108 protein-coding genes and 1 tRNA gene (1 of these 109 cut by a window edge) are annotated in these 112,210 nt (G+C 73.2%); 41 read left to right on the top strand and 68 right to left on the bottom strand.

Going from position 1 to position 112,210, the window contains the following annotated elements; genetic code table 11:
- The 8 genes from rho to B5M43_RS04730 all read right to left on the bottom strand — a co-directional run.
- Positions 1–1,497, bottom strand: the 5' portion of a protein-coding gene (gene rho / locus B5M43_RS04765; RefSeq protein ID WP_134746166.1) for a transcription termination factor Rho. Its footprint begins 543 nt before the window's first position; only the first 1,497 of its 2,040 coding nucleotides appear in the window; the start codon lies at positions 1,495–1,497; its stop codon lies off the left edge, out of view.
- 208 nt (positions 1,498–1,705) lie between these two features.
- A complete protein-coding gene (thrC, locus tag B5M43_RS04760; protein ID WP_134746167.1) occupies positions 1,706–3,112 on the bottom strand; it encodes a threonine synthase in 1,407 nt (468 codons plus the stop codon).
- Between the two features lie 61 nt (positions 3,113–3,173).
- Positions 3,174–4,106: a homoserine kinase gene (gene thrB, locus B5M43_RS04755; RefSeq protein WP_134746168.1), complete on the bottom strand. Its 933-nt coding sequence runs from the start codon at positions 4,104–4,106 to the stop codon at positions 3,174–3,176.
- The gene (locus B5M43_RS04750; RefSeq protein ID WP_134746169.1) at positions 4,103–5,440 is read right to left on the bottom strand and encodes a homoserine dehydrogenase; all 1,338 of its coding nucleotides are present in this window, start codon (positions 5,438–5,440) and stop codon (positions 4,103–4,105) included. The genes thrB and B5M43_RS04750 overlap by 4 nt, the downstream gene beginning before the upstream one ends.
- A complete protein-coding gene (lysA, locus tag B5M43_RS04745; RefSeq protein WP_230667679.1) occupies positions 5,437–6,915 on the bottom strand; it encodes a diaminopimelate decarboxylase in 1,479 nt (492 codons plus the stop codon). The genes B5M43_RS04750 and lysA overlap by 4 nt, the downstream gene beginning before the upstream one ends.
- Before the next feature lie 244 nt (positions 6,916–7,159).
- Complete coding sequence (locus tag B5M43_RS04740) at positions 7,160–7,960, bottom strand: hypothetical protein (RefSeq protein ID WP_134746170.1); 801 nt, start codon at positions 7,958–7,960, stop codon at positions 7,160–7,162.
- 22 nt (positions 7,961–7,982) lie between these two features.
- Positions 7,983–8,789, bottom strand: coding sequence for a DUF2993 domain-containing protein (locus B5M43_RS04735; protein ID WP_134746171.1), 807 nt, complete (start codon positions 8,787–8,789; stop codon positions 7,983–7,985).
- 7 nt (positions 8,790–8,796) lie between these two features.
- Positions 8,797–10,464: an arginine--tRNA ligase gene (locus tag B5M43_RS04730; RefSeq protein ID WP_134746172.1), complete on the bottom strand. Its 1,668-nt coding sequence runs from the start codon at positions 10,462–10,464 to the stop codon at positions 8,797–8,799.
- 154 nt (positions 10,465–10,618) lie between these two features.
- On the opposite strand from B5M43_RS04730, the gene B5M43_RS04725 reads away from it, so the two are divergent.
- Positions 10,619–11,431 (top strand): SGNH/GDSL hydrolase family protein, encoded by an 813-nt coding sequence (locus B5M43_RS04725; protein ID WP_134746173.1) that lies wholly within the window; start codon positions 10,619–10,621, stop codon positions 11,429–11,431.
- A gap of 8 nt (positions 11,432–11,439) precedes the next feature.
- Here B5M43_RS04725 and B5M43_RS04720 read toward each other — a convergent pair whose 3' ends face one another.
- Positions 11,440–12,750 (bottom strand): HNH endonuclease signature motif containing protein, encoded by a 1,311-nt coding sequence (locus B5M43_RS04720; RefSeq protein ID WP_230667677.1) that lies wholly within the window; start codon positions 12,748–12,750, stop codon positions 11,440–11,442.
- Between the two features lie 357 nt (positions 12,751–13,107).
- Here B5M43_RS04720 and B5M43_RS04715 point away from each other — a divergent pair.
- Positions 13,108–13,183 (top strand) — tRNA-Arg (locus tag B5M43_RS04715).
- 39 nt (positions 13,184–13,222) lie between these two features.
- Here B5M43_RS04715 and B5M43_RS04710 read toward each other — a convergent pair.
- The 7 genes from B5M43_RS04710 to B5M43_RS04680 all read right to left on the bottom strand — a co-directional run bounded on the left by B5M43_RS04710 (position 13,223) and on the right by B5M43_RS04680 (position 21,685).
- Positions 13,223–14,005 (bottom strand): IclR family transcriptional regulator, encoded by a 783-nt coding sequence (locus B5M43_RS04710; RefSeq protein WP_308067838.1) that lies wholly within the window; start codon positions 14,003–14,005, stop codon positions 13,223–13,225.
- A gap of 10 nt (positions 14,006–14,015) precedes the next feature.
- Positions 14,016–15,596 carry a histidine ammonia-lyase gene (hutH, locus tag B5M43_RS04705; RefSeq protein WP_134745941.1) on the bottom strand — a complete coding sequence of 527 codons (1,581 nt, stop codon included), beginning with the start codon at positions 15,594–15,596 and terminating at the stop codon, positions 14,016–14,018.
- A gap of 168 nt (positions 15,597–15,764) precedes the next feature.
- The gene (locus B5M43_RS04700) at positions 15,765–17,246 is read right to left on the bottom strand and encodes a serine/threonine-protein kinase (RefSeq protein WP_134745940.1); all 1,482 of its coding nucleotides are present in this window, start codon (positions 17,244–17,246) and stop codon (positions 15,765–15,767) included.
- Between the two features lie 92 nt (positions 17,247–17,338).
- Positions 17,339–19,159 (bottom strand): gamma-glutamyltransferase family protein, encoded by a 1,821-nt coding sequence (locus B5M43_RS04695; protein WP_134745939.1) that lies wholly within the window; start codon positions 19,157–19,159, stop codon positions 17,339–17,341.
- 43 nt (positions 19,160–19,202) lie between these two features.
- Complete coding sequence (locus tag B5M43_RS04690; protein ID WP_055993044.1) at positions 19,203–20,066, bottom strand: CPBP family intramembrane glutamic endopeptidase; 864 nt, start codon at positions 20,064–20,066, stop codon at positions 19,203–19,205.
- Between the two features lie 12 nt (positions 20,067–20,078).
- Entirely contained in the window at positions 20,079–20,828 is a 750-nt protein-coding gene (gene trmB, locus B5M43_RS04685) for a tRNA (guanosine(46)-N7)-methyltransferase TrmB (protein ID WP_134745938.1), read from the bottom strand.
- Between the two features lie 23 nt (positions 20,829–20,851).
- Positions 20,852–21,685, bottom strand: coding sequence for a DUF3097 domain-containing protein (locus B5M43_RS04680; RefSeq protein ID WP_134745937.1), 834 nt, complete (start codon positions 21,683–21,685; stop codon positions 20,852–20,854).
- A 254-nt stretch (positions 21,686–21,939) separates the two neighbouring features.
- On the opposite strand from B5M43_RS04680, the gene B5M43_RS04675 reads away from it, so the two are divergent.
- The 5 genes from B5M43_RS04675 to B5M43_RS04655 all read left to right on the top strand — a co-directional run bounded on the left by B5M43_RS04675 (position 21,940) and on the right by B5M43_RS04655 (position 28,302).
- Positions 21,940–23,964: a TPM domain-containing protein gene (locus B5M43_RS04675; protein ID WP_134745936.1), complete on the top strand. Its 2,025-nt coding sequence runs from the start codon at positions 21,940–21,942 to the stop codon at positions 23,962–23,964.
- Complete coding sequence (locus tag B5M43_RS04670) at positions 23,964–25,979, top strand: TPM domain-containing protein (protein ID WP_134745935.1); 2,016 nt, start codon at positions 23,964–23,966, stop codon at positions 25,977–25,979. The genes B5M43_RS04675 and B5M43_RS04670 overlap by 1 nt, the downstream gene beginning before the upstream one ends.
- A gap of 54 nt (positions 25,980–26,033) precedes the next feature.
- Positions 26,034–26,771, top strand: a complete 738-nt coding sequence (locus B5M43_RS04665; RefSeq protein WP_134745934.1) for a PspA/IM30 family protein — start codon at positions 26,034–26,036, stop codon at positions 26,769–26,771.
- A 221-nt stretch (positions 26,772–26,992) separates the two neighbouring features.
- Positions 26,993–27,817: an arginase family protein gene (locus B5M43_RS04660; protein WP_134745933.1), complete on the top strand. Its 825-nt coding sequence runs from the start codon at positions 26,993–26,995 to the stop codon at positions 27,815–27,817.
- Positions 27,814–28,302 carry a Fe-S oxidoreductase gene (locus B5M43_RS04655; RefSeq protein ID WP_230667675.1) on the top strand — a complete coding sequence of 163 codons (489 nt, stop codon included), beginning with the start codon at positions 27,814–27,816 and terminating at the stop codon, positions 28,300–28,302. Before B5M43_RS04660 ends, B5M43_RS04655 begins: the two co-directional genes overlap by 4 nt.
- Here B5M43_RS04655 and B5M43_RS04650 read toward each other — a convergent pair.
- From B5M43_RS04650 to B5M43_RS04640, 3 genes are all read right to left on the bottom strand, one after another.
- Positions 28,289–28,750, bottom strand: coding sequence for an SIP domain-containing protein (locus tag B5M43_RS04650; protein WP_134745932.1), 462 nt, complete (start codon positions 28,748–28,750; stop codon positions 28,289–28,291). The two genes, B5M43_RS04655 and B5M43_RS04650, sit on opposite strands and share 14 nt — an antisense overlap.
- Positions 28,751–28,821: 71 nt before the next feature.
- Positions 28,822–29,538 (bottom strand): tyrosine-protein phosphatase, encoded by a 717-nt coding sequence (locus B5M43_RS04645; RefSeq protein ID WP_134745931.1) that lies wholly within the window; start codon positions 29,536–29,538, stop codon positions 28,822–28,824.
- The gene (locus B5M43_RS04640) at positions 29,535–30,020 is read right to left on the bottom strand and encodes a carboxymuconolactone decarboxylase family protein (RefSeq protein WP_134745930.1); all 486 of its coding nucleotides are present in this window, start codon (positions 30,018–30,020) and stop codon (positions 29,535–29,537) included. The genes B5M43_RS04645 and B5M43_RS04640 overlap by 4 nt, the downstream gene beginning before the upstream one ends.
- 214 nt (positions 30,021–30,234) lie before the next feature.
- Between B5M43_RS04640 and B5M43_RS04635 the strand changes: the two genes are divergently transcribed.
- The 7 genes from B5M43_RS04635 (at position 30,235) to B5M43_RS04605 (ending at position 37,079) form a co-directional block, all read left to right on the top strand.
- Positions 30,235–31,170 (top strand): alpha/beta fold hydrolase, encoded by a 936-nt coding sequence (locus B5M43_RS04635; protein WP_134745929.1) that lies wholly within the window; start codon positions 30,235–30,237, stop codon positions 31,168–31,170.
- A 47-nt stretch (positions 31,171–31,217) separates the two neighbouring features.
- Complete coding sequence (locus B5M43_RS04630; protein ID WP_134745928.1) at positions 31,218–32,741, top strand: ABC transporter substrate-binding protein; 1,524 nt, start codon at positions 31,218–31,220, stop codon at positions 32,739–32,741.
- Between the two features lie 19 nt (positions 32,742–32,760).
- Positions 32,761–33,711 carry an ABC transporter permease gene (locus B5M43_RS04625; protein ID WP_055993023.1) on the top strand — a complete coding sequence of 317 codons (951 nt, stop codon included), beginning with the start codon at positions 32,761–32,763 and terminating at the stop codon, positions 33,709–33,711.
- Positions 33,708–34,598, top strand: coding sequence for an ABC transporter permease (locus B5M43_RS04620; RefSeq protein WP_134745927.1), 891 nt, complete (start codon positions 33,708–33,710; stop codon positions 34,596–34,598). Before B5M43_RS04625 ends, B5M43_RS04620 begins: the two co-directional genes overlap by 4 nt.
- Positions 34,595–35,380, top strand: coding sequence for an ABC transporter ATP-binding protein (locus tag B5M43_RS04615; protein ID WP_134745926.1), 786 nt, complete (start codon positions 34,595–34,597; stop codon positions 35,378–35,380). The genes B5M43_RS04620 and B5M43_RS04615 overlap by 4 nt, the downstream gene beginning before the upstream one ends.
- Positions 35,374–36,165 carry an ABC transporter ATP-binding protein gene (locus B5M43_RS04610; protein WP_374198153.1) on the top strand — a complete coding sequence of 264 codons (792 nt, stop codon included), beginning with the start codon at positions 35,374–35,376 and terminating at the stop codon, positions 36,163–36,165. Before B5M43_RS04615 ends, B5M43_RS04610 begins: the two co-directional genes overlap by 7 nt.
- A gap of 86 nt (positions 36,166–36,251) precedes the next feature.
- A complete protein-coding gene (locus B5M43_RS04605; RefSeq protein WP_134745924.1) occupies positions 36,252–37,079 on the top strand; it encodes a nitronate monooxygenase family protein in 828 nt (275 codons plus the stop codon).
- Here the strand turns inward: B5M43_RS04605 and B5M43_RS04600 are convergent.
- The 4 genes from B5M43_RS04600 to B5M43_RS04585 form a co-directional block, all read right to left on the bottom strand.
- Positions 37,070–37,756: a GNAT family N-acetyltransferase gene (locus tag B5M43_RS04600; RefSeq protein ID WP_134745923.1), complete on the bottom strand. Its 687-nt coding sequence runs from the start codon at positions 37,754–37,756 to the stop codon at positions 37,070–37,072. The two genes, B5M43_RS04605 and B5M43_RS04600, sit on opposite strands and share 10 nt — an antisense overlap.
- Before the next feature lie 30 nt (positions 37,757–37,786).
- Positions 37,787–38,497, bottom strand: coding sequence for a uracil-DNA glycosylase (locus B5M43_RS04595; RefSeq protein ID WP_205829495.1), 711 nt, complete (start codon positions 38,495–38,497; stop codon positions 37,787–37,789).
- A gap of 17 nt (positions 38,498–38,514) precedes the next feature.
- The gene (locus B5M43_RS04590; RefSeq protein WP_134745922.1) at positions 38,515–39,021 is read right to left on the bottom strand and encodes a phosphoribosyltransferase; all 507 of its coding nucleotides are present in this window, start codon (positions 39,019–39,021) and stop codon (positions 38,515–38,517) included.
- Between the two features lie 92 nt (positions 39,022–39,113).
- Positions 39,114–39,908 carry an SDR family oxidoreductase gene (locus tag B5M43_RS04585; protein WP_134745921.1) on the bottom strand — a complete coding sequence of 265 codons (795 nt, stop codon included), beginning with the start codon at positions 39,906–39,908 and terminating at the stop codon, positions 39,114–39,116.
- 131 nt (positions 39,909–40,039) lie between these two features.
- Here B5M43_RS04585 and B5M43_RS04580 point away from each other — a divergent pair, with 131 nt between their 5' ends.
- Positions 40,040–41,368, top strand: a complete 1,329-nt coding sequence (locus B5M43_RS04580) for a bifunctional o-acetylhomoserine/o-acetylserine sulfhydrylase (protein ID WP_134745920.1) — start codon at positions 40,040–40,042, stop codon at positions 41,366–41,368.
- Between the two features lie 115 nt (positions 41,369–41,483).
- Here the strand turns inward: B5M43_RS04580 and B5M43_RS04575 are convergent, their stop codons facing one another.
- From B5M43_RS04575 to B5M43_RS04565, 3 genes are all read right to left on the bottom strand, one after another.
- Entirely contained in the window at positions 41,484–42,350 is an 867-nt protein-coding gene (locus B5M43_RS04575; RefSeq protein ID WP_134745919.1) for a polyphosphate kinase 2 family protein, read from the bottom strand.
- Between the two features lie 88 nt (positions 42,351–42,438).
- Positions 42,439–44,181, bottom strand: coding sequence for a 2-succinyl-5-enolpyruvyl-6-hydroxy-3-cyclohexene-1-carboxylic-acid synthase (menD, locus tag B5M43_RS04570; protein ID WP_082543170.1), 1,743 nt, complete (start codon positions 44,179–44,181; stop codon positions 42,439–42,441).
- Positions 44,141–44,602 carry a PLD nuclease N-terminal domain-containing protein gene (locus B5M43_RS04565; RefSeq protein WP_134745918.1) on the bottom strand — a complete coding sequence of 154 codons (462 nt, stop codon included), beginning with the start codon at positions 44,600–44,602 and terminating at the stop codon, positions 44,141–44,143. The genes menD and B5M43_RS04565 overlap by 41 nt, the downstream gene beginning before the upstream one ends.
- A gap of 76 nt (positions 44,603–44,678) precedes the next feature.
- Here B5M43_RS04565 and B5M43_RS04560 point away from each other — a divergent pair, with 76 nt between their 5' ends.
- The gene (locus B5M43_RS04560) at positions 44,679–44,981 is read left to right on the top strand and encodes a DUF4229 domain-containing protein (RefSeq protein WP_082543169.1); all 303 of its coding nucleotides are present in this window, start codon (positions 44,679–44,681) and stop codon (positions 44,979–44,981) included.
- An 87-nt stretch (positions 44,982–45,068) separates the two neighbouring features.
- Here the strand turns inward: B5M43_RS04560 and B5M43_RS04555 are convergent, their stop codons facing one another.
- Positions 45,069–46,022 (bottom strand): 1,4-dihydroxy-2-naphthoate polyprenyltransferase, encoded by a 954-nt coding sequence (locus tag B5M43_RS04555; RefSeq protein ID WP_374198152.1) that lies wholly within the window; start codon positions 46,020–46,022, stop codon positions 45,069–45,071.
- 113 nt (positions 46,023–46,135) lie between these two features.
- Here B5M43_RS04555 and B5M43_RS04550 point away from each other — a divergent pair, with 113 nt between their 5' ends.
- Together B5M43_RS04550 and B5M43_RS04545 are read left to right on the top strand one after the other, a co-directional pair.
- Positions 46,136–48,067 (top strand): FAD-dependent monooxygenase, encoded by a 1,932-nt coding sequence (locus tag B5M43_RS04550; RefSeq protein WP_134745917.1) that lies wholly within the window; start codon positions 46,136–46,138, stop codon positions 48,065–48,067.
- Between the two features lie 35 nt (positions 48,068–48,102).
- Positions 48,103–48,567, top strand: a complete 465-nt coding sequence (locus tag B5M43_RS04545; protein WP_055992999.1) for a MarR family winged helix-turn-helix transcriptional regulator — start codon at positions 48,103–48,105, stop codon at positions 48,565–48,567.
- Positions 48,568–48,682: 115 nt separating this feature from the next.
- On the opposite strand, the gene B5M43_RS04540 is transcribed toward B5M43_RS04545, so the two are convergent.
- From B5M43_RS04540 to B5M43_RS04530, 3 genes are all read right to left on the bottom strand, one after another.
- Positions 48,683–49,843, bottom strand: coding sequence for an AMP-binding protein (locus B5M43_RS04540; protein ID WP_134745916.1), 1,161 nt, complete (start codon positions 49,841–49,843; stop codon positions 48,683–48,685).
- A gap of 19 nt (positions 49,844–49,862) precedes the next feature.
- Complete coding sequence (locus B5M43_RS04535; RefSeq protein ID WP_055993387.1) at positions 49,863–50,762, bottom strand: 1,4-dihydroxy-2-naphthoyl-CoA synthase; 900 nt, start codon at positions 50,760–50,762, stop codon at positions 49,863–49,865.
- An 88-nt stretch (positions 50,763–50,850) separates the two neighbouring features.
- Positions 50,851–51,675, bottom strand: coding sequence for an LLM class F420-dependent oxidoreductase (locus B5M43_RS04530; protein WP_055992995.1), 825 nt, complete (start codon positions 51,673–51,675; stop codon positions 50,851–50,853).
- A 134-nt stretch (positions 51,676–51,809) separates the two neighbouring features.
- On the opposite strand from B5M43_RS04530, the gene B5M43_RS04525 reads away from it, so the two are divergent.
- Positions 51,810–53,018 carry an MFS transporter gene (locus B5M43_RS04525; protein ID WP_134745915.1) on the top strand — a complete coding sequence of 403 codons (1,209 nt, stop codon included), beginning with the start codon at positions 51,810–51,812 and terminating at the stop codon, positions 53,016–53,018.
- Between the two features lie 4 nt (positions 53,019–53,022).
- Here the strand turns inward: B5M43_RS04525 and B5M43_RS04520 are convergent, their stop codons facing one another.
- Positions 53,023–53,934, bottom strand: a complete 912-nt coding sequence (locus B5M43_RS04520) for a permease prefix domain 1-containing protein (RefSeq protein ID WP_268993127.1) — start codon at positions 53,932–53,934, stop codon at positions 53,023–53,025.
- 61 nt (positions 53,935–53,995) lie between these two features.
- A complete protein-coding gene (locus B5M43_RS04515) occupies positions 53,996–54,352 on the bottom strand; it encodes a PadR family transcriptional regulator (RefSeq protein ID WP_134745913.1) in 357 nt (118 codons plus the stop codon).
- 103 nt (positions 54,353–54,455) lie between these two features.
- Between B5M43_RS04515 and B5M43_RS04510 the strand changes: the two genes are divergently transcribed.
- Positions 54,456–55,451, top strand: coding sequence for an o-succinylbenzoate synthase (locus tag B5M43_RS04510; RefSeq protein ID WP_134745912.1), 996 nt, complete (start codon positions 54,456–54,458; stop codon positions 55,449–55,451).
- Positions 55,452–55,472: 21 nt separating this feature from the next.
- On the opposite strand, the gene B5M43_RS04505 is transcribed toward B5M43_RS04510, so the two are convergent.
- The gene (locus B5M43_RS04505) at positions 55,473–56,138 is read right to left on the bottom strand and encodes a TetR/AcrR family transcriptional regulator (RefSeq protein ID WP_134745911.1); all 666 of its coding nucleotides are present in this window, start codon (positions 56,136–56,138) and stop codon (positions 55,473–55,475) included.
- 117 nt (positions 56,139–56,255) lie between these two features.
- On the opposite strand from B5M43_RS04505, the gene B5M43_RS04500 reads away from it, so the two are divergent.
- Both B5M43_RS04500 and B5M43_RS04495 read left to right on the top strand, forming a co-directional pair.
- The gene (locus tag B5M43_RS04500; protein ID WP_134745910.1) at positions 56,256–59,024 is read left to right on the top strand and encodes an MMPL family transporter; all 2,769 of its coding nucleotides are present in this window, start codon (positions 56,256–56,258) and stop codon (positions 59,022–59,024) included.
- Positions 59,021–61,306 (top strand): YhgE/Pip family protein, encoded by a 2,286-nt coding sequence (locus tag B5M43_RS04495; protein WP_230667673.1) that lies wholly within the window; start codon positions 59,021–59,023, stop codon positions 61,304–61,306. The genes B5M43_RS04500 and B5M43_RS04495 overlap by 4 nt, the downstream gene beginning before the upstream one ends.
- Positions 61,307–61,470: 164 nt before the next feature.
- Here B5M43_RS04495 and B5M43_RS04490 read toward each other — a convergent pair whose 3' ends face one another.
- The 4 genes from B5M43_RS04490 to ccsB all read right to left on the bottom strand — a co-directional run bounded on the left by B5M43_RS04490 (position 61,471) and on the right by ccsB (position 66,628).
- Positions 61,471–63,492, bottom strand: a complete 2,022-nt coding sequence (locus B5M43_RS04490; RefSeq protein WP_134745837.1) for a fructose-specific PTS transporter subunit EIIC — start codon at positions 63,490–63,492, stop codon at positions 61,471–61,473.
- An 87-nt stretch (positions 63,493–63,579) separates the two neighbouring features.
- The gene (locus B5M43_RS04485; RefSeq protein ID WP_134745836.1) at positions 63,580–64,533 is read right to left on the bottom strand and encodes a 1-phosphofructokinase family hexose kinase; all 954 of its coding nucleotides are present in this window, start codon (positions 64,531–64,533) and stop codon (positions 63,580–63,582) included.
- A complete protein-coding gene (locus B5M43_RS04480; protein ID WP_134745835.1) occupies positions 64,530–65,309 on the bottom strand; it encodes a DeoR/GlpR family DNA-binding transcription regulator in 780 nt (259 codons plus the stop codon). Before B5M43_RS04480 ends, B5M43_RS04485 begins: the two co-directional genes overlap by 4 nt.
- Positions 65,310–65,635: 326 nt before the next feature.
- Positions 65,636–66,628 (bottom strand): c-type cytochrome biogenesis protein CcsB, encoded by a 993-nt coding sequence (gene ccsB, locus B5M43_RS04475; RefSeq protein WP_055992984.1) that lies wholly within the window; start codon positions 66,626–66,628, stop codon positions 65,636–65,638.
- 83 nt (positions 66,629–66,711) lie between these two features.
- Here ccsB and B5M43_RS04470 point away from each other — a divergent pair, with 83 nt between their 5' ends.
- On the top strand, positions 66,712–67,149 hold the full coding sequence (locus B5M43_RS04470; RefSeq protein ID WP_134745834.1) for a VOC family protein: 438 nt from the start codon (positions 66,712–66,714) through the stop codon (positions 67,147–67,149).
- A gap of 3 nt (positions 67,150–67,152) precedes the next feature.
- Here the strand turns inward: B5M43_RS04470 and B5M43_RS04465 are convergent, their stop codons facing one another.
- The 4 genes from B5M43_RS04465 to B5M43_RS04450 all read right to left on the bottom strand — a co-directional run bounded on the left by B5M43_RS04465 (position 67,153) and on the right by B5M43_RS04450 (position 71,222).
- Positions 67,153–68,862 carry a cytochrome c biogenesis protein ResB gene (locus B5M43_RS04465; RefSeq protein WP_134745833.1) on the bottom strand — a complete coding sequence of 570 codons (1,710 nt, stop codon included), beginning with the start codon at positions 68,860–68,862 and terminating at the stop codon, positions 67,153–67,155.
- Positions 68,843–69,601: a cytochrome c biogenesis CcdA family protein gene (locus B5M43_RS04460; protein ID WP_134745832.1), complete on the bottom strand. Its 759-nt coding sequence runs from the start codon at positions 69,599–69,601 to the stop codon at positions 68,843–68,845. The genes B5M43_RS04465 and B5M43_RS04460 overlap by 20 nt, the downstream gene beginning before the upstream one ends.
- A 28-nt stretch (positions 69,602–69,629) precedes the next feature.
- Entirely contained in the window at positions 69,630–70,265 is a 636-nt protein-coding gene (locus B5M43_RS04455) for a TlpA disulfide reductase family protein (protein WP_230667671.1), read from the bottom strand.
- A 327-nt stretch (positions 70,266–70,592) separates the two neighbouring features.
- Positions 70,593–71,222 (bottom strand): histidine phosphatase family protein, encoded by a 630-nt coding sequence (locus B5M43_RS04450; protein WP_134745830.1) that lies wholly within the window; start codon positions 71,220–71,222, stop codon positions 70,593–70,595.
- A 93-nt stretch (positions 71,223–71,315) separates the two neighbouring features.
- Here B5M43_RS04450 and B5M43_RS04445 point away from each other — a divergent pair, with 93 nt between their 5' ends.
- On the top strand, positions 71,316–73,313 hold the full coding sequence (locus B5M43_RS04445) for a hypothetical protein (protein ID WP_134745829.1): 1,998 nt from the start codon (positions 71,316–71,318) through the stop codon (positions 73,311–73,313).
- A 53-nt stretch (positions 73,314–73,366) separates the two neighbouring features.
- Here B5M43_RS04445 and B5M43_RS04440 read toward each other — a convergent pair whose 3' ends face one another.
- Entirely contained in the window at positions 73,367–74,026 is a 660-nt protein-coding gene (locus B5M43_RS04440; protein ID WP_374198151.1) for a DedA family protein, read from the bottom strand.
- A gap of 177 nt (positions 74,027–74,203) precedes the next feature.
- Here B5M43_RS04440 and aspS point away from each other — a divergent pair, with 177 nt between their 5' ends.
- The gene (gene aspS / locus B5M43_RS04435; protein WP_134745828.1) at positions 74,204–75,985 is read left to right on the top strand and encodes an aspartate--tRNA ligase; all 1,782 of its coding nucleotides are present in this window, start codon (positions 74,204–74,206) and stop codon (positions 75,983–75,985) included.
- A 21-nt stretch (positions 75,986–76,006) separates the two neighbouring features.
- Here the strand turns inward: aspS and B5M43_RS04430 are convergent, their stop codons facing one another.
- The 3 genes from B5M43_RS04430 to B5M43_RS04420 form a co-directional block, all read right to left on the bottom strand.
- On the bottom strand, positions 76,007–76,516 hold the full coding sequence (locus tag B5M43_RS04430; protein ID WP_134745827.1) for a hypothetical protein: 510 nt from the start codon (positions 76,514–76,516) through the stop codon (positions 76,007–76,009).
- An 88-nt stretch (positions 76,517–76,604) separates the two neighbouring features.
- The gene (locus B5M43_RS04425) at positions 76,605–77,264 is read right to left on the bottom strand and encodes a zf-HC2 domain-containing protein (protein WP_134745826.1); all 660 of its coding nucleotides are present in this window, start codon (positions 77,262–77,264) and stop codon (positions 76,605–76,607) included.
- A complete protein-coding gene (locus B5M43_RS04420) occupies positions 77,261–77,788 on the bottom strand; it encodes a sigma-70 family RNA polymerase sigma factor (RefSeq protein WP_134745825.1) in 528 nt (175 codons plus the stop codon). Before B5M43_RS04420 ends, B5M43_RS04425 begins: the two co-directional genes overlap by 4 nt.
- Before the next feature lie 118 nt (positions 77,789–77,906).
- Here B5M43_RS04420 and B5M43_RS04415 point away from each other — a divergent pair, with 118 nt between their 5' ends.
- Entirely contained in the window at positions 77,907–78,374 is a 468-nt protein-coding gene (locus B5M43_RS04415; RefSeq protein ID WP_134745824.1) for a DUF2231 domain-containing protein, read from the top strand.
- Between the two features lie 7 nt (positions 78,375–78,381).
- On the opposite strand, the gene B5M43_RS04410 is transcribed toward B5M43_RS04415, so the two are convergent.
- The 8 genes from B5M43_RS04410 to B5M43_RS04375 all read right to left on the bottom strand — a co-directional run bounded on the left by B5M43_RS04410 (position 78,382) and on the right by B5M43_RS04375 (position 81,477).
- Positions 78,382–78,681: a Dabb family protein gene (locus tag B5M43_RS04410; RefSeq protein ID WP_055992952.1), complete on the bottom strand. Its 300-nt coding sequence runs from the start codon at positions 78,679–78,681 to the stop codon at positions 78,382–78,384.
- A 31-nt stretch (positions 78,682–78,712) separates the two neighbouring features.
- Positions 78,713–78,982: a glutaredoxin family protein gene (locus tag B5M43_RS04405; RefSeq protein WP_134745823.1), complete on the bottom strand. Its 270-nt coding sequence runs from the start codon at positions 78,980–78,982 to the stop codon at positions 78,713–78,715.
- Between the two features lie 11 nt (positions 78,983–78,993).
- Positions 78,994–79,287: a rhodanese-like domain-containing protein gene (locus B5M43_RS04400; protein ID WP_055992946.1), complete on the bottom strand. Its 294-nt coding sequence runs from the start codon at positions 79,285–79,287 to the stop codon at positions 78,994–78,996.
- Between the two features lie 121 nt (positions 79,288–79,408).
- The gene (locus B5M43_RS04395; RefSeq protein WP_003792170.1) at positions 79,409–79,507 is read right to left on the bottom strand and encodes a 30S ribosomal protein bS22; all 99 of its coding nucleotides are present in this window, start codon (positions 79,505–79,507) and stop codon (positions 79,409–79,411) included.
- 115 nt (positions 79,508–79,622) lie between these two features.
- Positions 79,623–79,814 (bottom strand): helix-turn-helix domain-containing protein, encoded by a 192-nt coding sequence (locus tag B5M43_RS04390; RefSeq protein WP_055992940.1) that lies wholly within the window; start codon positions 79,812–79,814, stop codon positions 79,623–79,625.
- Between the two features lie 129 nt (positions 79,815–79,943).
- Positions 79,944–80,147 (bottom strand): hypothetical protein, encoded by a 204-nt coding sequence (locus B5M43_RS04385; RefSeq protein ID WP_134745822.1) that lies wholly within the window; start codon positions 80,145–80,147, stop codon positions 79,944–79,946.
- On the bottom strand, positions 80,090–80,875 hold the full coding sequence (locus B5M43_RS04380) for a hypothetical protein (protein ID WP_134745821.1): 786 nt from the start codon (positions 80,873–80,875) through the stop codon (positions 80,090–80,092). The genes B5M43_RS04385 and B5M43_RS04380 overlap by 58 nt, the downstream gene beginning before the upstream one ends.
- A 188-nt stretch (positions 80,876–81,063) precedes the next feature.
- Positions 81,064–81,477, bottom strand: a complete 414-nt coding sequence (locus tag B5M43_RS04375; protein ID WP_055992937.1) for a helix-turn-helix transcriptional regulator — start codon at positions 81,475–81,477, stop codon at positions 81,064–81,066.
- A gap of 86 nt (positions 81,478–81,563) precedes the next feature.
- On the opposite strand from B5M43_RS04375, the gene B5M43_RS04370 reads away from it, so the two are divergent.
- Both B5M43_RS04370 and B5M43_RS04365 read left to right on the top strand, forming a co-directional pair.
- Positions 81,564–83,003, top strand: coding sequence for a TrkH family potassium uptake protein (locus tag B5M43_RS04370; protein WP_055992934.1), 1,440 nt, complete (start codon positions 81,564–81,566; stop codon positions 83,001–83,003).
- The gene (locus B5M43_RS04365) at positions 82,996–83,667 is read left to right on the top strand and encodes a TrkA family potassium uptake protein (RefSeq protein WP_055992931.1); all 672 of its coding nucleotides are present in this window, start codon (positions 82,996–82,998) and stop codon (positions 83,665–83,667) included. The genes B5M43_RS04370 and B5M43_RS04365 overlap by 8 nt, the downstream gene beginning before the upstream one ends.
- Positions 83,668–83,676: 9 nt before the next feature.
- Here B5M43_RS04365 and B5M43_RS04360 read toward each other — a convergent pair whose 3' ends face one another.
- The 3 genes from B5M43_RS04360 to proC all read right to left on the bottom strand — a co-directional run bounded on the left by B5M43_RS04360 (position 83,677) and on the right by proC (position 86,717).
- Positions 83,677–84,372, bottom strand: coding sequence for a TrkA family potassium uptake protein (locus B5M43_RS04360; protein ID WP_200941113.1), 696 nt, complete (start codon positions 84,370–84,372; stop codon positions 83,677–83,679).
- A 25-nt stretch (positions 84,373–84,397) separates the two neighbouring features.
- A complete protein-coding gene (locus B5M43_RS04355; RefSeq protein ID WP_134745820.1) occupies positions 84,398–85,762 on the bottom strand; it encodes a TrkH family potassium uptake protein in 1,365 nt (454 codons plus the stop codon).
- Positions 85,763–85,844: 82 nt separating this feature from the next.
- Entirely contained in the window at positions 85,845–86,717 is an 873-nt protein-coding gene (proC, locus tag B5M43_RS04350; RefSeq protein WP_055992925.1) for a pyrroline-5-carboxylate reductase, read from the bottom strand.
- A gap of 88 nt (positions 86,718–86,805) precedes the next feature.
- Between proC and B5M43_RS04345 the strand changes: the two genes are divergently transcribed.
- The gene (locus B5M43_RS04345) at positions 86,806–87,777 is read left to right on the top strand and encodes a cation diffusion facilitator family transporter (RefSeq protein ID WP_134745819.1); all 972 of its coding nucleotides are present in this window, start codon (positions 86,806–86,808) and stop codon (positions 87,775–87,777) included.
- Between the two features lie 16 nt (positions 87,778–87,793).
- Positions 87,794–88,087, top strand: coding sequence for a DUF503 domain-containing protein (locus B5M43_RS04340; protein ID WP_134745818.1), 294 nt, complete (start codon positions 87,794–87,796; stop codon positions 88,085–88,087).
- A 75-nt stretch (positions 88,088–88,162) separates the two neighbouring features.
- On the opposite strand, the gene B5M43_RS04335 is transcribed toward B5M43_RS04340, so the two are convergent.
- The 3 genes from B5M43_RS04335 to tadA form a co-directional block, all read right to left on the bottom strand.
- On the bottom strand, positions 88,163–89,128 hold the full coding sequence (locus tag B5M43_RS04335; RefSeq protein ID WP_134745817.1) for an epimerase: 966 nt from the start codon (positions 89,126–89,128) through the stop codon (positions 88,163–88,165).
- A complete protein-coding gene (locus tag B5M43_RS04330) occupies positions 89,125–89,511 on the bottom strand; it encodes a DUF1304 domain-containing protein (protein WP_134745816.1) in 387 nt (128 codons plus the stop codon). The genes B5M43_RS04335 and B5M43_RS04330 overlap by 4 nt, the downstream gene beginning before the upstream one ends.
- 87 nt (positions 89,512–89,598) lie before the next feature.
- Positions 89,599–90,030 (bottom strand): tRNA adenosine(34) deaminase TadA, encoded by a 432-nt coding sequence (gene tadA, locus B5M43_RS04325; protein ID WP_134745839.1) that lies wholly within the window; start codon positions 90,028–90,030, stop codon positions 89,599–89,601.
- Between the two features lie 96 nt (positions 90,031–90,126).
- Here tadA and upp point away from each other — a divergent pair, with 96 nt between their 5' ends.
- Entirely contained in the window at positions 90,127–90,759 is a 633-nt protein-coding gene (upp, locus tag B5M43_RS04320) for a uracil phosphoribosyltransferase (protein ID WP_134745815.1), read from the top strand.
- Positions 90,760–90,780: 21 nt separating this feature from the next.
- On the opposite strand, the gene B5M43_RS04315 is transcribed toward upp, so the two are convergent.
- Positions 90,781–94,320, bottom strand: coding sequence for a bifunctional RecB family nuclease/DEAD/DEAH box helicase (locus tag B5M43_RS04315; protein ID WP_230667668.1), 3,540 nt, complete (start codon positions 94,318–94,320; stop codon positions 90,781–90,783).
- A gap of 263 nt (positions 94,321–94,583) precedes the next feature.
- Between B5M43_RS04315 and B5M43_RS04310 the strand changes: the two genes are divergently transcribed.
- On the top strand, positions 94,584–96,659 hold the full coding sequence (locus tag B5M43_RS04310) for an NAD(+) synthase (protein WP_134745814.1): 2,076 nt from the start codon (positions 94,584–94,586) through the stop codon (positions 96,657–96,659).
- Positions 96,660–96,865: 206 nt separating this feature from the next.
- On the top strand, positions 96,866–98,320 hold the full coding sequence (locus B5M43_RS04305; protein WP_134745813.1) for a lipase maturation factor family protein: 1,455 nt from the start codon (positions 96,866–96,868) through the stop codon (positions 98,318–98,320).
- A gap of 116 nt (positions 98,321–98,436) precedes the next feature.
- On the opposite strand, the gene B5M43_RS04300 is transcribed toward B5M43_RS04305, so the two are convergent.
- The 6 genes from B5M43_RS04300 to B5M43_RS04275 form a co-directional block, all read right to left on the bottom strand.
- Complete coding sequence (locus tag B5M43_RS04300) at positions 98,437–98,994, bottom strand: hypothetical protein (protein ID WP_055992905.1); 558 nt, start codon at positions 98,992–98,994, stop codon at positions 98,437–98,439.
- A gap of 42 nt (positions 98,995–99,036) precedes the next feature.
- The gene (locus tag B5M43_RS04295) at positions 99,037–99,651 is read right to left on the bottom strand and encodes a nucleoside deaminase (protein WP_055992902.1); all 615 of its coding nucleotides are present in this window, start codon (positions 99,649–99,651) and stop codon (positions 99,037–99,039) included.
- Positions 99,651–99,833 carry a hypothetical protein gene (locus B5M43_RS04290; protein WP_134745812.1) on the bottom strand — a complete coding sequence of 61 codons (183 nt, stop codon included), beginning with the start codon at positions 99,831–99,833 and terminating at the stop codon, positions 99,651–99,653. Before B5M43_RS04290 ends, B5M43_RS04295 begins: the two co-directional genes overlap by 1 nt.
- Positions 99,834–100,030: 197 nt before the next feature.
- A complete protein-coding gene (locus tag B5M43_RS04285; protein ID WP_055992896.1) occupies positions 100,031–100,228 on the bottom strand; it encodes a YkvA family protein in 198 nt (65 codons plus the stop codon).
- Positions 100,225–103,212: an AAA family ATPase gene (locus B5M43_RS04280; protein WP_134745811.1), complete on the bottom strand. Its 2,988-nt coding sequence runs from the start codon at positions 103,210–103,212 to the stop codon at positions 100,225–100,227. The genes B5M43_RS04285 and B5M43_RS04280 overlap by 4 nt, the downstream gene beginning before the upstream one ends.
- The gene (locus tag B5M43_RS04275) at positions 103,209–104,363 is read right to left on the bottom strand and encodes an exonuclease SbcCD subunit D (protein WP_134745810.1); all 1,155 of its coding nucleotides are present in this window, start codon (positions 104,361–104,363) and stop codon (positions 103,209–103,211) included. The genes B5M43_RS04280 and B5M43_RS04275 overlap by 4 nt, the downstream gene beginning before the upstream one ends.
- A gap of 100 nt (positions 104,364–104,463) precedes the next feature.
- On the opposite strand from B5M43_RS04275, the gene B5M43_RS04270 reads away from it, so the two are divergent.
- The 3 genes from B5M43_RS04270 to B5M43_RS04260 are packed head-to-tail and all read left to right on the top strand — an operon-like array spanning position 104,464 to position 106,737.
- On the top strand, positions 104,464–104,856 hold the full coding sequence (locus tag B5M43_RS04270; protein ID WP_134745809.1) for a (deoxy)nucleoside triphosphate pyrophosphohydrolase: 393 nt from the start codon (positions 104,464–104,466) through the stop codon (positions 104,854–104,856).
- Positions 104,857–104,894: 38 nt separating this feature from the next.
- Positions 104,895–105,959, top strand: coding sequence for a hypothetical protein (locus tag B5M43_RS04265; RefSeq protein WP_134745808.1), 1,065 nt, complete (start codon positions 104,895–104,897; stop codon positions 105,957–105,959).
- A gap of 13 nt (positions 105,960–105,972) precedes the next feature.
- Entirely contained in the window at positions 105,973–106,737 is a 765-nt protein-coding gene (locus B5M43_RS04260) for a nuclease-related domain-containing protein (RefSeq protein WP_167626779.1), read from the top strand.
- On the opposite strand, the gene B5M43_RS04255 is transcribed toward B5M43_RS04260, so the two are convergent.
- On the bottom strand, positions 106,731–107,120 hold the full coding sequence (locus B5M43_RS04255; protein WP_134745806.1) for a nitroreductase family deazaflavin-dependent oxidoreductase: 390 nt from the start codon (positions 107,118–107,120) through the stop codon (positions 106,731–106,733). The two genes, B5M43_RS04260 and B5M43_RS04255, sit on opposite strands and share 7 nt — an antisense overlap.
- Before the next feature lie 61 nt (positions 107,121–107,181).
- On the opposite strand from B5M43_RS04255, the gene B5M43_RS04250 reads away from it, so the two are divergent.
- The 4 genes from B5M43_RS04250 to B5M43_RS04235 all read left to right on the top strand — a co-directional run bounded on the left by B5M43_RS04250 (position 107,182) and on the right by B5M43_RS04235 (position 110,711).
- Complete coding sequence (locus tag B5M43_RS04250) at positions 107,182–107,958, top strand: alpha/beta fold hydrolase (RefSeq protein WP_134745805.1); 777 nt, start codon at positions 107,182–107,184, stop codon at positions 107,956–107,958.
- A gap of 9 nt (positions 107,959–107,967) precedes the next feature.
- Complete coding sequence (locus B5M43_RS04245) at positions 107,968–108,486, top strand: hypothetical protein (protein ID WP_134745804.1); 519 nt, start codon at positions 107,968–107,970, stop codon at positions 108,484–108,486.
- Positions 108,487–108,779: 293 nt separating this feature from the next.
- Complete coding sequence (locus tag B5M43_RS04240) at positions 108,780–109,349, top strand: hypothetical protein (protein ID WP_134745803.1); 570 nt, start codon at positions 108,780–108,782, stop codon at positions 109,347–109,349.
- 9 nt (positions 109,350–109,358) lie between these two features.
- Positions 109,359–110,711: a plasmid pRiA4b ORF-3 family protein gene (locus B5M43_RS04235; RefSeq protein ID WP_134745802.1), complete on the top strand. Its 1,353-nt coding sequence runs from the start codon at positions 109,359–109,361 to the stop codon at positions 110,709–110,711.
- Positions 110,712–110,720: 9 nt separating this feature from the next.
- On the opposite strand, the gene B5M43_RS04230 is transcribed toward B5M43_RS04235, so the two are convergent.
- The gene (locus B5M43_RS04230; protein ID WP_134745801.1) at positions 110,721–111,692 is read right to left on the bottom strand and encodes an SDR family oxidoreductase; all 972 of its coding nucleotides are present in this window, start codon (positions 111,690–111,692) and stop codon (positions 110,721–110,723) included.
- 86 nt (positions 111,693–111,778) lie between these two features.
- Here B5M43_RS04230 and B5M43_RS04225 point away from each other — a divergent pair.
- Positions 111,779–112,210: hypothetical protein (locus tag B5M43_RS04225; RefSeq protein ID WP_230667662.1), on the top strand; the 432-nt coding region annotated here is incomplete at its 3' end.

Here is a 112,210-nt window from a genome sequence, read left to right as displayed (position 1 = left end):
CTCGACCAGGCGCTTGGCGCGCTCGATCGCGAGCTCGGCGACCGTGGTGTGGTCCTCGGCCGGGCGGTCGAAGGTCGAGGCGATGACCTCGCCCTTGACCGTGCGCTGCATGTCCGTGACCTCCTCGGGGCGCTCGTCCACGAGCACGACCATCAGGTGGGCCTCCGGGTTGTTCTGCGCGATCGCGTTGGCGATCTGCTGCAGCACGATGGTCTTGCCGGCCTTCGGGGGCGCGACGATCAGGCCGCGCTGACCCTTGCCGATCGGGGCGACCAGGTCGATGATCCGCTGCGTCAGCTTCTCGTGCGCGGTCTCGAGACGCAGGCGCTCCTGCGGGTACAGCGGCGTGAGCTTCGAGAACTCCACGCGGTTCGCGGCGTCCTCGACCGACAGGCCGTTGACCGAGTCGACCTTGACGAGCGCGTTGTACTTCTGGCGGCCCTGCTGCTCGCCCTCGCGGGGCTGCTTGATGGCGCCGACGACGGCGTCGCCCTTGCGCAGGTTGTACTTCTTGACCTGGCCCAGCGAGACGTAGACGTCCTGCTGGCCGGGGAGGTAGCCCGTCGTGCGCACGAACGCGTAGTTGTCGAGCACGTCCAGGATGCCCGCGATCGGGATCAGGACGTCGTCCTCGGTGATCTCGGTCTCGAACTCGTCGGCCGGCTGGCCGCCGCCGCGGCGCTTGCTGCGCGCGCTGCGTCCGCCGCGACCGCCCTGGGCGTCGTCGTCGGCGTCCTGCGCCTGCGGCTGCGGGCCGCGCGCGTTCTGGCCGCCCTGGCTCTGGCCGTTCTGGCCGTCCTGGGCGCCCTCGGTGCGGTCGCCCTTGTTGCGGTTGCGGCTGCGGCTCCGGCTGCGGCTGCGGCGGCCGGTGCCCTCCTGGCCCGTGCCCTCCTGGCCCGCGTTCTCCTGGCCCGCGTTCTCCTGGCCGCCGGCGTGCTGACCCGCGTCCTGCGCGGCGGCCTGGTCGCCGCCCTCGGGCGCCTGCTCGGCGCCCTCGGCGGGAGCCGCGGTCTCGGCCTGCGGGGCGGACGCCTCGGCCGGCTCGGCCGGCGCGCTCTCGGCGGCGGGCTCGGCCGGCGCGGCCTTGGGGGTGCGCTTGCGGGGCGCGCGCTTGGGCTTCTCGGCCGGCGCCTCCTCGGCCGGGGCCTCGGTCGCGTCGGCGGCGGGCGCCTCGGGCTCGGCGGGCGCGACGTCGGTCGACTTGGCGCGGCGGGGCGCGCGCTTGCGCGGCGCGGCCTTCACGGGCACGATCGGCTCCTCGGCGGCCGGCTCCTCGGCCGCGGGCTCCTCGGCGGGGGCGTCCTCGGCGGGAGCCTCCGTCGGCTCCTCCTCCGCGGCGTCCTCGGCCGGCGCCTCGACTGCGGCGTCCTGGACGGCGTCCTGCGACGCGTCCTGACCGGCGTCGTGCGTGGTCTCGCCCGCGGGCGAGGTGGTCTCGGCTGCCTGCTCGTCGCTCACGGCGGCGGCATCCGTCTGGGTCTCGGAGATGGACTCCACGAGTACTCCTCTGTATGGAACGTGGGGATGATGCCCGATCGCACGTACGGGATGAATCGCGGCACGCGCCACGACACGCGCCGGTCGCCCAGGCGCTCGGTGAGCGGACTCAGGGAGCTGTTCGGGGACCTGTGCGGGGCTTCGCAGATTGCGAAACGACGGTCAAGAAGTGTGCCGAGCGGCACCCGCCGTGATGTCGTTCACTGTATCACCCCTTCAGGGCGGCGGCCTCGATGAACGCGCGCAGGGCCTGCGCGTCGTCGGCCATCTCGGTCACGTGCTGAGGGGCGTCCAGCATGGCGCGCAGCTCGTCCGAGTACTCGAGCTCGACGCCGAGCGCCTCGCGGATCGTCTCGGCGAACTTCTGCGGCTTCGCGGTCTCGAGCACGAGCATCGGCACGCCGGGCTCGACGTGCTCGCGCGCGACCTTCACGCCGTCGGCCGTGTGCGGGTCGATGATCTCGCCCGCGCTCGCGTGCACCGAGCGGATCGTGTCGATCCGGTCCGCGTGCGTCGACGTGCCGCTCACGAGACCGAACTCCTCGGCGAAGCGCGGCTGGTCGGCCGAGGCGTCGAAGAAGCCCTGCTCGTCGAGCTCGTTCCAGGCCTGCACCACGAGCTGGGCGTCGCGGCCGAACAGCTCGAAGATGAAGCGCTCGAGGTTCGAGGCCTTCGAGATGTCCATCGACGGGCTCGACGTGGCCAGGGTCTCGGCCGCGCTCCGGGGGCGGTACACGCCCGTGCGGAAGAACTCGTCGAGCACGTTGTTCTCGTTGGTCGCGAGCACGAGGCGGCGGATCGGCAGGCCCATCAGCTTCGCGTACAGGCCCGACAGGATGTTGCCGAAGTTGCCGGACGGCACCGTGAACGACACCTCGGCGGGGCCCCCGGCGTCGGTCGCGCGCAGCCACGCCCAGAAGTAGTAGACGACCTGCGCCGTGATGCGCGCGAGGTTGATCGAGTTGACCGCGCCGAGGTTCTGCGCGCGCTTGAACTCGATGTCCCCCGCGAGCTGCTTGACCAGGTTCTGGCAGTCGTCGAACACGCCGTCGATCGCGATGTTGTGGATGTTCGCGTCGTCCAGCGAGAACATCTGCGCCCGCTGGAACGCGCTCATCCGGCCCTGCGGCGACAGCATGAAGACCGCGATGCGCTCCTTGCCGCGCAGCGCGTGCTCGGCGGCCGAGCCCGTGTCGCCCGACGTGGCGCCCAGCACGTTGAGCACCGAGCCGTTGCGCTCGAGCGCGTACTCGAGGACCTGGCCCAGGAACTGCATGGCCATGTCCTTGAACGCGAGCGTGGGCCCCTCCGAGAGGCCGACGAGCGTGAGCCCGTCGCCGATCGGGCGCAGCGGCACGACCTCCGCCGGGAACGACGCGTACGCCGCGGCGGTCATCCGCGCGAGGTCGTCGCGCGGGATGTCGGTCGCGAAGAGCGCCAGCACCTCGGTCGCGAGCTGCGGGTAGGTGAGCGCGCGCCAGCGGTCCAGCGTCTCGCCGTCGACGCGCGGCATCTGCGCGGGGACCGCGAGCCCGCCGTCGCGCGCGAGGCCCTCGAGGAGCACCTCGCCGAAGGACAGCGGCTCGCCGCCGCCGCGGGTGGAGATGTACTGCACGGCACTCCTCGGCTCGGGGGAAGTCACGGGTGGGTCTCCATCCTCACATCCGGCGACGGCGTCACTCCGCCGCGGGCGACACGGTGCCGCCCTTGAAGTCGACGGCCAGCATGAGCGGCTGCCACGATCCGCCCGCGACCTCCTCGACCACCGCGGCGGCCTCGAGGCGGCGGCCGGGGCCGTCCGCGAGCACCAGCACGCTGGGGCCCGCGCCGGACACCACGGCCGCGAAGCCGCGCTCGCGCAGGGCGCTGACGAGCGCGAACGTCTCGGGCATCGCCTGCGCGCGCTTCTCCTGGTGGAGCTTGTCCTCGGTGGCCGACAGGAGCAGATCCGGGCTCTGCGTCAGGGCCGCGATCAGCAGCGCGGAGCGCGACACGTTGAACACCGCGTCCTCGCGCGACACCTCGGTCGCCAGCACGCTGCGCGCCTTGGAGGTCGACATGGTGTGGTCCGGCACGAAGACGACCGGCGCGACGCCCCGGTGCACGAGCAGCTTCTTGTGCTGCGGCACGCCGTTCTCGGTCCACGCGATCGTGAGGCCGCCGAACAGGGCGGGCGCCACGTTGTCGGGGTGCCCCTCGAGCTCGGTCGCCAGGCGCAGCAGGTCGTTCTCGGTCAGCACGGCCTCGCCCTCGAGCAGGCCCTTGGCGGCGAGCACGCCCGCGGTGACGGCCGCCCCCGACGAGCCCATTCCCTTGCCGTGCGGGATGCCGTTGCGCGCGACGAGGCGCAGGCCCGGCGCGGTCCGCCCGACCGACTCGTAGCAGTAGCGGATCGTGCGGACGATCAGGTGCGAGTCGTCGCGCGGGATCTCGTCCGAGCCCGGGCCGGTGACCTCGATCTCGAGCTCGCCCGGCGGCAGGGCCGTGACCTCGAGCTCGTCGTAGACGCTGAGAGCCAGGCCGAGCGTGTCGAAGCCGGGGCCGAGGTTGGCGCTGGTCGCGGGGACGCGCACGTGCACCGTGCGCGCGCCCGCGGGCGGCACCGTCACTCCCCTTCGACGCGCAGCACCGACACCACGCGTTCGACGACATCGCTCGCCTGCAGGCGGGCGACCGTGTCGCTCAGCGCCTGCTCGCGGGCCCGGTGGGTGCCGATCACGATGTGGGCGCGGCCCTCGGCATCGGTCGACGGGGTCTGCTCGACGGTCGCGACCGAGACGCCGCCCTCGCTCAGGATGCCGGCGATGCGGGCCAGCACGCCGGGCTCGTCGTCCACCTCGAGCGTGACCTGGTAGCGGGTCATGATGCGGCCGATGGGCGCGGTGGGCAGGTTCTGGCGCGGCGACTCGCCGACGCCGACGCCGCCCGCGATGTGGCGGCGCGCGGCCGACACGACGTCGCCCATGACGGCCGAGGCCGTCTGCAGGCCGCCCGCGCCCGCGCCGTAGAACATCAGGTCGCCCGCCGCGGCGGCCTCGACGAACACGGCGTTGTTGCCGCCGTGCACGCTGGCCAGCGGGTGGTCGCGGCTGATGAGCGCCGGGTACACGCGCACCGAGATGGACTCGCCGTCCGCGTCGGCCGGGTCGGCGCCCTCGGCGCCGCCGTCGGCCGCGAGCCTCTCGCACACCGCGAGCAGCTTGATCACGAAGCCCGCGCGGCGCGCGCCCTCGATCATGTCCGCCGTGATGCTCTCGATGCCCTCGCGGTGCACGTCGTCGATCGAGACGTGCGTGTGGAACGCCAGGCTCGCGAGGATCGCGGCCTTCTGCGCGGCGTCGTAGCCCTCGAGGTCCAGCGTGGGGTCGGCCTCGAGGTAGCCGAGCTCGGTCGCGATGCGCTGGGCCTCGTCGGCGCTCAGCCCCTCGCGGTCCATCTTGTCGAGGATGAAGTTGGTGCTGCCGTTGACGATGCCGAAGATGCGCTTGATGCGGTCGCCGGCGAGCGAGTCCTTGAGCGGGCGGATGATCGGGATGGCGCCCGCGACGGCCGCCTCGTACGACACCGAGGCGCCGACCTGGTCGGCGGCGTCGAAGATCTCGGCGCCGTGCGTGGCGAGCAGCGCCTTGTTGCCCGTCACGACGTCGGCGCCGGAGTTCAGCGCGGCGAGGATGTGGGTGCGGGCCGGCTCGATGCCGCCCATCAGCTCGATCACGATGTCCGAGCCCACGATGAGGCTCTCCGCGTCGGTGGTCAGCAGCTCGCGCGGCAGGTCCACGTCGCGCGGCGCGTCGACGTCGCGCACGGCGATGCCGGCGAGCTCGAGCTCGGCGCCGGAGCGCTCGGCGAGCTCCTCGGCGTGGGTGAGCAGCAGGTGCGCGACCTGGGATCCGACGGAACCGGCCCCGAGCAGGGCCACACGGAGGCGACGGTGATCGATCATTCTTCTCCCTCTGCGACGGCGGATCCCGTGTCGATTCCCGCATCGCGGGCGAGCAGATCCTCGATCCGCTCCCCGCGCACGATGATCCGCGCCGTGCCGCCGGTGACCGCCACGACGGGCGGGCGGGGCACGTGGTTGTAGTTGCTGGCGAGCGGGGCGCAGTACGCGCCGGTCGCGGGCACGGCCAGCAGGTCGCCGGGCGTGACGTCGCCCGGCAGGTACTCGTGGTCGACGACGACGTCGCCCGACTCGCAGTGCAGGCCCACGACGCGGCTGAGCACGGGGCCCTCGACGCCCTCGCGCGACGCGAGGCGCGCCGAGTACTGGGCGCCGTACAGCGCGGGGCGCGCGTTGTCGCTCATGCCGCCGTCCACGCTCACGTAGCGGCGCTCGGCCACGGTCGATCCGGTGTCGACCTGGACGGACTTGGTCGTGCCGACCTCGTACAGCGTGACGCCGGGGGTGCCGATGATCGACCGGCCGGGCTCGAACGCGAGCACGGGCAGCGGGATGCCCCGCACGGCGCACTCGTCGGCGACCGCGTCGACGATGCCGTCCGCGAGCTCCGCGATCGGCGTGGGGGTGTCGGCGCGCGTGTAGGCGATGCCGAAGCCGCCGCCCAGGTTGAGGACGGGCTCGACCGAGCCGTCCGCGCCCGTGGCCGTGAACCGCTCCTGCTCCAGCAGGCGCGCGTGCAGCTCGAGCACGCGCGAGGCCGACTCGCGGAAGCCCGCGGTGCCGAAGATCTGCGAGCCGATGTGGCAGTGCAGGCCGGCGAAGTCGACCAGCTCGAGCTCGTGGATGCGCTCGACCGCGCGCTCGGCGGCCTCGAGCGTGAACCCGAACTTCTGGTCCTCGTGCGCGGTCGCGAGGAAGTGGTGGGTCTCGGCGTGCACCCCGCTGTTGACGCGCACCAGCACGGTCTGGCGGCGGTCGAGGCGCTCGGTGATCGCCGCGAGGCGCTCGATCTCGATGTCCGAGTCGACGATGATCGTGCCGACCCCGACCTCGACCGCGCGCTCGAGCTCGAACACGCGCTTGTTGTTGCCGTGGAAGCCGATGCGCGAGGCCGGGACGCCCGCCGCGAGCGCGACGGCCAGCTCGCCGGCCGAGCACACGTCGACGTTCAGGCCGGCGTCGATCATCCAGCGCGCGACCTCGGTCGACAGGAACGCCTTGCCCGCGTAGTACACGCGGGCCCGGCCGCCGTGGCGGGCGGCGGCGTCGCCGAAGGCGCGCAGCGTGCGACGGGCGCGGTCGCGCGCCTCGTCCTCATCCAGCACCAGCACGGGGGTGCCGAAGGTCCGGACGAGCTCGGGAGCGGGGATGCCGGCGATCACGAGGGCGCCGTCCGCGTCGCGGTGCGCGGAGGCGGGCCACACGCCCGGCGCGAGGTCGTTGGGGTCGTCGGGCAGGGCGAGCCACTCGGGCGCGAGGGCTCCGCTCACAACAGCTGCGGCTGCGTCGTCGGGCACGACTTTCTCAATCGGGTGGGGCGTTCGGTGGATGCCGCGGCACGGTACGCTCACGCGCCGCCGGTGACCACTGAGTCTATGACACCTGCACCGCGCCTCCCGACGGGGATGGGCGCCGCCCGCGGCCGACCCGGCCGGCGCATCCGAGGGGATCAGCAGATCGGAAGGCGATCCGGCATCCGCACGGCTTCGGATGTGCAGATCCCTTCGCCGCGACTGGGCGAAATGCGCGGCGAGCGATCGATCAGAGCGCCAGCCGGAAGCGCCGCTCGCCGCCCACGCGGCGGAACCCGGCGCGGGCCAGGATGGGCGCGGACGTCGCGATCCTGCCCTTGACGAGCGCGAGCGTCGCGCCGTGCTCGGCGGACAGTCGCAGGCGCTCGGCCAGCACGGCCCGGTACGCGCCCCGGCCGCGAGCGCCCTCGAGCGTGGCGGCGCCCCACAGCCGCGCGACCGTGCCGCGCGGTCCCGGCGCGAGCGTCACGCCGCCGGTCGACACGACGTCGCCGTCGAGGGTCGCGAGCACGCGGAACCCCGTGCCCTCGGCGGCGCCGCGCCGCTCCTCCTCGAGCACCTGCGCGATCCGCTCCTCGCTCGGCACGGCGTTGGCCCACACGGCGGCGTTGATCGCGCCGATCGCGATCACGTCCTCGCGGGATGCGACGCGGCGCGCCGAGACCCCCGGCGCGGAAGGCGCGGGGTCCGCGGGGAGCGGGCGCGCCAGCACGTCCAGCCGCTCGATCACGGTCGCGCCCCGGGCCTCGAGCTCGGCGGCCACGGTCGGGTCGTCGCGGTCGGCGAGCGCCCACTCGAGTGCGACGTCGCCCCACTCGCGGGCGACCGCCACGGCGTCGTCCACCAGCTGGGCCGCCGCGCGCCCGCGCGGGGTGCGCTCCACGGCGACGTGGCCGCCCACCCACGCCGGGCGCTGGATGATCGTGAGCTCGCCCTCCGCGACGCGGGATCCCTCCGGCACCCAGCTCCACCGGGCGGCCGCGTCGAGCACGTCGTCGTCGGTCCAGGTCGTCTGATCGCTGATCGGCACGCGACCGATGCTAGCCAGCGGCTCAGTCGCAGGTGCCGGGCTCCAGGAGGGCGGGATCCGTCATCATGCCGGCCGCGACGTCGAGGTCGGCGACGAGCGCGTCGCCCTCGACCGCGACGGCCGTGAGCGCGAGGCCCGACGGCAGGCGGTCGGCGAGGCACACCGGCACGGGGCCGAGCTCGGTGCCGGCCATCGCCGCCAGCTGCTCGAGGGAGAGCTGCGCTCCCCCGATGCGCGCGCCCGTCGGCTCCAGCGTGAGGTCGCCGTCGGCGGCGCCGGGGGCGAGCGACAGCTCGATCGGGATGGACGCGCCGAGGATCGAGACCTCGCTCGTCAGCACGGCGTCGGGCTCGGCGAGCGTCACCGTGGGATCCGCGAGCGCGTCGGGCAGCCGGGCGTCCGCGAGCAGCAGCTGCAGGTCGTCGGCCCCCAGGCGCAGCTCGGCCGTGCCGGGCCCACCCTGAACGCCCTCGCGCAGCGGGACGCCGGTGAGGCGCACGTCGGCGTCGACCGTGAGACCGGCGGCGGCCTCGCCCGGCAGCGGCACGTCGGCGCCCGTGACCCGCAGTTCGTCGAGGCGGCCGGCGATCAGCTGCGGCAGCACCAGCACGCCGCCGACGGTCACGTCGAGCGGCTGGTCCTCGGGCAGCCCGAGCTGAGCCACGACGGTCTCGCGCACGCGCTGCGGCACGATCGAGCGCGCGACGCCCTCCGCGACGACGACCGCCGCGACCGCCAGGAGGACCAGGGTCGCCGCCAGCACCCACGGCCAGCGACGCCGGCGCCTGCGGGGCGCGGGTGCGAGGGACGCGTGGGCGCTCGCCGTCATCCGGTGGCTACATCCGCTCCGGCGCGCTCACGCCGAGCAGGTCGAGGCCGTTGCGCAGCACCTGGCCGGTGGCGTCGTTCAGCCACAGGCGGGTGCGGTGCACGGGCTCGATCTCGGCGTCGCCGAGCGGGGTCACGCGGCAGTTGTCGTACCAGCGGTGGTACAGGCCCGCGAGCTCCTCGAGGTAGCGCGCGACGCGGTGCGGCTCGCGCACCTCGGCCGCGAACGCCACGATGCGCGGGAACTCCTGGAGCGCGCCGAGCAGCGCCGCCTCGGTCTCGTGCGTGAGCAGCTCGGGGGCGAACTCCGAGCGGTCCACGCCCACGTCGGCGGCGTTGCGTCCGACGTTGTGCGTGCGCGCATGCGCGTACTGCACGTAGAACACGGGGTTGTCGTTCGTGCGCTTGCGCAGCAGGTCGGGGTCGAGCGACAGGGGCGAGTCGGCCGGGTAGCGCGCGAGCGAGTAGCGCAGCGCGTCGGTTCCGAGCCACTCGCGCAGGTCGTCGAGCTCGATGATGTTGCCGGCGCGCTTCGAGAGCTTGGCGCCGTTGATCGACACCAGCTGGCCGATCAGGATCTCGATGTCCTTGTCCGGGTCCTCGCCCGCCGCGCCCGCGAGGGCCCTCAGGCGGTGCACATAGCCGTGGTGGTCGGCGCCCAGCAGGTAGATCTTGTGCGCGAAGCCGCGGTCGCCCTTGTTGAGGTAGTACGCGGCGTCCGCGGCGAAGTACGTGTACTCGCCGTTGGAGCGGCGGATGACGCGGTCCTTGTCGTCGCCGAAGTCGGTCGTGCGCACCCACACGGCGTCGTCCGCGTCGAACACGTGGCCCTGCGCGCGCAGACGCTCGACGGCCTGGTCCACGAGGCTGGGGCCGCCGTCCTCGCCCTTGGCGTGCAGGATGCGCTCCGAGAACCAGACGTCGAAGTGCACGTTGAACTGCGCGAGCGACTCCTTGATCTCGGCGAGCTGCAGCGCGTAGGCGTCGTCGCGCGCCGCCTCGAGCTGGGCCTCGGGGTCGAGGTCGAGAATGTCGGGGCGCCCCTCGAGCACGCGGCGCGCGAGGTCGTCGATGTACTCCCCCGCGTAGCCGTCCTCGGGCTTCGGCTCGCCCTTGATGGCGGCCAGCACCGAGGCGCCGAAGCGCGTGATCTGCGCGCCGGCGTCGTTGATGTAGAACTCGCGGGCCAGGGTGGCGCCCGAGAACTGCAGCAGGCGGCCGATGCTGTCGCCCAGCGCGGCCCAGCGCGTGTGGCCGATGTGGAGCGGACCGGTCGGGTTCGCGCTCACGAACTCGAGGTTGATCGAGTTGCCCGCCTGGGAGTCGTTGCGGCCGTAGTCGGCGCCCGCGTCGACGATCGTCTTGGCGAGCGCGCCCGCTGCTGCGGCGTCCAGGCGCACGTTGATGAAGCCGGGGCCGGCGACCTCGACGCTCGCGATGCCGTCGACCGCGGCGAGCCCGTCGGCGATCTCCTGCGCGAGCTCGCGCGGGTTCGTGCCGAGGCGCTTGGCGAGCTTGAGCGCGATGCTCGTGGCCCAGTCGCCGTGGTCGCGGTTCTTGGGGCGCTCGAGCGTGATGTCCGCGGCCGCGAGCCCCAGCTCCTCCTCCGGGCGTCGTCGCTCGGCGATCGGCGTGATGACGGCGAGCAGGGCGGCGGCGAGGGCATCCGGGTTCATAGCCCGACAAGTCTATTGGTCGGCGGGCGAGGCGACCGCCGGGGGATCCTCAGGCGACGGGCGACACGGCCAGGCGACCCCGCGCCCGGCCGCGTTGCGCCGCCGTGCGGGAGCGTTTCCTTCTGTTCAGATGGATCGCCTACCCTGATCGGTGATGGCGCCCGCGACCCGCTCCCGCCCTGCCGTCGTCGCGCTCACCGTGACGACGGTGCTCGCCGTACTCGCGGCGCTCGCGGCCGGGGCGCTGCGCCCGTGGGCCGCCCCCGTCGCCGAGGTGGAGCAGGCGTCGTCCGACCAGGCCGTGCTCACGCCGCCGCCCATCCGCCTCCCGCCGCACCCGGATGTGCTGGTGTTCGGAGACTCCTGGACGTACGGCTCGGCCGCGACGCCGATCGACCGCGGCTACGCATACGTGCTCGCCGAACTGCTGGACGGCACCACGACCGTCGACGGCGGCCGCGGCAGCGGTTATCTGCGGCCCGGGCTGGACCGGCCGGACTTCGGCACCCGCATCGCGGCGCTCGACCCGGCCGCCGAGTACGACCTGATCATCGTCCAGGGATCGATCAACGACCGCCGGGAGCCCGCGGCCGGGTACCGCGCCGCGGTCACCGCCGCGTGGGACGCCCTCGTGGAGATCCACCCCGGCACGCCGGTCGTCGTGCTCGGCCCGGCGCCGCAGGTGCTTCCGGTCGAGCCCGCCACCGCGCGCATCGACCGCGACCTCGCCGAGCTCGCCACCGAGCGGCAGTGGTGGTACATCTCGCCGATCCAGGACGGGTGGATCACCGAGCAGAACTACCTCTCGGTCATCGACACGAGCGACTACGGCCGCAACCACCCGTCGGTCGCCGGCCACGCCTACCTGGCGCAGCGGCTGGCCGACGCGCTCGCCGAGATCACGGATCCGGTGACGAGCCTCGAGGCCTCCGACGAGGAGATGCCCGAGCCCGCGACGCTCCCGTAGCGGGACCGTCAGAACGGGGGCGGGTCGGCGCCGAAGTCGGCGCGGGCGATCTCGGCGGATGCTTCGAACCTCACGACCGGGGTGGGTTTGTGCTTGTAGGCCCTGCCGGTAGGGCTGATGACCTCCATCACCCCGCCCGGGCCGTGGCGGAAGTCCCAGTTCGAGTTGTGTTTCAGCACGTGGTGGGCGCGGCACAGGTTGGCGAGGTTGCGGACGTCGGTGGGGCCACCTTCCGAGTACGGGATGGTGTGGTCGTCCTCGCAGCGGACCGCCGGTTGCCGGCAGCCGGGGAAGCGGCAGTGCTCGTCCCGGGCGATCAGGAAGCGGCGCTGCGCTTTCGTGGGCGTGTAGGTGTCGACGGTCTTCAGGCACCCGGTGTCCGGGTTCTGGAACAGGCGCGTCCACTTGGCGGCCTCGCCGGCCAGGCGGCGGGCCGCGTCGGCGGGTATGGGTCCGTATCCGGCGAGGAACGCGGACTCGTCGCCGACGCCGGTCAGTGACTGCCACGGGACGGTGACCTGAACGGTGGCGGTGATCTTCGTCAGGGCGTCGCCGCCGTGCTGGTCGATCAGCTCGGCGGTGGGGAGGCCGGCGAGGGCGATCTCGGCGAACACGTCCGCCCGGATCTGATCCAACGTCCGCTCGTCGGTCTCATCCTTGGTGCGGTAGATCGTGCGCGCCATCTGAGTGACCCGGTCATGCATCGCGTACACCGTCACCGCCGGGCCGATGTACGTGAGCTCGCCCATGCCGTCCGGAACCGGTGCCACGCTCACGGAGCGGTCGGCCATGGCCTCCTCGTGACGCTCCTCCAACGGCAACGGCTCGATGTCATCCGCGAGCTTCCGCGCGACGGAGCCCAGCTGTCCGCCGGTGAGCTTCTCCGCCCGCGGCAGGATGATCCGCTCGAACTCCGCCCGGGAGTCGTCATCCTCGAGGCGACTGCCGGCGTCGACGATCGCGCGGACATGGGCCTCGCTGATCCAGCCCTCCTCGAACAGGGCGAACGTGGCCGGGAACCCGTCCACCAGGTCGACTGCCCACTCCATCCGGGCCCGGATCGTGCGGTCTGACATCCGCCCGGCGACCGCGAACTCCGCGGCCATGGACCTCAGCGGGTGCTCGAACTCCGAACCCGTCCCACCCCGGCGGGTCTGAGCCTCGGCGATCGCGCGGCCCTCGGCGAGGATCCGCGCCTGCCGGGCATGGGCCTGGGCGATGACGACCTGCTGCTCCAGGTAGCCGTCGACGAGCTCTGACGTGCGGGCGCGTTCGGCCGGGGTGGGAGCCCACCGGGTCGAAGTCGCCTGTGCCGTCATGGCCCGATTCTCCTCCGGGCCACCGACATTCACCGGCCGGAAAGCGCAGATCAGCGATTCAAACCGAATCTGTGGAGAAGTCCTCGGGGCGGTGCCCTGTGGACGAGCGGTGGGCCGGTCGGCGGGGGATGTTCGGACACGTTTCGACTCCGGCGCTGGCGCGCCTCCGCTCAACGACCGGAGGGTGGGCCGGCGCTGGCGCGCCTCCGCTCAACGACCGGAGGGTGGGGCCGGCGCCGGCGCCCCTCCGCTCAACGACCGGAGGGTGGACGTCGCGGGCGCCCGCCTCACGACGCGCTTCGTCTGACGACTGTCGGTCGGGACCACCGCCGTCGACTGATATCCTCGATCAGGTATGCGCCCGTAGCTCAGTGGATAGAGCACTGGCTTCCGGTGCCAGGTGTCGGGGGTTCGAATCCCTTCGGGCGCACCAACCGGGAAGGCCCCGCCGAGAGGCGGGGCCTTCCTCTTGTCAGGCGTGCCGCGCGCCGTGGATGCGCCGCGAGATCTTCTCCGCGGTCGCGCGCGCGGCCTCCACCAGCTCCGGGATGCGCCCGGGCGGCACGGAATCGTCGGGATACGTCACCGCGATCGCCGCGACCGGCCAGTCGCGGTGGTCGAGCACGGGCACGGCGACCGACGACATACCCGGCGTGATGTCGCCCACCTCCTCGGCCCAGCCGCGCTGCCGCACGGCCTCCAGCACCCGGCGCAGCTCGGAGTACGTCGTGACGGCGGGATGCTCGGCGTGACGCTGCACGAACGCCTGCGCGCCCGGATACAGCGCGCGCAGCTGCGCCTTCGGGAGCGCCGCGAGGATCGCGCGCCCGCTCGCCGTGAGCTGCGCGGGCAGGCGCACATCCACACCGCTGACGAGATCCGGCGCGTGCTTCGCGCGCATCTCGACCACGTACAGCACCTCCCGGCCGTGCAGCACCGCGAGGTGCGCGCTCAGGCCGATCCGATCGACGAGGCGGCCGACCAGCACGCGGCCCACGCGCGCGAGCGGATCCGTGCGGGCGTACGACGAGCCGAGGTCGACCGCCGCGATCCCGAGGCCGTAGCGGCTCTCCTCGGGCAGCCGCATGACGTAGCCCTCGCGCTCGGCGACGTTGAGCAGGTGATAGACCGTCGAGCGCGGCAGGTCCAGGCGCTGCGCGATCGTCGCGGCCTGCAGCGGACCGCTCGACCGGGCGAGCAGGCTCAGGATGCGCAGCCCGTTCTCGAACGCCGGGACGCGGCTCGACTCCGTCACCGGCACGACATTACGCCAGGGCGCCGACCGCCTCCTCGACGGCCGCGAGCACGCGCCCCGACTGCACGTGCGCGACCGCGCGGTCGACGTCGGGAGACGTGAAGACGTCCGTCCCCGGGGCCGCGATGTCGGTGCGGAACAGCGCGTGCACGGCCTCCGTCGCGGGCCCGGGCCGCCCGGCACCTGCCGCCAGGCGGAAGTCGAGCGCGCGCGTCGACGCGAGCAGCTCGATCGCCAGCACGCGCGACAGGCCGTCGATCGCGCGGCGCAGCTTGCGGCCGGCCGCCCACCCCATCGAGACGTGGTCCTCCTGCATCGCGGACGACGGGATGGAGTCGACCGACGCCGGCACGGCGAGCCGCTTGAGCTCCGACACGATGCCCGCGGCGGTGTACTGCGCGATCATCAGGCCCGAGTCGAGGCCGGGGTCGTCGGCGAGGAACGGCGGCAGGCCGTGGCTGCGCGCGACATCCAGGAAGCGGTCGGTGCGACGCTCCGACATCGAGGCGACGTCGGCCGCGGCGATCGCGAGGAAGTCGAGGACGTAGCCGACCGGCGCTCCGTGGAAGTTGCCGTTGGACTCGACGCGCCCATCCGGCGTGACCACGGGGTTGTCGATCGCGCTGGCCAGCTCGACGCGGGCCACGGATGCCGCGTGCGCGGCCGTGTCGCGCGCGGCGCCGTGGACCTGCGGCGCGCACCGCAGCGAGTAGGCGTCCTGCACGCGCGTGAACTCGCCGGCCCCGGGCCGCGAGATCAGACCCGAGTCGCGCAGGATGCGGGCGATGTTGGCGGCCGACGCCGCCTGCCCCGGATGGGGGCGCAGCGCGTGCAGGTCGGCGGCGAAGACCGTGTCGGTGCCGAGCAGCGCCTCGACGCTCGCGGCCGCCGCGACGTCCGCCACGCGCAGCAGCGCCTCGAGGTCGTGCAGCGCGAGCAGCAGCATCCCGAGCATCCCGTCGGTGCCGTTGATGAGCGCCAGGCCCTCCTTCTCTTCGAGCACGACGGGCTCGATCCCGGCCTCGGCGAGCGCGTCGGCGGCCTCGCGCGGCGCACCGGACGCGTCGCGGACGCGCCCCTCCCCCATGACCGCGAGCGCGCAGTGCGCCAGCGGCGACAGGTCTCCCGAGCAGCCGAGCGAGCCGTACTCGTGCACGATCGGCGTGATCCCCGCGTTCAGCAGCGCCGCGTACGCGCGCGCCACCTCGGGGCGGACGCCCGTGCGCCCCGTCGCGAGCGTGTCGAGACGCAGCAGCATGAGCGCGCGGACGACCTCGCGCTCCACCTCGGGCCCCGTGCCCGCGGCGTGCGAGCGGATGAGCCCGCGCTGCAGCTGGCGGCGCTTCTCGACCGGGATCTGCACGGTCGCGAGCGCCCCGAATCCGGTCGAGACGCCGTAGTGCGGCCGGGTGTCGTGCGCCAGGGACTCGATGAGCGCGCGGCTGGCGGCCATGCCCCGCAGGGCCGGATCGGACAGCTCCACGCGCGCGTCCTCGCGCGCGATCGCCACAACGTCTGCCGGCGCGAGGCCCGCACCCCCGAGCGCGATGGTCCGCCGGGGTCCGGTCGAGAGGTCAGGGTGCGCGGTCATGGAGCCATTCGACTCCGGTCGGGCGCCCGCGGCGAGCCGTCGCGCGATGATCGCGTCTGGGATCCCAGAACGGATGCGCACGGATGCCGCACGCGCCGCGCGTCGCCCCGCGGATCATCCGGGAAGGTGTGGGGGCGACGGCGACGAGGCATGCCGTCCCTTCCAGCCTCAGTCGCCGTCGCGCCCCTTGCCCGACGTCCCCACGCCGGGCTCCCCGTTCCCGTTCCCATTCCCATTCCCACGGGTCTTGTCCTCCGACGCGGCGTGCGCCGGCACGGCCGGGCCCTCACCGCTCGGAGTGGTCGAAGTCTTCTGCTGCGGCGCCGGCTCGGCCTCGGCCGGCGCGGCCGGCCGGCTCGCGGTCTCGGCGACGGCGGGCTCGGCGGCAGGGCCCTGCGCGGGCTGCTCCGCGGGCGCCTCGCTCGGCGCCACACGTGCCTCGTCCACGCGCGTCTCCACCTGACGCGCGCCGACCGTCGGCGACTCGGCCGGAAGCGCCGCCGTGGCACCCCACGCCCCGATGCCGAGCACCAGCGCGCCGACGGCCGCGAGGCCGGTCACGCCGAGCGCCCCCGGCCGGCGCCGCGACGCTCGGCGGCGCCCGCGGCGGGACGCCGAGGCGACCGGAAGCACGCGCGTGAGCTCTGCCTCGTCGGCGATGCGCGGCGCGGGCGCCACGACCGGCGCGTCGGCCTGGGTCGCGGGGCCGTCGTCGAGCTTCACGGGCGCGGTCACATCGGCCGCCGCGGGCAACGCCGCCGCGGTCGCGCCGGGGTCGGCGTCCGCGCCGGTCAGCGCGCGCGCCCGCTCGGCCACCTGCCGGGCGGTCGGCCGCTCGGCAGGGTCGGTGGCGGTCATGGCGGTCAGCAGCGAGCGCCAGCCGTAGCCGAACCCGCCCGGCACCTCGGGCGCCGTGTGCAGCCTCGCGACCGCGGCCTCGATCGGCGTGGTCTGCGGGAACGCGCGGCGGCCGGTGAGCGCCTCGATCAGCACGAGGCCCAGCGCGTAGATGTCGGACGCGGGCGAGGGCTCGGCGCCCCGCGCCTGCTCGGGCGAGAAGTAGGCGGCCGTGCCCACGGCCATGCCCGGCGTCGTCAGGCGGGCGGCGTCGACCAGGTAGGCGATCCCGAAGTCGGCGAGCGACACGCGCACGGGGCTCGGCGCCGCGTGCATCAGCACGTTGGCCGGCTTCACGTCGCGGTGGATGACGCCCGCGCCGTGCACGGCGTCGAGCGCGTCGCCCAGTTCGGCGGCGATCTCGGCGACCTCCGCGGGAGGCACGGGACCACGCGCGATCCGGTCCGAGAGCGTGCCGCCGTCCACGTACTCGAGCACCATGTAGCCGGAGCCGTCCTTGGCCGTGCGCGAGTCGTACAGCGTCACGAGCGACGGGTGGCTGAGCGAGGCGAGCAGGCGGGTCTCCGATGCGCGGCGCTCGCGATCCCGTTCGTCGGCGGCAGCGGCGGCGAACAGCTTGATCGCGACGGTGCGCTCGAGGACCATGTCGGTCGCGCGGAAGACGGCGCCCATCCCTCCGCGCCCGACCAGCTCCTCCAGGCGGTACCGGCCGTCCAGGACGTCACCGGGGCGAACGTCGACGGCCGGGGCCTGCGCCCGGGGATCCGCCTCGAGGACGCTCGCATCTGTCATGTATCCAGGATGCGGGGCCCGGTGAATTGTCCCGAAAGGCTTGACAGTCCGTCGGATCTATGCCCACGGTCCGGTCTTGACGATTCGTGCGCTCATCGACCCACCGCGTAGCCCTGCGCGCCGCGCGGGTTGGCGGCGGCGCCCAGCAGCCCCGTGGCGGCATCGCGCGTCACGGCCGACAGCCGCCCGAGCGCCCAGTCGCCCGCGCGCGTGACGACGTGGCCTCGCGCGGTCAGCCCCGCGATCACCTCGTCGCCGATCCGGTCCTCGACCACCGCGCCCGCCGGCGTCCCGGTCCGCGGCCAGAAGGAGCCGTGCATGGACGTCGTGTGCAGCGCCGGCGCGTCGATCGCCTGCTGCGGCGTCCAGCCCCCGACCAGCACGCGCAGCAGCAGGAGCAGCTGCCACTGGTCCTGCTGGTCGCCGCCCGGCGAGCCGAGCGCCATGACCGGCGCCCCGTCACGCAGCACGAGCGTGGGCGTGAGCGTCGTGCGCGGCCGGCGGCCAGGCTGCAGGCGCGAGGGCGACGACTCGTCGAGCCAGGTCATCTGCAGACGCGTCCCGAGGCAGAAGCCCAGCTCGGGGATCTCGGGCGAGGACTGCAGCCAGCCGCCCGACGGCGTCGCCGAGACGATGTTGCCCCAGCGGTCCACCACGTCGAGGTGGACCGTGTCGCCGCGCGTGCGGCCGGCGGCGTCGGTCTCCAGCGCGCCGGTCTGGCCGACGCGCACGGTCGGCTCCCCCACGCCGGCGCCGACCGCGCCCTGCTCGCGCAGCGGCGACAGGGGCGGCGTCGCACGGCCGGGCACCGCACCGGGTCGCACCTCGCGCGACGCCGTGTCGCCGATCAGCGCGCGGCGCTGCGCGGCGTACTCCTCGGACAGCAGGTGCTGCAGCACGCCGGGGCCGATGTCCTCGCCGTACCAGGCGTCGCGGTCCGCGAGCGCGAGCTTGAGCGCCTCCAGCACGGTGTGCGCCCCGAGCTCGGTCGAGGGATCGAGGCGCTCGTCGTCGAAGCCGTCGAGGATGCGCAGCGCCTGCAGCAGCGCGGGCCCCTGCCCCCACGGGCCCGTCTTGGCGATCGTGTGCCCCCGGAACGGGATGGTGACGGCGGGCTCGTACGACGCCGCGAACCCCGCGACATCCGCCGCGGCGATCACGCCCGCGTGGTCCCCGCCGTCGGAGTGGCGGTGAGGGACGCGCGCGGACTCCTCCGCGGCGCGGCCCACGCGCTCGCGCCACAGGGCCCGGGCCGCGTCGATGCCGTCCTCGCGCGAGGCGACGGCGGACGCGGCTCGGGACAGGTCGGTCAGCAGGGCGCCGTAAGCGGGTGCGCGCAGCACGTCGCCCTCCGCCGGCACGCGCCCATCCGGCAGCCAGCGCTGGGCGGACGTGGGCCAGTGCTGCCGGAACAGGTCTGCGACGCCCGCGATCGTCGTGCACACGCCGCGCACGGCGGGGTGGCCGTCGATCGCGTATCCGATCGCGAACTCCAGCACGTCGGCGAGCGGCCACGTGCCGTGGTCGCGCAGCAGCAGGAGCCACGCGTCCACCGCGCCGGGGACGGCCGCGGCGAGCGCGCCCGATCCGGGCACGAGGTCGAGCCCGAGCGAGCGGAAATGCTCGATCGTCGCGCCCGCGGGCGCGGGCCCCTGACCCATCAGCACCACCGGCGTCGATGGCGCCTCGGCCGTCGCGAACACCGCGGTCAAGTCGCCGCCGGGGCCGTTCAGATGCGGCTCGACCACCTGCAGCACGAACGCGGCCGCCGCGGCGGCGTCGAACGCGTTGCCGCCGCGCTCCAGCACGGCCTGCGCGCTCGAGCTCGCGAGCCAGTGCGTCGACGCCGCCATGCCGAAGCGTCCCCGCAGGTCGGGCCGGGTCAGGTGCGCGGGAGGCGGGGTGAAGCTCATGCGCTCCAGTCAACCAGCCGTGCGGGACGGGAGGCCCGCGCGGTCAGACCAGGAACAGGCCGTCGAGCATCCCGGGGTTGTGGCCGTGCACGAGAACGAGGAACACGACCGCGTCGAACAGCAGGTGAACCGTCACGACGTACGCGAGCGAGCGCGTCCGGAGGAAGATCAGGCCCTGCAGCAGGGCGAACGGGATGGTGAGCACCGGCCCCCATTCGCGGTAGCCGAGCTCCCACAGGAACGACACGAACACGATCGCCTGCAGCAGGTTCGCCGCCAGATCCGGCAGGTGGCGGCGCAGCAGCGCGAACACCGTGCAGATGAAGAACAGCTCGTCCCAGATGCCGACCGCGCCCACCCCGACGAACAGCCGCGCGATCAGATCCGGCGTGTCCACCACGGGCCAGTTGCGGTACACGCCGCTCGTCACGAAGTAGAAGGGCAGGATGAGCCAGCCGAGCGCGAGCACGGCGACGAGCCACCCCCACTGCAGCCGCCCCCAGCGCCCGCCGCCGCGCCACGGGAAGCGCACGGCATGGTCCCGGAACACGAAGCGGGACAGCACGTACGGCACCGCCACGGCCCCGCCGAGGGCCAGCGTGAACCGCAGCATGGACAGGTCGTCCAGCTGCGCCTCGAGCGAGATCACGCTGACGATCAGCATGCCGATCGCGATGAGCCCCAGGTCGCGCAGCAGGCCGGGGCGACGCCGGATGCCCGCCGGATCGCGGCGGTCGCGCACGGCGGCGAGCGCCAGCCCGGCCGCCAGCAGCGCGATGCCCAGCCATTCGATCTCGACCACGAAGAACGCGGGCGCGGCCAGGCACACGAGCAGACCCGCGGTCAGGACGAGCGGCTCGACCGCGTGCGCGTCCGGCGCCCGCACCTGCCCCGTCTTCGCCGCCATCCGGATCGGCCCTCAGCCCCGCGCGACGCGGCGGTAGGTCAGGTCGCGGATCTCGCGCCCCTTGGCGATGCCCTTGCGTTCGAACGCGGTCATGGCGCGGCCGTCGAACCGCGGCGCCCAGGCGTCCTCGCCGCCGTCGAACGCGCGCTCGAACTCGGGCTCGGCGTCGAGCACCTCGCGCATCTGCAGCGCGTAGTCCTCCCAGTCGGTCGCGAGGCGCAGCAGCCCGCCGTCGCGCAGCGCGCGGGCGGCCGTCGCGCCGAAGCCCTCCTTGACCAGGCGGCGCTTGTTGTGCCGGCTCTTGTGCCACGGGTCGGGGAAGAAGACCCAGACCTCGTCGGCCGCGCCCTCGGGCAGCAGGCGCTCGAGCACCTCGGGCGCGTTGGCCTCCACGAGCCGGAGGTTCCGCACGCCCGCGCGGTCGGCGTCGAGCATCGTGCGGGCGAGGCCGGCGCGGAACACCTCGACCGCGAGGAAGTCGACGTCGGGACGCGCCGCGGCCGCCGAGACGATCGCGTGGCCCTGCCCCGATCCGATCTCCACCACGAGCGGCGCCGTGCGGCCGTAGACCTCGGCCGGGATCAGGCGCGCGTCGGGGTGCACGGACGTCGACGCGACGTCGCGCGGCACGTCGAAGGCGTACCGCGGAGCCAGCTCGCTCCAGGCGCGCTCCTGCGCGTCCGACATCCGCCCGCTGCGGCGGACGAACGACACGGGCTGCTTGCGGAACGACGGCGCGTCGTCAGCGGGTTCCTCGGGCATCCCTCAAGCGTATTCGGCGCAGCCTAGGGCGCCGTCACGAAGTCGATGAGCTCCTCGACGCGGCCGAGCAGCGCCGGCTCGATGTCGCGGAACGTGGTGACCTTCGACAGGATGTGCTGCCACGCGCGGGCGGTGTCGGCCTGCTCGGCGTGCGGCCATCCGAGACGGCGGCACACGCCCTTCTTCCACTCCTCGCCCTTGGGCACCTCGGGCCACGCCCTGATGCCGACGGACGACGGCTTGACGCACTGCCACACGTCGATGAACGGATGGCCGACGATGCGCATGTGGCGCCCGTGCGGGCTCTGCTCGATCGCGCGCGCGATGCGCTGCTCCTTCGAGCCGGGCACCAGGTGATCCACCAGCACGCCGTACCGCCGGCCGGGACCGGGCGGCTCGTCCCGCAGCAGGTCGGGCAGCCTGTCGACGCCCTCCAGGTACTCGACCGCCACGCCCTCGACCCGCAGGTCGGCGCCCCACACCTTCTCGACCAGCTCGGCGTCGTGCCGACCCTCGACCAGGATGCGGTGCGGCAGGGCGACACGGGCGCGCTGCTCCTCGACGGCGAAGGAGCCGGATGCGGTCCTCCGGCGCGCCTGCGGCGCGGCCTTCGGCACCACGAGCTCGACGGGCTCGCCGTCGATCAGGAAGCCCTTGCCGAGCGGGAACACGCGGCGGCGGCCCTTCCCGTCCTCGAGCTCGACGCTGCCCGCCTCGAGCCGGGTCACGGCGCCGCAGAACCCGTCGCCGGCGACCTCGACGACCAGGTCGATCTCGGCCGGCACGGTCTGCACCTGCTTCGCGCCGCGCTGGCGCCATCCGGTCGCGAGCACATCGGTCCCGTAGCGATCTTCCATGGTCCTCCGTCCGGCGAGCAGGGGGCGTGCGGCGCGCGCGCGACGCACCAGCCTACGTTCGAGCCGCCCACGGAAGCCCTCGCGACGCGCCCCGAGGAGGGGTCCGCGCGTCCGCGGGGAGCGAACGGATGCCGCGCCGATCGGCCCTTTCCGGCATGCCGCACGGTGCATAGGATCGAGGACGGAGCGCCCGGTCGCGGCGCTGCCGCGGAGGGGGCGCGATGACGGCGTGGGGCACGAGGACGGCGCGGTCGATGCGCGCGATGCTGGCGATCGGGCTGGCGACGGGGGCCGCGCTGATCGCGACGCCCGCGCACGCAGAGGACCCGGTGGAGCTCGACGACGACTTCGTGCTCGACGAATCCGACGTGCTGAGCCCGGCCGAGGAGCAGGAGGCGCAGACGCGGCTCGCGCAGCTGAGCGCCGACACCGGCTATGAGCTGTGGGTCGTCTACGTCGACACGTTCGAGAACCCGCCCGCCGCCGACGACTGGGCCAACACGACGGCCGAGTCCAACGGCCTCGGGATCGACCAGTACCTGCTGGCGGTCGCGGTCGAGGACCGCAACTACTATCTCTCGGCGGCGACCGAGGGGCCCGTGAGCGAGCAGCGGATCGCGGAGATCGAGTCGGCGGTACAGCCCTTCCTGTCGGCCGAGGACTGGGTCGGCGCCGCCGACGCGGCCGCCGACGGACTGGACGGCTCGGGACCCGGTGGCGGCGCGGCCGGCGGCGGCTCCGTCCTGCCGTGGGTCATCGGCGGGGCCGGGGTCGCGGCGGTCGGCGGCACGGCGTGGTACCTCGCCTCCCGCCGCCGCAAGGGCACCTCCGGCGGCCAGGCCGGCCCGGGCGCCGAGCCCGAGGTCACGACCGAGGAGCTCGCGCGCCGCGCCGCCTCGGCCCTGGTCGGGACGGACGACGCCGTGCGGGCGAGCGAGCAGGAGCTCGGCTTCGCGATCGCGCAGTTCGGCCGCGAGGCGACCGGCGAGTTCGAGCAGGCGCTGCAGGCCGCCAAGGCCGACCTCGCCAAGGCGTTCGAGCTCAAGCAGCGCCTGGACGACCACGAGCCCGACGCCGAGCAGGACGTGCGTGCGTGGAACGGCGAGATCATCCGGCTGTGCGAGGCGGCCGCGACCACGCTCCAGGACAAGCAGGCCGCGTTCGGCGAGCTGCGCCGCATCGAGCAGGACGCCCCCGCCGCGCTCGCGGAGGTGCAGCAGCGTCGCGCCGCGGCGGACGGGGCACCCGAGCGGATCGAGACCGGGGTCGCCGAGCTGCGGTCCCGCTACGCGGCCGACGCGATCACGACCGTCGCCGACAACCCCGCGCAGGCGCGGGCGCGGCTGGCGTTCGCCGACGAGCAGCTCGCCCGCGCGCAGCAGCTGGTCGGCGCGGGCGACGGCGGCGAGGCCGCCGTCGCGATCCGCGCCGCCGAGCAGGCGGTCGCGCAGGCCGCGCAGCTCGAGAAGGCGGTCGCCGATCTCGGCGCGACGCTCGCGACGGCCGAGCAGCAGGCCGCGGCGCTCGTGGCCGACCTCGAGCAGGACCTCGCCCGCGCGCGCACGCTCCCCGCCACGGCGGAGGTCGTGGCCGCGGTGGCGGCGACGGAGCAGGCCGTCGCGCAGGCCAGGCACAACCTGTCGGGATCGGCCCGCAGCCCGCAGGCGCTGCTCGAGGCGCTCCAGGCCGCGAACGCGCAGATCGACGCGGTCGTCGGCAGCGCGCAGCGCGCGCAGCAGATGCTGGGGCAGACGCTGCTGCAGGCCCGCAGCCAGGTCACGGGCGCCGAGGAGTACATCGCGGCGCGGCGCGGCGCGGTGGGCGCCGAGGCGCGCACACGGCTGGCCGAGGCGGGCGCCGAGCTCGCGCGGGCCGAGGCCCTCCAGTCCGGCGACCCCGCGCAGGCGCTGCAGCGCGCGCAGCGCGCCCTGCAGCTCGCGTCCGAGGCCGCGCGCCTCGCCCAGGCCGACGTCGAGTCGGCCGACTGGGGCGGCGGCCTCGGCGGAGGCATGCTCGGCGGCGGCATGGGCGGCGGCATGCTGGGCGGCGGCGGACGCGGCGGCGGCATGGTGGACGGGCTCGTCGGCGGCCTGCTGGGCGGCCTGATCAGCGGCGGCCTCGGCGGGGGCGGCACACGAGGCGGCACGAGCGGCTGGGGCGGGGGCTCCGTGCTCGGCGGCCTGGGCGGAGGACTGGGCGGCGGCCTCGGCGGCCGCAGCAGCCGCGGCGGCGGCGGATTCGGCGGGGGCCGCGGGCGTCGTGGAGGCGGCCGCTTCTGATGCGTCTCGCGCCGCGCACCCCGCCCGCCGTCGCCACGGCGGCCCTGGCGGGTGCGCTCGCGCTCGCGCCGCTCGCGGCCCATGCGGAGCCGCCGGGCGACCTCGACCCGGGCTACGTCACGGATCGCGCAGGCGTGCTGTCGGCATCCGAGGAGCGGCGGCTGGAGCAGCGCCTCGAGGCGCTCGCCTCGGCGCCGGATCGGCCGGAGCTCTACGTGGTGTTCGTCGACGACTTCACGTCGCCGTCGAACGCACTGCAGTGGGCCGACCGCACATCGCTTCAGAACAACCTCGCCGCGGACCAGTACCTGCTGGCGGTCGCGACCGAGGGCCGCGCGCTGGCGATCTCCGCCGAGTACGAGGGCGGTCCGCTCCGCGAGAGCCGCGTTCTCGAGATCGAGGACCGGCTCGGCTCGGAGCACCTGGCGGACGACGACTGGGTCGGCGGCGTCGAGTTCGTCGCCGACGAGTTCGACGAGGTGCCGCCGCCCTGGTGGGTGTGGCTCATCGGCATCGGCGCCGCCGCCCTCCTGGTGTTCCTGATCGTGCAGTTCGTGCTGCTGGGGCGGCGCCGCGCGGCCCGCGCCCTCGAGCTGCGCACGCTCGCGGGGCAGCGCCGGCGCGCCTCGATCGCGCTCGTGCGCGCGGATGAGGCCCTGCGCACCAGCGAGCAGGAGCTCGACTTCGTCACGGCCGAGTTCGGCGAGGACGCCACGCGCGAGTACGCGCAGGTGCTGGCCGAGGGACGGGAGCGGATCGACCGCGCGTTCGAGCTGCAGCGCCGCCTCGAGGACGCGACCGAGGACTCCCCCGCCGACACCCGCTCGTGGACCGACGAGATCCTGGCGGCGTGCGCGGCCGTGGACCGCGAGCTCGAGCGGCACCGCGACTCCCTCGCGCGGCTGCGCGCGCTCGCGACGGACGCGCAGGCGACGCTCGAGCGCCTGGAGCGCTCCCGCGCGGAGGCGGACAGGCTCGTGGCCTCGGCCGCCGAGCGGATCGCCACGATGTCCGCCGCCTACGCGCCCGCCCGGGTCGCGCCCGTGGCCGACAACGCGTCGGAGATGCGGCGGCGGCTCGAGGCGGCCGACGAGTGGCTCGGCAGGCTGCGCGACGCCGTCGCGCGCCGCAGGGCCGCGCAGATCTCCGCAGCGGTGCACGAGATCGAGCGCCTGCTCGCGGAGGCGACCGCGCTGCACACGGCGGTCGAGGCCCACGCCGCGACGCTCGGCGTGGCCGCCGCGAGCGGTGCGCCCGCGGTCGACTCGGCCGCGGTGGGCGGCGACCTCGGCCACGGCCCGTCCGCCCTGCCCTCCTCTCCCGGCGCGGCCGGGGAGCCGACGGGCGACCGGGAGCTCGACCGCGCGGCCTCCGCGGTCCGCACCGCCGAGGCGACCGTCACGGCGCGTGCCGGGCGGGTGTCCGCCGTCGCGCTCGGCGCGCTGCGGCAGGCGCACGCCGCCCTGGCGCTGGCGCGCGCGGCACTCGCGACGGATGCCGCCGCGGCCACCGGCCACGCCCGCGACGCCGTGCGGCACGCCGAGACCGCGCTGACCGCCGCGGGCATCCGGTCCGACGAGCGCCCCGGGCGGCGCCGGGCGCGCGCTTTCGGCTCGAACGGCGCCGAGGCGTCTCCGACACGATCCGCCGACGAGGACGACGGCGCCGGCGGGCGCGCCCTGTGGGGCGCGGTCAGCGGCGGCGCGGTCGGGCTGTTCTCGAGCCTCGGCGTCGCGGACGAATCGGACGGCGCGGCGGGGATCGTCCTGCTGTTCACGCTGGGCGGCGTCGTGCTCGGGGCCCTGTCGGGCCTGTTCGGCGACGGCGAGGGCGGCGGATCGTCCTCCGGCTGGGGCGGATCGTCCTCGTCCGGATCCTGGTCCCGCTCGTACAGCCGCTCCTCGTTCGGCGGCCGCTCATCCGGCGGTCGGTCATCCGGCCGGTCGTCCTCGCGCTCGTCCCGCTCGTTCGGAGGAAGCAGATCGTCCGGCCGCTCGGGAGGGCGGCGCTTCTAGACTCGCCCTCGAGGCACCTCACGCACACCTCAACCGCCACACGAAAGGCACAACATGGCAAAGCAGTCGATCTTCGGGCGCATCTCCACGCTCATGAAGGCGAACATCAACGCGATCCTCGACCAGGCCGAGGACCCGGAGAAGATGCTCGACCAGCTGGTGCGCGACTACACGAACAACATCGCGGACGCCGAGGCGGCCATCGCCGAGACCATCGGCAACCTGCGGCTGCTCGAGCGCGACCACGCCGAGGACAAGCAGGCCGCGGTCGAGTGGGGCAACAAGGCGCTCGCCGCGAGCCGCAAGGCCGACGAGCTGCGCGCGGCGGGCGACCCCGTCGACGCCGACAAGTTCGACGCGCTCGCGAAGGTCGCGCTGCAGCGCCAGATCTCGGCCGAGAACGACATCAAGGCCACGGCGCCGCAGCTCGAGGCCCAGAGCGAGGTCGTCGAGAAGCTCAAGGCCGGCCTCAACGGCATGAAGGTCAAGCTCGAGCAGCTGCGCGCGAAGCGCAGCGAGCTGATCGCACGCCACAAGACGGCCGAGGCGCAGACCAAGGTCGTGGACGCCGTGAAGTCGATCGACGTGCTCGACCCCACCAGCGAGCTCGGCCGCTTCGAGGAGAAGGTGCGCCGCGTCGAGGCGCAGGCCCAGGGCAAGGCCGAGCTGGCGGCCTCGAGCCTGGACGCCCAGTTCGAGAGCCTCGAGGACCTCGGCGAGCTGACCGAGGTCGAGGCGCGCCTCGCGCAGCTGAAGTCGGGCGGTCAGCCGCAGGGCCAGCTCGGCTCCTGACGCCCGGTCACGACCGCGGGGCTGCACTCGATCGGGTGCAGCTCCGCGGTCGCTCGATCGCAAGTGGGCCGCCCACGCCGACACAACGCAGGACTTCCCGCGGATCCCGGGCGTGCCGCCCGCTTCGCGCCCCGCGACACGCCGTCGACACGGCAGAGGTCCTGCGTTGTGTCGGTACGGGGATTCGTGCGCGCGGCCGCGATCCGCGGCAGGATGACTGCATGGCCCGGTTCCTCGTCGTCCCCCAGTGGCAGGGCTCGCCCTCGTCGCGCGCCATGGCGCACATCGACGGTGCGGAGGCGATCGCCGGCGACCTGCCCCGGGCGGCCTGCACGTTCGTCGACGTGCCGCTCGAGGCGGGGGACACGCTCGAGACCGGCGTGCTGCGCGCGAGCGCGCTGCTGCGCACCGCCGACGGCGTGCGCGCCGCGCTCGAGGACCTGCCGGCACCCGTGATCGTGGTCGGCGGCGACTGCGGCGTCTCGGTCGCGGCGATCGGGCACGTCGCCGCCCAGACCGACGAGCCGCTCGCGCTCGTGTGGTTCGACGCCCACGGCGACCTGCACGCGCCCGGTTCGTCGCCGAGCGGCGCCTACGCCGGCATGGCGCTGCGCGCGGTGCTGGGCGAGGGGGCGCCGGGGCTCGTCCTGCCGCCCGGTCTCGTCCCGCCCGAGCGGGTCGTGCTGGCCGGCGTCCGGATGCTCGACCCCGAGGAGGACGAGCTGCTCGCGGAGTCCGGGATGGCCTCGCTCGCGCCCGCGGAGCTGGAGCGCGCGGACGCGCTCGCCGACGCGGTCGCGGCCACCGGCGCGCGCCGCGTGTACGTCCACGTGGACCTCGACGTGCTCGACCCCGCGCACATCGCGGGCGTCTCCTCCCCCGAGCCCTTCGGCGTCGCCCCGGCCGCGCTGGTCGCCGCGATCGGCGCCCTGCGGGCGCGCGTCGAGCTCGCGGGAGCCACGGTCGCGGGCTTCACGCCCGCGACGCCCTCCGCCGCCGTCGAGGACATGGGCGCGATCCTGCGCATCATCGGGGCGCTGGCGTGAGCTGGCCGCACGCCGAGCTCGACGCCCTGCCCCGCGCGATCCGGACGGGCGCCGAGCGCGCGCTCCGCCGCGGCGAGCGCGTGGACGGGCTGCTGCCGCGCATCCTGCTGGACTCCCCCGTGAGCCTGGTCGGCTACGCATGGGGCACGGCGATCGGATGGGTCTGGGGCACCCTGTGGAGCACGGGCCCGGTCGAGCGCCGCGAGGGCCTGTGGGTCTTCCGGGGCCTGCCGAAGTGGGCGTTCCCGCGCGGGGGCGTGTGCGTGGGCGGCTGCTTCCTGACCGGCGACGGGCCCGTCACGGCCGAGCTGCTGCGGCACGAGGCGGTGCACCGCGACCAGTGGCGCCGCTACGGGTTCCTGATGCCGCTGCTCTACCTGCTCGCGGGGCGCGATCCGCTGCGCAACCGCTTCGAGATCGCGGCCGGCCTGCGCGCGGGCGGCTACGTGCGCACGCGGCGCAGACCCGGGGTCAGCCGCGGCTGAACAGGCGGAAGCGCTCGGGCGCGTGGATGCGCTCGGGCGCGACGTCGAGACGCTCGGTGAGGTGGTCGACGATGTCGGCGGTGCCGAGGTAGCCGCCGAGCAGGTCGACGCGCGTCTCGTCGTGCTCGTCGCACATCATCTCGTCGGCCCACGCCGTGACGGCGCGCGTCAGGGCGGCGCCCGGGGTGCAGGAGCGGCCCGACCCCGGCGCGCCCGTGCGCGCGGAGCGGTCCAGCCAGGTCACGACCATGCGCGGGGGCGCCGAGACCGGCGCGATCCAGCCCGCGTCCGGCACCTCGATGAACACGCGGCCCGTGGCGCAGATCGGCAGGGTCGCGAGCAGCGCCTCGAGCTCGGCGAACGACTGCTCGTCCGCGGTCACGAGGTGCTGCACCCGCGTGTGGCGCGAGGCGCGGCAGGCGGAGGGGTTGTGCTCGACGGCGGTCATGATGCCTCCATCATACGCCCGAGTCAGGGTTGCCTTACCTCACCCGCCACTGACCGGGGCGAGCGCGCGGCTCACTCCTCGATCAGCACGCGGCGCAGGTCGGCGAGCTCGTCGTCGCGCAGGCCGTGCGCGTGCAGGAACCCCGCCGCGGAGCCGTGCTGCGCGCGGATCTCGTCGAGGATGGTCCGCATCACGTGCGCGGGCGACCGGCTCGCGAGCTCCTCGAGGTTCCGGGCGTGCGGATACACGGCGCGCATCCGCGCCAGCGCCTGCTCGTTGCGCCACGCGGGGAGCATCCCCTCGGTCCGGGCGTAGTCCGCGATCACGGCGTCCTCGTCCACACCCACCGCGGCGAGCGCGAGCGCGACCGTCACGCCCGTGCGGTCCTTGCCGACCGTGCAGTGCACGAGCACGGGCTGCGCACCCAGGATGCCGCGCACGGCCGTGACCAGCCGGTCGCCCGCGCGCTCGAGGAGCGCGCGGTACATCTCGATGAGCGTCATGTCCTCGAGGAAGAAGGACGCGAGCGACCCGAGGAACAGGGGCACCCGCAGCGTCTCGACGTCCCCGACGCGGCTCGGCGCGTGCTCGACCTCGTCGTCGTCGCGCAGGTCGACGATCCGGCGCACGCCCAGCGCGCGGAACGCCGCGCCGCCGAGCTCGTCGACCGCGGCCAGGTTGCCCGAGCGATACAGCACCCCCGACCGCGTCCGACCCTCGCCGGCGGGCAGCCCTCCGACGTCGCGGAAGTTGACCGAGCCCGGGACGAGGCTCTCTCCCGCGGTCACGCTCCGGCCGGGGCGCCGGCGGGGTCGCGCCGGGGAACCGGGTAGCGTCCGGCGATCACCACGCGGTTGAACGAGTTGATCGAGACGCACAGCCAGCTGACGCCGAGGTACTCCTTCTCGGTGAGCACGGCGCCCACGCGCTCGTAGACGTCCTCGGGGATGCCGCCGCGATGGATGAACGTGAACGCCTCGGCGAGCTCGAGCGCCGCGCGCTCGCGGTCGGAGAAGACGCCCGACTCGCGCCAGACGGGAAGCTGGGCGAGGTCGTCGAACGTGACCCCGGCGGCCAGCGCGCGGTCGGAGTGGATGCGCGTGCAGTACGCGCAGCCGTTGAGCTGCGAGCAGTGCATCAGCACGAGCTCCTTGAGGCGGTCGTCGATGCCGTTCTCCCGCGCGATGCGGCCGACCTCGCGCGAGAACGCGTCGAGCGCCTTGTAGGCGGTCGGCTCGGACTTCGACAGATGCACCCGCGGCTGGTCCATGCTGACACTTTACCGAGGCGATCAGAGCGCCCGCCCGGAAGGCACGAAATCAGAGTGCACAATGGATGAACGTATGACTTCGGGTTAAGCGCACCACAATGGGACCAAGACCGTGCACCTTGCTCCGCGAGCATCCCGAGGCCTCGCGGGAGCGGCAGAATGGACGCGTCCCGCCCGCCACCGGGCACCATCCTCGCAGGAAGCAGCCGGATCCGTGACAGAGAACCCGACCGCCGCGCGCACGCGCGACGAGTTCGCGTACCTGCCCGGCCAGGCCGAGCGCCTGGGCCGCGAGGCGCCCTCCGCCGAGCGCCTCGCCCTCGACCTGCCCGGCGGTCGCGCGCTCAGCGCCCTGCGCCTCGGCACCGGCCTCCCCCAGGTCGTCCTGCTGCACGGCGCGGGACTGAACGCGCACACGTGGGACACCACGGCACTGGCCCTCGGCGCGCCCGTGCTCGCGATCGACCTGCCGGGTCACGGCGACTCGACCTGGCGCGACGACGCCGACTACCGGCCGCGCACGCTCGCGCCCGACGTCATCCTGGGCATCGAGGAGTGGGCCGCGGCCCCCGTGGTGCTCGTCGGCCACTCGCTCGGCGGCATCACGGCCGCCGCGGTCGCCGCGCAGCGCCCGGATCTGGTGGCCTCGCTCGTGCTCGTCGACATCACGCCGGGCGCGAGCGGGGGCGGCGGATCGGCCGAGCTGCGCCGGTTCTACGAGCGCACGGACTTCGACTCACGCGAGGCCGCGGTCGAGCACGCCATGGGCTTCGGGCTCGGCGGCTCGCTCGAGGACGCGCGCCGCGGCGTCTTCCACAACACGCGCGTGCGCGACGACGGTCGCGTCGAGTGGAAGCACCACTTCGCCCGCATCGCCCAGCAGGCGCTCGCCGCGCCGGCCGACGCCGCGACCCCGGCGCTGGTCGACGAGTCCGGATGGGACGACCTCGCCGCCGTCCGCGCTCCCCTCCTGCTGATCCGCGGCGAGCGCGGCTACGTCGACACCGCAGCGGCCGACGACTTCGCCCGACGCCTGCACGATGCCGAGGTGGTCGCGCTCGCGGCCCCGCACAACGTCCAGGAGGCGGCACCCGTCGAGCTCGCCGAGCTCATCGCCTCCCGGATCCACCCGAACGGGACGCGGCCCTGAGGGCCGGCCCCAGCCGGCGCCCGCCGCGCCGATCCGAAAGGACACCCATGCACAGCTTCTCCTCGCGCCCCGCGCTTCTGCGCCGCTCCGCCGTGGCGGGCCTCGGCATCGCCGCGCTCGCGCTGGCCGGGTGCACCGGCTCGCCTCAGCCGGGCCCGACAGGCGAGCCCGACCCCGACGCGACTCTGCGGCTGGGCCTGGTGCTGGAGCCCGACAACCTCGACATCCGTCACACGTCGGGCGCCGCGCTCGAGCAGATCCTGATCGACAACGTGTACGAGGGTCTCGTGACCCGCACCGAGGAGAACGAGATCGTGCCGTCGCTCGCGAGCGAGTACGAGGTGTCGGAGGACGGCCTCACCTACACGTTCACGCTCAACGAGGGCGTGACCTTCCACGGCGGGGGTGAGCTCACGGCGTCGGACGTCGTGGAGACCTACAACCAGGTCCGCAACGACGAGACGCTGATCGGACACGACCAGCTCGCGCACGTCGTGGCCGTGGACGCGCCCGACGACCGCACGGTCGTCCTGACGCTCGACCAGCCCGACCAGAACCTGCTTTTCGCCCTGACGGGCCGCGCGGGCCTGGTGTTCGACGAGGGCGACGAGACCGACCTGAAGACCGCCGCGAACGGCACCGGGCCGTTCACCCTCGCCGACTGGAGCCAGGGCGACGGCATCACCTTCACGCGCAACGACGAGTACTGGGGCGAGGCCGCCGGCGTCGCCGCGGTCGAGGTCAGCTACATCCCCGACTTCACGGCCGGCGTCAACGCCGCCCTCGACGGCAGCCTCGACGTCCTGACGGCCGTGCAGGCCGACCTGGCGCCGCAGCTGGACGGGCAGAACGGCTTCACCCTGACGCGGGGCGCGACCACCGACAAGGCGACGCTCGCGTTCAACAACCAGGCCGCACCGCTCGACGACGTGCGCGTGCGCGAGGCGCTGCGCCTGGCGATCGACCACGAGGCGCTGGTCGAGGCCGTGGGCGCCGCGACCACGCAGTACGGCCCGATCCCGGCGCTCGACCCCGGCTACGAGGACCTGTCGGATGTCGCCCCGTTCGACCCCGAGCGCGCCAAGGAGCTGCTCGCGGAGGCCGGTCAGGAGGACCTGGAGCTCGAGCTCACGATCCCGTCGTTCTACGGCACGACGGTGTCGACGTTCCTGGTGTCGGCGTTCAACGACATCGGCGTCGAGCTCAAGGTCGACCCGGTCGAGTTCCCGACGTGGCTGCAGGACGTGTACACGAACAAGGACTACCAGCTGAGCTTCGTGCTGCACGTGGAGCCCCGCGACTTCGGCAACTTCGCGAACCCGGACTACTACTTCGGCTACGACAACGCCGAGGTGCAGGAGCTGTACGCCGAGGCGACGAGCACGGTCGACCCCGACGAGTCGGCCGAACTGCTCGCCCAGGCGGCGCGCATCGTGTCGGAGGACCACGCGGCCGACTGGCTGTACACGGGGGAGACCATCACGGCGGTCGGTCCGGGCGTCCAGGGCTTCCCCGTGGACTCCATCAACTCGCGCATCGACCTGTCCGCTGTCACGCTCGCGACCGAGTGACGCGAGCGCCGGAGCGCCGGTGATCCGATACCTGCTGACGAGACTGACCCTGCTGGCGGTCGGCCTGCTCGTCGCGAGCGCGCTCATCTTCACGGTGCTGCGCGTGCTGCCGGGCGACGTGGCGCAGCTGATCGCCGGCACGCAGGGATCGGCCGCGCAGGTCGCCGAGATCCGGCGGCAGCTGGGGCTCGACCGGCCGCTGTGGGAGCAGTACGCCGACTGGATCGGCGGCGTGCTGCACGGCGACCTCGGCGTCTCGATGCTGACGGGGTCCCCCGTCGCGGACGAGCTGTGGGAGAAGGCGCAGGTGACGCTGCCCCTCGGCATCCTGTCCATGCTCATCGCGCTGCTCATCTCGGTGCCGTTCGGCGTGCTGTCGGCCGTGCGGCGGGGACGCGCGGACGGCACCGCGATCAGCGTGGTGTCGCAGGGCCTCGCGGCCGTTCCGGTCGTGTGGGCGGGCATGATGCTGGTCGTGCTGTTCGCGGTGGTGCTGGGCTGGCTGCCCGCGCAGGGGTTCCCGCGGTCCGGATGGGCCGCCCCGGGCCTTGCCCTGCGGTCGCTCATGCTGCCCGCGCTCACCATCGGCGTCGTCGAGGGGGCCATGCTGCTGCGCTTCGTGCGCAGCGCCACGCTTCAGGCGGTCGGCCAGGACTTCGTGCGCACGGGCGCCGCCAAGGGCCTCACGCGCACGCAGGCGCTCATCCGTCACGGGCTGCCGTCGGTCGGCCTGTCGATCGTGACCGTGCTCGGTCTGCAGGTGGCCGGCATCGTGGTCGGCGCCGTCGTGATCGAGCTGGTGTTCAACCTGCCGGGCATCGGCCGGATGCTCGCGACCGACGTGGGCTCGCGCGATCTGGTGATGGTGCAGGGCGAGCTGCTGGTGCTGACGGGCTTCGTGCTGCTGATCGGGTTCGTCGTCGACCTCGTGCACCACGCGATCGACCCGCGCCAGCGGGAGGCGGGATGAGCCGGATGGGTCTGCCGTCGCGACTGTGGCGCCTGTCGACCGGCCGCTTCGGCCTGATCGTCGCCGGCGTCGTCGTCCTCACCGCGCTGGTGTCGCTCGTGTGGACGCCGTTCGACCCCCGCACGGTCGACATCGCGCACCGCTGGGGGCTGCCCGGCTGGCCGCACGTGCTCGGCACCGACGGCACGGGGCGCGACATCCTGAGCCTCGTGATGGCGGGCGCCCGCACCACCGTGCTGGTCGCGATCGGCGCGGGCCTGGTGTCGACCGCGGTGGGCGTGCTGCTCGCCTCGATCGGCGCGCTCACGCCCCGCTGGACGCGCGAGGCCGTCGCGGTGCTGATCGACATCCTGATCGCGTTCCCCGTGCTGCTGATCGCGATGATGATCTCGTCGGTCTGGGGCGGCTCGCTCTGGGTCGTGGTCTGGTCGGTGGGGATCGGCTTCGGCGTGAGCATCGCGCGCGTCACGCGCCCCGAGCTGCGCCGCGTGCGCGGCAGCGACTACGTGCTCGCGGGCCGCGCGGCGGGCCTCACCGCGCTGCAGAACCTGCGCCGCCACCTGCTGCCCAACGTCGCGCCCGTGTTCATCGTGCAGCTGTCGTGGTCGATGGCGGTCGCCGTGCTCGCCGAGGCCGGCCTGTCGTACCTGGGCTTCGGCGCCTCGGTCACGGAGCCGTCGTGGGGGCTGCTGCTCGCCGACCTGCAGCAGTACCTGCAGGTGCATCCGCTGTCGGTCGTGTGGCCGGGCCTCGCGATCACCCTCACGGTGCTGGCGCTCAACCTGCTGGGCGACGCGCTGCGCGAGGCGACCGACCCGACCCTGCGCGGCCGGCACGTCCCGGGGCCGAAGGCCATCCCCCACACGACCCCGGGGGTGGTCGCTTGAGTCTCGAGGTCAGCGACCTGGTGGTCGAGATCGGCGGCCGCACCGTGGTCGACCGCGTCTCGTTCGCGGTTCCCGACGGGGCGCGCGTCGGGCTGATCGGCGAGTCCGGCTCGGGCAAGTCCCTCACGGCGCTCGCGATCCTCGGCCTGCTGCCCGACGGCGCGACCGCGCGCGGCAGCATCCGCTGGAACGGACGCGAGCTGATCGGGCTCCCCGACCGCGAGCTGGCGAAGCTGCGCGGCGACGAGATCGGCATGGTGTTCCAGGAGCCGCAGACCGCGCTCAACCCGATCCGCACCGTCGGCCGTCAGATCGCCGAGTCCGTGCGCATCCACCGCGACGTCACGCGCGCCGAGGCCCGGCGCATCGCGGTGGACGAGGCGCGACGTGTCCTGCTGCCCGCCCCCGACGCCATCGTCCGCCGCTACCCGCACCAGCTGTCGGGCGGACAGCGTCAGCGCGTCGCGATCGCCATGGCGCTCGCGTGCGGGCCGCGGCTGCTGATCGCCGACGAGCCCACCACGGCGCTCGACGTGACGATCCAGGCCGAGATCCTGCAGCTGCTGCTCGGCCTGGTCGCGGACGCCGGGATGTCGCTGGTGTTCATCACGCACGACCTCGCCGTGCTCTCGCAGGTCGCCACCCACGGGGTGGTGCTGGAGCACGGCCGCGTGGTCGAGGAGGGCGAGGTCTCACGCCTGCTGCGGTCCCCCGCGCATCCAGTCACGCGGGGCCTGCTGCGCGATGCGACCGCGACCCTCTTCCGCGGGGAGGCATCGTGACGCAGCCGGTCATCCGCGCGCGCGGCCTCAGCCGCCGATACACGCTGCCCCGCGAGACGCTGTTCTCGGCGCGGCGCGAGAACGTCGCGCTGGCCCCGACCGACCTCGACGTCGCGCGCGGCTCGTCGCTGGGCGTGATCGGCGAGTCCGGCTCGGGCAAGTCCACGCTGATCCGGCTGCTGCTCGGGCTCGACCGGCCCACGACCGGCACGGTCGAGGTCGACGGGCGCCCGGTCGACGCCGCCGCTTCCGCACGGTCGCTGCACTGGCTGCGGCGGCAGACCGGCATCGTGTTCCAGGACCCGTACGCGTCGCTCGATCCCCGGATGACCGTCGAGCGGATCGTCGCCGAGCCGCTGTGGGCGCTCGGCGTCGGCGGCGACCACCGCGGGCGCGTCCGCGAGGTGCTGGCGGATGTGGGCCTCGAGCCCGACATGGCCTCGCGCTACCCGCACGAGTTCTCGGGCGGGCAGCGCCAGCGCATCGCGCTCGCCCGCGCGATCGCGCACCGGCCGGCCGTGCTGGTGGGCGACGAGCCACTGTCCGCGCTCGACGTCACGGTCCGCGCGCAGATCCTCGAGCTGCTCGCCCGGCTGCGGCGGCGCGACGGGCTCACGCTCCTGCTGGTGTCGCACGACATCGGCGTGGTGCAGAGCCTGTGCGACACGGTCGCCGTCATGAAGGACGGCGCGATCGTCGAGCACGGCGCGACCGCCGACGTGCTGCTGCGCCCGCAGCACGCGTACACGCGGCGCCTGCTGGCATCCATCCCCGTCATCGGCTGACACGGCGCCTCCGGACCTTCACGGCGCGTCCACCTCGACGCCACGGACACGCCATCGGGCCGGCGGCCGCGTGGCAGGATCGAGGCGTGAGCACCGCCTGGTCCGACCGCCTCGGCATCCGTCATCCGCTCGTGTGCGCCCCGATGGGCGGCGTCGCCGGCGGACGGCTCGCGACGGCCGTGTCGCGGGCGGGAGCGCTCGGCATGATCGGGATGGGCAGCGCCGGCTCGCCCGAAGCCCTCGCGCGCGAGCTGGTCCTAGTGCCCGACGGGGTGCGCGTCGGGATCGGGCTCGTGGACTGGGTCATGCGCTCCCGCCCCGAACTGCTCGACGCGGCGCTCGCGGCGCGGCCCGTGCTGCTGTCGGTGAGCTTCGGCGACGACTTCGACTGGGTCGCGCGGGCACACGACGTCGGCGTCGCCACCGTGACCCAGGTGCCGGATGTGGCGGGGGCCGAGCGCGCGGCCGCCGCCGGAGTGGACCTGATCGTCGCGCGCGGGCTGGAGGGCGGCGGCCACGGCCGACCGCTCTCGGGGCTCGCCGACCTGCTGTCCCGCGTGCTCGCGGCCGTCGAAGTGCCCGTGCTCGCGGCCGGCGCGATCGCCACGGCCGACGACGTGCGGCGCGTGAGGGACACGGGCGCGGCCGGCGTGTGGGTCGGCACGGCGTTCGCCGCGTGCCCGGAGTCGCTGCTCGACGACGCCGACCGGACGGCGATGCTGCGCGGAACCGACACGGTCCTCACGTCGGAGTTCGACCGGCGCTCGGGCTACGCGTGGCCCGAGGACGTGCCCGAGCGAGTGCTCGCGGGCGAGCCGCGCTCGATCGACGCCGGGCTCGGAGTGCGCGCGCTGACCGCGGCCCGGCCGGCCGGCGACGTCGTGGAGTCGCTCGCGGCGGGGCTCTACGCCTGAGGCGTCGACTCCTCCGCCTTGTCTCCCCCGCTTCGCTTGTCGCTGCTCGCCGGCGCAGCGGCGCCCAGTATCCGCTTCAGCACGCCCGGCTTCTTCTTGGGGTGCAGCTGCTTCTGCAGGTAGACGGTGCCGAGCCAGCGGTCGAACTTGTAGCCGACCTTGCCCATCCGGCCGACCTCGACGAAGCCGAGCTTCTCGTGCAGCGCGATGGAGCCCTCGGCGCCCTTGTCGCTGATCACGGCGACGAGCTGGCGCAGGCCGATCTCCTCGCACGCCTCGATCAGGGCCTCCAGGAGCGCGCGGCCGAGGCCCTTGCCGGTGGCGGCCTGCCCGAGGTAGATCGAGTTCTCGACCGTGTAGCGGAACGCCGACTTGCCCGCCCACGGCGAGACGAGCGCGTAGCCCAGCACCTGCCCGGTCGGCGACACGGCGACGAGGAACGGCAGGCCCAGCTTCTGCAGGTGCTCGAACTTCTCGCGCCACTTCTTGATCGACCAGGCCTTCTCGTCGAAGGTGACGACCGAGTTGCGGACGTAGTAGTTGTAGATCTCGCGGATGTCGGGGATGTCCGCGAGCGTGGCCGGGCGGATCTCGTACGTGAAGGGCCGCTCCGGCTCGGGCTTGCGGCGCAGGTGGCGCGGCAGCACGCGGCGCTTCTGGTACTCCTCCTCCAGCATGCGCACAAGCCTACGACCACGGCGTCGGCGCTACGCCGGGATGCGCCAGTCCACGGGCGCGCCGCCCTGCGCCTCGAGGAGCGCGTTCACGCGCGAGAACGGACGCGAGCCGAAGAACCCCCGGCTCGCCGACAGCGGCGACGGATGCGCGGACTCGACCCACGGCACGCCGGGACGGCCGTCCGTCGAGGCGAGCAGCGGCTTGAGGCCCGCCGCGTCGCGGCCCCACAGGATCGCCACCAGCGGGCCGCCCCGCTCGACGAGCACCCGGATGGCGTGCTCCGTGACGCGCTCCCATCCCCAGCCGCGGTGCGACGCGGCCTCGCCCGGGCGAACCGTGAGCACGCGGTTCAGCAGCATCACGCCCTGGTCGCTCCAGGCCGACAGGTCGCCGTGCGGCGCGGGCGGGATGCCCAGGTCGTCGTTCAGCTCACGGTAGATGTTCTGCAGGCTGCGAGGCACCGGGCGCACGTGCCTCTCGACCGCGAACGACAGGCCGATCGGATGCCCGGGCGTCGGGTACGGGTCCTGCCCCACCACGAGCACGCGGACGTCCGCGAGCGGGCGCTGGAACGCGCGCAGCACCCTCTCGCCCGCGGGCAGGTAGCCGCGGCCCTCCGCGACCTCGTGGCGCAGGCGCTCGCCGAGCGCGGCGATGTCGCCCGCGACGGGCGCGAGCGCCTCGGCCCAGCCGCGGTCCATGAGACCGGCGTCGGCCAGCTCCGGCAGCGTCATGGGCACGACGGCCTCCGGCACGCTCAGGCTGACGCCTCGAGCCCGGCGTCCTCCTCGCGCACGGTGCCCTTCGCCGACCACGGGAAGTCGATCCACAGGTCCGTGGCCTTCCAGGCGTAGTCCGGCGTGATGATCGTGGAGGGCTTCGTGTAGATCGTGACGGAGCGGACATCCGCGCCCTGCGACTTCAGCAGGTCGACCGCGAGCGCGAGCGTCCGGCCCGAGTCGGCGACGTCGTCGACCAGCAGCACGCGGCGCCCGTCGAGGTAGGCCATGTCGAGCTCGGGCGGCAGCACCTCGGGCGCGTCCAGCACCGTGCCGATGCCCGTGTAGAACTCGACGTTCAGCGCGCCGCAGTTCTTGGCGCCCAGGCCGTAGGCGATGGCGCCCGCGGGCAGCAGGCCGCCCCGCGCGATCGCGACGACCACCTCGGGCTCGAAGCCGTCGTCGAGGATGCGCCGCGCCAGGTCGCGCGTCGCCTCGCCGAAGCCGTCCCAGGTGAGCCGCTCGCGGATGTCGGTGTCTCCCACGCGGGGTCCTTTCGTGTTTTTCGGATGTCTCACTTCGGCGCGGAATCCGACCCGGATTCCGCGCCGAAGTGAGACACGGGAAGGGGGATGGATCAGTCGCGCGGCTTCAGCGGGCCGCGCGCGAGCAGGTGCTGGGCCGACTGCGCGACGGGGCGCATGGTCACCAGGTCGAGATTGACGTGCCCCGGCGCGTTCAGCGCGTAGGCGATCACGTCCGCCACGTCCTCCGCGACGAGCGGGGCCTCGACGCCCTCGTACACGCTGTCGGCGGCCTCCGCGCTGCCGAGCCTGTTGAGGCTGAACTCCTCGGTGCGCACCATGCCCGGCGCGATCTCGACCACGCGGATGGGCTCGCCGTTGAGCTCGAGGCGCAGGGCGTTCACGAGCATGGCCTCGCCCGCCTTCGCGGCGTTGTAGCCCGATCCGCCGGGGTACGCGGTCTGGGCGGCGGTCGACGTGACGAACAGCGTGTCGGCGTGGCCCGATCCGGCGCGGACCGCGTCGCGCAGCTGCGGCAGCAGCGCCTTCACGAGGCGCTGCGCCGAGAGCACGTTGACCTCGTACATCCACGTCCAGTCGTCGGGGTCGCCATCCTCCACGCGATCGGTGCCGCGCGCGCCGCCCGCGACGTGCACGAGAGCGTGGACCCCGCCAGTCGCACGCAGGTGCGCCGCGAGCGCGTCGACGTCGGCCTGCGAGGTGAGGTCGGCCGCGAACACGCCGGCCCCCGTCTCGGCTGCGAGGGCCTCGAGCCGGTCCGCGCGCCGGGCGACGCCGACGACGTCCCATCCGGATGCGCGCAGGGCGCGCGCCGTCGCCTGCCCGATCCCGGAGCTCGCGCCCGTCACGACCGCCCGCCGACCCGCGCCTGCCCCGCTGTTCGCCATGACATCAACCGTACCGGCCGGAGAATGTGACGCCGCGTTTCCCGCGGATTGCCCGCCCGAGGCGGCCGACGTAACGTCTCATCAGGCCCTTTCTCGGCCGCCGCACTTCGTCCCCCTCCCGGAGGTCCGTCATGACCGATGCCACCACCCCGCAGCTGCGCTTCGAGACCCTGCAGATCCACGCCGGTGCGGCGCCGGATCCGGTGACGGGCGCGCGCGCCACGCCGATCTACCAGACCACGTCGTACGTGTTCCGCGACTCCGACCACGCGAAGAACCTGTTCGCCCTGGCCGAGACCGGCAACATCTACACGCGCATCCAGAACCCGACCCAGGAGGTCGTCGAGCAGCGTCTCGCGGCCCTCGAGGGCGGTTCCGGCGCCCTGCTGCTGGCGAGCGGCCAGGCGGCCTCGACGTTCGCGGTGCTGAACATCGCGCAGGCCGGCGACCACATCGTGTCGTCGAGCTCGATCTACGGCGGCACCTACAACCTGTTCAAGTACACGCTCGCGAAGCTCGGCATCGACGTCACGTTCGTCGAGAACCAGGACGACCCGGGCGCCTGGCGCGCGGCGATCCGCCCGAACACCAAGCTGTTCTTCGCCGAGACGATCGGCAACCCGCAGATCAACGTGCTGGACATCCGCACCGTGTCGGACGTCGCGCACGAGGCCGGCGTGCCCCTCATCGTCGACAACACGATCGCGACGCCGTACCTCATCCGCCCGTTCGAGCACGGCGCGGACATCATCGTGCACTCGGCGACCAAGTTCCTCGGCGGCCACGGCACCACGATCGGCGGAGTGATCGTCGACGGCGGCACCTTCCCGTGGTCGCAGCACAGCGACCGGTTCCCCGGCCTGACCACGCCCGACCCCTCGTACCACGGCGCGGTCTACACCGACGCGGTCGGCGACGAGCTGGCCTACATCATCAAGGCCCGCGTGCAGCTGCTGCGCGACCTCGGCGCCTCGATCTCGCCGCAGAGCGCGTGGCAGCTCATCCAGGGCATCGAGACCCTGTCGCTGCGCGTCGAGCGCCACGTGCACAACGCGCAGCTCGTGGCCGAGTGGCTCGAGAACCACGCGGATGTCGCGACCGTCAACTACTCGGGTCTGCCGACCTCGCCCTGGTACTCGGCCGCCAACGCGTACGCCCCCAAGGGCGTCGGCGCGGTGCTGTCGTTCGAGCTCAAGGGCGGCGTGGACGCCGGCCGCACGTTCGTGGACTCGCTGAAGCTGTTCAGCCACCTCGCCAACATCGGCGACGTGCGCTCGCTGGTCATCCACCCCGCCTCGACCACGCACTCGCAGCTCACGCCCGAGCAGCAGCTCAGCGCGGGCGTCACGCCCGGCCTGGTGCGCCTGTCGGTCGGCCTCGAGAACGTCGAGGACCTGCTGGCCGACCTCGACCAGGCGCTCGCCGCCGCGCGCGAGGTGAGCCGCGCCGCGCGCGTCTGACGACGCCGCTTCGACGAGACCGCGATCCCGCGCTCGGACAGCAGTGGTCCACTGCCGTCTCGGCGCGGGGTTGCGGTCTCGCGTCGTCGAGCGCCGGGGCGCCACCGGCGCGGCGTCAGAGGGTCGCCCGCAGGCGCTCCTTCTCGAGGGCGACGTCGAAGTCGGCGACGGGCCACTGCGGGTCGATGGACTCGAGCACCTCGAGCAGCAGCGCCTGCACCGCGAGCCGCGCGTACCACTTGCGGTTCGCCGGCACCACGAACCACGGCGCCTCGTCGGTGGACGTGCGCGACAGGACGGTCTGGTAGGCCGCCATGTACTCGGGCCACCGCGCGCGCTCGTCCACGTCGCCGGGGTTGTACTTCCAGTGCTTGTCGGGGCGCTCGAGGCGCTCCATCAGCCGCGCGCCCTGCTCGGCGTGCGAGATGTGCAGCATGACCTTGATGATGCGGGTGCCGGACTCCGCCAGGCGCCGCTCGAAGTCGACGATCGCGCCGTAGCGGCGCTCGATCTCCTGCGGCTCGGCGAGGCCCCGCACGCGGCCGATGAGCACGTCCTCGTAGTGCGAGCGGTCGAACACGCCGATCATGCCGGGCCGCGGCACGCGCTTCTCGATGCGCCACAGGAAGTCGTGCGCGAGCTCCTCCTCGGTGGGCGCCTTGAACGCCGCCAGCTCGATGCCCTGCGGATCGACGCCGCCCACGACGTGCCGGATGATCCCGCCCTTGCCCGCGGAGTCCATGGCCTGCAGCACGAGCAGCACCGAGTCCTTGGACGTGCCCCCGCGGCTCGCGGCGAACAGCCGCTCCTGGTACTCCGCGAGCTCGGCGAGGCCCGCCGCGAGGTCGGCCTTGCTCGCGGCCTTGTCGCCCGCGTAGCCGGGGGTCGACTCCGGGTCGACGTCGTCGAGCCGGAACCCCTTGCCCACGCGGAGCGCGGTCAGCGCGTCCTCGGTCCACTGCACCTGACTCTTCGCCGTCATGCGGGACATTCAAGCATCCGGCGGCGCCCGCTGACGAGGACGGATCGGCCGCGTGTCCCGGCGCGGGAGCGCGCGTCAGGCCGCCGGGTCAGCGGTCGAGCGGCACCTCGATGATGCGGCGCGCGCCCGGCGCGATGAGCGCCTGGTCGAGCGCGGATCGCGTCGTGACCCGCGTGTGCTCCCAGCCGTAGGCGCGCGCGAGGTCGGCGAGGCTCGCCGCCTGGGGCGTGTACTGCACGCGCGCCATGTCGTCGGGGCTCGCGACCCGGGCCACCTCGAGGCCGTCGAAGATCGTGCCGCCGCCGTCGTTGCCGACCACGAGCTGGATGCGCGGCCCGCCCTCGCCCTCGGTCTCGCTCTCCGGAAGCAGCAGCGCCCCCACGTCGTGCAGCAGCGTCAGGTCGCCCAGCAGCACGCGCGTGACGCCCGGGCGCCCGTCGGCCTGGCTGGCGAGGGCGATGCCCAGTCCCGTGGCGATCGTGCCGTCGATGCCCGCGAGCCCGCGGTTGGCGTGCACGGGCACGCGCTTGCCCGGCAGCACCGCGTCGGCGACCCGGACGAGGCGCGAGGAGCCGAACATCAGCCGGTCGTGCGGCCAGGTCGCCGCCCACACCGCCGCGACGAGCTGCTCGCGGTCGAGCGGCCGCCGGACGGCCGCGAGCTCGGCCTCGACCGCGTGCGAGCGCTTGCGGGGGTCCGTGGACGTGAGGCCCGCGAGATCGGGGGCCGGCGCGTCCAGGTCGACGACGGCCGCGGCCGACGCCCGCATCCAGGCGCCCAGCCACTCCCGGTCGGGCTCGCCCGGCGCGACCGCGACGGCGTCGGCGGCCGTCGTGCGGTGGTTCAGGTCCAGCGCCTCGCCCGTGCCGCGCACCGCGACGACCTCGACGTCGGGGCGCGACAGCAGGGCGGTCACCTCGCGCGAGAGGGTCGGGTGGCCCAGCACGACCGCGCGCTCGATGCGTCCGCCGAGCTCGGGGTCGCGGAGCAGGGCGCGGTAGCCGTGCACGATCTGGCGCCCGAAGCGGGATCCGCTCACGATCTCGGCGATCAACGGCCATCCGCCGGCGTGCGCGATCTCCTCCGCGCGCGGACCGGCGTCGGCACCGGCGACGACCACGGTGCGCGGGCCGCGGGCCAGCGCGACGGGCTCGGGCGCAAGAGCCGGCGGCGCACCGGAGGCCGCGCGGGTCTCCCCGGCCGCGAACCACTCCGGCAGCGAACCGGCGAGGGGCTCCCGGTACGGCAGGTTCAGGTGCACGGGACCCGGGACCGGCCCCGTGGCGGCGTCGTAGGCGTCGCGCGCGAGCGCACGCACGGCCTCGTCCTCTCCCGGGTCGCCCTGGGGCACGTCGGCGTCCGCCGCGAACCGCGTCGCGCCGCCGAAGATGCCCGGCTGGACCGTCGTCTGGTTGGCGCCGACGCCGCGCAGCTCGGGCGGCCGGTCGGCCGTGAGCAGCAGCAGCGGCACGCCCGCGTGGTGCGCCTCGAGCGCGGCGGGCAGCAGGTTCGCGACCGCGGTGCCGGACGTGCAGATCACGGCCGCGGGCGCGCCGGTCTCGCGGCCGATGCCGAGCGCCGTGAACCCCGCGACGCGCTCGTCGATGCGCACGTGCAGGCGGATCCTGCCCGAGCGCTCGAGGGCCGCGGCGGCGAGCGCCAGGGCCTGGGACCGGGACCCCGGGCTCACCACCGCGTGGCGCACGCCCCGCGCGACGAGCTCGTCCAGCAGCGCGGCCGCGGCGTCGCCGGCGGGCGACCGCAGCACGCGGGGGTCGTCCGGCGTCACGTCAGCGGGTCCGGCGCGGCGCGTCGTCCGGGCCGGGCTCATCCGGATCCGTCGGCGACCCGCCGTCCGCGTCGCCGTCGCCGTCCGGCTTCACGTCCCCGGGCTCCGCGCGCGCCTCCACGTCTTCGGGCTTCGGCGCGCGCGGGTCGGTCTCGGCGTCGAGGCGCGCGAGCTCCTCCTCCAGGAGGCGGATGCGCTCGTCCTGCGCCGAGACGCCGTGCAGCGTGCCGAGGAAGTTCGGGTCGTCGTCGGGGGCGACGACGCGACCGGGCCCCTGCCGGCGGGTGCGGCCCAGCGCGAACCAGAGCACGCCGCCGAGCACCGGGATCAGCACGACGATCGCGATCCAGGCGCCCTTCGAGACGCCGCGGTGGCGGCCGGCCGGCTGCACCGCGCAGTCGACGATGCTGAAGACCCAGAACACCACGGCCGCGATGCCGAGGACGATCAAGAGGCGTGTCACCTTCTCATCCTAGGCTCGCCGGCTGGGCGTCCCCTCGGCCCGGCGGGCGCACAGGCGCCGCTCCTAGACTCGAGGGGTGAAGAAGTCCGCCGGCCTGTCGCTCCTGCTCTACTCGGTGCTGCGTCTCGCGGCGTTCCTCGTGCCCTTCGGTCTCATGATGCTGCTGCCGGCGTTCCAGGGCCTGTGGTGGCTCGCGGCGATCTTCGCGGCCCTCATCGGGCTGAGCATCTCGGTGCTGTTCCTCCGGCGCCCGCTCTCCGACGTCTCGGAGTCTCTCGCCGCCCGCCGCGCCGCCGCGGACCGCCCCAAGACCGAGCGCCAGCTCGAGGACGAGCTCGAGGACGCCGCCAACGAGCGCGCCCTCCGCGACGACCGCTGACCCGCCGCCGCGAGTGCACACCAGATTTCGTGTGGATTCGGCACGCGAACACACACGAAATCTGGTGTGCACTCGAGCCGGACGAGGTCAGCCCACGAACGCCCAGAACAGGAAGCCGGCGTAGCCGAGCGACGTGAGCGAGGTCAGGGCGAGGGCCGTGATCAGCTCGCGCGGCGTGCGGTAGGTCCAGACGATCAGGATGGCCGGACCCGCCGCCAGCAGCGCGAGCGAGGCGAGCCAGGCGACGGGATAGAAGAACGCCAGGTACCACGACGTCGCGAAGGCCAGCAGGACGAACGCGGTGTACAGCACCTGCGTCCAGCGCCGGCCGATCAGCACGCTGAGCGTGCGCTTGCCGACGCGCGCGTCCTGCTCGATGTCGCGCAGGTTGTTCGCGAGCAGCACGGCGCAGGCGAGCAGGCCGGCGCCGATCGCGCCGAACCACGCCTCCTGCGGCAGGGCCTGCGCCTGCACCCACGTGGTGCCGAGCGTGGCGACCAGGCCGAAGAAGACGAACACGAACACCTCGCCGAGCGCGTTGTATCCGTACGGCCGCCGGCCGCCCGTGTAGAACCACGCGGCGACGATGCACGCCGCGCCCACCGCGAGGAACCACCACTGCTGCGTCCGGATCGTGATCGCCAGGCCCGCGATCGCCGCGATGCCGAAGAACACGAAGGCCGCGATCAGCACGCTGCGCGGCTTCACACGCCCGGAGGCGGTGAGCCGCGCCGGCCCCACGCGGTGCGCGTCGGTGCCGCGGATGCCGTCGCTGTAGTCGTTCGCGAAGTTGACGCCGATCTGCAGCGACACCGCGACGACGAGGCACGCGAGCGCGATCACCCAGTGGAAGACGTCTCCGACCAGGATCGCGGCGCCCGTGCCGATCACGACCGGCGACACGGCGAGCGGCAGCGTGCGCAGGCGCGCGGCGCCGATCCAGTCCCCGACCGTGACGGGACGCCGCGCCGGGGTCGGCGTGTGCACACGCGCGCGCTTGGCCGGGTTGCCGCTGACTCCACGGGTCTTCTTGTTCGCCACGATGCACGATCCTACGGCGGACGCCGCGCCCTCCGGTCTTGCGATCGTTGGGGTACGGACTATATTCTCGGACCACCGCGCGGCGCCGCGCGCACAGGACCGAAGGAGCTCCGATGCAGTTCTTCCAGGACGGGTACCACGGGGGCGACCCGACGATCGCCCCGGCCGCGCCGGCGCACTGGACCCCCGGCCTGCCCGACGAGGTCGACGTCCTGATCGTCGGCACCGGTCCCGCCGGCCTCGTCCTGGCGGCCCAACTGGCGCGCTTTCCCGGCATCCGGACGCGCATCGTGGAGCGCCGCACGGGCCGGCTGCTGCGGGGCCAGGCCGACGGCGTCGCGTGCCGCTCGGTCGAGATGCTCCAGGCGTTCGGCGTGGCCCGCCGGCTGCTCGAGGAGTCGTACTGGGTCAACGAGACGATCATGTGGCAGCCGGATCCGGACGACCGCAGCCGGATCGTGCGGACGAGCCGCGTGCAGGACGTCGAGGACGGCCTGAGCGAGATGCCGCACGTGATCATGAACCAGGCGCGCGTGCACGACTACCTGCTCGACGCGATGAAGGCGCAGCCGTCGCGCCTGGAGCCGGACTACGGGTGGGCATTCGAGGGCCTCGAGGTCGACGACGACGATGATCGCCCCGTGCGGGTGACGCTCGCCCACGTGGACGGCCAGGGCCCGACCGGCCGCACCCGGACCATCCGGGCCCGGTACGTCGTCGGGGCCGATGGGGCGCGCAGCGCCATGCGCAAGGCGATCGGCCGCTCGCTCTCGGGCGACGCCGCGAACCACGCGTGGGGCGTCATGGACGTCCTCGCCGACACGGACTTCCCCGACCTGCGGTTCAAGACCATGATCCAGTCGGCCGGCAAGGGCTCGATCCTGATCATCCCGCGCGAGGGCGGGCGGCTCGCGCGACTGTACGTCGACCTCGGGACGGTCACCGAGGAGAGCCGCGAGCGCGTGCGCGCGATGTCCGCCGAGGAGCTCGTCGAGGTCGCAAACGGCGTGCTGCACCCATACACGCTCGACGTCCGCGAGACCGTGTGGTTCTCGGTGTACGAGGTCGCGCAGCGCATCGCGGACGGCTTCGACGACGCCGCCGGGCGCGGCCGCACGCCGCGCGTCTTCATCGCCGGCGACGCGTGCCACACCCACAGCGCCAAGGCGGGCCAGGGCATGAACGTCTCGATGCAGGACGCCTACAACCTCGGCTGGAAACTCGCGGCCGTGCTCGAGGGGCGCGCGCCCGCGACGCTGCTCGAGACGTACGACGCCGAGCGCCGCCCGATCGCGCAGGAGCTGATCGACTTCGACCGGGAGTGGTCGGCCATGCTGGCGCAGCCCGCGAAGGATCCGGCGCACCCTGAACGGGGCGGTATCTCACCCGAGGAGCTCGCGCGGTACTGGATGCGGCAGGGCCGCTACACCGCGGGGGTCGCGGCCCGGTACACCGCGTCGACCCTCACCGGCACGGACGAGCACCAGCACCTCGCGACGGGGTTCGAGATCGGCACGCGCTTCCATTCCGCGCCGGTCGTGCGGGTCGGCGACGGGCGCCTGATGGAGCTCGGCCACGCCCACGAGGCCGACGGCCGCTGGCGGCTGTACGCGTTCGCCGACGCCGACGAGACCCGCCTGCGTGCGCTGTGCGACTGGCTCGAGACGGATCCGGCCTCCCCGGTCGTGCGGACCCGCCGCGACGGCGACGACGTCGACGCGGTCTTCGACGTGCGCGGCGTCCTGCAGGCGCACCTGCACGACATCGACTTCGCCGGGCTCCCGGACATCCTGCGCCCGCACAACGGCCGGCTCGGTCTCGTCGACTACGAGAAGGCCTTCACGGCCGCGCCGGTCGGCTCGGCCGTGACGGCCGGGATCGACGTCTACCGCGACCGCGGCGTCGACCGCGCCTCGGGCGCGCTGGTCGTCGTGCGTCCCGACCAGTTCGTCGCGCACGTGCTGCCGCTCGACGCGCACGACGAGCTGGCGGCGTTCTTCGAGGGCATCCTGCTGCCCGCCGCCGAGCCGGTGCCCGCGTCCTGACGGCCGTGAGGCCCCGGCTGGGGCAGGATGATCGGGTGGACGCCCCTCTCGACGACGAACCGGAGCCGCTGCGCCATCTGGGTCACCTGCTGCGCCGCGCGCAGCAGCTGCACCTCGCCGCGTGGCAGCGCGACGTGTCGCGCGACATCACGAGCGTGCAGTACGCGGTGCTGACGGTGCTCGAGCGGCTGCCCGGATCGAGCCAGGCGTCGCTCGGCGCCGAGCTCGACCTGGACCGCTCGACCATCGCGGATCTCGTCGCCCGGATGACCCGCCGCGGCCTGATCGAGCGCGCGCAGGACCCGGACGACCGCCGCCGCAACGTGCTGCAGCTGACCGACGAGGGCCGGGCCCGCGTGGCGGAGCTGCGCCCGCGCGTCGACGGGCTCGAGACCGTGCTGGCGGGCGACCTCAGTGCGGGCGACCGACGCGAGCTGCGCCGCATGCTCCGCACCATGCTCGCGGGCGCCCAGCGCCAGGGTCTGCTGTCGGGCGAGTGACCGCCCGCCCCTTCCCCGACACAACGCAGGACCTCTGCGCGATCCCGGGCGTGTCGGGACGGTCTGCCGGCTGCGACACGCCGTTCGCCGGCGGAGGTCCTGCGTTGTGTCGGAGTCAGCCCGCCGCCAGCCGCCGCAGGGTGACGCGGTCGGGCTTGCCCGACGCCAGGCGCGGCAGCGCATCGACCAGCAGGATGCGCGACGGCCGCGCGGGCTTGCCGACCTGCGCGCCGACCGCGGCCCTGGCCGCGCTGAGCGCGGCGTCGGGAGACCCCACGTCGGCCCGGCGCGCGACGAGCACGGGCGTCTCGCCCCAGCGCTCGTCCGACGCGCCGACCACCACGGCGTCCGCGAGCGTGAACGCGCCCGGCACGGGGGGCAGCTCGCGCACGACGCGCTCGACCCGGTCGAGCGACACGTTCACGCCTCCCGAGACGATCACGTTGTCGATCCGCCCGGTCACGCGCACGACACCGTCCTCCACGACGCCCGCGTCGCCCGTGCGGTACCAGCGGACGCCGTCGGCGTCGCGCACGAACACCCGCTCCGTCAGGCCCGGATCGCCCAGGTAGCCGTCCGCGAGGGTGGGCCCTGCGACCCGCAGCTCACCGTCGACGGCCACCACGCGCACGCCGTCCAGCGGCACGCCGTCGTACACGCATCCGCCCGCGGTCTCGCTCGAGCCGTACGTGCGCACGATGCGCGCGCCGTGCGCCTCGGCGCGCTCGCGCAGCGGCTGCGGCAGCGCCTGGCCGCCCACCAGGATCGTCTCGAACGACGCGAGCACGCGACGCACGCCCGGGTCCTCGTCCGCGGCGTCGACCAGCGTCTGCAGCTGCGCCGGCACCAGCGAGGTGTACGTGGGGACGCGCTCTCCCCCGCGCGACGAGTGCATGCCCGAGACGACATGCGCGAACGCGGCCGCCGAGAAGCGGCCCGACAGGATGGCGGGCTCCGTGCCCTGCACGAGCGAGCGCACCAGCACCTGCACGCCCGCGATGTACCCGCCCGCGAGCGGCAGCAGCCACTGCCCCGCACCGATCCGCGCGGCAGTCGCCAGCGCGCTCGAGGTCAGCGCCGAGCGCGACAGCATCACGCTCTTCGGCACCCCGCTCGAGCCGGACGTCGTCACCACGACCGCCGTGCCGGCCGGCACCTCATCCGGCAGCTCGCGCTCCCCCGCGCCGAGCGCGACGGCCGGGCCCGCGCCGAGCGCCGCGCGCAGCGCCCGCAGCACGTCGCGCGGGTCGTCCGAGTCGAGCCGCTCGAGCCTCATGTCCGGCCGGGCCCCGCGCTCAGTAGTGCCAGGGGTAGGCCGACCAGTCGGGGTCGCGCTTCTCGAGGAACGCGTCGCGCCCCTCGACCGCCTCGTCCGTGCCGTACGCGAGGCGCGTGGTCTCGCCCGCGAACACCTGCAGGCCCGGGAGCCCGTCGTCCACCGCATTGAACGCGAACTTCAGCATCCGGATCGCGGTGGGCGACTTGGTCAGGATCGTGCGGGCCATGCTCAGCGCCTCGCGCTCGAGCTCGGCGTGCGGCACGACGCGGTTCACGGCGCCCATCTCGTACATGCGCTGCGCGGAATGCTCCTCGGCGAGGAAGAACACCTCGCGCGCGAGCTTCTGGCCGATCTGCCGCGCGAAGTAGGCCGAGCCGTACCCGGCGTCGAACGACCCCACGTCCGCGTCGGTCTGCTTGAACCGGCCGTGCTCGGCCGAGGCGATCGTGAGGTCGCACACGACGTGCAGCGAGTGCCCGCCGCCCGCGGCCCACCCGGGAACGACGGCGATGACGACCTTGGGCATGAACCGGATGAGGCGCTGCACCTCGAGGATGTGCAGGCGGCCCGCGCGCGCCGCGTCGGTGACCGAGGTCTCGTCCTCGCTGTACTTGTAGCCGTCCCGGCCGCGGATGCGCTGGTCGCCGCCCGAGCAGAACGCCCAGCCGCCGTCCTTCGGGCTCGGGCCGTTGCCCGTCAGCAGCACGACGCCGATCCGCGGGTCCTGGCGCGCCGCGTCGAGCGCACGGTACAGCTCGTCGACCGTGGCGGGGCGGAACGCGTTGCGCACCTCCGGCCGGTCGAACGCGATGCGCGCGATCCGGCCGTCCTTCGAGATGTGCGCCGTGATGTCCCGGAATCCCTCGGACCCGGGCGCGGGATCCCACTCGGCCGCGTCGAACAGCTCGGAGACCACGGGCGTCGGATTCGGGGTGTCGCTCACCCGTCCAGCCTATTCCCGCGGTCGGCCGGCGGCCCGGCGGCCCTTCCCCGGCAGCGTCGGATCAGGCGTCGACCACCGTGCCGGCCGAGCCGTTGCGCTCGTCGCGCCACGTGAGCCAGTGCTGCACGCGGTCGTAGTCGAGCCGGTCGCCCGAGATGCCGAGCGTGAACAGCCGCACGCCGGCGTCGAACAGCGCGTCGGCGCGCTCGTCGCGGTGGCCCAGCTCGTTCGACAGCACGAGGGCCGACAGGTCGCGGCCCTCCTTGTCAGCCCAGCGCGCGAGCACGTCGAGCTTGTGCGGCATCTCCTCGGGGCTCACGAAGCTGTGCCAGATGTCGGCGTGACGGGCGACCAGGCGCAGCGTCTTCTGCTCGCCCTTGCCGCCGATCAGCACCGGGATCTTCCGGGTCGGTGCGGGGTTGAGCGCGTCCCAGCGCGCCTCGATGCGCGGCAGCGCCTCGGCCAGGTCGTCGAGGCGGGATCCCGCCGTGCCGAACTCGTACCCGTACTCGACGTAGTCGCGCTCGAACCACCCGGATCCGGTGCCGAAGATGAACCGACCCGTGTCGCCGCCCTTCTTCGAGATGTGGTCGACCGTGCGGGCCATGTCGGCCTGCAGGTCGGGGTTTCGGTACGAGTTGCAGTTGACCAGGGCCCCGAACTCGACCCGCTCGGTCTGCTCGGCCCACGCCGCGAGCATGGTCCACGACTCGAAGTGCGTGCCGTCCGGGTCGCCGCTCAGCGGATAGAAGTGGTCCCAGTTGAACAGGACGTCCACGCCCATGTCCTCGAGCCGGGTGACCGCGTCGCGGACGGCGCCGTAGGACGCGTGGTGCTGGGGCTGGAGCTGCACGCCGAGGCGCACGGGGATGTCGATGGCTGGCATGCCGCCAGACTAGAGGCGCCCGGACGGGGCGGGCTCCGGATGCGCGGATTCCGGATGGGCGACCCCCGCGTTCGCGCCGCGGCACGGGCGCGCCGCTGGAAGGATGGACCCACGCCCTGACCCGAGGGAGCCCCATGACGACCGCGCCCGCCACCGCCGTGGGCCGCGCCGTGCCCTGGGTGCAGCTGACCCTCGCCCTGACGGCGCAGCTCGCCGAGTCGGTCCTCGTCGCGACACCGGCCTTCCTCATCCCGCTGCTGCACTCCGAGCAGGGGCTGAGTCTCGCCGAGGCCGGGCTGCTCGCGGGGGCGGCGAGCCTCGGGCTCGTGCTCACCCTCGTCGCGTGGGGCGCGGTGGCGGACCGCCGCGGCGAGCGCTTCACGATCACGACCGGGCTGGTGCTGGGTTTCGGCGCCGCGCTCGGTGCGGCGTTCGCGAGCGGGTACGTCTGGCTGGGCGTGTTCCTGGTGCTCGGGGGAATGGCGGCCGGCAGCGCCAGCTCGGCGAGCGGACGGCTCGTGGTCGGCTGGTTCCCGCGCGAGCGTCGGGGGCTCGCGATGGGCATCCGGCAGATGGCTCAGCCGCTCGGCACGACCGTCGCGGCGGTCGCCGTGCCGCCGCTGGCGAGCGCGTACGGCATGCGCGGCGCCATCCTCCTGTCGGTCGTCCTGTGCGGCGTGCTCGCGATCGCGACGGCCGTCGGCATCCGCGACCCGCATCGCGTGTCGCATGCTCCCGGCGGCCGGCCGCTCGAGGCGAACCCCTACGTGGGCGGGGGGTTCCTGTGGCGCATCCACGCCGTGTCGCTGCTGCTCGTCGTGCCGCAGTTCGCGCTCTCGACGTTCGGCCTGGTGTGGCTGGTGTCGCAGCTGGAGTGGGCGCCCCTGGCGGCCGGCGCGCTCGTCGGCGGCGCGCAGTTCGTCGGCGCGCTGGGCCGGATCGTGGTGGGCGTGTGGTCCGACAGGATCGGCCGGGTGCGGCTGCTGCGCCGGATCGCGGTCGCCGGCATCGCGATCCTGCTGCTCCTCGGCGCGCTCGCGGCGCTCCGCTGGCCCGCCGCGGCCGCGATCGCCTTCGTGATCGCGACATGCGTGTCGGTGGCGGACAACGGACCCGCGTTCACGTCGGTCGCCGAGTTCGCGGGCCCCGCGTGGGCCGGCCGCGCGCTCGGCGCCCAGAACACCGGGCAATTCCTCGCGGCCGCGGCCGTCGGACCTGGCATGGGCGCGCTCATCGGCCTGGTCGGCTACCCGCTCGCGTTCGCCCTCATCGCGCTGGCGCCCGCAGCGGCGTGGCCGCTCATCCCGCGTCGCGACCGCGAGCACGGCGACGCGGTCGCCTGAGTCCTCAGGCGACCGCGCGCGTGCGGCGGTACGACTCCCACGCCGACCACAGGCCGAGCAGCGCGATTCCGATCGCGAGCCCCACGCCGAGGACCTGCACGGTGCCGGGCGCCGCGTCGCCGAACGCGAACTCCAGGAACGCGGGTGCGAGCAGCATGCCGTTCGCGTGCAGCGCGATCGCACCGGCGGTCACGATCAGCGACAGGATCGCGTTCATCACGCCCATCCACCGGACCCATCGGCCCGTGAGGTAGGCCGCGAGGGTGAGCACCGCGGTGAGCAGAGCGGCACCGACGGCGACCGCGACGCCCCAGGGCCACAGCGCGGGATGCAGCACGGGAAGCGGCTCGCCGCCGGTGAGGTGCCACGGGATGTAGCCGATCCGGCGGTCCCATGCGAGCGCGGCCGCCACGACTCCGGCGCCGACGAAGGCCATCACGACCTCCCCGAACTGCGCTCGGCGGCGTGACGTGAGCGGCAGCATGTCCACGCTCCACACGCCCAGGCCTGCGGCCTTCGCGGCGCCGAACCTCTCGACGAGAGCGAAGCACAGCGTGACCCAGAAGCACACGTGCACGCCGACCGCGAGCGCGGTCGCGACGCCGGCGCCGATCCAGCCGCCGGCGGGTTCGTCCCGCAGGACAGCGCCGAGCACGCCGGCGAATGCCCCGACGGGGACCGCGATCCACAGCAGCAGGACGAGCAGCCGCCGCCAGTCGGAGAAGTAGCGCGGCCCGATCAGCTGCAGCGGGCGGTCGGCGTACCCCGCGGCGAGCGCGGCGGGGTCGCCCATCGCGGTGAGCACCGCCTTCTCAGCCTCGGCGGGCTCCACGCCGGCGGCCACGCGGTCGTCGATCTGGTCGCGGATCGACGCGGTCAGCTCCTCGACGTAGTCGGCGCGCTGGTCGGCGGGCAGCGAGCGGTCGCGGCCTCGACGTAGCGCGCGGTGTAGTCGTCGGCGGTCAAGGAAGTGGCGTTCATCGGGATCCTCCCGGCGTGTCGAAGGCGGTGTCGAGGGTGCCGAAGGCGGCCGCGATGGCGCGCCATTCGGCGGTGAGCGTGTCGGCGAGGCCCTTCCCGGCCTCGGAGGTGCGGTAGAACTTGCGGGGCCGAGCCTCGTCGGTGTTCCACTCGCTCGTGAGGTAGCCCTGCTTCTCGAGACGGCGCAGCAGGGGGTACAGCGTGTTGGCGTCGGTGTCGAAGCCGCGCCCGGCGAGCTCCTCGAGCAGCCCGTAGCCGTAGCCGGGCTTCTGCAGCAGCAGCAGGCACGCGAGCACGACCGTGCCCCGGCGGAGCTCCTGCCGGTGGGTCTCGAGAGCGTCGTTCTGGACCATGCGCACCACGTTACTGTGCGCCACACACTATTGCAACAGCCCACCTCGCGAATCGCGACCGACTCCTCCGCCAGCGCGGCCCCCGGAGGGGCAGGATGAGTCCATGACGCCACTCCCCCCGCTCGACGACATCCTCGGCACCGCACGCGTGGTGTCACTGCCGCTCGCGACGCGGTTCCGCGGAGTGGATCACCGCGAGGCCGCTCTGATCGAGGGGCCGGAGGGATGGGCGGAGTTCTCTCCTTTCCTCGAGTACGACGACGCCGAGGCCGCGACGTGGCTCGCGGCGGCCCTGGACTTCGCCTGGCATCCGCAGCCGCAGCCCCACCGCGCGGAGATCGCGGTGAACGCCACGGTCCCGGCGGTGCCGGCCGATCGCGTCGCCGAGGTGCTGGCGCGCTTCGACGGCTGCCGCACCGCCAAGGTCAAGGTCGCCGAGCGCGGTCAGACCCGGGCCGACGACGTCGCACGCGTGCGGGCGGTGCGCGCGGCGATGGGACCCGAGGGGCGCATCCGGGTCGACGCGAACGGCGGCTGGAACGTCGACGAGGCCGAGCACGCGCTGCACGAGCTGGCGGAATTCGACCTGGAGTACGCCGAGCAGCCGTGCGCGACGGTCGAGGAGCTCGCCGAGATCCGGGCCCGCCTGCACGACTGGGACATCCCGATCGCGGCGGACGAGTCGGTGCGCAAGGCCGCGGATCCGCTCGCCGTGGCACGCGCGGGCGCGGCCGACCTGCTGGTCGTGAAGGCGCAGCCGCTCGGCGGCGTGCGGCGCGCGCTGGAGATCGTCGCGGAGGCGGGGCTCCCCGCGGTCGTGTCGAGCGCTCTCGACACCTCGATCGGCCTGTCGCAGGGCGCGGCGCTGGCGGCGGCGCTGCCGTCGCTCGAGTTCGACTGCGGGCTCGGCACCGCGTCGCTGCTCGCGGCGGACGTCGTGACCGAGCCGCTGGCCCCCCGCGGCGGCGTGATCCCCGTGGGGCGGCTCACCCCCGACGCGGCGCTGCTCGACCGCCACGCGGCGGCGGACGACCGCCGCGCCTGGTGGCTCGACCGCATCCGCCGCTGCCACGCGGTGCTGGAGCGCGGGGGCGCGTAAGCCGCTGCGCCTCCGCTTCGCTCAGCGACCGGGCTGATCGTCGATGATCAGATGCCCGATCCGCGCGATCTCGCGGGCGCGGACCTCGAGCAGCTCGGGCTCGGGGATGCCGCCGATGATCGCGCGGGCCGAGACGCCCTCCCACGCGGTGAGCACGATGCGGGCCGCCTCCTCTGCGGGGAGCGTGAGGCGCAGCCCCTTGGCCTGGGCGATGTCCTCGAGGAGCTGCGACACCTCGCGCAGCATCCGCGCATCCTGCGCGAGGTAGGCCTCGGCGGTCTTGGCGTCTCGCATGGCGCGGTTGCGGATCTCGCTCATCAGCAGCACGCCGAGGCGGACGTCGCCGGGCACGTCGAGCGCCTCGACCAGGCCGACCATGTCGTCGGGCGCGCCGTCGGCGGCGGGGCCGCATTCGATGAGCGCGGCGACGCGCTCGCGCACGGCCTCGACCTGCTGGCTCACGAACCGGCCGGCGAGCTCGACGAACAGCTCGTCCTTCGAGTCGAAGTTCGAGTAGAAGGCTCCGCGCGTGAAGCCCGCGCGCTCGCACACGGCCTCGACCGAGGCCTCGCCGAGCCCGACCTCGGCGAACACCTGGGCGGCGGCGTCGAGCAGCCGCGCGCGCGTGTTCTCGCGGCTGCGGGTCGGCACGCGCTCCTCGCTCGTCTCGGTCATCCGGGTCTCCATCCTGCGATTCTCCCACCGCACCCCCAGCCGCTTGCACGGGCAGGCGATTACGATACACACTTGTATCGGATACAGCGTTGTATCGAACCCTGCCATTCCCCTCATCCGGAGGCGCCTGTGTCCACCCTGCTCTACTCGCTCGGCCGCTGGTCGTTCCGTCACCCGTGGCGGGTGCTCCTGGGCTGGCTGCTCATCCTGCTCGCGGTCGGCGGCGGAGCCCTCGGCCTCAATCGGGGCTTCGACAACGCGTTCTCGATCCCGGGCACGGAGGCGCAGGAGGGGTTGCAGCAGCTGAGCCGGACGTTCCCGCAGGTGTCGGGCACGAGCGCGCAGTTCATCGTGGTCGGGGCCCCGGGCGACGACGTCACGGAGGAGACCTACCGGACGCCGATCGAGGACGCGGTCGCCGAGCTGGAGGACGTCGACGGCGTCAGCAGCGCCACCTCGCCGTACGACGAGCTGGTCACCGGCATGGTGTCGGACGACGAGTCCGCGGCCATCGTTCGGCTCCAGTTCGAGGGCACCATGACGGATGTCACGGACGACGACAAGGAGTCGCTCCAGGAGGTCGTCGACGCGCTCCGCCCCGACCTGCCGGAGGGCTCGCAGCTCGCGCTCGGCGGCGAGCTGTTCGCCACGGAGCTGCCGACCGTCACGCTGACCGAGGCGGTCGGCGTGGTGATCGCGCTCCTGGTGCTGATCGTGACGTTCCGGTCCTTCGTGATGGCGGGCCTGCCGCTCGGCGTCGCGCTGATCGGCGTCGGCGTCTCGTTGCTCGGGATCGTCGCGGCCACGCAGTTCGCGACGGTGTCGGCCACGACCCCGATGCTCGCGCTCATGCTGGGGCTGGCGGTCGGCATCGACTACGCGCTGTTCATCGCGGCGCGGCACCAGGACCAGGCGCGCGACGGCATGGAGCTCGAGGAGTCCGCGGGCCGCGCGACCGGAACGGCCGGATCCGCCGTCGTGTTCGCGGGCGTGACCGTGCTGATCGCGCTGATCGGTCTAGGCTTCGCGAACATCCCGTTCCTCACCACGATGGGCATCGCGGCGGCCGTCGCGGTCGCGGTGGCCGTGCTGATCGCCGTCACGCTCACGCCCGCCCTGCTCGGCTTCGTGAAGCACCGCGTGGTGGGCCGCCCGCGCCGCGCGCAGAAGGCCGAGCGGGCCCGGGCGCCGCGGGAGGGCTTCAGCACGCGCTGGGTGCGCGGCGTCACGCGGCATCCCGTGATCACGACGGTCGCGGTCGTCCTGGGTCTCGGGCTCATGGCCCTGCCGGTCGGCAGCCTGGGCCTCGCGCTGCCGAACGCCGGCGTGCTGCCCGAGGACAACGAGGCGCGCATCGGCTACGACCTCACGTCGGAGCACTTCGGCGCGGGCTTCAACGGCCCGCTCATCCTGACCGGCACGATCGTGACGTCCACCGATCCGGTCGGCCTGATGGACGATCTGCGCGCCGAGGTCGAGCAGATCGACGGCGTCAAGGAGGTCGCGCTCGCGACCCCGAACGAGACCGCGGACACCGGCATCGTGCAGATCGTGCCCGAGACCGCGCCCGACGACCCCGCCACGAGCGACCTCGTGCGCGAGCTGCGCGCGCACCACGACGAGTGGCTGGACAAGTACGGCATCGACCTCAGCGTGACCGGCACCACGGCCGTCGCGATCGACATCTCCGACCGGCTCGGCGGCGCGCTCGTGCCGTTCGGGATCTTCGTGGTCGGCCTGTCGTTCGTGCTGCTGATGATCGTGTTCCGCTCGATCTGGGTGCCGCTGAAGGCCTCGCTCGGCTACCTGCTGTCGATCCTCGCGGCCTTCGGCGTGGTCGCGGCCGTGTTCTCGTGGGGCTGGGGCGCCGACCTGCTGCACGTGACGCGCACCGGCCCCGTCATCGCGTTCATGCCGATCGTGGTGATGGGCGTGCTGTTCGGCCTCGCGATGGACTACGAGGTGTTCCTGGTCTCGCGCATGCGCGAGGACTTCGTGCACGCCGCGCGCCGGCTCGGCGGCTCGCGCGAGGTCGCGGTCGAGGCCGTGCGCAGCGGGTTCGCGGCCTCGGCGCGCGTGGTCACCGCGGCGGCGATCATCATGTTCGCGGTGTTCGCGGCCTTCGTGCCCGAGGGCGACGCGAACCTCAAGCCCATCGCGCTCGCGCTCGCGGTGGGCATCGCGGTGGACGCGTTCGTGGTCCGGATGACGCTCGTGCCCGCGGTCATGGCGCTGCTGGGCGAGCGGGCCTGGTGGATGCCGCGCCGGCTCGACCGGATGCTGCCGCACTTCGACATCGAGGGCGAGGCGGTCGAGCGCGAGCGCGCGCTGGCGGACTGGCCGGAGCCCGGATCGGCCGCCGCGATCGCCGCCGACGACCTGGAGGTCGCGGTGGAGGACGGCCCCGTCCTGGCCTCGGGCGTGACGCTGCGCGCCGAGCCGGGCGACGCCCTGGTGCTGGCCTCGGCGGATCCGCGCGGCGCCCGCGCCGTGGGGCTCGCGATCGCCGGCCGCACACCGGCGACCGGCGGCCTGCTCCGCGTCGCCGGGCACCTGCTCCCCGGCCGCGCCGCCTGGGTGCGCGCCCACGTCGGCCTGGCCCTGCTCGCCGCCCCGGAGCCCGGCGAGGCGCCCGCCCGGGCGGTGCGCGCCGCGGCGCGCGCCCCGATCGTCGTGATCGACGGCGCCGACGCCCTCCAGCCGGCGGCGCGCGACCAGGTCGCCGCCGTGCTGCGCGACGCGCAGCACGCGCTCGCGCCGGATCCGCTCACCGTGGTGCTGACGGCATCCGACCCGTCCGCCGCGCAGCGGCTCCTGTCCGACGCCGGCTGGGTCGGCGTCCGTCGTGTCGACGTCTCCCCCGCTCCCGCGACCATCCCGAATGAGGTCTCCGCATGAACCGCCTCCGCAGCCTGACCCTCGCCGGAGTCGAGCGCGCCCGCAGCGCCCGGCCCGTCTCGTGGCTCACGGTGCTCGGCGTGCTGCTCCTTCCCGCGCTCGTGGGCGGCGTGCTCGTCGCGGCGCTGTACGACCCGACCGAGCGCCTCGACAACATGACGGCCGCGATCGTCAACCTCGACGAGCCGGTGACCGTCCAGGACCAGTACACGCCGCTGGGTCGCCAGCTGGCGGCGGGCCTGGTCGAGGGCTCGGATGACGTCGACGGCAATCTGACCTGGGTGCTGTCCAACGAGGACGACGCCGCCGAGGGCCTGGCCGACGGCACGTACCAGGCGGTCGTGACCATCCCGGAGGAGTTCTCGGCGGCCGCGACCTCGGCCGGCCAGAACCTGTCGGGGTCCGAGGAGGCCCCCGAGCAGGCGACGATCGACGTCGTGACGGCGCCCGACGCGCGCATCGTCGACGAGGCCATCGCGAACCAGATCGCGTCGGTCGCGACCGCGTCGATGGGCCGGATGCTGTCGGAGGCGACGCTCGAGAACGTCTTCATCGGCTACACGACGCTGGGCGAGCAGCTCGGCAAGGCGGCCGACGGCGCCGCGCAGCTGGCCGACGGCGCGGGGGCCGCGCGGGACGGCGCGGAGGAGCTCGCGGGCGGCGCCGCCGAGCTCGGCACGGGCGCGGGCGAGCTCGCGTCAGGCGCGGGGCAGCTCGCGGGCGGCGCGTCACAGCTGGCCGGCGGGGCGGCCGGCGTGGCGGGCGGCGCCGGCGCGCTGGCCGACGGCGCCCAGGGCGTCGCGGGCGGCGCGGCCGACCTCGCGGGCGGCGCGTCGCAGCTGGCGGACGGCGCCAGGCAGCTCGCGACCGGCCTCGCGGGCGACGGCACCGCCGCGAACCCGGGCCTCGCGCCCGGCCTGCACGACGCGACCTCCGGTGCGCAGACGCTGGCGTCCGAGCTGGGCGCGGGAGCCGACGCGATCGAGCGGAACGGCGTCGTGCCGGCCGAGCTCACGGGCGCCGCGGCCGGCGCGGCGCAGGCGGCCGCGGGCGTCGCGGACGGACTCGACGGGCTGAGCGCATCCTGCGCGGCCTCGGGGGCGGGCGCCGAGTTCTGCGCGCAGCTCACGGCGATCACTCAGGCCGCGCACACGGCCGATGCGGCGGCATCGGGGACGTCCGGCGGGCTGGAGCAGCTCGCGACCCAGCTGCCCACGGAGCTCGCGGCCCAGCTGCGCGCGGCGTCGGGCGGCGCGACGGAGCTCGCCGGCGGCCTCGGCGCCCTCGCGGCCGGCGCCGACGGCGCGGCGGCCGGGGCGTCTCAGCTCACGGCCGGGCTCGAGGAGCTGACGGGCGGCGCCGACCGGCTGTCGGCCGGGGCATCGCAGCTCGCGGGCGGCGCGGGCGAGCTGTCGACCGGCGCGGCGCAGCTCGCCACGGGTGCGGGCGGCCTCGCGACCGGGACGAGCGAGCTCGCGTCGGGCGCCACGCGGCTGTCGGAGGGCGCCGGGCGGCTGGCGACCGGCACGACGCAGCTCGGCGACGGCATCGGCGACCTGTCCGAGGGCACGCGCTCGCTGGCGGACGGCCTCGGCCAGGCGACCGAGCAGATCCCGTCGTACAGCGACGCGGAGGCGGGCGATCTCGCGACCGTGCTCGCGGATCCGGTGTCGGCGACCGCGGGCGACGACCTGACCATGTTCGGGTCGTCGGCCGTGCCGCTGCTCGCCGCGGTCGTGCTGTGGTTCGGCGGTCTCGCGACGTTCGTCGTGATGCGCTCCGTCACGGCGCGCGCCCTGACGTCGCGCCGCGCATCCGCGCTGCTCGCCGGCGGCGCACTGCTGCCCGCCGCGCTGGTCGGCGCGGTGCAGGGCGTGCTCGTGGCCGCGGTCATCCAGGCCGTGAGCGGCTACGACGGCGGCACGGCGGCGGCGCTGTTCGCGCTGTGCGCCCTGATCGGCGTCGCATTCGCGGCCGTGCACCAGGCCCTCGTGGCCGCGCTCGGCGGCGCGGGACGCTGGGTCGCGGCGCTCGTCGGCTCGATCGCGATCGCGACCGGCGTGGTCTCGACCATGCCGGGATGGCTCGGCGAGCTGGCGGACATCCTGCCCACCGCCCCCGCGTACCGCGCGCTCCTCGGCGCGGTCACGGACGCGGGCGGCGCCGGCGCGGCGGTGACGGCGCTGCTGGTGTGGGCCGTGCTGGCCTTCGCGGCCACGACGCTGGCCGTGGCGCGCCGCCGCACGATCCCCGCCCAGGCGCTGCTGGCCCAGCCCGCCTGATGCCGCGGGGGTCGTCCCCCTGCGCTTCGACTGGTCCCGGGCGACGAGACTGGTCCCGCCGAGACCAGTCTCGTCGCCGAAGACCAGTCGAAGCCGGTCGGGTCGCCACGACGCCGGAACGGCCCGGTCCTCGAGACGAGGGCCGGGCCGTTCGGGCATCGGGATCAGGCGGCGACGGCCACAGGGGCCGCCGCGGTGCGACGGTGCGCGTACTTCTTGAGCGCCACGACCGCGAGGGCCGACACGACGGTGCCGACGGCGATCGCGAGCAGGAAGCCCCAGATCGGGTCGATCGCGAAGAACACGAACACGCCTCCGTGCGGAGCGCGCGATCCCACGCCCAGCAGCATGGTCAGGGCGCCCGTGACCGCGCCGCCGATCATCGACGCCGGGATGACGCGCAGCGGGTCGGCGGCCGCGAACGGGATCGCACCCTCCGAGATGAACGAAGCCCCGAGCAGCCACGCGGCCTTGCCGTTCTCCTGCTCGACCGGCGTGAACGCGCCGCGCGCCAGCACGGTCGAGGCGAGCGCCATCGCGAGCGGCGGCACCATGCCCGCCGCCATCACGGTCGCCATGATCAGGTAGGGCACGGTGTTCTGGTCGGACGCGGCACCGAGGCCCGCGACCGCGAACGCGTACGCGACCTTGTTCACCGGGCCGCCCAGGTCGAAGCACATCATGAGGCCCAGCAGCACGCCCACGACGACGATCAGGCCGCTGTCGGCGAGGTTGTTCAGGCCGTCGGTCATGGCGGTCATGAGCGCCGCAATCGGCCAGCCGAGGAACAGGATCATCAGGCCGGAGGCGACGATCGAGCCGACGAGCGGGATGATCACGACCGGCATGAGGCCGCGCAGCCAGCGCGGCACGTCCAGGCGGCCCAGCCACCAGGCGACGAGTCCCGCGAGCAGGCCGCCGACGATGCCGCCGAGGAAGCCCGCGCTCATCAGCACCGCGACCGAGCCGGCCACGAAGCCGGGAGCGATGCCGGGCCGGTCGGCGATCGCGAACGCGATGTACCCGGCCAGCGCCGCCACGAGGAAGCCCATCGAGACGCCGCCGATCGTGAAGAACACGGCGCCGAGGTACTGCAGCAGCCCGCCCTCGGGCAGGTTCCACAGGGCGTTCTCGAGCACGATCGCGTTGGCCGACTCGTTGATGTCGAAGCCGCCGAGCAGGAACCCGAGCGCGATCAGCAGACCGCCGCCCGCGACGAACGGGATCATGTACGAGACGCCGGTCAGCAGGATGCGCTTGATGCGCGCGCCGAACGACTCCACCGGCACGTTCGAGGCGGCGGCCGTCTCGGCCGTGCCGCTCACCCGCTCGGCGGACGGATCCTTCGCGGCGGCCGCGGCGAGCGCGAGCAGCTCCGCGGGCTTCTCGATGCCCGCCTTGACCGTCCGCCGGATGACGGGCTTGCCCGCGAACCGCTGCGGCTCCCGCACGTCGACGTCGACCGCGAACACGACGGCGTCGGCCGCCGCGATCGTGTCGGCCGGGATCGGGGTGTAGCCGCTGGAGCCCTGGGTCTCGACGTGGAGCTCGACGCCGGCCTTGCGCGCGGCGGCGGCCAGGCCGTCGGCGGCCATGTAGGTGTGGGCGATGCCCGTCGCGCAGGCCGTGACCGCGACGATCCGGGCGGGGCGGCCGTCGACCAGGATGGCGTCTCCGGCGGCGGCCGCGGCCGGAGCCGGAGCCGCGGCGGCGGGTGCCGGCGTCTCGGCCGCGGCGTCCTCGCCGATCGCGCGGCGCACGATGCCGACCGCCTCATCCGGCGTCGCGGCCGAGCGCAGCGCGGCGAGGAAGTCCTCGTCCATCAGGTTGCGCGCGAGCGACGACAGCACCGCGAGGTGCTCCTCGGCCGCGGTGTCGGGCGCGGCGATCATGAACACGATGTCGCTCGGCTCGCCCTCGGCGCCGAAGTCCACCGGCGGGTTCAGGCGGGCGAACGCCAGCGACGCCTGCGACACGGCCGCGCTCTTGGCGTGCGGGATCGCGATGCCGCCGGGCAGGCCCGTGGCGTCCTGCTCCTCGCGGGCCCAGGCGGCGGCGAAGAGCTGTTCGGCGTCCGTCGCGCGGCCCTGCGCGACGAAGCGCTGGGACAGGGCGCGGAGCACCGCCTGCTTGTCCGTGCCGAGGTCCTCATCGAGGCTCACGAGCTGGGGGGTGATGGTGGACATGGTCTCCTCCTCGAGGCTGAGCGTCCGTGGTGCGCCGCGAGGCGGCGGGTGGATCGGGTGTAGGGGGTGGATGCGGCGAGCCGCTGGTCAGGGAAGCCTGCGGATGGGGATGTCCCCGCCGGGCAGGTCGGCCGGCGTCGCGATGCGCGTGCCGGGAAGGGCGGCCGTGGCGGAGCCGTATCGGATGGCCGTGCGCAGCCGGCCGTCGGCGTCCGCTCCGGCGAGGTCGGCGAGCAGGAAGCCGGCGAGGGCGCTGTCGCCCGCGCCGACCGTGCTGCGCACCTCGGTGGGCGGCGCCGCGGCATGGCGAGCGCCCTCGGCGTCCACGAGCACCGCGCCGTCGCCGCCGAGCGTGACGAGCACCGCGCCGACGCGATGCGGCACCAGGGCCGAGGCGAGCCGGACGGCGTCCGCGACGGCATCCGGGTCCGCCTCGCCCGAGGTGGCCAGACCCAGGCGGGCCACGGCGTCGACGAGCTCCTCGTCGTTCGGCTTGATGAGGTCGACGGCGCCGCGCGCCAGCACCTCGGCGAGGGCCGGGCCCGACGTGTCGACCGCGATGCGCGGCGCGCGGGCGGCGCGCGTCCGCACGGCCTGGATGACCTCGACGTAGAAGTCGGCGGCGACGCCCGGCGGGAGCGAGCCGCACAGGGCGAGCCAGCGCGCGCCGTCGGCCGCCTCGACGACCGCGTCGATCAGGGCGGCCGCCTCGGCCGGCGCGAGCCCGGCGCCCGGCAGGTTGATCTTGGTGGTCTCGCCGTCGGGCGACGTGAGCGTGATGTTGGAGCGGGCGTGCCCCTCGATCGGCACCGCGCGCACGGGGAGCCCCGCGGTGTGCTCGCCGTAGGGGTCGTCGTCCGCGAGCGGCAGCACCGCGAGCGTCTCGGCGCCGGAGGCGACGACCACGCGCGACACGTTCACGCCCTTGCCGGCCGGATCAACGCTCGACGACTCCGCGGCCTGCACGGCCCCCGGCTCGAGCGGACCGGCCAGCTGGATCGTGCGGTCGAGCGACGGGTTGGCGGTCAGGGTGACGATCATGCGATCCACACCTCCACGTCGGCGTCCTCGAGGGCCGCGGCGAGCGCGCCGGAGGGCGCGCGGTCGGTCACCAGCAGATCGATCTCGTCCAGGCGCGCGAACCGCTGCAGCGACTCGTCGCCGAACTTGGACGCGTCCGCGAGCAGCACCACCCGCCGCGCGGAGCGGACGATCGCCCGCTTGACGTCGGCCTCGTCCGGGTCGGGGGTGCTCGCCCCGAAGGCGGCGCTCAGCCCGTTCGTGCCCACGAACGCGACGTCGGGGCGCATCGACTCGATGGCCTGCACGGTGCCCGCGCCGACCGCGGCGCCCGTGATGCCGCGCACGCGCCCGCCGATCGTGGTGAGGGGCACGCCTCCGCGCGTGGTGAGCAGCGCGGCGAGCACGGCGGAGTGGGTCACGACCTGGGCGTCGGGGCCGGCGAGCCGGTCCGACAGCAGCTCGGCGACCGCGCCGGTCGTGGTGCCCGCGTCCAGGAGCACGGATCCGCGGAAGTCGTCCGCCAGCGCCTCGACGGCCCGGCGGGCGATCGCGTGCTTGGCGGGGCCGCGCTGTCCGGCGCGCTCGCGCAGGTCGGCCTCGGCGGCGCTCCCCCGGTCGGCGGCGACGGCCCCGCCGTGCACGCGGCGCAGGACGCCGGCGCGCTCCAGCAGCGCGAGGTCGCGGCGCACGGTCTCGGTCGTGACGTCGAGCCGCTCCGCGAGGTCGGCGACGGCGACGCGCGCCTCGTCCCGCAGCACCTGCTCGATGAGCTCTCGTCGCTCCGTCGCGTACATGGCACCCTCCTTCGGATGCCCAACAGACTACAACACAATCCCACAGAAACACAGATGTTGTTTCTGTGGGTGGTCGTTGAGCGGAGGCGAGGAACGAGCCGGAGTCGAAACGTGGCCGAACCTCCCCGACCGGCTGGGTCGCTTCAGCCCGTTTCGACTCCTCGCTGGCGCTCGTCGCTCAACGACCACGAATGAGGGTCCCGGCTTCGACTCGCTCCGCTCGCTCAGCCCGTTTCGACTCCGCTTCGCTCCGCTCAACGACCGGGAACAGGCCGGTCATCTACCGTCGCGCGAGCGTGCGATCGCGTCTAGAAAAGAAGTCCTTCTCAGCTCAGGCCGCTGTACGCGTGCAGGCCCTCGAAGAACATGTTCACGATCGTGAAGTTGAAGATCACCGCGGTGAAGCCGACGATCGACAGCCAGGCGGAGCGGGTGCCGCGCCAGCCGCGGGTGGCGCGGGCGTGGATGTAGCCGGCGTAGAGCACCCAGATGATGAAGGTCCAGACTTCCTTGGTGTCGAAGCCCCAGTAGCGGCCCCACGCGTCCTGCGCCCAGATGGAGCCGGCGATGAGGGTGAACGTCCAGAAGATGAAGCCGATGATGGCGAAGCGGTAGGCCATCCCCTCGAGCGCCTCGGCGCTGGGGAGCGTGCGCAGGAACGAGCGCTGGGGCTCGGCATCCTTCGCCTCGAGCGCGAGCCGCTCGCGGCGCGCCTGCAGCAGCTGCAGCACCGAGAGCCCGAACGCGAGGGCGAGGAAGGCCGTGGCGAGCGACGCGACGAACACGTGGATGACGAGCCAGACCGACTTGAGTGGATCCATGAGCGGCACGATCTGCACGTAGAACGACAGGGTCGCCGCCCCCAGCAGCACCGTGACGAGCCCCACCATGAACGTGCCGAGGAAGCGCAGGTCGCGCCAGAACAGCACGCCCAGATACACGGCCGTGATGAGCAGGGTGCCGGTCATCGCGAACTCGTACATGTTCGACCACGGCACGCGTCCCGCCGCGATCCCCCGCAGCACCGTGCCGCCGAGGTGGAACAGGAAGCCGAGCACCGTGAGCGAGGTGCCGATCCGGCCCATGACCATGCGCGGCTTCGCGGCGGCAGGCGCGTCCTGCGCGACGCCGTTCACGGTGGTCCCCGATCCGGCCCCGACCAGCACGCGCTCGCGCGCGGCATCCTGACGCTCGAGCGAGAGCTGCGAGCGGCGCGCCAGGTCGAACGCGTACGCGACGAACGCGAGGGCGTAGACCGAGATCGCCGTCCAGATCAGAAGAACCGAGATCTCGTCCAGCGAGAGCGCGTCAGGGTGCATGAGCCCGATTCTACGAGCGCCCGCTTCGCGCTCTCTGTGGGCGGGCCCTGTCCGAAGGGCCGGGGGCCCGGTAGCGTGCGGGCATGGCCATCGCGCTCGAGAACGTCGGCATCGCCGTCCGGGATCTGGAGGAGGCGATCGCCTTCTTCACGGACCTCGGCCTGGAGGTCGTCGGACGCGACACGGTCAGCGGCGAGTGGACCGACACGGCCGTGGGGCTGGACGGCAACCACGCCCGCATCGCGATGCTGGCGACCCCCGACGGCCAGGGCCGCCTGGAGCTCTTCGAGTACCTGCATCCCGAGGCGATCGAGACCGAGCCGACGCGCCCCAACGAGATCGGGATGCATCGCGTCGCGTTCTCGGTGGACGACCTCGACGCGTCGCTCGAGATCGCCGCACGGCACGGGTGCTGCCCGCTGCGCGGCGTGGCCACGTATCGGGACCTCTACCGGCTGACCTACCTGCGCGGCCCGAGCGGCATCCTGGTGATGCTGGCTCAAGATCTGCGGAAGGGCTGACGCCTACGCGTCGTCGGCGCCGAGCGCGGCGCGGTGCTTGGTGCGCAGGTCCGCGATCGCGGTCGCGAGCGTCGGATCCTCGCCGCGCGCGAGCGCCGCGTACTCGAGCCGGATGCCCGCGTCGTCCGCGGTCGCCTTGACCCAGACGCGGCGGCGCGGCACGAACAGCGCGGTGAGCAGGCCGAGCATCGCGAGCACCGCGAACGCCAGCACGAAGATCGCGGATCCGTCGTGGTGCGTCTGCAGCGACACGAAGCGCTTGACCGATTCGGTGAAGCCCACCTGCGAGCGGTCGGCATCCGCCGGGGTCTCGTCCTCGAACGTGACCGTGCCGAGGCCGTTCGGCAGCTCGACGGTCTCCCCGGGCGCGAGCTCGAGCGAGTCGATGTCGACCTGCGGCCCGGCGATCTGCTCCATGCCGCTCGGGTCGAGCTCGTACACCGAGCTGGGCACGCCGTCGTCGACCCCGAGGTCGCCGACGTACACGTTCAGGGTCAGCACGGGGTTGAGCAGCTCGCCGAATCCGGACGAGAAAGCGCCGCTCGCGAGCTGCATCTGGGTCGGGTAGAAGAAGCCGATCATGCCGACCTGCTCCGGCAGGCCGTCGGGGATCTTCACGACGCCGAGCGAGGTCATGTTGGCGTCCTGCGGCAGGAACGGCACGGGCTCGCTGTAGACCGTGGTGCCGTCGGGCGCCTTGACCGTGATGGTCGGCGCGTAGCCGTTGCCCAGCAGGTAGACCCGGTCGCCCGCGACGTCGAGCGGGTGGTTGACGCGGACGGCCTCCTGGCGCTCGGCGCCACCCGGCTCGACGACCGTGACGTTCGCCTGGAAGTCGCCCGCCTGGCCCGCGCCGCTGGTGCCGATGGGCTGGTACGTGACGTCGAACGAGTCCAGGCGCATGGCGTACGGCGTCAGGGCGTCGTCACCCACGAAGCGGCCGCGGTTCATGGACGAGTAGTCGACCAGCGAGTTGACCACGGACTGGCCCTCGATGATCACCTGCTGACCCGTGTACGCGAAGCCGCCGCCCACCCCGACCGATACCAGCACTCCCACGAGGGACGCGTGGAACACCAGGTTGCCGGTCTCGCGCAGGTAGCCGCGCTCGGCCGAGACCGAGAACGCGCCTCGCCCGTCGTAGCGCTCGACCCGGTAGCCGCTCGAGCGCAGCTGCGCCTCGGCCAGGTCGACCGCGTGGGCCGCGTCGTCCGCGTCGCCGGCGATCCGGTCCTCGAGGTGGTCGTCGAGGCGCGCGAGCCGCGCCGGCGTGCGCGGCGGGCGCGAGCGCATCGCCTTCCAGTGGTGCTTGGTGCGCGGCAGGATGCAGCCCACGAGCGAGACGAACAGCAGCAGGTAGATCGCGGAGAACCAGGCCGACACGTAGACGTCGAACATCTGCATGGCGTCGAGGATCGGGAACAGGTCGGGGTTCTCCCGCTCCCACTGCGTCACGCCGTTGGGGTTGGCCATCCGCTGGGGGAAAATCGACCCGGGCACGGCCGCGATCGCGAGCAGCAGCAGGAGGACGAGCGCGGTGCGCATGCTGGTGAGCTGCCGCCAGCCCCAGCGCAGCCATCCGACGACGCCGAGCGCCGGCTGGTTCACGCCGGAGTCGGCGTCGCTCTCGACGTGGTCCGACGGGCGCAGGGGCTCGGATCCGTCCCGCGCGGCCTTCCGGGCGTCGGTCTGGTCAGAGAGGGAGCGGGACATTCGCGAACACCCCCTGCAGGCGGTTCATGATCATGGTCCACACGCCGGTCACCATGAGCACGCCCAGGATGACCAGCAGCACGCCGCCGACGATGTTGACGACGCGCACGTGGCGGCGCAGGAACGCGAGGGAGCGGGTGGCCCAGCCGAAGCCGAGCGCGACGAGCAGGAACGGGATGCCGAGGCCCAGCGAGTACGCCAGCCCCAGCAGGGTCGCGCGGCCCGCGTCGCCCTGGTCGTACGAGATCGCGAGGATCGCGGTCAGGGTCGGGCCGATGCAGGGCGCCCAGCCGAGGCCCAGAGCGACGCCGAGCAGCGGCGCCCCGACGAGCCCCAGGTCGCCCTTCAGGTGGAGCTTCGCGGTGCGCTGCGCGAAGCCGAAGAAGCCGATGAAGACGAGGCCGAGCAGGATGATCAGGACGCCGAGCACGCGCGTGATCGCGTCGCCGTAGAGCAGCGAGAACCGCTGCGTCGCGCCGCCCGCGATGCCGCCGAGCACGATGATCGTGACGAACACGAGCGTGAACCCGGCGATGAACAGCAGCACGCCGCCCAGCAGCCGGCCGCGTCCGGCGGGCGCCTCGGTGCCCTTGGGCGAGACGGCGCCGCCGATGAAGCCGAGGTAGCCCGGCACGAGCGGCAGCACGCACGGCGAGAGGAACGAGATCAGGCCCGCCAGAAGCGCGATCGGGATCGCCGCCCACAGCGCGCCGTCGAAGACGACCGAGCCCGGGTTCATCCGCGGCCCGCCGCGCGCGACCGCTGGGTCACGCGCCCTCCTCGAGGGTCTCCCCCACGAGGGTCGACAGGATCGACGCGCTCTCGAGCTGGCCGATGATGCGGGCGGCGACGCGGCCCTCGCGGTCGAGCACGAGCGTGACCGGGGTCGCGTTGACGGGCGTGGCGGCGACGAACGCGAGCTTCACTGCGCCGTCGTGCACGTCGATGATGCTGGGGTAAGTCACGCCGTGCTTCTCGGCGAACGAGATCGCCTGGTCGGCCTGGTCACGGGTGTTGATGCCCACGAAGCGCACGCCATCGGCCTGGTACTCCTGCCACACGGACTCGAGGTCGGCGGCCTCCGCGCGGCACGGGTCGCACTGGGCGTACCAGAAGTTGACCACCACGACCTCGCCGGCGACGTCCTCGCTCGAGAGAGCCTCGCCCGTCTCGGTGACGCCCGCCCACTCGACGGGCTCGCCCCGATCGGCCTCGCCGATCTCGGTGACGGCGAACTCGCCCGAGATGTAGCCCTGGTTCCCGCCCTCCAGATACTGCTGGCTCACGGGATCGGGAGCGCACGCGGCGAGCGCGAACGCGAGCCCGGCGGCGGCCAGAGCCGCGGCGATCCGGCGTGCGCCGCGCACGCGCGGCGAGACGGTCGGGACGGCGACGGGAGGCACGCCCCCAATCCTACGTTCGCGCATATGCGGCGGCTGTGCGCCAGCCGAAAGCGCCGCCCGCCGGGGCGCGCCCGCTCGACGACCGACATCTTCCCCGTGGTCGTTGAGCGGAGGCGCGCCAGCGCCGGAGTCGAAACGTGGCCGGATCAACCCGACCGGCCGAGGAGCATCGGCGCCGTTTCGGATCCTCGCTGGCGCTCAGAGCGAGACGACCACGGGGGTGTCGGCTTCGACTCGCTGCGCTCGCTCAGCCCGTTTCGACTCCGCTTCGCTCCGCTCAACGACCACGAGGGGGCGACCGTCGTGCGAGCGAAGCGACCGTCTGGCTCAGACCGCGCCGACGTCGACCGCATCCTGCAGCGGGGCGGGCTCGGCGTACGCGACCTCGCGCCAGACGTCGCCGTGGCGCTCGAACGACGTGACGCTCGAGAGCGCGCAGCGGCGGGTGCGCGGGTCGTGCGGCAGGGGCAGACCGGCGACCGAGAGGTGCGTGAGCCAGATGGGCGCCTGGTGCGAGACGATCACGACGTCGCCCGAGTCCGTGCCGTGCCACGCCTCGTCGAGCGCCGCGTGCATCCGGTCGACGACCTGGGAGTACGGCTCACCCCAGCTGGGGAGCGACGGGCGGCGCAGGTGGTGCCAGTTCCACGGCTTGCGCAGCGCGCGGCTCATCCGCATGCCCGCGAAGACGTTGGTCGGCTCGATCACGCGCTCCTCGAGCCGCACCTCGAGCCCCAGCAGCTCGGCGAGCGGCTCCGAGGACTCCTGCGTGCGCTGCAGGGGCGAGCTCAGCAGCGCCGAGACCGGCCGGTCGAGCGACAGGATGTGCTCCGCCGCCGCGCGCGCCATCCGGCGCCCGTCGTCGCTCAGGCGGAAGCCGGGCAGCCGCTCGTAGAGCACGCGATCGGGGTTGTAGACCTCGCCGTGACGCACGAGGTGGATCCGTTCGGCCGTCACGTGCCCCATCCTACGGAAGCCGCGCGCGGCCCTCTCCGACGTGCGCCGGAGCGCCGCCGGGCCCACCCCGGGCACCCCGGATACCGTGGGCGCGTGATCAGTCGCCCGCGCCGGATCGGTCGCCGCCTCGCGGCGGGCGCGATCGCGGCCGCCGTGGCGCTGTCCCTCACCGCGTGCGTCGCGGAGCCCTCCGAGGGCGAAGCGCAGCGCGACCCGGCCCCGTCCTTCGCCGACGCGCGCACGACGCAGGTCGACGCCGAGGGCGCGCGCTGGAGCGCGGCCGGCGTCGCGATCGACGTGCCCGACGGAGCCGTGCGCACGAACGTCGCCAACGTCACGGTCGGCGCACGGATCGGCGAGGCCGACTCCGGGATCGCGCGCGAGGTCTTCGGCACGCCCGTCCGGCTGGAGTCGGCCGGCGCCTTCGCCGATCCGATCACCGTCACGTGGGATCTGTCGACCCTGCCGGCCGAGGCCGCGGCGAGCGCGTCGCTCGTGCGCTGGGATCCCGACCTGCGCGTGTGGGCGCCCGAGCCCGGCGCCGTGGTCGAGGGCGGCCGCCTGACCGCCGGGATCACGCAGCCGGGGACCGTCGCGTGGGCCGCGGCCTCCGTGCAGAACGCCACGGCGCCGACTCCCGCGGCGGACCTGCCCGCGTGCGGCGACGCCGAGCTGCCCGGCTGGGTCGCGACCTACGCCGATCCGGATGCCGAGCGCCCCGAGTCGGCGATCACGGCGTGCGTCGAGACCCACCGGTCGGATGTGCTGACGGTGCGCACGCGGAGCCGGGACGACGTGCCGCGGGCGCTCACGCTCACGGGCGAGGCCGCCTTCGACTGGGTCACGCGCGAGCGCGGCGGATCGCGGTTCTGGGCGCTGGCCGCGACCCTGGTGGACGACGAGCGCACCGCGCTGCTGCCTCCGGGCGGCGGCGTGGACGTGGGCCTGAGCGAGCCCGACGGCGGCGCGCACCGCGCGGTCGCGTACGTGGACGTCCGGACGGCCGCGCTGGATCTGCTCGCCGCGTTCGCGCGACGCGTCTCGCTCGGCGAGGTCCCGGACGCGTCCACGACGGGCCTGCTGTCCCACCTGTTCCGATGCGCCACCGCCGGGGGCGGGGAGGTGCAGGACACGTCGGCGGTCGCGGCGCTGGGCGCCGCGCTCACGACGTGCGCGCAGCAGGTGCCGGGTGCGGGCGAGGCCTCGACCGCGGCCGAGGTACAGGGCCGCCGCGCGGCCGAGGCCACGGCGCGCATCGGCGCATCCGGCGCCTTCGAGGAGCTGGCGGAGGCGCGCTCGGAGGCGCTCGTGGCGGCCGCCGCGGCGCCTGCGGGCGGCGCATCCTGGACCGTGCTGGGCGGATCCGACCCGGCCGTGCTCGGCGCGTGGGAGCCGACGTGCGACGACGCCGAGGCGGATGCCGCCGCGCTCTTCGCGAACCTGGCGGGTGCGCCGGAGTTCGCGGGCACCGACGGCTCGCTCGCGACCCACCCCGGATGGCCGACGGCGACGGTCGCGGCGGTCGCGCCCTTCGCATCCTGCTCCCCCGACGACCGCGCCCGCTTCGCGGCGCAGCTGCCCGACCAGTGGGCGGATCCGGAGGCCGCCCGCCTCGCGGTCGACGCGCTCGCCGGCCTCGGGCTCTCGCTGCTGTCGTGCGACGACATCTACGAGCTCGCGGCTCCGCTGGCCGAGGGCTTCCACGGCCTGCGCGGCATCACCGCCTCGGGCACCGGCCGCGTGGCGTGCGGCTGGGCGAGCGAGCGCGGCAAGGCCGTCACCGACCCGGGCATCCGGTCCCGCGTGCAGGTGTGGGTGTCGCGCGAGAGCGCCGACGCCGAGGAGGTCGCGCAGCGCCGCTCCGAGGCCGAGAAGACGGAGCTGGGCGGCGTGCAGCGCTCGGACATCCTGGACGGCGCCGGCGGATTCGTCGTCGGGGCGTACGTGCCCACGGGCCTCGAGCTCGAGTCCTGGCTCCCCGGCTACCGCATCGTGGTCACGACGACGAGCACCGACGACCCGGCGCAGTGGCGCATGCGCGAGGGCGTCGAGGCCGTCGAGCGCATCGCCGCGGCGCTCACCGCCGACTGAAAGGGCTTGCCCCGAGTTGTCGCCACGTGGCGGCGACTCGGGGCAACGGCCGGTCAGTCGGCGCGGTTCTCGGCGCGCAGCGCGCGGACGCGGGCCACGACGAACCAGGCGACGGCCACGATCACGACCGCGATCACGATGTTCTGGAACACGTCCATGTACTGCTCGACGATGTGCCAGGCCTCGCCGAGGTACCAGCCGACCAGGATGAAGATCGTGTTCCAGATCAGGCTGCCCGCGCCCGTGAAGAGCACGAAGCGCCACAGCGGCATGTGCACGACGCCGGCCGGGATGGAGATCAGGCTGCGGAAGATCGGGATGAACCGGCCGAAGAACACCGCGGCCCCGCCGTGGCGGTGGAACCACGCCACCGTGCGGTCGACGTCCTCGACCTTCATGAGCGGCAGGCGGTCGGCGATCCGGCGCAGGCGCTCGAGGCCGAACCACGCGCCGATGCCGTAGAGGACGAGGGCGCCCACGAGCGATCCGACCGTCGTCCACAGGATGGCCTCCCACAGCGCGAACGAGCCGCGGGACGCCGCCAGGCCGGCCATCGGCAGGATGGCCTCGCTGGGCAGCGGCGGGAACAGGTTCTCGGCCGCGATCGCGATGCCGGCGCCGTAGGGGCCGATCACGTCCATCAGGGAGACGACGAAGTCGACGAGCGACCCCAGCCAGGAGCCGTCGGTCGTGGTCTCGGTCGTCGTCATCATGTGGCGGCATCCTCCGGTCGGGGCACGATCCCTCCGACGCTATCGAGCGGAGGTGTCCGGATCCTGGGTGCGGGCCCCCGGATCCGCTTCCGGCTGTCCCGAACCGCCGCGATCCGCCGCGGAAAACCGCACCGCCTAGACTTGTCGGGTTCCGTCACGCCCCAGGAGGATCCTGAAGTGCTTCGCACCCACACCGCCGGCTCGCTGCGAGCCGAGCACATCGGTCAGACCGTCACCCTCACGGGCTGGGTCGACCGCCGACGCGATCACGGCGGGGTGGCGTTCATCGATCTGCGCGACGCGTCGGGCATCTCGCAGGTCGTGATCCGCGACGAGTCCGTGGCGCACCCCCTGCGCAGCGAGTTCGTGCTGAAGGTCACCGGCGAGGTGTCGAAGCGCCCCGCGGGCAACGAGAACCCGAACCTGCCGACCGGCGAGATCGAGCTCATCGCGAGCGACGTCGAGGTGCTCAACGAGTCCGCGCCGCTGCCGTTCCAGGTCTCGAGCGGCCTGGCCGACGCCGACCCGATCGGCGAGGAGGCGCGCCTCAAGCACCGCTACCTCGACCTGCGCCGCCAGGGCCCGGCGCACGCGATCCGCCTGCGCTCGCAGGTGTACAAGGCGATCCGCGACGTCCTGCACGCGCGCGAGTTCGTCGAGGTCGAGACCCCGACCCTGACCCGCTCGACGCCCGAGGGCGCCCGCGACTTCCTGGTGCCCGCGCGCCTGCACCCGGGCAGCTGGTACGCGCTGCCGCAGAGCCCCCAGCTGTTCAAGCAGCTGCTCATGGTGGGCGGCGTGGAGAAGTACTTCCAGATCGCGCGCTGCTACCGCGACGAGGACTTCCGCGCCGACCGTCAGCCCGAGTTCACGCAGCTCGACATCGAGATGAGCTTCGTGGACCAGGAGGACGTCATCGAGATGATGGAGGACGTCATCCGGGCCATGTGGGCCACGATCGGCGTCGAGGTGCAGACCCCGCTCCCCCGCATCACGTACGCGGACGCCATGGCGAAGTACGGCTCGGACAAGCCCGACCTGCGCTTCGGCCTGGAGCTGGTCGAGGCGACCGAGTACTTCAAGGACACCCCGTTCCGCGTCTTCCAGTCCGAGTACGTCGGCGCGGTGCTGATGCCGGGCGGCGCGAGCCAGCCTCGCAAGACGCTCGACGCGTGGCAGGAGTGGGCCAAGCAGCGCGGCGCCCGCGGCCTCGCGTACGTCCTGTTCAACGAGGACGGCACGCTCGGCGGCCCGGTCGCCAAGAACCTGTCCGAGGCCGAGCAGGCGGGCCTGGCCGAGCTCGTGGGCGCCCAGCCCGGCGACTGCGCGTTCTTCGCGGCCGGCACGACCAAGGCCTCGCGCGCGCTGCTCGGCGCCGCGCGCGTCGAGATCGGCCGCCGCCTGGGCCTGATGGACCCCGACACGTTCGCGTTCACGTGGGTCGTGGACGCCCCGATGTTCGAGCCCGCGGGCGACGCTGTCGCATCGGGCGACGTCGCGGTCGGCGCCGGAGAGTGGACGGCCGTGCACCACGCGTTCACGGGCCCCAAGCCCGAGTTCGAGGACACGTTCGACACGGACCCCGGATCGGCTCTCGCCTACGCGTACGACATCGTCTGCAACGGCTCGGAGCTCGGCGGCGGATCCATCCGCATCCACCGCGAGGACGTGCAAAAGCGCGTCTTCAAGGTGATGGGCATCGACGAGGAGCAGGCGCAGGAGAAGTTCGGCTTCCTGCTCGAGGCCTTCAAGTTCGGCGCCCCGCCGCACGGCGGCATCGCGCTCGGCATGGACCGCGTGCTGCAGCACCTGACCAAGACCGACTCGATCCGCGAGGTCATCGCGTTCCCGAAGTCGGGCGGCGGCTTCGACCCGCTCACGGAGGCGCCCGCGCCGATCACGCCGCAGCAGCGCGCCGAGGCCGGCGTGGACGCCGTGCCTGAGCCCGCCGAGGCCTGAGCCCCCCGGGACTGACCCCGGTCAGTCCCGGATGGGCTCGCCCGCGGGATCGAGGACCCACCAGACCTCGTCGACGCCCTGGCCGTTCGTATCGCCGGCCGCCTGATCGCCCGCGAAGTAGTACAGCGGCCAGCCGTTCAGGGTGAGTTGCGGCTCGCCGTCGACGCCGGTGATGGTGCCGACCTCGCCGGTCACGCCCTCGGCCTCGACGTCCTCGCCGCCGGGCACGGGCGGCCAGTTCCCCAGGCACTGGCCCTCGCACGTCGAGACGCCCGCACCCTGCTCGTCGCTGTCGAACTGGTAGACGACCTTGCCCTCGCCGTCCACGACGATCGTGCCGAGGTCGGTCTCGGCGGTGGTGAGCGACACCGCGCCCATCGTGCCGGTCTCGCCGCCGTCGGAGCCGTACGGATCCGTCCCGGGCGACATCGGCCCGTCGCCCGTGCCACCGCCGCATCCGGCCAGCGCGGTCGCGAGCGCCGTCGCGCCCAGCAGCACCGCCGCGGCGCGGCGGCTGAACCTCGTCCTCATGATGTGCTCCCCTCGTCGGAGTCGACCCCTCGGGGTCGCGGGCCGCGAAGACGGTCCGACGGGAACACGAGCCGCGGGTCCCCGGCGTTCACCCCTCGCGCGGAACCGGGACGCTTATCAGGATGTCGCCGCCCTCCGCGCGGACGGCCAGGCTCGCGATCCGCTCGACCGGGAGCGAGGTCGCGGCCTCGAGCTCGACCGCGCCGCCCGGCATCGCGCCCCACGTGGACACCTGCTGCGAGCGCCCGTCCACGTCGGTCACGACGAGCGCGTAGCCGGCGCCGGCGCCATAGCCGTATCCGGCGTCCGGGTACTCGCACCGGATGACCAGCCGCGTGCCCCACGCGACGGGCTCGAGCCCGACCTCGACCGACATCGCGGCCGACTCCAGGGCGACCGTGACGTCCGGTTCGTCCGGCGCCTCCATCGCCGCGGGCACCCCGATCGCGAGTGTGAGCGCGACCGCGGCGGCCGCCGCCCATCCGGCGATCCGCGCGCGGACGCCGCGCACGCGGCGCCGCTCCCGCTCCCGCATGCGATCGAGGAGGTCGGCGGGAGGGGCGGGCGGCGCGGCGTCGGGTGCGCCCGCCCGTGCCAGAAGGCCGGGCATGGGCACGAGCTCCCCGACGGCCGCGCGGCACCGCGCGCACTCCTCGAGGTGCGCCTCGAACCGGCGCCGGTCGGCGGGGGTCAGAGCGCCGAGCACGTACGCGGCGTCCCATTCGGCGAGCGCGTCGTGGTCGCTCATCGCGTCACGCCCCTCTCCTGGAACGCCAGCCGCAGCGCGCGCAGCCCGTAGTGCAGCCGCGACTTCACTGTCCCCTCGGCGATCTGCAGCTCGCGCGCGAGCTCCGCGGTGCTCCGCCCGCCGAAGTACGCACGCACGATGACCTCCCGGTGGTGCTCGTGCAGCGACGCGAGCGCGTCCTGCAGCAGGATCGCGTCCAGCAGCTCCTCCGTGCGGTCCTCGACGGCCTCGTCGGCCGGCTCGTCCTGGGTCTGCTCGTGCCGGCGGCGCGCGCTGCGCGCCTGGTCGATCACGAGGTGCCGCGCGACCGTGAACAGCCAGCCGCTCAGCTGATCCGGGTCCTCGTCGAGGATGCCGGGCGTGCGCCAGGCCCGCAGGAGCGTCTCCTGCACGACGTCGTCCGCGTCGGCCGGACGGCCGGTCAGGGCCACGACGTACCGCCAGATCGCGCCCGCGTGGCGGTCGTGCAGCTCCCGCAGGGCCGCGTCCCGGCCGCGGTCCGCCCGCCTCGGCTGCGCCGTCATCGGCCACGCGCTCCGCCCTCGGGGCCGATCGTCCATGCCGTGCACACGTCGCCGGCGCCCGTCAGGTTCATTGTGGTCACTGCGTGAACCGCGCGACACCCGGTCGCGTGGTCCCGGCATGGAGATCCAGGGACTCCCGGCGCACCCGCTCGTGGTGCACCTCGTCGTGGTGCTGATCCCGCTGACGGCGCTCGCGCTGATCCTCGCGCAGCTGTGGCCGGCCGCGCGGCGGCGGCTGGGCCTCGTGCCGCTGATCGCGGCGGTCGCGGTCGCGGCGCTCGTGCCCTTCACGATTGCGGCCGGTGAGGCGCTGGCGGCCGTCGTCGGCCCGCTCCCGGATGTGCAGGCGCACGAGGCGCGCGGACGCGCCGTCCAGCCCTGGGCGCTCGCGCTGCCGGTCGTGGCGGCGGGTCAGTGGGCGTGGTTCCGCCGGGGCCGCGACCGCATCCGGCGAGACGGCGCCGCGCGGGCGATCACGCTCGGGATCGGCGCCGCGGTCCTGGTCGTCGCAGTCGGCGTGGTCGTGGCCGTGGTGCTCGCGGGCGAATCGGGTGCCCGCGCCGTGTGGGGCGGGCTGCTGGGCTGAGCCGGCGTCAGATCTCGACGTCGATCGCCGCGCGGCCCGATCGGATGGTGCCGATGTACTCGGCCGCCTTCACGTGGGCCGGGTGCGTGCCGTACGCCTCGAGCGCGGCGAGGTCGTCGAAGTCGGCGACGAGCGCGAAGTCCATGTTCTGACCCTCGAACGCGACGTTGCGCGACACGTCCATGGCGCGCAGGCCGGGCACGACGCCGACGAGCGCCTCCAGCTGCGCCTTGGCCTCGGCGACCTGCGCGTCCTTCTCGGCGGGGTCGGTGGCGGTCAGCTGGAACATGACGATGTGGCGGAGCATCCGGGAATCCTTCGGGGAAGAGGGTCGTGGGTCAGGCGGTCGGGACGGCGTCGATCAGCGCGGCGCGCAGGCGCTCGGGCGCGACGCGCCAGTGGCCGTGCAGGCGGTCGTCGATCAGCACGACCGGGATCTTCTCCCACCACAGGTCGTACAGAGCGGGGTCGTCCTGGATGGACGCCTCGCGCACCTCGACGGCGTCGGCGACGGGATCGGGGAGGTCGGCCAGCACCTGATCGACCACCTCGCGCGCGACGTCGCACAGGTGGCAGTCGGGCTTGCCGATCAGCGTGAGCGTCGTCACGTGAGCGGGGCTCAGAGCTCGACCGGGTAGCCGGCCTCGCGCCAGGCGCTCGTGCCGCCCGCGACGTTGGTGACCTCGTAGCCGCGCTCGCTGAGCGCCTCGACCACGCGACCGGAGCGGCCTCCGAGCTCGCAGATCACGTCGAACGGCTCGGCGGGGAGGTCGCCGATCCGCTCGCCCAGCTGCGACATGGGGATGTTCACGGCGCCGGGCACGTGACCGGCCTCGTACTCGTGCACCTCGCGCACGTCCACCAGCGGGACGTCCTTGCGGTCGTGGAGCTCCTGGACCGAGATCTCGTTCATGCGTCCATTATCGACGCCGCACGGGGCCGGGGCGTCCGGCCGGATCAGACCGCGGTGATCCGGCGCCCGGGAAACCAGAAACGCCGGCCCGAACGGGACCGGCGTCAGTGGTTGCAGTCGCTTACTTCTTGTTGCGACGCTGGTGGCGAGTCTTGCGAAGCAGCTTGCGGTGCTTCTTCTTCGCCATGCGCTTGCGGCGCTTCTTGATGACAGAACCCACGGAAACCTCACAATGTCAGGGGGTTGGACGCCGAGCCGCGGCGTCCGGGAACGGGCACAGCAGAAGCGTGCCTTCGGGACAGCTTACCGTATGCGGCGAGCGCGCCCTGCTGGCGTCAGCCCGCGTCGGCGATGGGACGCTGCAGGGCGGCCGTCACGGCCGACTCGGGCACGCGGTAGCTCCGGCCGAAGCGCACGGCGGGGAGCTCGCCCGAATGGACGAGCCGGTAGACCGTCATCTTCGACACGCGCATGATCTCGGCGACCTCGGCGACGGTCAGGAACCGCACATCCGGCATCTCGGGCACGGAGCCTCCCCCTCTTCAACTGACGTTCACTTTAGGGGCATCCCGGGTCTGGTGTAAACCCGAGGTGCCCCTGTGACCCGTGTGACGGATGACGATATCCTCGCGCGGCCGACGAAGGCGCCTCCGGGCTCAGCCGACGAGCCGGCCGAGCGCCGCCAGCCACTCCGCGACGATGGGGTTCGAGAGCGCCGCCGCCCACACGAGCGGGATCGCGGCCGCCGCCACGACGGTCGTCATGACACGGCCGAGCGCGTCCGGCGCGGGCCGCACGAACATCACCACGAGCGTGAGCAGCATGAGCCAGATGCCGCCGTCCGTCGGGTCCTCGCCCACCCCAGCACGATCGCGACGTAGTGCACGACGATCGCCACCACGCTGAAGACGATGGACCTGGCCCGCCCGTGCGTGATCGCCAGCACCCATGCGAAGCCGAGCCCGATCATCAGCAGGAGTCCCTGCGGGCCGGTCAGGTCCGCGACGACCTCCCGCATGCGGTCGCCGGCGCCGTCGAGCACCGCGGCGACGTCGGCGGCCGTGAGCCCGCCGAAGGCCCACTGCAGGAACGCGAACGTCGCGAACGCGCCGATCGTGGGGAACGTCGCCACCAGCACGCTGGCCCGTCGCCGGCCCGGCCGCTCCAGATCGTCGGGCAGATAGAACATCGCGGCGATGCCGGCGATCGCCACGAGCGCGACGCCCAGCGGATCCGTCAGCGCCGCCATCATCAGCAGGATCCCGGCCCGGAAGCCGTCGCGCGTCGACGCCCAGTAGAGGAAGCGCACGGTCTCCCCCACGCCGAGCGCGAAGAAGCCGATGCTGAGGAACAGCAGCGAGTCGCGCGTGATCAGCTGGACGCCGAACGGGTTGAACGCGATCGCGAGCAGGAACAGCACGCGGGTGGGCAGCGCGAGCCCGCGCTGCACCATGGCCTCGGCGATCTTCTGCAGGAAGAAGCCCGCGGCCAGCGCGCCCAGCAGGCTCAGCCCGAGCGCGCCGAGCGGCAGGATGCGCGCGACGACCGTGGCCAGCAGGGTGCCGACCGGCGGGTACAGGTCGCGCACCCAGCCGACGTCCGCGCGCGGACGGTCGTGAATCCCGAGTCAGTCGTCACTCTCGCCATTCTGCCCACGATCCGACGCGGTCGGCCAGGACTTCACAGGCTCGTCATATTCCGACGCGCGCGCAGAACGAGAGAGCACCGCCTCCCCCGAGTGCGGTGCGCTCTCCCGATGGCATGAGAGCCCGGGATCTATGCCCCGAGGCGCTTGAGCGCGGACTGCACGACGACCTTCGCCGACGCGGCGGCGCGGCCGACGGCCTCGGCGGCGCGGGCGGCGGGCTCGGGCAGCTGGTGCGCACTGAAGTCGACGACGCCCTCGTAGTCGCCCTCCTCGACGAAGAAGGGGACGAGCCAGTCGTCGACGGCCTCGAGCGGCGCGGGCGACAGGCTGTAGTAGCGGTGCTGGCCCTCCTCGCGCACGGACACGAGCTCGGCCTCGCGCAGCACCTTGAGGTGCTTCGAGACCGTGGGCTGGCTGACGCCGAGCGCGGCGACGATCTGCGACACGCTCGTGCCTGCATCCCCCTCCGACGATCGGCTCAGCAGCAGCTGCAGGATCTCGCGCCTCGTGCCGTCCGCGATCACGTCGAAGATGTCCGCCATGTGGCTAGGGTAGCCGCGCAGGCACCGGAGTACCATGTCACAGTCCCGGCAGGCCGGGGTCGGATTCGGGATCGAGGGGGCAGACGATGACGGCGAGCGCGTCGTCCGTGCCCCGCGAGGCATGGAACCGCTTCTGGGATCGCGTCGGCGACTTCTTCCGAGACTTCGCGACGTCGTCGCCGTCGCGGTTCGCGATCCTCGTGTTCGTCTCGCTCATCCTGATCTTCACGGCCCTGCTGTCGCTGCCGATCGCGGCGGCTGCGGGTGAGCGGACCCGGTTCGCGGATGCGCTCTTCACCGCCGTGTCGACCATCTGCGTGACCGGCCTCACGACGGTCGACATGGCCGCGCACTGGTCGGTGTTCGGCAAGGTCGTGATCTTCGTCGGTGTCAACATCGGCGGGATGGGCGCGCTGACGCTCGCCTCCATGCTGGGGCTCATCGTGTCCAAGAAGCTGGGCCTGCGGGCCAAGCTCATCGCGGCCGGCGATACGAACCCGCTGCGCTCCCACGGCGGGCCCGTGAGCGAGAGCCAGGCCGTGCGGCTCGGCGAGGTCGGCCAGCTGCTCCGGACCGTCGCTCTCTCGACGATCATCATCGAGGCCGCAGTCGCGGTGCTCCTCTACCTGCCGATCGTCCGCGCGGGCTACGGCTGGATGGACGCACTGTGGATCGCACCCGAGTACGCGGCCATGGCGTTCACGAACACCGGGTTCACGCTCAACGACCGCGGCCTGGAGGCATTCCAGTACGACTACTTCTTCATGACGGTGCTGATGGCGGGAGTCTTCCTCGGGAGCATCGGCTTCCCGGTGATCTACGCGCTCTCCAAGCAGCTGACCGCTCCCGGCCGCTGGCCGCTGCACGCCAAGCTGACGCTCGTGACCACGGTCATCCTGTTCGTGCTCGGCGCGGCCGCCTTCCTCGCCCTCGAGTACGAGAACCCCGGCACGTTCGGCACGCGCGACGCGTGGGACACGACGTTCCAGGCATTCTTCCTCTCGGCGATGACGCGTTCGGGCGGGTTCTCCGTGATCGACATCGGGGAGCTCAACGGCTCTTCCCTGGTGGTCGGCTCGATGCTGATGTTCGTGGGCGGCGGCTCCGCGTCGACGGGCGGCGGCATCAAGGTCACGACGCTCGCGGTGCTGGCGCTGGCCGTGTGGTCGGAGGCGAAGGGCCGCTCGAGCGTCGAGGCGTTCGGCCGACGCATCCCGAGCGACGTGCAGCGCGTCGCGGTCGCGGTCCTCGCGTGGGGCGCGACGATCGTCGCGCTCGCGACGATCGTCATCGCTCAGATCACGAAGGCGCCGATCGCCGAGGTGCTGTTCGACGTGATCTCGGGGTTCGCGACCGTGGGCCTCTCGACGGGACTCACGGCCGAGCTGCCGGACTCCGCGCTGTACGTGCTGGCCCTGACGATCTTCATGGGGCGCGTTGGTACAGTCACTCTCGCCGCGGCGGTCGCCGCGACGTCCCGCTCGCAGCTCTACGCGCTGCCCGTCGAGAGGCCGATCGTTGGTTGAGCAGATCCGCAGCGACGCGCCCGTGCTCGTGATCGGACTCGGGCGCTTCGGCGCCGCGTGCGCCGGCGAGCTCGACCGACTGGATCGCGACGTGCTCGCGATCGACGAGGACCTCGGCCTCGTGCAGAAGTGGTCAGAGCGCGTGACCCACACGGTCCAGGCCGACGCGCGCAACATCGACGCGCTCAAGCAGATCGGCGCGCAGGACTTCCAGGTCGCGGTCGTGGCGGTCGGCTCCTCGATCGAGGCGTCCGTCCTGATCACGGCGAACCTCGTCGACCTCAAGGTGCCGCAGATCTGGGCGAAGGCGGTCTCGCAGTCGCACGGCAAGATCCTCGCCCGCGTCGGCGCGAACCACGTGATCTACCCCGAGCGCGAGGCCGGCGAGCGCGTCGCTCACCTCGTGAGCGGCCGGATGCTCGACTTCATCCGCTTCGACGACGACTTCGTGCTCGCGAAGATGTACCCGCCCAAGTTCGTGCGCGGCATCGGCCTGAACGAGTCGGGCGTGCGGTCGAAGTACAACGTCACGGTCGTGGGCGTGAAGAGCCCCGGCAAGCCGTTCCGCTACGCGGAGGCGACCACGGTCGTCACCAACCATGACCTCATCATCGTGTCGGGCACCAACGTCGACGTGGAGCGCTTCGCAGCCCTCGACCGCTGACAGCTCCCCTCACCGCAGCTGCGCGAACGCCTCGACCCGGTTGGTCGGACCCACGACCAGCACGATGTCGCCCTCGCGCAGCACCGTGTCGGCGTCGGCGTTGCGCCACTCGCCGTGGCCCGGCTTGTACGACGCGATCGTGACGCCGTGCTTGGCCCGCACGCCCGCCTCCGTGAGCGTGATGCCGTGCAGGTGCCCGGGCGCGACGGTCTTGACCATCGCGTACCCCTTGTCGATCTCGAGATAGTCGGCCGCGGCGCCGCGCACCAGGTGCGCCACGCGCCGGCCCATGTCCTTCTCGGGGTAGATCACCTTGTGCACGCCGAGCTGCTCGAGGATGAGCCCGTGCTGCTCGTCGACGGCCTTGGCCCAGATCACCGGCACCTGCATCTGCAGCAGCAGCGAGGCGGTCAGGATGGACGCCTTGATGTCGGTGCCGATCGCGACCACGACGCGGTCGAAGTCGCCGACGGCGAGCTGCTGCAGCACCTCGAGCTTGGTGGAGTCGGCGCGCACCACCTGCGTGAGCTCGCCGTTCAGCGACTGCACGAGCTCCTCGTCGGAGTCGATGCCGAGCACCTCGGTGCCCGAGGCCATCAGCTCGAGCGCGAGCGACGAGCCGAAGCGGCCCAGGCCGATCACGGCGACCGAGTCGGCCTCGGCGATGCGGCGCGCGTCCTCGCCGAACGACAGGAACTTGACCACGATGGATCCTTTCGATGCGTGCGGATCAGCCGATCGCCGGCCGTTCCTTGGGGAGTTCGTAGGGGGCGTGGCGCTCGCGCAGCGCGAGGGCCGAGCCGAGGGTGAGCGGGCCGAGGCGGCCCAGGAACATCAGGAGCGTCAGGAGGACGAGGGCGGCGTCGGGCAGCCCGGCCGTGATGCCCGTGGACATCCCGACCGTGCCGAAGGCCGAGACGGCCTCGAACAGCACGCGGTCCAGGTCGAGGTCGGTCATCGCGAGGATGGCGATCACGACGGCCATGATGGCGCCGATCGCGACGATCACGACCGTGATGGCCTCGCGGTGCACGGCGCGCGAGAGGCGCTTGCCGAACACGTTGACGGCCGTGCCGCCGCGCAGCTCGGTCCACATGATGAAGAACAGCACACCGAACGTGGTGACCTTGATGCCGCCCGCGGTGCCCGCCGGGCCGCCGCCGATGAACATCAGCACGTCCGTGACGAGCCAGGTCTCGTCGTGCAGCTGCGACGTGTCGACCGAGTTGAAGCCCGCGGTGCGCGCCTGCACCGAGTGGAAGAACCCGGCGAGCACCCGGGCCGCGGGGTCGAGGCCGCCGAGCGTGGCGGGGTTGTCCCACTCGACGGCCGTCGTGAAGACCGTGCCGACGATGAGCAGCGTCGCGGTCGCCGCCAGCACCACGCGCGTGTTCATGGTCCAGTGCAGCGGGCGGCGCAGCTCGTGGTGCAGCTGCCGCAGCACGGGGAACCCGAGCCCGCCCAGGATGATCGCGGCGCACATGGGAAGGCAGATCCACGGATCCGCGACGAAGCCCATGATGCTGTCGGTGTAGAGCGCGAAGCCTGCGTTGTTGAACGACGAGACCGCGTGGAACACCGCGTGCCAGGCCGCCTTGCCGAGGTCGTAGCCGTACCCCGTGAGGAACCGCACGAAGAAGATCGCGGCCGTGACGGCCTCGATCAGGAGCGTGGTGGTCAGGATCCCGCGCGCGATGCGGCGCACGTCGCCGATGCCGCCTGCCTTGGTCTCGGCGCTCGCGATGAGCCGCGATCGCACCGACAGCTTGCGCGCGAGGGCGAGGCCCACCAGCGCGGCGAACAGCATGATGCCGAGACCGCCGAGCTGGATCAGCAGCATGATGACGACCTTGCCGAACGGGCTCCAGTACGTCGCGGTGTCGAGCACGATCAGCCCGGTCACGCAGACGGCCGACGTCGACGTGAACAGCGCGTCCACGAATCCGGTCCAGCGGCCGTCCGCGGATGCGATCGGCAGCATCAGGAGCAGGGTGCCGGCGAGCACGGCGATGCCGAAGCCGGTCGCGATCGCCTGCGCGGGGGCGAGATGCAGGCGCGCCCGGGGACGCGCCGGCACGAGGGAACGGGAAGCCACGAGTGGCGACGCTACTCGCGCGGATCGGGCGGATCCGCGATCCTCACGCTATCCATACGCCCCGCCCGGAGGCGGGCGCGGTTCAGCTGCCGCCGGGGATCGTGCCCGTGGTCGGCGTGCTCTCGCCCGCGAGCTCGCGGGCACGCGCGAGGGCGGCCGACGTCGCCTCGCGGAAGATGCCGCCCAGGTCGGCGCGCTCGAGCACGGCGATGGCGCGCTCGGTGGTGCCCTTCGGGCTCGTCACGCGGCGACGCAGCTCGGCGGGGTCCTCGCCGGTCGCTTCGAGCAGCGCGGTCGCGCCGATGAACGTGCCCTCGGCCATCGTGCGCGCCTCGTGCTCCGAGAAGCCCTGGTCCAGGGCCGCGCGCGTGAGCTCCTCGATCAGCAGGAAGACGTAGGCGGGGCCCGAGCCCGAGATGGTCGAGAGCGCGTCGATCCTCTCCTCCGGGAGCTCGATCACGGTGCCGACGGTCTCGAACAGGCGGCGCGCGATCGCGACGGCCTCCTCGTCCGCGGCGGGACCGGCCGCGAGCCCCGTGACGCCCTTGCCCACCAGCGACGGGGTGTTGGGCATCGAGCGCAGGGTCGCCACGCCGTCGCCCAGGATGGACGAGAACGTCCGCAGCGTGACCCCCGCCGCGAGGCTGACGACGATCGCGTCGTCGCGCAGGTGCGGCGCGATCTCGCGCAGCAGGTCGGGCACCATGACGGGCTTCACGCCGATCAGGACCACGCGCGCGGACGCGGCCGCGCGGACGTTGCCCTCGGGGTCCTGCTCCAGCGAGATGCTCGTGACACCGTCGAGCCGCGCGAGCTCGGCGGCCTTCTCGGACGTGCGGTTGGTCGCCGTGATGCCGCCCTCGACCGGGATGCCGCTCGCGACCACGCCGCGCAGGATCGCGCCGCCCATCGATCCGGCACCGAGGAACGCGAGCGAGGGCAGCGAGTCGACCATGCTCCGATTCTAGGGACGGCGCGCGCCGCGCATCCGGCGACGTCGCCCCGCCGTGGACGAGCGGCCCCGCGTGAATAGACTCAGGGGCATGAGTGCACACGGCGGCAGCAAGGCCATCATCGCGGCGTTCCTCGCCAATATGGGCATCGCGATCGCGAAGTTCATCGGATGGCTCCTGTCGGGCTCGGCATCGATGCTCGCCGAGGCGGTGCACTCGGTCGCCGACTCGAGCAACCAGCTGCTGCTCCTCCTCGGCGGCCGACGCGCGAAGCGCGCGGCGACGCTCGAGCACCCGTTCGGCTACGGCCGGGAGCGCTACGTGTTCGCGTTCATCGTCGGCATCATCCTGTTCTCGATCGGCGGTCTGTTCTCGATCTACGAGGGCGTCGAGAAGCTCACGCACCCCCACGAGCTGAGCGAGCAGTGGTGGTGGCTGCCGATCGTGATCCTGGTGGTCGCGATCATGCTCGAGTCGTTCTCGCTGCGCACCGCGGTCGTCGAGAGCAACGCCGTGCGCGAGAAGGGCCAGTCGTGGGTGTCGTTCATCCGGCACGCGAAGGCTCCCGAGCTGCCGGTCGTGCTGCTCGAGGACATCGGCGCGCTCGTCGGCCTGATCTTCGCGCTGTTCGGCGTCACCCTGACGGTGATCACCGGAAACCCGTTCTGGGACGCGCTCGGCACCCTCTTCATCGGCGTGCTGCTGATCCTGATCGCGATCGTGGTCGGCATCGAGACCAAGAGCCTCCTGGTGGGCGAGGGCGCGACCGAGGCCGACCTCAACCGCATCATCGCGGCCATCGAGAAGGGCCCGGAGGTGGAGAAGCTCATCCACATCAAGACCCTCTACATCGGCCCGGAGGAGCTGCTGGTCGCCGCCAAGGTCGGGGTCCCCCACGACAAGCCGCTGGGCGACGTCGCCGCCGACATCAACTCGGTCGAGGCGCGCATCCGCCGCCAGGTCCCGTTCGCGCGCGTGATCTACCTGGAGCCGGAAGTGTTCCGCCCGGCCGGGCAGCAGCAGCTGTCGACCGAGGCGGTCGTCCTCAAGTCCTCGGACTGACCCCGGAGGGGTCGCCATGTGGATCGGCTGGATCGAGTTCGATCTGCTGCTCGGCCACGTCCACTCGCTCAAGGAGAAGCGGTCGGTCATCCGCCCGATCGTCGCCGAGCTGAGCCGCCGCACCGAGGCCGCCGCGGCCGAGGTCGGCGCGCACGACCTGCACAGGCGCGCGTCCATCGGCGTCTCCGTGGTCGGCACCTCGCCCTCGCACGTGCGCGACGTGCTGGACGGCGCCGAACGGCTCATGGCCGAGCGCCCCGAGGTCACGCTCCTGTCGGCACACCGCGGCCTCGCCTCGAGCGAAGACTGAGCCCCGCACCGGTCGCTGCACCCGTGCTCGTTGAGCGAGCGAAGCGAGTCGAAACGCCGGAAGCCTCCCCCGGACTCAGCCGCCCGCGACGTCGCGCAGCGCGGGCTCGAGCTCCGGCCACGCGAACCGGTACCCGGCGGCCTCGAGCCGCTCCGGCATGACCCACCGGCTCTTGAGCACCAGCTCGGGCTCGGTCCGGAGCAACCACATCGCGGGCTCCAGCATGAAGCGCCACGCGGGCAGCCCGATCGGCGCCCCGACGACGCGGCGCAGCGTCGCCATCAGGGTCCGGTTGTCGCTGGGCGCCGGCGAAGCGAGGTTCACGGGCCCCTCCAGGTCGCCGTCGCGCAGGAACCGGATGGCGCCGATCACGTCGTCGATGTGGATCCAGCTGAAGCGCTGCCGACCCTTCGTGCGGTGATGCGGCGCGCCGCCGTCGCCGGAGGGATCCGCGCCGATGCCGCGATAGCGCCGGTGCGGGAACCACGGGCCGTCGATCTGCGGCCCGCCGAGGCCGAGCCGAGCGAGCCGGAACAGCAGCCCGGTGGCCGGCCCGTCGTCGAGCACGATCGCCATGCGCAGCGCGATGCGGCGCGTGCCTTGCAGTTCCCCGGCGAAGAACTCGCGCTCCCATCCGCGCGCGACATCCACCGAGAAGCCGGTCCCGAGCTCGCCGTCGCTCTCGGTCTGCGGGCGGTCCATGGCGTGCCGGTAGATCGTGGCGGTGCTGGCGTTCATCCACACCCGGGGAGGGTGCGCGGCAGCGGCGACCGCGTCCCGCAGCTCGCGCGTGGTCTCGACGCGCGAGCGCAGGATCTCGGCGCGGTTGCGGTCGGTGTAGCGGCAGTTCACCGACTTCCCCGCGAGGTTGACGAGCAGGTCGGCGCCGTCGACCGCGGCGCGGATCGCCGCCGTGTCGCCCCAGCGGACGGGCCCGGATCGCCCGATCGTCCGGATCTCATAGCCCTCGTCCGCGAGCGCGTCGCGCAGGGCCGTGCCGATGAAGCCGCTCGCGCCGGCGAGCACGGCGACAGGGGTCATCCGATCGCGGCGGCGGGGATGGCGGTCGCGATCGCGAGCAGCGGGAACAGCCCCTGGGTCGCGGCGGCGCGCAGCTTCGTGCGGTCGGACGCCGCGAGGTACAGGGCGGCGCCGAGCATCGATGCCGTTCCGGCGAACAGCAGCGCGAAGCCCGCCGCGGGGTTCGCCCACACCAGCGCGATGCCGACGGCGGTGACGATCGCGAGCATCAGGTTGTAGACGCCCTGGTTCGCGGCGAGCGGCCGGGTGATCGCGGCGTCACGCTCGCTGGTCCCGAAGATCGCGCGGGTGCGCGGCTCCTCCCAGCGCAGCGTCTCGAGCACGAAGATGTACACGTGCACGAGCGCCGCGAGGGCGGCCAGCACGACGGCGACGATCAGCATGGCCTCACGCTACTCCCGGCGTCGAGCGGAGCGAGCGCCGGCGAGCGGAGTCGAAACGCCCCGAGCCTCGGGCGGCTTCATCCCGCGTCAGCGGCGCGCCTCGAAGAAGTCGCGCAGCAGCGCCCGGGCGTCGTCCTCGCGCACGCCGCCGACGACCTCGGCGCGGTACGGCAGGCGCCGGTCGCGCACGACGTCGTACATGGATCCGGCGGCGCCGGCCTTCTCGTCCCACGCGCCGAACACGAGCCGCGAGACGCGGGCCTGCAGAAGCGCGCCCGCGCACATGACGCACGGCTCGAGCGTGACCACGAGCGTGCACCCCTCGAGGTTCCACGAGCCGATCCGCCGGGCGGCCTCGCGCATCGCGACGATCTCGGCGTGCGCCGACGGGTCGTGGTCGAGCTCGCGCCGGTTGCGGCCCTCGCCGAGCACCGTGCCGTCCTCGTCGAGCACCACCGCCCCGACCGGCACCTCCCCCGCCGCCGACGCCTCGGCCGCGAGCGCGAGGGCGCGCCTCATCGCGTCGGCGTCGCGGTCGTCCGGGATCACGTCACGAGCCTACGGCCGCCGGGCGTTCTCTCGGAGAGCGAGACGCGCGGCCGGTAGCCTGTTCTCATGCGCCTGCACGTCGCCGACCACCCGCTCATCACCCACAAGCTCACGGTGCTCCGCGACAAGCGCACCCCGTCGCCGGTGTTCCGCCAGCTGACGGAGGAGCTCGTCACGCTCCTCGCGTACGAGGCGACGCGCAACGTCCGCGTCGAGCCGCTCGAGATCGAGACGCCCGTGACCACCACGACCGGCGTGAAGATCAGCGACCCGCGGCCGCTCGTCGTGCCGATCCTGCGCGCGGGCCTCGGCATGCTCGAGGGCATGGTGAAGCTGCTGCCCACCGCCGAGGTCGGCTTCCTCGGCATGGCGCGCAACGAGGAGACCCTCGAGCCCATGACCTACGCCGAGCGCCTGCCCGACGACCTGAGCGACCGGCAGTGCTTCGTGCTCGACCCGATGCTCGCGACCGGTGGGTCGCTGGGCGCCGCGATCGACTTCCTGTTCCAGCGCGGCGCGCAGGATGTGACGGCGGTCTGCATCCTCGGCTCCCCCGAGGGCATCGCCGCGATCGAGAAGCAGGTCGACGGCCGCGACGTCACGCTCGTGCTGGGTGCGCTCGACGAGCGCCTCAACGAGAAGGGCTACATCGTGCCCGGCCTCGGTGACGCGGGCGACCGCCTCTACGGCACCGTCTGAGCGCAGGCGCCGCCGCCCCGGCTACGCCCCGACCAGCCGCGCGAAGGCGCTCATCCGGGCGACGCCCTCGGGTGTGCGGGGCAGCTCGTCCAGCAGCGCGGGCGAGTGGATCAGGTACGCCGCGACCATCGCGCGCGAGACCGCCACGTTGAGGCGGTTCTGCAGCAGCAGGAAGTCGCTGCCGCGGGGCGCGTCGCGACCGCTCGACGCGGCGAGCGTGACGATCGACACCGCCGCCTCCTGCCCCTGGAACCGGTCGACCGTCCCGACCCGGACATCTGGGAACCCCGCCTCGGCGAGCGCGCGCTCGACGCACTGCTGCTGCGCGTTGTAGGGCGCGACGAGGATCACGTCGGCCTGCGTGAGCGGCCGCGGCGGGCACGGCTCCCCCGTGCCGCCGTCGCCGATCCGGATGTCGGTGAACGCGCGCCCCAGCACCTCGCGCACGATCCGCACGACCTCGGCGGCCTCCTCGGGCGACTCGGTCGCGTTGCCGTGGTGCCGCACCGGTACGACGTGCAGGCCGGGCTCGACGCCGTCGATGCGGCGCAGCGCGGCCGGCTCGTGCGACGCGAGACGTCCCGCGTACGACAGCCCCGACACGGCGGCCGAGACCGCCGGATGCATGCGCCACGAGCGCGCGAGGAAGTACCCGTGGGTGGCCGGGATGATCTGGGCGCCGTCCATCACCCAGCCGAGCGCCGACGTGTCGACGGGCTCCGGGTGCGTGCCCTGGCTGACCTGCGGCAGCTGCTGCGGATCCCCGAGCAGCAGCAGGCGCGGGGACGCGAGCGAGACGGCGATCGTCGAGGCGAGCGAGAACTGACCGGCCTCGTCGATCACCAGCAGGTCGAGGCTGCCGCGCGGCACGCGGCCCTCGTGCGCGAAGTCCCAGGCGGTGCCGCCGATCACGTGCCCGTCCGGGCGCTCGGCTGTGAACGCGGCGACGCCGTTCTTGGGGATGATCGTGAAGCTCGGCTCCGGCGTCGCGCCGGCGCCGGACTTGGGCGCCTTGGCGACCCGCGCCGCCGGCACGCCCGCGGCGACGACCCGGTCGAGCATGTTCTCGACCACCGCGTGGGACTGCGCCACGACGCCGACCTTGAAGCCGTGCTCGTTCACGAGCCGCGCGATCACGTGCGACCCGACGTAGGTCTTGCCCGTGCCGGGCGGGCCCTGCACCGCGAGGTAGCTGCGATCGAGGTCACGCACGGCCGCGACGATCGCCGCGACGTCGTCGCCCTCCGACGCCGGAAGCGCGCCCGACCGGGTGCGTGGCGGACGACGGCGCAGGATGTCGGTCGCGGGATCCGTGGGGAGTTCGGCTCCCATGGCGAGGGTCTCGGCCCACGCGTCGATCGACTTCTGCTGGTTGCCGGCCTGCGGCGGCGCGGCCGGGGTGACGGCGATCGGCAGATCGTCCCACGTCGCGCCGCCGATCGAGCCCTCGGCGATCACGACGCCGTCTTCGAGCTCGGCGAGCACTTCGGCGCTGCGGCCGACGTGGATCCAGCGCGACGACGCCTCGGCCTCGAACGGCGCGGGTCGCGGGTAGAGCAGGAAGGGCTGCACGCCCTCCTTCAGTCGCGTGCCCGGGGCCAGGTCACCGCGCAGTTCGACCACACGGCGGGTGGCGCGGCCGCCCTCCGGCACGTGCCAGTCGTGCAGCACGCGGCTGCGGGCGGGGTCCACCGCGATCACGTCGCGCGTGTCCGCCCACAGCGGCAGCGGCTCGCGCAGGCGCTGGAAGTGCCCCTGCCAGAAGCTCTTGCGCTCGCGCGGGTAGTAGTCGATCGCGGCGGCGGCCAGCCGGAGGGCCTGCGCATCCGGGTGTTCGGTCCCGAGCTCCGCGGCCCGCGCGGTGAGCGCCAGGGCGAGCTGCGACGGCTCGTACGCGAACGCCTCGTGCTCGTCGGGCCGGGCGGGCAGCACGCGGCTCTCGCGGGCGCGCTCGACCAGCCAGTCGCGCAGGCGCCGGGTCGAGACGCAGTCGTAGCGGTTGTAGTCGGCGAGGTCGTCGAGGATCAGCTGCGCGGCCGCCGCGTCGCCCGCGGCGAGGAGCTCGCGCGCCTCGACGTAGCGGAGGATCGAGTCGCCGCCCTCCTTGACGTCCTGGGTGCGCACCTCGTCGCCCATGTAGAGAGGCTCGAGCTTCTTGATCGAGTACGACCGCGAGCCCACGCGCAGGGCGCGGCGCACGATCGGGTACAGGTCGACGAACAGCTCGTCGCGCAGCATCCGGTCGACGTCGGCCTCGCGCACGCCGTGCCGCGCGGCCATGGCCGCCAGGTGCGTGGGCTCGTACGGCGCGTAGTGGTAGATGTGCATGTGCGGATGCGCCGCGCGCCGCGCCGCGACGAAGTCGCAGAACCTCTCGAGCGCCTCGCGCTCGCTCGCGAGGTCGTGGGCCCAGAGCGGCGTGTACTGCTCCTGCATGTCGATCCAACCGAACAGGTAGTCGATGCCCCATTCGGCGCCGTGCGCGCCGGGCTCGCTGTAGAGCGGGTCGCCCTCGAAGTCGAAGAAGATGTCGCCCAGGTCGGGGCGCGGCATGGTCGCGAGCGCCTCCGGCAGCACCACCTCGTACGCGGGTGCGGCATCCGGCGTCTCCCCGGAGGGACCCGGAACGCCCGCCGGGCTGGTGATCTGCAGGCGCGCCTGGGTGCGCAGGCCCGCGAACACGTCGGGGTTCATCCCCTGCGGCGGCGCGGCGGCGGCCGCGAGGTCGTCGATCGTGCGGATGCCGGCGGCGCGCAGCCGCTCGCGCTGCACCGGGCGCATTCCGGCGACGAGCAGCACGTCGCGCGCCGCGACGACCTCCTGCTCGCAGGTGGCGCAGCGCCCGCACGCGACGACGCCCAGCTCGCCGCGCGGGTCGGCCCACGCGATCGCCTCCCCCGCCGCGCCCAGGTCGAGCCGCCGGTCGGCGATCAGCGCGCGCAGCCGCGCGCGGCGGACGCGGAAGAGCGGCATCAGGTCGGACACGGCGTGCGTGCTGGTCGTGCCGTCGCCGAGCAGCAGGTCCACCTCGTCGGAGCGCGGGATGCCGAGCCGGTCGAGCTGATCGACGTACGCGGCCAGCTGCATGAGGGCCGTGACCTTGGCCCGCCGCGCGAGCTTGGAGTCCTGCACGCGCCAGCGGCCGTCGTCCTCGCGCTTGAGGAAGTCGGCGAACCCGACGAACTCGTCCGTGGAGAAGGCGGCCTGGAACACGATCCGCGCCTGCGGGTCCGCCAGGGCCGCGAGCGTGTCGTCGACCGCCGCGGCCATCCCGTCGTCGTCGGCCGACCGCGTCGCCGCGATCTCGAGGACGCCGGCACCGAACTCCGCGCGATACGCCTCGAGCACCCGCGCCTCGTGCACGTCTCCGAGGCGGGCGGCGCGCTCGAGCATCTCGTCCTCGGGCTCCTCGACCTCGGGCACGCGCCCGAGCTTCGCGTCGAGCTTGCGCAGCCACGCGAACTCGCACTCGGCGGCGAGCTTCAGGTCGCTGGCGCTCCACACGACCCGCGGCGCCGTCAGGACGCCGGCCGTGGAGCTCTCGGAGGGGATGTATCGCACGTTCCGAGGCTAGCCCGGGCCTCGGACACCGCCGCCGCGTCTGCACAACGCAGGATCGGCGACGGCAGCACCGCCTGGGCGTCGGGGCGGCGCTTGCTCTGACCGCGAGGCTTCAGGGGTTTCGACTCGCTTCGCTCGCTCAACCACCACGGGGCTGCGCCACCCCTTGCTCGTTGAGCGACCGAGCGCCAGCGAGGGAGTCGAAACGGCCCGTGCCTCTCGCGGCACGAACCCCCTCCGACCCCGCGTGCCAGACTGGACGCGTGACCGACTTCGACTTCGCCAGCGCGTACCGGCACGGGTTCGCGCGCATCGCGGCGTGCACGATCCCCCTCGCGATCGCGGATCCGGCGACGAACGCGGATCATGTGCTCGCGTCGGCGCGCGAGTGCCACGACGAGGCGGTCGCGGTCGCGGTGTTCCCCGAGCTGTGCCTGTCGGGGTATGCGATCGACGACCTGGTGATGCAGGATGCGCTGCTCGACGCGGTCGACGCCGCCATCGCGCGGATCGCGGCCGAGTCGGCCGACCTGATGCCGGTGCTGGTGGTGGGCGCTCCGCTCGCGCGCGGCAGCCGCATCTTCAACTGCGCGGTGATCATCCACCGCGGGAAGGTCCTCGGCGTCGCGCCGAAGTCGTACCTGCCCACCTACCGCGAGTTCTACGAGCGGCGGTGGTACGCGCCGGGCGACGACCAGCGCGGCACGATCGCCGTCGCCGGCACCGAGGCGCCCTTCGGGCCCGACCTGCTGTTCGAGGCCGAGGACGTGCCGGGCCTGACCATCCACGCCGAGGTGTGCGAGGACGTGTGGGTGCCGATCCCGCCGTCGTCGACCGCGGCGCTGGCCGGCGCCACCGTGCTGCTGAACCTCTCGGGCAGCCCGATCACGATCGCACGCGCCGAGGACCGCAAGGACCTCTGCAAGTCGCAGTCGCTGCGCTGCCTGGCCGCGTACGCGTATGCCGCGGCGGGCATGGGCGAGTCGACCAACGACGTGTCGTGGGACGGCCAGACCATGATCTACGAGGGCGGCAACCTGCTGGCCGAGACCGAGCGCTTCCCCGACGGGCCGCGCCACTCGATCGCGGACGTCGACCTCGACCGCCTGCGCCAGGACCGCCTGCGCCAGGGCACGTTCGACGACAACCGCCGCACCGTGTTCGCCGCGACCGAGGGCGAGCCCGACTTCCGCACGATCCGGTTCGCGCTGAACCCGCCGACCGGCGACGTGGGGCTGAAGCGCCACCTCGACCGCTTCCCGTTCGTGCCGGACGACCCCGCCCGCCTCGCGCAGGACTGCTACGAGGCCTTCAACATCCAGGTCGCGGGCCTGATGCAGCGCATGCGCGCGATCGGCGACCCCAAGCCCGTGATCGGCGTGAGCGGCGGCCTCGACTCGACGCACGCGCTGCTCGTGATCGCGCGCGCGATGGATCGGATGGGGCGGCCGCGCAGCGACATCCTGGCGTACACGATGCCGGGCTTCGCGACGAGCGACCACACCAAGTCGAACGCGATCAAGCTCGCCGAGTCGGTGGGCGCCTCGATCGAGACGATCGACATCCGCCCGGCCGCGACCGAGATGCTCGGCCAGATGGGCCACCCCTTCGCGAAGGGCGAGCCGGTCTACGACGTCACGTTCGAGAACGTCCAGGCGGGCCTGCGCACCGACTACCTGTTCCGCCTCGCGAACCACCACGGCGGCATCGTGGTGGGCACGTCCGACCTGTCGGAGCTGTCGCTCGGCTGGGCCACGTACGGCGTCGGCGACCACATGAGCCACTACGCGGTCAACGTGGGCGTTCCCAAGACGCTGATCCAGCACCTGATCCGCTGGGTCATCGCGCACGGCGACGAGCAGGGCGTCTCGGAGCACGAGGCCGAGGTGCTGCAGTCGGTGCTGGACACCGAGATCAGCCCCGAGCTCGTGCCCGCGGGGCAGGACGGCCAGGTCCAGTCGACCGAGAGCACGATCGGCCCGTACGCGCTGCACGACTTCACGCTCCACCACATCCTGCGCTTCGGCTACCGGCCCTCGAAGATCGCATTCCTCGCGATGCATGCGTGGTCGGATCCGGATGCCGGCGCCTGGCCTCCCGGCTTCCCCGCCGAGGATCGCTACGCGTACGACCTCGAGACGATCGTGAAGTGGGAGCAGGTGTTCCTGAAGCGCTTCTTCGGCTTCTCGCAGTTCAAGCGCTCCGCGATCCCGAACGGACCGAAGGTCGCGCCGTCGGGCTCGCTCTCGCCGCGCGGCGACTGGCGCGCCCCCTCGGACGGCAACGCCCGCGCGTGGCTCGCGGAGCTGAAGGCCGCGCTCCCCCACCTCGTCGACTGACCCCGCGGGCGTCGCGCTCCGTGGTCGTTGAGCGAGCGAAGCGAGTCGAAACGCCCGAAGCCGCCCACTGCATCCGACCCCACCAGCGGTTTCCTCCGTTTCGACTCCGGGCGCTGGAGCGCCCTCCGCTCAACGAGCACCAGGGGAAGCCCCGCCGCCGCGTCAACCCCCGCGACATCCCCCGGCCCGCGCCCTAGCCTGGCGGCGTGGACGGGTTCGCGGCGGTCGACTTCTGGTTCGCGCGAGAGGTGCTGCAGCGGGGCATCGCCGCGCTGTACCTGATCGCGTTCCTGTCGACGTTCAACCAGTTCCCCGCGCTGCTCGGCGAGCGCGGCCTGCTGCCGTCGCCGGGCCTGCTCGAGTGGGCGCGCTCATCCGAGCGGCGCGCCAAGATGCTGCGCCCGACGCTGTTCCGCTGGGTCCGGTACACCGACCGGCGCCTGCGCGCCCTCGCGATCGGCGGGATGGTCGTCGCCGCGCTGCTCATCGCGGGTGTGCCGCAGCTCGCGCCGCCGTGGGTGCCGATGCTGTGCTTCCTCGCGCTGTGGTTCGGATACATGTCGGTCGTGTCGCTCGGCCAGACGTTCTACGGCTTCGGGTGGGAGATGCTGCTGCTCGAGGCGGGGTTCCTCGCAGCGTTCCTCGGCTCGCAGGATCAGCCGCCCGCCACCCACATCATCGTGCTGTTCTGGTGGCTGCTGTTCCGCCTCGAGTTCGGCGCCGGCATGATCAAGATCCGCGGCGGCAAGGAGTGGCGCGACCTCACCGCGCTGACCTATCACCACGAGACCCAGCCCATGCCCGGCCCGCTCAGCCGCCAGGCGCACCTGCTGCCGCGCTGGTTCCACAAGGGCGAGGTCGTCGGCAACCACTTCGCGCAGCTGGTCGTGCCGTGGTTCCTGTTCGCGCCCATCCTGGGTCTGTGGCTGCCGGATGACATACCGCAGCTGATCGGCACGGTCGCGGCCGTGATCGTGATCGCCACGCAGCTCTGGCTGATCGTGACGGGCAACTTCGCGTGGCTGAACTGGTCGACCGTGGTGCTCGGTGCGTCCGCGATCGCGGTGCCGGCCCTGCGGGCGCCGAGCGATGACCTCCCGCTGTACTGGCTCGTGATCACGCTCGCCGTGACCGCGCTCTACGCGGTGCTGAGCTGGTGGCCGGCACGCAACCTGTTCGCGCGCAATCAGCTGATGAACGCCAGCTTCAACCGCTGGAACCTGGCGAACGCGTACGGCGCGTTCGGCACGGTGACCAAGCGGCGCATCGAGTGGATCGTCCAGGGCACGCTCGACGACGACCCGATCCGCGCGAGCTGGCGCGAGTACGAGTTCAAGGGCAAGCCGGGCGACCAGCGCCGCATCCCTCGCCAGTACGCGCCGTATCACCTGCGCCTGGACTGGCTGATGTGGTTCCTGCCGCTCGGGCGGCACCTCGACGACTGGTTCCAGGCGCTGCTGGTCAAGCTGCTGCAGGCCGACCCGCAGCTGCTCAGGCTGCTGCGCCGGGACCCGTTCGAGGGGGCGCGCCCCCGCTGGGTGCGCGTGGTGTCGTACCGCTACCGGTTCGCGACGCGCGAGGAGCGGCGCGAGCACGGCGTGGTGTGGATCCGCGACCGCCGCAGGGTGATCGTGGATCCGGTGACGCTGTCGTCGCGCTGATCCGCTTCGTGCCGGTTGATCGAGCTCCAACCTCGTGCTGGTTGAGCGAGTGAAGCGCTCCAACATCGTGCTGGTTGAGCGAGCGAAGCGAGTCGAAACCCGCTGAGCCTCCCCGTTCAGCCCTCGTCGACGCGGTCCCGCAGGCCGATCCGGTCCGGGATCTCGAACGCGAGCCCCGGCAGCCAGGTCTCGGGCTCGGGCCAGAGACGCGACGACGGCAGGGCCCGCAGCAGGTTCCGGATGGCCCCGTCGAGCGACGACTCCGGCGCGTGCACCGGCAGCACGCGGCGCGGCGCGCGGTAGCCGAGCGCCCCGCACCACCAGTGCCGCCAGGTGTCGGGCGCCTCCTCGGGCTCGAGCACGATGTAGTAGTCCGGCATGAGCGCGGTCCCGCCCGCGAAGTGCTCGAGCGCCTGCTGCACCTCGAGCTCGAGCGTCCCGAGCGTGGCTCGCTCCTCGAACAGCTCGACCCACGCCGCGGCGACGTGCTCCAGCGGGTCGGCGTCGTGCACGACCCACGGCCGCGATGCGGCGGCGATGCGATGGGTGGCGAGCGCCGGGTCGGAGTCGCGCAGCGACAGGGTCTCGACCCCCTCGATGCCCTCGAGGCTGGCCAGGACCTCGTCGGACGCGGATCCGACGACGGCGACGATGGTTCCGGTCGTGTTCTCCATGCCCCACTGTAAGTCGGGCGGAAGCGGATCCGGAAGGGGCTGTCAGGCGGCGCCGTTGCGGGCGTTGTAGACCGTGACGCCGCCGCCGTCGACGGCCTCGCGGTAGGCCCGGAAGACGTCGACCGCCTCGTCGCGACGCAGGTCCTGGACGACGCGGATGCCGCGCGCCTCGAACGCCCCGGCCCAGTCCGCGATCATCGGGCCCTCGTCAAACGTGGTGAGGTCCTCGCACTCGGGGCCGGAACCGGCGATGATCAGCGTGCGGATCCCGGACCACATCGCGGCGCCGTAGCACTGCACACAGGGGCGCCAGTTGACCAGCAGCTCGTGCTCGGCCTGGCCCTCGCCACCGAGGTCCCACGCGCCGAGGCGGGCCTGCGCGAGCCCGAGCGCGGTCACCTCGGCGTGGCCCGAGGAGATGTTGGTCTTGAGTACGACGTTGACGCCGACCGACACGATCCGGCCGGTCGCGGTCTCGGCGACCATCGCGGCGAACGGACCGCCGTTGCCCTCGCGCCAGTTGCGGTCGGCGAGCCGGTTGACGAGCGCCATCCGCTCGTCCCGGCTCGGGATGACGTCGGGCACGTCGGCGAGCTCGTCGCGGATCCACTCCGGCAGCTCGATCGTGAACCGGGTCGCGAGGGGCGGGAAGTCCATCAGTCGTCGCCTCCGCGGCTGAAGATCCAGTTGAGGATGAAGAAGACGATGATCGCCACGACGACGACCGCGCCGAGCTTCGCCATCCAGTACATGAGCCGGAACATCAGTTCGACGGTGAACCACGCGATGACCACCGCGACGAGCACGCCGAGGATCGTCCAGATCGAGCTGACCTTCATGCTCCCCACCCTAGTTCCGCCACGTTTCCGCTTTGTTGCTGGTTGAGCGAGCTCCTCCGGTCGTTGAGCGGAGCGAGCGCGGCCTCCCCGGTCGTTGAGCGGAGCGAGCGCCAGCGAGCGGAGACGAAACGGGTTGAGCGAGCGAAGCGAGTCGAAACCTTCGAAGCCTCCCGCGACTCACACCCCACCGCCCCGCCTCACCCCCGGTCGGTCGGCTTCCGCTTCGCGCTCGACCACAGCCGCCAGGCGCCGATCGCCGCGCCGACGATCGCGACGGCGTCGTCGCCGAGCCCCAGCGGCGCCAGCACATCCGGGATGAGATCGATCGGAGAGACGCCATAGAGGAGTCCCGCGACGCCGAGCAGCACCGCTCCGACGGCCTTCCGCTTGTTCATGCCGCTCCCACCGCGATGTCCTGGACGACCCGGCTCCAGCCCTGCGGCGTCTGCTCGACGCGCAGCTGCGCGGGGATCTGCTCCTTCATGGCCTCGACGTGGCTGATGATGCCGACTGTCCGCCCGCCCTGGCGCAGCTCGTCGAGCGTGGCCATGGCCGTGTCGAGGGTCTCGGCGTCGAGCGACCCGAAGCCCTCGTCGATGAACAGCGTGTCGAGCCGGATGCCGCCGGCCCTGCTGGTGACGACCTCGGCGAGCCCGAGCGCGAGCGCCAGCGAGGCGAGGAAGGTCTCGCCGCCCGAGAGCGAGTGCGGCGGGCGGGCCCGGCCGGTGTAGCGGTCCATGACCTCGAGGCCGAGGCCCGACGCGGCCCCGCGGGCCGCGAGGGCGTCGGTGTGCTGCAGGCGATACCGCTCCCCCGACATCTCGCCGAGCCGGATGTTCGCGGCCGCGACGATCTCCTCGAGCTCGGCGGCGAGCACGAACGTCTCGAGCTTCATGCGCTTGCTGTTGTGCGCGCGGCCCGCGACCGTGTCGGCCAGGCGCCGGATGCGCGCGGCCTCGGCCGCGAGGTCGGCGATCTGGGCGTGCAGGATGGCGACGCGCTCGACCGCGTCCTCGAGCGTGCGGGCGCGCTGCGCGGCCTCGGTGTGCGCCTTGACCGCGTCCGACCACGCGGCCTTGGCCGTGGCGACCGCCTCGGCGCTGGCGGCGGTGTCGACGGGCTCGTCGGGCAGCACCTCGAGCTCGAGGTCCATGAGCGTGGCCTTGGTGCTCGCGAGCGCGGTCTCGTGCTCGCGCACGCGGGCGTCGAGGGCCTCGCGCGCGGCGGCGTCGCGCAGGGCGGCGAGCGCGTCGGCCGGCGCGGCGAACCCGGCCTCGTCGACGGCCGCCTGCAGCAGCTCGGCGGCCTCGGCCGCGGCGGTCTCGGCGCGCGCGGCCTCGCGCTGCGCCGCCGCGTAGGCGGCGGCGAGGGCGACGAGCCGCTCCTCGGACCGGATGCGCGCGCCGACGGAGTCGGCCGCGCCCCGAGCCTCCGCGACGGCGCCGCGGTTCCGTTCGAGGGTCTCGATGGCGGCGACGATGCGCGCCTCGAGCTGCGTGCGCTCCGCGACCAACGCCTCGGAGCGTGCACTGTGCTCACGCGCCTCGGCCTCGAGCGCCGCCCGGTCGGCTGCCAGCGCGTCCTTCTCCGTCGCGGCGGCTTCGGCCGCGGTGAGCTCCTCGCGCTTGGTCGCCAGCTCGGCCTCGAGCTCCTCGGCCGCGCGGCCGCCGGCGTCCTTCTGCGCGTCGGCGTGCGCGCGATCGGCGGCGGCCAGGGCGGTGTTCGCGGCCTCGTACGCGGCGGTCGCGGCGACCCGCGCGGCGTCCGCGACCTCGATGTCGTCGACCGACACGGCGTCGTCCCCGCGGGTCGCGGGCGCGGGGTGCTCGGTCGAGCCGCACACGGCGCAGGCCTCGCCGTCGACCAGTTCGGCCGCGAGCTCGCCGGCCATGCCCGCGAAGCGGCGGCGCTGCAGGTCGGCGAGGCGCGCCTCGGCCTCGTCCTTGCGCCGCTTCGCCTGCTGCAGCGCCTCGAACGCCTGCCGCTGCACCTCGGCGAGGGCCGGGATCGAGCGCGCGGCCGCGAGCTGGGCCTCGAGCTGCGCGACGGCGGCGCGCAGCGACTCCGCCGTGGCCGCGAGGCCGGTCGCGGCGTCGAGCGCATCCTGCACGCGCTTCTGCTCCTGGGGCAGGGCCTTCGCCCGCTCCTCGAGCTCGGCGGCGCGCACCGCGGTGGCGTCGGCGTCCGCACGCAGGGCCTCGAGCGCCGCCGCGTCGGCGTCGAGCCGCGCCTCGATGTCGCCGAGCGGGCGCCACGCGCCGATGCGCTGCTGGGCCTCGGCGACGAACGCGTCGAGCGCCGTCGGGTCGTCGTCGATCTCGGGACGCTCGGCGTCGTCCCATGCCGCGGCAGCGCTGTCCAGCCGCGCGGCCGCGGCGTTCACGGCGGCGAGCGCGCGGGTCGCCGCGTCCTTCGCCCCGCGCACGGGCTCGGCCCGCAGGGCGGCGTCGCGCTCTGCGCGGAGGCCGGAGATCTCGTCCGCGCGCTCCTCGAGGGTCGCGAGCGTGGCGCGGGCGGCGTCGCGGCGCTGCTGCTTCTCGCGCTGCGAGGCGCGCTCGGTGTGGAGGCTCTCGGCCGCGGCGAGCGCCTGGGCGGTCTCGCGCTCGGCGGCGTCGACGCTCTCGGCGAGGTGACGTGCCCGCAGGGCGGCGCGGCCGATCCGCTCGATCCGCTCCTCGAGGGGCGGCTCGCCGTCGACGGGGTCGACGAGGCCCTCTGCGACGCGCTCCGCTTCGCCCAGCTGGGCCGTGAGCGCGTGGCTGCGGCTCTCGACCTGCGCGACGGCCTCCTTGCGGCGCTCGTCGAGGGCCTTCTCGTACTCCTCGAACCGCTTGGTGCCGAACAGGGTGCGCAACAGGGCCTGCCGCTCGTCGTTCTTGGCGAGCAGGAAGCGGGCGAAGCGGCCCTGCGCGAGCAGGATGACCTGCAGGAACTGCTGCTGCGTGAGCCCAATGACCTCGTCGACGAGCGTGGCGACGTCCACGGGGCGCGCGGCGCGTCCGATCCATTCGCCGTCGACCCGCTCGAACATGCGGGCTTCGGCCTTCTGCGGCGTGAGGCCGTCGCCGCGCTTCTTGGGGCGCTGGAACTCGGGGCTGCGTTCGATGCGCCAGGTGCGCCCGCTGGTGGTGAACTCGAGGGCGACCTCGGTGGGGTCCTCGGGGTCGGCGTGGTCGCTGCGGAGGCGCTTCTCGCCGTCCTCGTAGCGGGGCGCGGAGCCGTAGAGCGCGAAGCAGATGGCGTCGAGGATGCTCGACTTTCCGGCGCCGGTGCGGCCCGAGATGAGGAAGATGCCGTCGGCGGCGTAGGCGTCGAGGTCGATGGTCTGCCGCGAGCGGAACGGGCCGAAGCCCTCGATCTCGACGCGGTGGATCCTCATGCCGACACCTCGGCGAGCGTGCGGCCGGCGACCACGTCGGCGATGAGCTCACGCTCGTCGTCGGTCGCGCCCTCGCCCTCGCGCACGAGGGTGAGGAACGTGTCGATCAGCTCGGGGTCGCTGGTCGTCTGCTGCACGCGCGAACGGTAGCTGAGCCCGTCGTCGGCCGCGCGGTTCTGCGGGTCGGGCTGGATGGTGGCACAGTACGGGAAGCGCTGCTGCAGGCGGCGCATGGGCTCGGGCTGCGGCGTCGCGTCGGTCAGTTCGGCGCACACCCACGCGTCGACGTGCGCGTCGTGGGCGGCGTCGGTGAGCAGCTCCTCGAGCGTGCCGCGCAGGGTGACGAGCGGCCGCGGAACCGGAAGCTCGAGCCACTCGACGTTCGCGAGCCCGTCGGCGTCGAGGTCGACGAGCCACGAGCCGCGCGGCTTGTCTGCCTCGCTGAAGCTGTAGTGCAGCGGGGCGCCGCTGTACCGGATGTGCTCGGACAGGCGCGAGCGGCCGTGGATGTGGCCGAGGGCGATGTAGTCAGGCCCGTCGAACGCCGACAGCGGCACGACGTCGAGCGATCCCTGCCGGATCTCGCGCTCCACGCCGTGCGACGGCTCGACGCCCGCGGCGAAGCAGTGGGACACGACGACCGACCGCCCGCCGCGCTCGGCGCGGTCCGCCTCGACGAGCCCCATCGCGTGGGTGATGGCCTGCTCCTGCGTGCGCAGCGCGGCGCCCGGCCAGATGCTGCGCACGACGATCGGCTCGAGGTACGGGATGCCGTAGAAGTGCACGGGACCGTGAGCGTCGCTCAGCGTCACGGGCGTGCCGACGCTCGCGGGGTCGGTGACGACGTGGATGCCGTCGCGCAGCAGCGGCGCGAGGAATCCGAGGCGCGCGGCGTTGTCGTGGTTACCGCTCGTGACGACGATCTGAGCGCCCGTCGCGCTGAGCTCGCGCAGCACATCGGTCAGCAGCATGTAGCACGCGGCCGCCGGCGTCGCGGAGTCGAACACGTCGCCCGCGATCACCACGACGTCGACCTGGTGCTCCCGCACCTGCTCGGTCAGCGTCGCGAGCACACCGCGCAGCGCATCGAGCGTCTGGTGGCCGTGGAACGACCGCCCGATGTGCCAGTCCGAGGTGTGCAGGATCCGCATGCCTCCACGGTAAGGACGGGGTGGGACATTGGCCGGGAGGCGGGGCGCGGGTTGCTCGGACGGAGGGCTCACTTAGGCTGGCTGCGAACGGAGGTGGGCGATGAGGGAGCTCGACGTCGTGGGCGCCGCCATCGTTCGAGACGGCGCGATTCTCTGTGCGCGTCGTGGGCCGGGCGGCCCGCTCGCCGGCCTCTGGGAGTTCCCCGGCGGAAAGATCGAACCGAACGAGCTCCCGCACGACGCTCTCGTGCGCGAGATCCGCGAGGAGCTTGGTTGCGAGATCAGCGTCGATGCGAATGTCAACTCCCACACGCATTCGTATCCGTTTGCTCGAATCACCCTGCATACGTACATGTGTTCAATCGTTGCCGGCGACCCCGTTCCCACGGAGCACTCCGAGGTGACCTGGCTTCGCCCTAGCGAGCTACATTCCCTTGACTGGGCACCCGCGGATATTCCAGCAGTGACCGCCCTTACCAGACGCAATATCTAGCGTCGACACAGACCATTCGCGCACGATAGGTTGTGCCCATGCCTCCGGTTTCCCTCGCACAACTCGCGCTGCGAACAAATCTCGGGAAACACGAGCTCTGGGAGCGCCTTCACGTCCGCGATCTCACTGAGTCGGAGGCAGAGGCGGTCGCCCCAGAACTACGACGCGAAGGCGCTACCCGCCCGATTCACTGGCACCTCGTCCCGGGTGATCGCGTTCTGCGCCGCGAGCTTCATGATGCGTACGGCGGCTCGATTCAAGGCGGGATCATCGCATCCAGTCGGTTCCCAGACCTCTTCGTCTTTACCGATCCCGAGCGCGGCGCGCGGCATGGGTACGACCTATACGAGCGCCTCATGCCGGACGGCAGCTACACATATACGGGCGCGGGACAGGAGGGCGATCAGACCTTCCTCCGCGGTAACAAGGCCCTCCTAGAGTCGGCCCAGCGTGGTCAAAAGATTCGCCTTTTCCGACAGGAGCCGCGGTATGTGACGTACGTCGGGGAATTCGCCACCGGGACGCCCGCGTACGAGCTCCGACAAATTCCTGATCGCAACGGCAACATGCGAACGGGCATCATCTTCAAACTGATTCCGGTCAGTGCCGATCCGACGCTCCTCGCAACTGCAGACGTGTCCAGCGCTGTCGCTACCGAGTCCGCGTGGACCGCCCCCAGTTCCACGGATGTGGTTGCCACCGGAGCACGTGAACTCGCTGCAGGCCGCCGCATCTCCCGACGCGAGTTCGAGTTACAACGTTCGTTCGGCGAATGGCTTACTCGGCAGGGCGAGCGCGTGAGCGTCCTCAGCCTGCCGGTCGACGGCACGATCATCACCCCTGATCTGTACGTGTCTTCCCGAAGCTGGATCGTCGAAGCGAAGCGGTCGGTCGCGCGGGAGCACGTTCGCACAGCGATCGGCCAATCGCTCGACTATGCCCACGTTGCACGGATGCACGGTTACAAGGCGAAGCCCATGATCCTCCTGCCCGGCGCGCCGACCGGCAGCCTCACCGACCTGGTGCGGACGAACGGTATCGCCCTTGCCATGCAGGCAGGGGCAGGGTTTAGCGTCCTGACCCCGGACGCCCCCTTGGCATGATCGCGACGAGCTGTTGAGCGCCCCTGCGGCATCGGTTATCGCCGAATGTCTCCGTGCACAGGCGAGCGTCGCGAAGCGTGAGCGCCTGGCACGCGTCATCGGCCGCAGCCCACTAAGCGCCGACTCTCGCCCCTGGTACCTCGGCGCGCTCGGCGAACTGGACGTCGCGCGACGCCTCGCCGCACTCGGCCCGGACTGGGCTGTGGCGCACTCGATCCCGATCGGGACGCGCGGAAGCGACATCGATCACCTGGTGGTCGGGCCCGCTGGCGTCTTCACCATCAACAGCAAGTTCCACGAGGGCGCGAGGGTCTGGGTGGGAAGCCGTCGGCTGCTCGTGAACGGTCAGAAGACAGATCACATTCGAAACGCGCGGTTCGAGGCATCGCGCGTGAAAAAAGTGCTGACCGACATTGGCGCTCCACCAGTCGTCCCGATCGTCGCGGTTGTCGGCGCACGCGAGGTGGTCGTCAAAGCGGCCCCGATTGACGTCTTCGTGCTGCGCGCCGAGAAGCTGACGCGATGGTTGGCGAAACGACCCGTCGTGCTCTCGTCCGATCAGCTGAGTGCCGCGAGACAGGCGATCGTCGATCCACGCAGGTGGGGCGTTCAAGTCGAGTTGACTGCAGGCGACTATGAGCGATTCGCAGCTTTGCGGCGGGAGGTCAAGGGCGCGAAACGCACGCGCTTGGCTTGGGCCCTCGGAGCGCTCACCGGCGTCGTGACAGCCGCGTTCAGCGTCGGGCTACCACCGGCCTTGAAGCTACTTGGCTACTGAACCTCCACCCGCAGCAACCGAAACTCCCGCCGCCGCAACAGCCGCAGCACCCATGACGCGGGCGCCCCGTACGCGCTCAACCCCTCGTCCACGCCGTACGGCTCGACGCCGGTGATCCGGTACCACCGCCCCCGGTGGAGGATCCGCCCGCCGCCGGCGACCACGTTGCGGTACCAGTTGACGTCGTCGCCGTAGGTCAGCTCGGCGACGAAGCCACCGGGGACCTCGGCGAGGATCAACGGTGCCTCGAAGGTCCGGCCCGACTTGCGACCGACGTGCTCCACGAGCGAGAACGGCCCACGTCCGCTCCTCGCCGCACGGAGTGTGAGCGGGTTGAGGGTGCGGTTGAGCAGCCGCAGGAACCGCTTCTTGACGCCCTTCATGAGGCCAGTGTCCCGCGTCAAGCGCACCGGCCCCACAGGTGCCGCCGACTACGTTCGTTGCATGTCCTCCGATCCCACGATCCAGCCCGCCCGCCCCTTCACGCATGAGGGCGCGACGCTGATCTGGGAGGCGCGCGGATCCGGTGAGCCGACGTTCGTGCTCGTCCACGGCATCGGCATGGGCCGCACGGTGTTCAACGGGCTCTCCGAGCGGCTCGCCGAACACGGCCGCGTCATCGCGATCGACCTCCCCGGCTACGGCGAGGCACCCGAGCCGCCTCGCACACCCACGGTCGAGCGACTCGCGGACATCATCGCCGCGTTCCTGCGCGCCGAGGGGATCGCCGCGCCGGTGCTGATCGGGCATTCCATGGGCACGCAGGTGATCACCGAGGTCGCCGCCCGCCATCCGGACCTGGACGCACGACTGGTGCTGATCGGTCCCACGGTCGAGATCGGCCAGCGGAACGCCTGGACCCAGCTCGCCCGGCTCGGCCGGGATCTGCTCGATGAGAGCCCGAAGGTCTTCGTCGTCGGCGCGCGTGAGTACCTGCGTGCCGGGCCGAATCTGCGGCTCAAGATGCGCGCGATGCTCGTCCACAAGCCGGAGCTCGCATACCCTCGGGTCGCCGGCGACGCGCTCGTGCTGCGCGGCGAGGACGACGAGGTCGCCCCGCACGCCTGGTGCGAGCAGGTCGCGGGCGCGCTCCCTCGCGGCACGCTGGTCGAGGTGCCCGGCGTCGGGCACGAGGCCATGATCAAGAACCCGGATCCCGCAGCCGACCGGATCCTGGCATGGCTGGGGATAACCGCGACAGCCGACGCCACGAATCCGTAGCGTGGGGGCATGCTGTCGCGTCGTGTCTCGCTCGTCGTCGCCGGGCTCGTCCTTGCGGGGCTGACCGGATGCACCCCGACACCCGCGCCGACGCCGACACCGACGGGGTTCGCGAGCGAGGATGAGGCGTTTGCCGCGGCCGAGGAGCTTTATCGCGCACACGTGGCGGACCTGAACGCGTACTACGCCGGCGACCGAGACTACGACTCCGAGGACTACCTGAGCGGCGTACCGCTTCAGGATGAACAGAACCTCCTCGCTCAAATGGACGAACTTGATCTCAAGGTCGATGGCGAGCTGATTGTCCGCTCCGTTGATCCTCAGACCGCCACGCTTACCGCCGGTTCCGCAGCCATCACGCTGATCACGTGTCTCGATTCCTCACAAACTCGGATCCTCGACGCTGAAGGCAACGACGTGACCCCGGAACGCGAGGAGGTTCTCCCGTTTGACGTCGAGATCGCGACCGTCGACAGCTCACGGCTTGCGATCGTGAGCACCACCGTCAACGAGACGCACTCATGTTAGGGATTGGGGCCGCCACTATCGCCGTGATGCTTGCCGGTGTACTGACGGCAATGCCGATTCACAATGAACGTTGTGACGCGTCATCGTTCGTGTTCGGTTGCGTGGATGCGGGAAACACAGGAACCAGCACTGAGCTCGCGGCCCACCTAGACATAGCTCCGGGTGACCGAACCCCCGAAGCGAGTCCCGGCACGCGACACCCGATCTACTACGCCCCGGGCCCCGCCCAACCCCCGCCTCCCCCGCCCGACGAGTCCGACTTCCCCATCACGTGCCTCGACCCCAGCGGCGGTGTGGTCGGCGGCGACTGCGCCACCTTTGCGCCCGACCCCGAACCGGCGCCGGACGAGCCCGAGGAGCCGCAGATCCCGGCCGTCATCACCCTCGCCGACATCGCCAGCTTCGTTCCCACGTCGCCGTCCGTCTCGACCGAGCCCGACGGCATCGCGGCGAAGAACATGCCGATGAACTCCATCGCCGGCAGCGAAGCCCACACCGTGGCGGGCGATCTGTTCGGGCTGCCGGTGGCGGTCACCTTCACGCCGGCGGGGTTCCGGCAGGACTGGGGCGACGGCACGGTGACCGAGTCGGGCACCGGCGGCGCGTCCTGGTCGGCGCTCGGCCAGGCCGAGTACACGCCCACCGCGACGAGTCACGCCTACGCGCAGAAGGGCACCTACGCGCTGACGATCACCGCGCAGTACACGGCGGTCGTCGACTTCGGCCCGTACGGAACCCGCCCCGTCGACGGCATCGTCTCGGCGCCCGGCGCGAGTCGCGAGATCCGCGTCGTCGAGGTGCACACGGCGCTGGTCCAGAGCGACTGCACGGAGAACCCGGCCGCCGCCGGGTGCCCCGCCTAGCATGGGCACATGCCCGACGACGACCTCGACGAGCGCTTCGCCGAGGTGATCTCCGGCGTCGAGGAATCGACGCCGCTGACCCTTCCCCTGACCCGGAACACCCGGATCCTGACGATCCGCGCGGAGCTCGACCGCTCCGATCCGCTCATCTGGCGCGAGTTCGAGATCCGGTCCGATCTGACGCTCGACATCCTCCACGAGGTGCTGCAGGTCGCGTTCGCCTGGAACGGCACCCACCTTCACCGTTTCACCTACGACTCCTCGCTCCTCGGCGACGACCTCGTCTCCTTCGTCGGCGAGTACGAGGAGAGCGAGACCGACGACGACAGCACCTTCCCCGAGCGACGCGTCGCGCTGCACACGGTGCTCGGCACGCCCGACGACGAGCTGCACTACGTCTACGACTACGGCGACCACTGGGCCGTCACCCTCACGCTCGTGAGCACACGCGCGCCCCGCCGCGACGACCCGCCCATCCGGATGATCGACGGCAGGCGCGCCGCTCCCCCGGACGACTCGGGCGGACGCGCCGACGGAGCCTCGCTCGCCCGGCTGCTCGACGATCCCGAGGCGTTCGATCCCGACACGCTGAACGCGGCCTTCGACAGCCTCATGTTCCAGCTGCTCACGGCGGGCGTCGACGGGCGGCTCGTCGACATGGTCGACCGCCTCTACGGCACCGAGCTCGGCCACCGCCTGGTGATGCGCCTCGCCGATCTCCTGGTGCGGCGCCGCCCGCCGTCCGACGCCGAACGACTCGAGGCGCTCGCACCATACCTCTGGTTCCTCGACCACACCGCGGGTGACGGCATCAAGCTCACCTCAGCCGGATTCCTGCCGCCCACGCTGGTGAAGCAGGCGGCCGTCGTCATCCCGTCGATGCGGGTCTGGGTGCGCGGCGTGAACCGCGAGGCCGACGCGCATCCCGTGCACGAGTTCCGGCAGAGCCTGCAGAGCCTCGGGCTGATCCGCAAGTATCGCGGACACCTCGTGCGCACCAAGCTCGGAACGCGCTGCCACAGCGATCCGACGGTGCTCTGGGGCGTCATCCGGCGCGCCATCTCGGCCTACCCGCACGACGGCTACCCGGCGCACGAGATGCTGCTGGCCCTGCTTCACGCCGCCACGACGATCGGCGCGCCCATCGACCGGGCGGAACTCGCGGACACCCTGAGCGCGGTCGGATGGCGCGACAGCGAAGGCGCGAGCGTGCGCGACTACCTCGTCGCGACGCCCTGGACGATGCCGATCGCCGTGCTGACCGAGCTCGGCGAGGTCCGCACGCTCGCGGCGACCAAGCGCGTCCTGAGCCCGGTCGCGCGCGAGCTCGCCCGCGAGGCGCTCCTGCTCGGCACGCGCTGACGCAGCCGGTCAGGACCCGTAGCGCTCGATCATCCGGTCGAACGCGGCGTCCAGGTCCGCGTCGACCTTCTGCCGCGCGGCATCCGCGAGGTACCACTCGACGATCTCGCGCGCACCCTCGGCGAACGGCGTCGTCGCGACCCACCCGGGCACGAGCTGCTTGATGAGCGTGTTGTCGAACAGCACCGAGTGCGCCTTGTCGCCGATGAGACCAGGCCCCATCGCCGGCACCTCGCGCGCGATCGCGTCCGACGCGACGTGCACGATCTCCGGCTCGCGGCCGAGCGGCGCCGCCAGGAGGCGCGCGATCTCGTCCCACGTGAGGCTCTCGTCGCTCGTGATGTGCACGGCCTGGCCGATCGCGTGCGGGTTGCCGAACAGGCCGACGAACGCGCGGGCGAAGTCGCGCGAGTGCGTGAGCGTCCACCAGCTGGTGCCGTCGCCGTGGACGACGATCGGGCGCCCGTCGCGGATGCGCTGCAGCGCCGTCCACCCACCCTCGAGCGGGATCAGCGACGGCCCGTACGTGTGGCTCGGTCGCACGATCGTCATCGGGAAGCCCGCCTGGCGATACGCCGCGACGAGCAGGTCCTCGCTCGCGATCTTGTCGCGCGAGTACTGCCAGAACGGGTTGCGCAGCGGCGTGGACTCGACGATCGGCAGCCGAGCGATCGGCTTCTGATACGCGGACGCGCTCGAGATGTAGAGGTACTGGCGGGTGCGACCGGTGAAGATCCGGATGTCGTCGGCCACCTGCTGCGGCGAGAAACTGCGGAAGTTCGCGACCACGTCGAAGGTCTCGGAGCCGATCGCCTTCTCGATGGACTCCGGATCGCCCGCGTCGCCGACCAGCCCGCGCACGCCGTCGGGCAGCGCGCTCTGGCCCCGGTTGAGCACCGTGACGTCGTGCCCGCGCTCGACCGCGAGCGCGGTGACGTAGGAGCTGATGTTGCCGGTGCCGCCGATGATCAGGATGCGCATGCGCACACGCTACCCGTCGAACTTATCTTCGAACCCAACCACATCACACCCTTTCCAAGGTCGTACGTACGTACTATACTGTGGTCATGGCCGAGCAGCCGATCTTCGAAGCTCTCTCCCCGCACGAGGCGATGCGGGCGGCGATCGAGGTGCTGCGGTCGGTGCAGCCGCAGATCGCGGGGATGAGCGACGCGGAGACGGTGTCGTTCGCGCCGCTCGCCGAGGAACTCGGCCGTCTCACGGACGGGGTCCGGGTCCGCACCGCCGGGGAGATCGACGCCCGCTCCGACCGGATGCTCGACGAGCGGCTGTCCGCGCAGCACGGATGCCGGAACGGGATCGAGCTGCTCGAACGACTCACCCAGGCGCCGACGCGGGAGGTCCTCGCGCGGGTGCGGCTGGACAAGCGGCTGCGCGCGGAGACGGCGCTCACCGGCGAGGCCCTCCCTCCCCGGCATCCCGAGGTCGCCGCCGCGATGCGGCACGGGGACATCGGCACGCCGGTCGCGGAACTGATC

Source organism: Microbacterium sp. MEC084 (assembly GCF_004514465.2).
Taxonomy (GTDB): domain Bacteria; phylum Actinomycetota; class Actinomycetes; order Actinomycetales; family Microbacteriaceae; genus Microbacterium.
Note: the sequence above shows the minus strand (reverse complement) of the source record. Positions and strands in the feature narration are given on the sequence as shown.

Coding starts and splice junctions, on each gene's coding strand:
- B5M43_RS04515 (WP_134745913.1), bottom strand. CDS start 54,352: ATGGTCCAGAACGACGCTCTCGAGACCCACCGGCAGGAGCTCCGCCGG.
- B5M43_RS04730 (WP_134746172.1), bottom strand. CDS start 10,464: ATGAACCCGGATGCCCTCGCCGCCGCCCTGCTCGCCGTCATCACGCCG.
- B5M43_RS04285 (WP_055992896.1), bottom strand. CDS start 100,228: ATGAACAAGCGGAAGGCCGTCGGAGCGGTGCTGCTCGGCGTCGCGGGA.
- B5M43_RS04255 (WP_134745806.1), bottom strand. CDS start 107,120: ATGAAGGGCGTCAAGAAGCGGTTCCTGCGGCTGCTCAACCGCACCCTC.
- B5M43_RS04640 (WP_134745930.1), bottom strand. CDS start 30,020: ATGGACCAGCCGCGGGTGCATCTGTCGAAGTCCGAGCCGACCGCCTAC.
- B5M43_RS04550 (WP_134745917.1), top strand. CDS start 46,136: ATGCAGTTCTTCCAGGACGGGTACCACGGGGGCGACCCGACGATCGCC.
- B5M43_RS04245 (WP_134745804.1), top strand. CDS start 107,968: ATGCTGTCGCGTCGTGTCTCGCTCGTCGTCGCCGGGCTCGTCCTTGCG.
- menD (WP_082543170.1), bottom strand. CDS start 44,181: ATGAGCCCGGCCCGGACGACGCGCCGCGCCGGACCCGCTGACGTGACG.
- B5M43_RS04335 (WP_134745817.1), bottom strand. CDS start 89,128: ATGACCCCTGTCGCCGTGCTCGCCGGCGCGAGCGGCTTCATCGGCACG.
- B5M43_RS04415 (WP_134745824.1), top strand. CDS start 77,907: ATGGAGATCCAGGGACTCCCGGCGCACCCGCTCGTGGTGCACCTCGTC.
- trmB (WP_134745938.1), bottom strand. CDS start 20,828: ATGCCCGAGGAACCCGCTGACGACGCGCCGTCGTTCCGCAAGCAGCCC.
- B5M43_RS04575 (WP_134745919.1), bottom strand. CDS start 42,350: ATGACGGCGAAGAGTCAGGTGCAGTGGACCGAGGACGCGCTGACCGCG.
- B5M43_RS04235 (WP_134745802.1), top strand. CDS start 109,359: ATGCCCGACGACGACCTCGACGAGCGCTTCGCCGAGGTGATCTCCGGC.
- B5M43_RS04540 (WP_134745916.1), bottom strand. CDS start 49,843: ATGAGGCTCGAGCGGCTCGACTCGGACGACCCGCGCGACGTGCTGCGG.
- B5M43_RS04410 (WP_055992952.1), bottom strand. CDS start 78,681: ATGCTCCGCCACATCGTCATGTTCCAGCTGACCGCCACCGACCCCGCC.
- B5M43_RS04430 (WP_134745827.1), bottom strand. CDS start 76,516: ATGAGGACGAGGTTCAGCCGCCGCGCCGCGGCGGTGCTGCTGGGCGCG.
- B5M43_RS04680 (WP_134745937.1), bottom strand. CDS start 21,685: ATGGAAGATCGCTACGGGACCGATGTGCTCGCGACCGGATGGCGCCAG.
- B5M43_RS04300 (WP_055992905.1), bottom strand. CDS start 98,994: ATGGAGAACACGACCGGAACCATCGTCGCCGTCGTCGGATCCGCGTCC.
- B5M43_RS04375 (WP_055992937.1), bottom strand. CDS start 81,477: ATGGCGGACATCTTCGACGTGATCGCGGACGGCACGAGGCGCGAGATC.
- B5M43_RS04290 (WP_134745812.1), bottom strand. CDS start 99,833: ATGAAGGTCAGCTCGATCTGGACGATCCTCGGCGTGCTCGTCGCGGTG.
- B5M43_RS04510 (WP_134745912.1), top strand. CDS start 54,456: ATGACGCCACTCCCCCCGCTCGACGACATCCTCGGCACCGCACGCGTG.
- B5M43_RS04630 (WP_134745928.1), top strand. CDS start 31,218: ATGCACAGCTTCTCCTCGCGCCCCGCGCTTCTGCGCCGCTCCGCCGTG.
- B5M43_RS04370 (WP_055992934.1), top strand. CDS start 81,564: ATGACGGCGAGCGCGTCGTCCGTGCCCCGCGAGGCATGGAACCGCTTC.
- B5M43_RS04420 (WP_134745825.1), bottom strand. CDS start 77,788: ATGACGGCGCAGCCGAGGCGGGCGGACCGCGGCCGGGACGCGGCCCTG.
- B5M43_RS04480 (WP_134745835.1), bottom strand. CDS start 65,309: ATGTACGCGACGGAGCGACGAGAGCTCATCGAGCAGGTGCTGCGGGAC.
- B5M43_RS04675 (WP_134745936.1), top strand. CDS start 21,940: ATGCGCGCGATGCTGGCGATCGGGCTGGCGACGGGGGCCGCGCTGATC.
- proC (WP_055992925.1), bottom strand. CDS start 86,717: ATGGTCGACTCGCTGCCCTCGCTCGCGTTCCTCGGTGCCGGATCGATG.
- B5M43_RS04330 (WP_134745816.1), bottom strand. CDS start 89,511: ATGCTGATCGTCGCCGTCGTGCTGGCCGCCCTCGCGGCGCTCGTGCAC.
- B5M43_RS04400 (WP_055992946.1), bottom strand. CDS start 79,287: ATGAACGAGATCTCGGTCCAGGAGCTCCACGACCGCAAGGACGTCCCG.
- B5M43_RS04695 (WP_134745939.1), bottom strand. CDS start 19,159: ATGAGCTTCACCCCGCCTCCCGCGCACCTGACCCGGCCCGACCTGCGG.
- B5M43_RS04250 (WP_134745805.1), top strand. CDS start 107,182: ATGTCCTCCGATCCCACGATCCAGCCCGCCCGCCCCTTCACGCATGAG.
- upp (WP_134745815.1), top strand. CDS start 90,127: ATGCGCCTGCACGTCGCCGACCACCCGCTCATCACCCACAAGCTCACG.
- B5M43_RS04600 (WP_134745923.1), bottom strand. CDS start 37,756: ATGCTGGAGGAGGAGTACCAGAAGCGCCGCGTGCTGCCGCGCCACCTG.
- B5M43_RS04650 (WP_134745932.1), bottom strand. CDS start 28,750: ATGACCGCCGTCGAGCACAACCCCTCCGCCTGCCGCGCCTCGCGCCAC.
- B5M43_RS04470 (WP_134745834.1), top strand. CDS start 66,712: ATGGCCATCGCGCTCGAGAACGTCGGCATCGCCGTCCGGGATCTGGAG.
- B5M43_RS04670 (WP_134745935.1), top strand. CDS start 23,964: ATGCGTCTCGCGCCGCGCACCCCGCCCGCCGTCGCCACGGCGGCCCTG.
- B5M43_RS04585 (WP_134745921.1), bottom strand. CDS start 39,908: ATGGCGAACAGCGGGGCAGGCGCGGGTCGGCGGGCGGTCGTGACGGGC.
- B5M43_RS04720 (WP_230667677.1), bottom strand. CDS start 12,750: ATGACGGCACAGGCGACTTCGACCCGGTGGGCTCCCACCCCGGCCGAA.
- B5M43_RS04425 (WP_134745826.1), bottom strand. CDS start 77,264: ATGAGCGACCACGACGCGCTCGCCGAATGGGACGCCGCGTACGTGCTC.
- B5M43_RS04295 (WP_055992902.1), bottom strand. CDS start 99,651: ATGGACTTCCCGCCCCTCGCGACCCGGTTCACGATCGAGCTGCCGGAG.
- B5M43_RS04340 (WP_134745818.1), top strand. CDS start 87,794: ATGTGGATCGGCTGGATCGAGTTCGATCTGCTGCTCGGCCACGTCCAC.
- B5M43_RS04345 (WP_134745819.1), top strand. CDS start 86,806: ATGAGTGCACACGGCGGCAGCAAGGCCATCATCGCGGCGTTCCTCGCC.
- B5M43_RS04265 (WP_134745808.1), top strand. CDS start 104,895: ATGCCTCCGGTTTCCCTCGCACAACTCGCGCTGCGAACAAATCTCGGG.
- B5M43_RS04620 (WP_134745927.1), top strand. CDS start 33,708: ATGAGCCGGATGGGTCTGCCGTCGCGACTGTGGCGCCTGTCGACCGGC.
- B5M43_RS04485 (WP_134745836.1), bottom strand. CDS start 64,533: ATGATCGTCACCCTGACCGCCAACCCGTCGCTCGACCGCACGATCCAG.
- B5M43_RS04230 (WP_134745801.1), bottom strand. CDS start 111,692: ATGCGCATCCTGATCATCGGCGGCACCGGCAACATCAGCTCCTACGTC.
- B5M43_RS04725 (WP_134746173.1), top strand. CDS start 10,619: ATGGCGCCCGCGACCCGCTCCCGCCCTGCCGTCGTCGCGCTCACCGTG.
- B5M43_RS04465 (WP_134745833.1), bottom strand. CDS start 68,862: ATGTCCCGCTCCCTCTCTGACCAGACCGACGCCCGGAAGGCCGCGCGG.
- B5M43_RS04665 (WP_134745934.1), top strand. CDS start 26,034: ATGGCAAAGCAGTCGATCTTCGGGCGCATCTCCACGCTCATGAAGGCG.
- B5M43_RS04440 (WP_374198151.1), bottom strand. CDS start 74,026: ATGATGACGACGACCGAGACCACGACCGACGGCTCCTGGCTGGGGTCG.
- B5M43_RS04270 (WP_134745809.1), top strand. CDS start 104,464: ATGAGGGAGCTCGACGTCGTGGGCGCCGCCATCGTTCGAGACGGCGCG.
- B5M43_RS04460 (WP_134745832.1), bottom strand. CDS start 69,601: ATGAACCCGGGCTCGGTCGTCTTCGACGGCGCGCTGTGGGCGGCGATC.
- B5M43_RS04750 (WP_134746169.1), bottom strand. CDS start 5,440: ATGATCGATCACCGTCGCCTCCGTGTGGCCCTGCTCGGGGCCGGTTCC.
- B5M43_RS04690 (WP_055993044.1), bottom strand. CDS start 20,066: ATGGCGGCGAAGACGGGGCAGGTGCGGGCGCCGGACGCGCACGCGGTC.
- B5M43_RS04280 (WP_134745811.1), bottom strand. CDS start 103,212: ATGAGGATCCACCGCGTCGAGATCGAGGGCTTCGGCCCGTTCCGCTCG.
- B5M43_RS04490 (WP_134745837.1), bottom strand. CDS start 63,492: ATGTCCACCATCACCCCCCAGCTCGTGAGCCTCGATGAGGACCTCGGC.
- B5M43_RS04530 (WP_055992995.1), bottom strand. CDS start 51,675: ATGCCAGCCATCGACATCCCCGTGCGCCTCGGCGTGCAGCTCCAGCCC.
- B5M43_RS04735 (WP_134746171.1), bottom strand. CDS start 8,789: ATGACGGCGAGCGCCCACGCGTCCCTCGCACCCGCGCCCCGCAGGCGC.
- tadA (WP_134745839.1), bottom strand. CDS start 90,030: ATGAGGCGCGCCCTCGCGCTCGCGGCCGAGGCGTCGGCGGCGGGGGAG.
- ccsB (WP_055992984.1), bottom strand. CDS start 66,628: ATGCACCCTGACGCGCTCTCGCTGGACGAGATCTCGGTTCTTCTGATC.
- B5M43_RS04660 (WP_134745933.1), top strand. CDS start 26,993: ATGGCCCGGTTCCTCGTCGTCCCCCAGTGGCAGGGCTCGCCCTCGTCG.
- B5M43_RS04495 (WP_230667673.1), top strand. CDS start 59,021: ATGAACCGCCTCCGCAGCCTGACCCTCGCCGGAGTCGAGCGCGCCCGC.
- B5M43_RS04275 (WP_134745810.1), bottom strand. CDS start 104,363: ATGCGGATCCTGCACACCTCGGACTGGCACATCGGGCGGTCGTTCCAC.
- B5M43_RS04580 (WP_134745920.1), top strand. CDS start 40,040: ATGACCGATGCCACCACCCCGCAGCTGCGCTTCGAGACCCTGCAGATC.
- hutH (WP_134745941.1), bottom strand. CDS start 15,596: ATGACCGCGCACCCTGACCTCTCGACCGGACCCCGGCGGACCATCGCG.
- B5M43_RS04505 (WP_134745911.1), bottom strand. CDS start 56,138: ATGGAGACCCGGATGACCGAGACGAGCGAGGAGCGCGTGCCGACCCGC.
- B5M43_RS04525 (WP_134745915.1), top strand. CDS start 51,810: ATGACGACCGCGCCCGCCACCGCCGTGGGCCGCGCCGTGCCCTGGGTG.
- B5M43_RS04700 (WP_134745940.1), bottom strand. CDS start 17,246: ATGACAGATGCGAGCGTCCTCGAGGCGGATCCCCGGGCGCAGGCCCCG.